This is a genomic window from Actinoplanes sandaracinus, from assembly GCF_030009775.1.
Taxonomy (GTDB): Bacteria; Actinomycetota; Actinomycetes; order Mycobacteriales; family Micromonosporaceae; genus Actinoplanes; species Actinoplanes sandaracinus.
In genome coordinates, this window is record NZ_JASCTH010000011.1 from 114,800 (window position 1) to 230,142 (window position 115,343).

103 protein-coding genes, 1 pseudogene and 1 riboswitch (2 of these 105 running past the window's edge) are annotated in these 115,343 nt (G+C 70.2%); of the genes and pseudogenes, 37 read left to right on the top strand and 67 right to left on the bottom strand.

Features of this window, described 5'->3' with window-relative positions; genetic code table 11:
• On the top strand, positions 1-961 hold the 3' portion of the coding sequence (locus tag QLQ12_RS18330) for a metallophosphoesterase (RefSeq protein WP_282761402.1). 749 nt of this gene lie to the left of the window's left edge; only the last 961 of its 1,710 coding nucleotides appear in the window; its start codon lies beyond the left edge, outside the window; its stop codon occupies positions 959-961.
• A gap of 114 nt (positions 962-1,075) precedes the next feature.
• Here QLQ12_RS18330 and QLQ12_RS18335 read toward each other — a convergent pair whose 3' ends face one another.
• On the bottom strand, positions 1,076-1,930 hold the full coding sequence (locus tag QLQ12_RS18335) for a PSP1 domain-containing protein (RefSeq protein ID WP_282761403.1): 855 nt from the start codon (positions 1,928-1,930) through the stop codon (positions 1,076-1,078).
• Between the two features lie 147 nt (positions 1,931-2,077).
• Here QLQ12_RS18335 and QLQ12_RS18340 point away from each other — a divergent pair, with 147 nt between their 5' ends.
• On the top strand, positions 2,078-4,315 hold the full coding sequence (locus tag QLQ12_RS18340; RefSeq protein ID WP_282761404.1) for a hypothetical protein: 2,238 nt from the start codon (positions 2,078-2,080) through the stop codon (positions 4,313-4,315).
• A 355-nt stretch (positions 4,316-4,670) separates the two neighbouring features.
• On the opposite strand, the gene QLQ12_RS18345 is transcribed toward QLQ12_RS18340, so the two are convergent.
• From QLQ12_RS18345 to QLQ12_RS18355, 3 genes are all read right to left on the bottom strand, one after another.
• Positions 4,671-5,276, bottom strand: coding sequence for a hypothetical protein (locus tag QLQ12_RS18345; RefSeq protein ID WP_282761405.1), 606 nt, complete (start codon positions 5,274-5,276; stop codon positions 4,671-4,673).
• A gap of 280 nt (positions 5,277-5,556) precedes the next feature.
• Positions 5,557-5,853 carry a hypothetical protein gene (locus QLQ12_RS18350; RefSeq protein ID WP_282761406.1) on the bottom strand — a complete coding sequence of 99 codons (297 nt, stop codon included), beginning with the start codon at positions 5,851-5,853 and terminating at the stop codon, positions 5,557-5,559.
• Between the two features lies 1 nt (position 5,854).
• Positions 5,855-6,181 (bottom strand): YbaB/EbfC family DNA-binding protein, encoded by a 327-nt coding sequence (locus QLQ12_RS18355; protein WP_282761407.1) that lies wholly within the window; start codon positions 6,179-6,181, stop codon positions 5,855-5,857.
• 210 nt (positions 6,182-6,391) lie between these two features.
• Here QLQ12_RS18355 and QLQ12_RS18360 point away from each other — a divergent pair, with 210 nt between their 5' ends.
• Complete coding sequence (locus QLQ12_RS18360; protein ID WP_282761408.1) at positions 6,392-7,588, top strand: DNA polymerase III subunit delta'; 1,197 nt, start codon at positions 6,392-6,394, stop codon at positions 7,586-7,588.
• Positions 7,589-7,838: 250 nt separating this feature from the next.
• Here the strand turns inward: QLQ12_RS18360 and QLQ12_RS18365 are convergent, their stop codons facing one another.
• The gene (locus QLQ12_RS18365) at positions 7,839-8,900 is read right to left on the bottom strand and encodes an endo-1,4-beta-xylanase (protein ID WP_282761409.1); all 1,062 of its coding nucleotides are present in this window, start codon (positions 8,898-8,900) and stop codon (positions 7,839-7,841) included.
• Positions 8,901-9,072: 172 nt separating this feature from the next.
• Between QLQ12_RS18365 and QLQ12_RS18370 the strand changes: the two genes are divergently transcribed.
• Positions 9,073-10,344, top strand: a complete 1,272-nt coding sequence (locus QLQ12_RS18370; RefSeq protein WP_282761410.1) for an SGNH/GDSL hydrolase family protein — start codon at positions 9,073-9,075, stop codon at positions 10,342-10,344.
• Here QLQ12_RS18370 and tmk read toward each other — a convergent pair.
• Positions 10,322-12,394, bottom strand: a complete 2,073-nt coding sequence (gene tmk / locus QLQ12_RS18375; protein ID WP_282761411.1) for a dTMP kinase — start codon at positions 12,392-12,394, stop codon at positions 10,322-10,324. The genes QLQ12_RS18370 and tmk overlap by 23 nt on opposite strands.
• A 141-nt stretch (positions 12,395-12,535) precedes the next feature.
• Between tmk and QLQ12_RS18380 the strand changes: the two genes are divergently transcribed.
• Positions 12,536-13,741: an amino acid deaminase/aldolase gene (locus tag QLQ12_RS18380; protein ID WP_282761412.1), complete on the top strand. Its 1,206-nt coding sequence runs from the start codon at positions 12,536-12,538 to the stop codon at positions 13,739-13,741.
• A 7-nt stretch (positions 13,742-13,748) separates the two neighbouring features.
• Here the strand turns inward: QLQ12_RS18380 and QLQ12_RS18385 are convergent, their stop codons facing one another.
• Positions 13,749-14,378 (bottom strand): TetR family transcriptional regulator, encoded by a 630-nt coding sequence (locus QLQ12_RS18385; RefSeq protein WP_282761413.1) that lies wholly within the window; start codon positions 14,376-14,378, stop codon positions 13,749-13,751.
• Between the two features lie 175 nt (positions 14,379-14,553).
• Here QLQ12_RS18385 and QLQ12_RS18390 point away from each other — a divergent pair, with 175 nt between their 5' ends.
• A complete protein-coding gene (locus QLQ12_RS18390; RefSeq protein WP_282761414.1) occupies positions 14,554-15,852 on the top strand; it encodes a D-arabinono-1,4-lactone oxidase in 1,299 nt (432 codons plus the stop codon).
• A gap of 55 nt (positions 15,853-15,907) precedes the next feature.
• On the opposite strand, the gene topA is transcribed toward QLQ12_RS18390, so the two are convergent.
• From topA to QLQ12_RS18420, 6 genes are all read right to left on the bottom strand, one after another.
• Positions 15,908-18,733 (bottom strand): type I DNA topoisomerase, encoded by a 2,826-nt coding sequence (topA, locus tag QLQ12_RS18395; protein WP_282761415.1) that lies wholly within the window; start codon positions 18,731-18,733, stop codon positions 15,908-15,910.
• A 197-nt stretch (positions 18,734-18,930) separates the two neighbouring features.
• Positions 18,931-19,758, bottom strand: coding sequence for a hypothetical protein (locus QLQ12_RS18400; RefSeq protein WP_407651497.1), 828 nt, complete (start codon positions 19,756-19,758; stop codon positions 18,931-18,933).
• A gap of 19 nt (positions 19,759-19,777) precedes the next feature.
• The gene (locus QLQ12_RS18405) at positions 19,778-20,308 is read right to left on the bottom strand and encodes a hypothetical protein (RefSeq protein ID WP_282761416.1); all 531 of its coding nucleotides are present in this window, start codon (positions 20,306-20,308) and stop codon (positions 19,778-19,780) included.
• 160 nt (positions 20,309-20,468) lie between these two features.
• A complete protein-coding gene (locus QLQ12_RS18410; protein ID WP_282761417.1) occupies positions 20,469-22,880 on the bottom strand; it encodes a sodium-translocating pyrophosphatase in 2,412 nt (803 codons plus the stop codon).
• Between the two features lie 383 nt (positions 22,881-23,263).
• Positions 23,264-23,704, bottom strand: coding sequence for an ATP-binding protein (locus tag QLQ12_RS18415; RefSeq protein WP_282761418.1), 441 nt, complete (start codon positions 23,702-23,704; stop codon positions 23,264-23,266).
• Positions 23,701-24,057, bottom strand: coding sequence for an STAS domain-containing protein (locus QLQ12_RS18420; protein ID WP_282761419.1), 357 nt, complete (start codon positions 24,055-24,057; stop codon positions 23,701-23,703). The genes QLQ12_RS18415 and QLQ12_RS18420 overlap by 4 nt, the downstream gene beginning before the upstream one ends.
• Positions 24,058-24,170: 113 nt before the next feature.
• Here QLQ12_RS18420 and QLQ12_RS18425 point away from each other — a divergent pair, with 113 nt between their 5' ends.
• Complete coding sequence (locus tag QLQ12_RS18425) at positions 24,171-26,492, top strand: DEAD/DEAH box helicase (RefSeq protein ID WP_282761420.1); 2,322 nt, start codon at positions 24,171-24,173, stop codon at positions 26,490-26,492.
• A gap of 43 nt (positions 26,493-26,535) precedes the next feature.
• Positions 26,536-27,561, top strand: a pseudogene (locus QLQ12_RS18430) (acyltransferase family protein); the annotation flags it as partial.
• A 169-nt stretch (positions 27,562-27,730) separates the two neighbouring features.
• Here the strand turns inward: QLQ12_RS18430 and QLQ12_RS18435 are convergent.
• The 8 genes from QLQ12_RS18435 to ssd all read right to left on the bottom strand — a co-directional run bounded on the left by QLQ12_RS18435 (position 27,731) and on the right by ssd (position 32,558).
• A complete protein-coding gene (locus QLQ12_RS18435) occupies positions 27,731-28,123 on the bottom strand; it encodes an Rv3654c family TadE-like protein (protein ID WP_407651498.1) in 393 nt (130 codons plus the stop codon).
• A complete protein-coding gene (locus tag QLQ12_RS18440; protein ID WP_282761422.1) occupies positions 28,120-28,485 on the bottom strand; it encodes a TadE family type IV pilus minor pilin in 366 nt (121 codons plus the stop codon). The genes QLQ12_RS18435 and QLQ12_RS18440 overlap by 4 nt, the downstream gene beginning before the upstream one ends.
• The gene (locus tag QLQ12_RS18445) at positions 28,482-28,610 is read right to left on the bottom strand and encodes a DUF4244 domain-containing protein (RefSeq protein ID WP_282761540.1); all 129 of its coding nucleotides are present in this window, start codon (positions 28,608-28,610) and stop codon (positions 28,482-28,484) included. The genes QLQ12_RS18440 and QLQ12_RS18445 overlap by 4 nt, the downstream gene beginning before the upstream one ends.
• A 109-nt stretch (positions 28,611-28,719) precedes the next feature.
• Positions 28,720-29,355: a type II secretion system F family protein gene (locus QLQ12_RS18450; protein WP_407651507.1), complete on the bottom strand. Its 636-nt coding sequence runs from the start codon at positions 29,353-29,355 to the stop codon at positions 28,720-28,722.
• 47 nt (positions 29,356-29,402) lie between these two features.
• Positions 29,403-29,591: a hypothetical protein gene (locus QLQ12_RS18455; protein ID WP_282761423.1), complete on the bottom strand. Its 189-nt coding sequence runs from the start codon at positions 29,589-29,591 to the stop codon at positions 29,403-29,405.
• The gene (locus QLQ12_RS18460; RefSeq protein ID WP_282761424.1) at positions 29,588-30,328 is read right to left on the bottom strand and encodes a type II secretion system F family protein; all 741 of its coding nucleotides are present in this window, start codon (positions 30,326-30,328) and stop codon (positions 29,588-29,590) included. The genes QLQ12_RS18455 and QLQ12_RS18460 overlap by 4 nt, the downstream gene beginning before the upstream one ends.
• Entirely contained in the window at positions 30,325-31,506 is a 1,182-nt protein-coding gene (locus tag QLQ12_RS18465) for a TadA family conjugal transfer-associated ATPase (RefSeq protein ID WP_282761425.1), read from the bottom strand. Before QLQ12_RS18465 ends, QLQ12_RS18460 begins: the two co-directional genes overlap by 4 nt.
• Positions 31,503-32,558 (bottom strand): septum site-determining protein Ssd, encoded by a 1,056-nt coding sequence (gene ssd / locus QLQ12_RS18470; RefSeq protein ID WP_282761542.1) that lies wholly within the window; start codon positions 32,556-32,558, stop codon positions 31,503-31,505. The genes QLQ12_RS18465 and ssd overlap by 4 nt, the downstream gene beginning before the upstream one ends.
• Before the next feature lie 209 nt (positions 32,559-32,767).
• On the opposite strand from ssd, the gene QLQ12_RS18475 reads away from it, so the two are divergent.
• Together QLQ12_RS18475 and QLQ12_RS18480 are read left to right on the top strand one after the other, a co-directional pair.
• On the top strand, positions 32,768-33,136 hold the full coding sequence (locus QLQ12_RS18475) for an STAS domain-containing protein (protein WP_282761426.1): 369 nt from the start codon (positions 32,768-32,770) through the stop codon (positions 33,134-33,136).
• Between the two features lie 337 nt (positions 33,137-33,473).
• The gene (locus QLQ12_RS18480; RefSeq protein ID WP_282761427.1) at positions 33,474-34,274 is read left to right on the top strand and encodes an HAD family hydrolase; all 801 of its coding nucleotides are present in this window, start codon (positions 33,474-33,476) and stop codon (positions 34,272-34,274) included.
• A gap of 407 nt (positions 34,275-34,681) precedes the next feature.
• On the opposite strand, the gene QLQ12_RS18485 is transcribed toward QLQ12_RS18480, so the two are convergent.
• Positions 34,682-35,158: a PH domain-containing protein gene (locus QLQ12_RS18485; RefSeq protein ID WP_282761428.1), complete on the bottom strand. Its 477-nt coding sequence runs from the start codon at positions 35,156-35,158 to the stop codon at positions 34,682-34,684.
• A gap of 20 nt (positions 35,159-35,178) precedes the next feature.
• Positions 35,179-35,910, bottom strand: coding sequence for a Fic family protein (locus QLQ12_RS18490; protein ID WP_282761429.1), 732 nt, complete (start codon positions 35,908-35,910; stop codon positions 35,179-35,181).
• Positions 35,911-36,133: 223 nt separating this feature from the next.
• Here QLQ12_RS18490 and acs point away from each other — a divergent pair, with 223 nt between their 5' ends.
• From acs to QLQ12_RS18515, 5 genes are all read left to right on the top strand, one after another.
• Positions 36,134-38,122, top strand: coding sequence for an acetate--CoA ligase (gene acs, locus QLQ12_RS18495; RefSeq protein WP_282761430.1), 1,989 nt, complete (start codon positions 36,134-36,136; stop codon positions 38,120-38,122).
• A gap of 198 nt (positions 38,123-38,320) precedes the next feature.
• Complete coding sequence (locus QLQ12_RS18500; RefSeq protein ID WP_407651499.1) at positions 38,321-40,768, top strand: immune inhibitor A domain-containing protein; 2,448 nt, start codon at positions 38,321-38,323, stop codon at positions 40,766-40,768.
• A gap of 126 nt (positions 40,769-40,894) precedes the next feature.
• Positions 40,895-41,386 (top strand): hypothetical protein, encoded by a 492-nt coding sequence (locus tag QLQ12_RS18505; RefSeq protein WP_282761431.1) that lies wholly within the window; start codon positions 40,895-40,897, stop codon positions 41,384-41,386.
• 66 nt (positions 41,387-41,452) lie between these two features.
• The gene (locus tag QLQ12_RS18510; RefSeq protein ID WP_282761432.1) at positions 41,453-42,379 is read left to right on the top strand and encodes an alpha/beta fold hydrolase; all 927 of its coding nucleotides are present in this window, start codon (positions 41,453-41,455) and stop codon (positions 42,377-42,379) included.
• 168 nt (positions 42,380-42,547) lie between these two features.
• Positions 42,548-44,863 (top strand): rhamnogalacturonan lyase family protein, encoded by a 2,316-nt coding sequence (locus QLQ12_RS18515; protein ID WP_282761433.1) that lies wholly within the window; start codon positions 42,548-42,550, stop codon positions 44,861-44,863.
• Positions 44,864-45,191: 328 nt separating this feature from the next.
• Here the strand turns inward: QLQ12_RS18515 and QLQ12_RS18520 are convergent, their stop codons facing one another.
• The 4 genes from QLQ12_RS18520 to QLQ12_RS18535 form a co-directional block, all read right to left on the bottom strand.
• Positions 45,192-45,557, bottom strand: coding sequence for a hypothetical protein (locus tag QLQ12_RS18520; RefSeq protein ID WP_282761434.1), 366 nt, complete (start codon positions 45,555-45,557; stop codon positions 45,192-45,194).
• A complete protein-coding gene (locus tag QLQ12_RS18525) occupies positions 45,554-48,568 on the bottom strand; it encodes an SseB family protein (RefSeq protein ID WP_407651500.1) in 3,015 nt (1,004 codons plus the stop codon). Before QLQ12_RS18525 ends, QLQ12_RS18520 begins: the two co-directional genes overlap by 4 nt.
• Positions 48,569-48,875: 307 nt before the next feature.
• On the bottom strand, positions 48,876-49,169 hold the full coding sequence (locus QLQ12_RS18530) for a WXG100 family type VII secretion target (RefSeq protein ID WP_282761435.1): 294 nt from the start codon (positions 49,167-49,169) through the stop codon (positions 48,876-48,878).
• Between the two features lie 16 nt (positions 49,170-49,185).
• Positions 49,186-49,503, bottom strand: coding sequence for a WXG100 family type VII secretion target (locus QLQ12_RS18535; RefSeq protein WP_282761436.1), 318 nt, complete (start codon positions 49,501-49,503; stop codon positions 49,186-49,188).
• Between the two features lie 265 nt (positions 49,504-49,768).
• On the opposite strand from QLQ12_RS18535, the gene QLQ12_RS18540 reads away from it, so the two are divergent.
• The 3 genes from QLQ12_RS18540 (at position 49,769) to rarD (ending at position 53,017) form a co-directional block, all read left to right on the top strand.
• Positions 49,769-51,553: a type VII secretion protein EccE gene (locus QLQ12_RS18540; protein WP_282761437.1), complete on the top strand. Its 1,785-nt coding sequence runs from the start codon at positions 49,769-49,771 to the stop codon at positions 51,551-51,553.
• 63 nt (positions 51,554-51,616) lie between these two features.
• On the top strand, positions 51,617-51,991 hold the full coding sequence (locus QLQ12_RS18545; RefSeq protein WP_282761438.1) for a phage holin family protein: 375 nt from the start codon (positions 51,617-51,619) through the stop codon (positions 51,989-51,991).
• A 96-nt stretch (positions 51,992-52,087) separates the two neighbouring features.
• Positions 52,088-53,017, top strand: coding sequence for an EamA family transporter RarD (gene rarD / locus QLQ12_RS18550; RefSeq protein ID WP_282761439.1), 930 nt, complete (start codon positions 52,088-52,090; stop codon positions 53,015-53,017).
• Here rarD and QLQ12_RS18555 read toward each other — a convergent pair.
• On the bottom strand, positions 52,999-53,697 hold the full coding sequence (locus tag QLQ12_RS18555) for an anti-sigma factor (RefSeq protein WP_282761440.1): 699 nt from the start codon (positions 53,695-53,697) through the stop codon (positions 52,999-53,001). The genes rarD and QLQ12_RS18555 overlap by 19 nt on opposite strands.
• A gap of 127 nt (positions 53,698-53,824) precedes the next feature.
• Complete coding sequence (locus QLQ12_RS18560) at positions 53,825-54,619, bottom strand: IclR family transcriptional regulator (protein ID WP_043522768.1); 795 nt, start codon at positions 54,617-54,619, stop codon at positions 53,825-53,827.
• Positions 54,620-54,772: 153 nt separating this feature from the next.
• Between QLQ12_RS18560 and QLQ12_RS18565 the strand changes: the two genes are divergently transcribed.
• Positions 54,773-55,957, top strand: coding sequence for an MFS transporter (locus tag QLQ12_RS18565; RefSeq protein WP_282761441.1), 1,185 nt, complete (start codon positions 54,773-54,775; stop codon positions 55,955-55,957).
• On the opposite strand, the gene QLQ12_RS18570 is transcribed toward QLQ12_RS18565, so the two are convergent.
• From QLQ12_RS18570 to QLQ12_RS18665, 20 genes are all read right to left on the bottom strand, one after another.
• On the bottom strand, positions 55,935-56,894 hold the full coding sequence (locus QLQ12_RS18570; protein ID WP_282761544.1) for a polyprenyl synthetase family protein: 960 nt from the start codon (positions 56,892-56,894) through the stop codon (positions 55,935-55,937). The genes QLQ12_RS18565 and QLQ12_RS18570 overlap by 23 nt on opposite strands.
• A gap of 458 nt (positions 56,895-57,352) precedes the next feature.
• A complete protein-coding gene (nuoN, locus tag QLQ12_RS18575) occupies positions 57,353-58,885 on the bottom strand; it encodes an NADH-quinone oxidoreductase subunit NuoN (RefSeq protein ID WP_282761442.1) in 1,533 nt (510 codons plus the stop codon).
• A gap of 2 nt (positions 58,886-58,887) precedes the next feature.
• A complete protein-coding gene (locus QLQ12_RS18580; RefSeq protein WP_282761443.1) occupies positions 58,888-60,429 on the bottom strand; it encodes an NADH-quinone oxidoreductase subunit M in 1,542 nt (513 codons plus the stop codon).
• A gap of 63 nt (positions 60,430-60,492) precedes the next feature.
• Positions 60,493-62,430, bottom strand: coding sequence for an NADH-quinone oxidoreductase subunit L (gene nuoL / locus QLQ12_RS18585; RefSeq protein WP_282761444.1), 1,938 nt, complete (start codon positions 62,428-62,430; stop codon positions 60,493-60,495).
• A gap of 11 nt (positions 62,431-62,441) precedes the next feature.
• Positions 62,442-62,741: an NADH-quinone oxidoreductase subunit NuoK gene (gene nuoK, locus QLQ12_RS18590; protein ID WP_282761445.1), complete on the bottom strand. Its 300-nt coding sequence runs from the start codon at positions 62,739-62,741 to the stop codon at positions 62,442-62,444.
• On the bottom strand, positions 62,738-63,481 hold the full coding sequence (locus QLQ12_RS18595) for an NADH-quinone oxidoreductase subunit J (RefSeq protein ID WP_282761446.1): 744 nt from the start codon (positions 63,479-63,481) through the stop codon (positions 62,738-62,740). The genes nuoK and QLQ12_RS18595 overlap by 4 nt, the downstream gene beginning before the upstream one ends.
• Entirely contained in the window at positions 63,481-64,050 is a 570-nt protein-coding gene (gene nuoI, locus QLQ12_RS18600; RefSeq protein ID WP_328518289.1) for an NADH-quinone oxidoreductase subunit NuoI, read from the bottom strand. The genes QLQ12_RS18595 and nuoI overlap by 1 nt, the downstream gene beginning before the upstream one ends.
• A 1-nt stretch (position 64,051) precedes the next feature.
• Positions 64,052-65,407, bottom strand: a complete 1,356-nt coding sequence (gene nuoH, locus QLQ12_RS18605) for an NADH-quinone oxidoreductase subunit NuoH (protein ID WP_282761545.1) — start codon at positions 65,405-65,407, stop codon at positions 64,052-64,054.
• A gap of 11 nt (positions 65,408-65,418) precedes the next feature.
• Entirely contained in the window at positions 65,419-67,923 is a 2,505-nt protein-coding gene (locus tag QLQ12_RS18610; RefSeq protein ID WP_282761447.1) for an NADH-quinone oxidoreductase subunit G, read from the bottom strand.
• Positions 67,923-69,239, bottom strand: a complete 1,317-nt coding sequence (gene nuoF, locus QLQ12_RS18615) for an NADH-quinone oxidoreductase subunit NuoF (protein WP_282761448.1) — start codon at positions 69,237-69,239, stop codon at positions 67,923-67,925. Before nuoF ends, QLQ12_RS18610 begins: the two co-directional genes overlap by 1 nt.
• The gene (gene nuoE / locus QLQ12_RS18620; RefSeq protein ID WP_282761449.1) at positions 69,236-70,411 is read right to left on the bottom strand and encodes an NADH-quinone oxidoreductase subunit NuoE; all 1,176 of its coding nucleotides are present in this window, start codon (positions 70,409-70,411) and stop codon (positions 69,236-69,238) included. Before nuoE ends, nuoF begins: the two co-directional genes overlap by 4 nt.
• A complete protein-coding gene (locus QLQ12_RS18625; RefSeq protein WP_282761450.1) occupies positions 70,408-71,733 on the bottom strand; it encodes an NADH-quinone oxidoreductase subunit D in 1,326 nt (441 codons plus the stop codon). The genes nuoE and QLQ12_RS18625 overlap by 4 nt, the downstream gene beginning before the upstream one ends.
• Entirely contained in the window at positions 71,730-72,437 is a 708-nt protein-coding gene (locus QLQ12_RS18630; RefSeq protein WP_282761451.1) for an NADH-quinone oxidoreductase subunit C, read from the bottom strand. The genes QLQ12_RS18625 and QLQ12_RS18630 overlap by 4 nt, the downstream gene beginning before the upstream one ends.
• Positions 72,434-73,105 (bottom strand): NuoB/complex I 20 kDa subunit family protein, encoded by a 672-nt coding sequence (locus tag QLQ12_RS18635; protein ID WP_282761452.1) that lies wholly within the window; start codon positions 73,103-73,105, stop codon positions 72,434-72,436. Before QLQ12_RS18635 ends, QLQ12_RS18630 begins: the two co-directional genes overlap by 4 nt.
• Positions 73,106-73,148: 43 nt before the next feature.
• Entirely contained in the window at positions 73,149-73,514 is a 366-nt protein-coding gene (locus tag QLQ12_RS18640) for an NADH-quinone oxidoreductase subunit A (protein WP_456049084.1), read from the bottom strand.
• A gap of 106 nt (positions 73,515-73,620) precedes the next feature.
• Positions 73,621-74,916 carry a geranylgeranyl reductase family protein gene (locus QLQ12_RS18645; RefSeq protein ID WP_282761453.1) on the bottom strand — a complete coding sequence of 432 codons (1,296 nt, stop codon included), beginning with the start codon at positions 74,914-74,916 and terminating at the stop codon, positions 73,621-73,623.
• A gap of 119 nt (positions 74,917-75,035) precedes the next feature.
• Complete coding sequence (locus QLQ12_RS18650) at positions 75,036-75,296, bottom strand: hypothetical protein (protein WP_282761454.1); 261 nt, start codon at positions 75,294-75,296, stop codon at positions 75,036-75,038.
• A 49-nt stretch (positions 75,297-75,345) separates the two neighbouring features.
• Entirely contained in the window at positions 75,346-76,041 is a 696-nt protein-coding gene (locus QLQ12_RS18655) for a demethylmenaquinone methyltransferase (protein ID WP_282761455.1), read from the bottom strand.
• Positions 76,042-76,401: 360 nt separating this feature from the next.
• Positions 76,402-77,640, bottom strand: coding sequence for a cyclic dehypoxanthinyl futalosine synthase (mqnC, locus tag QLQ12_RS18660; protein ID WP_282761456.1), 1,239 nt, complete (start codon positions 77,638-77,640; stop codon positions 76,402-76,404).
• Positions 77,641-77,686: 46 nt separating this feature from the next.
• Positions 77,687-78,466, bottom strand: coding sequence for a TetR/AcrR family transcriptional regulator (locus QLQ12_RS18665; RefSeq protein ID WP_282761457.1), 780 nt, complete (start codon positions 78,464-78,466; stop codon positions 77,687-77,689).
• 86 nt (positions 78,467-78,552) lie between these two features.
• Between QLQ12_RS18665 and QLQ12_RS18670 the strand changes: the two genes are divergently transcribed.
• From QLQ12_RS18670 to QLQ12_RS18685, 4 genes are all read left to right on the top strand, one after another.
• Positions 78,553-78,942, top strand: coding sequence for a VOC family protein (locus QLQ12_RS18670; protein WP_282761458.1), 390 nt, complete (start codon positions 78,553-78,555; stop codon positions 78,940-78,942).
• A gap of 180 nt (positions 78,943-79,122) precedes the next feature.
• Positions 79,123-82,131 (top strand): DEAD/DEAH box helicase, encoded by a 3,009-nt coding sequence (locus QLQ12_RS18675; protein WP_282761547.1) that lies wholly within the window; start codon positions 79,123-79,125, stop codon positions 82,129-82,131.
• Between the two features lies 1 nt (position 82,132).
• Positions 82,133-82,969 (top strand): SWIM zinc finger family protein, encoded by an 837-nt coding sequence (locus tag QLQ12_RS18680; RefSeq protein ID WP_282761459.1) that lies wholly within the window; start codon positions 82,133-82,135, stop codon positions 82,967-82,969.
• A 110-nt stretch (positions 82,970-83,079) separates the two neighbouring features.
• Complete coding sequence (locus tag QLQ12_RS18685) at positions 83,080-84,036, top strand: aldo/keto reductase (protein ID WP_282761460.1); 957 nt, start codon at positions 83,080-83,082, stop codon at positions 84,034-84,036.
• Between the two features lie 96 nt (positions 84,037-84,132).
• On the opposite strand, the gene QLQ12_RS18690 is transcribed toward QLQ12_RS18685, so the two are convergent.
• On the bottom strand, positions 84,133-85,719 hold the full coding sequence (locus QLQ12_RS18690; protein ID WP_282761461.1) for a COG1361 family protein: 1,587 nt from the start codon (positions 85,717-85,719) through the stop codon (positions 84,133-84,135).
• A gap of 151 nt (positions 85,720-85,870) precedes the next feature.
• Positions 85,871-86,722, bottom strand: a complete 852-nt coding sequence (locus QLQ12_RS18695; RefSeq protein WP_282761462.1) for a menaquinone biosynthetic enzyme MqnA/MqnD family protein — start codon at positions 86,720-86,722, stop codon at positions 85,871-85,873.
• Positions 86,723-86,838: 116 nt separating this feature from the next.
• Between QLQ12_RS18695 and QLQ12_RS18700 the strand changes: the two genes are divergently transcribed.
• The 3 genes from QLQ12_RS18700 (at position 86,839) to QLQ12_RS18710 (ending at position 91,703) form a co-directional block, all read left to right on the top strand.
• Positions 86,839-88,557 (top strand): ATP-binding protein, encoded by a 1,719-nt coding sequence (locus QLQ12_RS18700; RefSeq protein WP_282761463.1) that lies wholly within the window; start codon positions 86,839-86,841, stop codon positions 88,555-88,557.
• A 225-nt stretch (positions 88,558-88,782) separates the two neighbouring features.
• Positions 88,783-90,837 carry a HelD family protein gene (locus QLQ12_RS18705; protein ID WP_282761548.1) on the top strand — a complete coding sequence of 685 codons (2,055 nt, stop codon included), beginning with the start codon at positions 88,783-88,785 and terminating at the stop codon, positions 90,835-90,837.
• Complete coding sequence (locus tag QLQ12_RS18710) at positions 90,837-91,703, top strand: LLM class flavin-dependent oxidoreductase (RefSeq protein WP_282761464.1); 867 nt, start codon at positions 90,837-90,839, stop codon at positions 91,701-91,703. The genes QLQ12_RS18705 and QLQ12_RS18710 overlap by 1 nt, the downstream gene beginning before the upstream one ends.
• A 269-nt stretch (positions 91,704-91,972) precedes the next feature.
• Here QLQ12_RS18710 and QLQ12_RS18715 read toward each other — a convergent pair whose 3' ends face one another.
• Complete coding sequence (locus tag QLQ12_RS18715; protein ID WP_282761465.1) at positions 91,973-92,401, bottom strand: GNAT family N-acetyltransferase; 429 nt, start codon at positions 92,399-92,401, stop codon at positions 91,973-91,975.
• A 72-nt stretch (positions 92,402-92,473) separates the two neighbouring features.
• Between QLQ12_RS18715 and QLQ12_RS18720 the strand changes: the two genes are divergently transcribed.
• The 6 genes from QLQ12_RS18720 (at position 92,474) to QLQ12_RS18745 (ending at position 97,171) form a co-directional block, all read left to right on the top strand.
• Entirely contained in the window at positions 92,474-93,106 is a 633-nt protein-coding gene (locus tag QLQ12_RS18720; RefSeq protein WP_282761466.1) for a transporter, read from the top strand.
• A complete protein-coding gene (locus tag QLQ12_RS18725; protein ID WP_282761467.1) occupies positions 93,103-93,426 on the top strand; it encodes a transcriptional regulator in 324 nt (107 codons plus the stop codon). Before QLQ12_RS18720 ends, QLQ12_RS18725 begins: the two co-directional genes overlap by 4 nt.
• Positions 93,423-94,307 (top strand): ABC transporter ATP-binding protein, encoded by an 885-nt coding sequence (locus tag QLQ12_RS18730; protein ID WP_282761468.1) that lies wholly within the window; start codon positions 93,423-93,425, stop codon positions 94,305-94,307. The genes QLQ12_RS18725 and QLQ12_RS18730 overlap by 4 nt, the downstream gene beginning before the upstream one ends.
• On the top strand, positions 94,304-95,044 hold the full coding sequence (locus QLQ12_RS18735) for an ABC transporter permease (protein ID WP_282761469.1): 741 nt from the start codon (positions 94,304-94,306) through the stop codon (positions 95,042-95,044). Before QLQ12_RS18730 ends, QLQ12_RS18735 begins: the two co-directional genes overlap by 4 nt.
• Before the next feature lie 81 nt (positions 95,045-95,125).
• On the top strand, positions 95,126-95,887 hold the full coding sequence (locus tag QLQ12_RS18740; RefSeq protein WP_282761470.1) for a VOC family protein: 762 nt from the start codon (positions 95,126-95,128) through the stop codon (positions 95,885-95,887).
• Positions 95,888-95,992: 105 nt separating this feature from the next.
• Positions 95,993-97,171, top strand: a complete 1,179-nt coding sequence (locus tag QLQ12_RS18745) for a S8 family peptidase (protein ID WP_282761471.1) — start codon at positions 95,993-95,995, stop codon at positions 97,169-97,171.
• A gap of 53 nt (positions 97,172-97,224) precedes the next feature.
• Here QLQ12_RS18745 and fliQ read toward each other — a convergent pair whose 3' ends face one another.
• The 9 genes from fliQ to mqnE form a co-directional block, all read right to left on the bottom strand.
• Positions 97,225-97,494, bottom strand: a complete 270-nt coding sequence (gene fliQ, locus QLQ12_RS18750) for a flagellar biosynthesis protein FliQ (RefSeq protein WP_282761472.1) — start codon at positions 97,492-97,494, stop codon at positions 97,225-97,227.
• Positions 97,495-97,574: 80 nt separating this feature from the next.
• On the bottom strand, positions 97,575-98,345 hold the full coding sequence (locus QLQ12_RS18755) for an ABC transporter ATP-binding protein (RefSeq protein ID WP_282761473.1): 771 nt from the start codon (positions 98,343-98,345) through the stop codon (positions 97,575-97,577).
• Positions 98,342-99,397 (bottom strand): FecCD family ABC transporter permease, encoded by a 1,056-nt coding sequence (locus QLQ12_RS18760; protein ID WP_282761474.1) that lies wholly within the window; start codon positions 99,395-99,397, stop codon positions 98,342-98,344. The genes QLQ12_RS18755 and QLQ12_RS18760 overlap by 4 nt, the downstream gene beginning before the upstream one ends.
• Positions 99,397-100,317, bottom strand: coding sequence for an ABC transporter substrate-binding protein (locus tag QLQ12_RS18765; protein ID WP_282761475.1), 921 nt, complete (start codon positions 100,315-100,317; stop codon positions 99,397-99,399). Before QLQ12_RS18765 ends, QLQ12_RS18760 begins: the two co-directional genes overlap by 1 nt.
• Positions 100,318-100,428: 111 nt before the next feature.
• Positions 100,429-100,488: riboswitch (cobalamin riboswitch) on the bottom strand.
• A gap of 75 nt (positions 100,489-100,563) precedes the next feature.
• A complete protein-coding gene (gene lepB / locus QLQ12_RS18770; protein WP_282761476.1) occupies positions 100,564-101,199 on the bottom strand; it encodes a signal peptidase I in 636 nt (211 codons plus the stop codon).
• Positions 101,196-101,522 (bottom strand): PadR family transcriptional regulator, encoded by a 327-nt coding sequence (locus QLQ12_RS18775; RefSeq protein ID WP_282761477.1) that lies wholly within the window; start codon positions 101,520-101,522, stop codon positions 101,196-101,198. Before QLQ12_RS18775 ends, lepB begins: the two co-directional genes overlap by 4 nt.
• A 64-nt stretch (positions 101,523-101,586) precedes the next feature.
• Positions 101,587-101,901, bottom strand: coding sequence for a DUF4229 domain-containing protein (locus QLQ12_RS18780; RefSeq protein WP_282761478.1), 315 nt, complete (start codon positions 101,899-101,901; stop codon positions 101,587-101,589).
• 55 nt (positions 101,902-101,956) lie between these two features.
• A complete protein-coding gene (locus QLQ12_RS18785) occupies positions 101,957-102,367 on the bottom strand; it encodes a hypothetical protein (protein WP_282761479.1) in 411 nt (136 codons plus the stop codon).
• 18 nt (positions 102,368-102,385) lie between these two features.
• Positions 102,386-103,555: an aminofutalosine synthase MqnE gene (gene mqnE, locus QLQ12_RS18790; protein ID WP_282761480.1), complete on the bottom strand. Its 1,170-nt coding sequence runs from the start codon at positions 103,553-103,555 to the stop codon at positions 102,386-102,388.
• 267 nt (positions 103,556-103,822) lie between these two features.
• On the opposite strand from mqnE, the gene QLQ12_RS18795 reads away from it, so the two are divergent.
• Positions 103,823-105,493 (top strand): C40 family peptidase, encoded by a 1,671-nt coding sequence (locus QLQ12_RS18795; protein ID WP_282761481.1) that lies wholly within the window; start codon positions 103,823-103,825, stop codon positions 105,491-105,493.
• A 100-nt stretch (positions 105,494-105,593) separates the two neighbouring features.
• On the opposite strand, the gene QLQ12_RS18800 is transcribed toward QLQ12_RS18795, so the two are convergent.
• Positions 105,594-106,706, bottom strand: a complete 1,113-nt coding sequence (locus QLQ12_RS18800; RefSeq protein ID WP_282761482.1) for a hypothetical protein — start codon at positions 106,704-106,706, stop codon at positions 105,594-105,596.
• Between the two features lie 652 nt (positions 106,707-107,358).
• On the opposite strand from QLQ12_RS18800, the gene QLQ12_RS18805 reads away from it, so the two are divergent.
• From QLQ12_RS18805 to QLQ12_RS18815, 3 genes are all read left to right on the top strand, one after another.
• Positions 107,359-107,853, top strand: coding sequence for a hypothetical protein (locus QLQ12_RS18805; protein WP_282761483.1), 495 nt, complete (start codon positions 107,359-107,361; stop codon positions 107,851-107,853).
• Positions 107,854-108,336: 483 nt separating this feature from the next.
• Entirely contained in the window at positions 108,337-110,178 is a 1,842-nt protein-coding gene (locus QLQ12_RS18810) for a DEAD/DEAH box helicase (protein WP_456049085.1), read from the top strand.
• Positions 110,179-110,429: 251 nt separating this feature from the next.
• Positions 110,430-111,059 carry a putative glycolipid-binding domain-containing protein gene (locus tag QLQ12_RS18815; RefSeq protein ID WP_282761485.1) on the top strand — a complete coding sequence of 210 codons (630 nt, stop codon included), beginning with the start codon at positions 110,430-110,432 and terminating at the stop codon, positions 111,057-111,059.
• On the opposite strand, the gene QLQ12_RS18820 is transcribed toward QLQ12_RS18815, so the two are convergent.
• Genes QLQ12_RS18820 through QLQ12_RS18830 form a run of 3 tightly spaced genes read right to left on the bottom strand, consistent with a single transcriptional unit; the run spans position 111,043 to position 113,958 of the window.
• Entirely contained in the window at positions 111,043-112,356 is a 1,314-nt protein-coding gene (locus QLQ12_RS18820; RefSeq protein ID WP_282761486.1) for a gluzincin family metallopeptidase, read from the bottom strand. The two genes, QLQ12_RS18815 and QLQ12_RS18820, sit on opposite strands and share 17 nt — an antisense overlap.
• Before the next feature lie 34 nt (positions 112,357-112,390).
• Positions 112,391-113,491 (bottom strand): L-cysteine desulfhydrase Cds1, encoded by a 1,101-nt coding sequence (cds1, locus tag QLQ12_RS18825; RefSeq protein WP_282761487.1) that lies wholly within the window; start codon positions 113,489-113,491, stop codon positions 112,391-112,393.
• Complete coding sequence (locus QLQ12_RS18830) at positions 113,491-113,958, bottom strand: Lrp/AsnC family transcriptional regulator (RefSeq protein WP_282761488.1); 468 nt, start codon at positions 113,956-113,958, stop codon at positions 113,491-113,493. Before QLQ12_RS18830 ends, cds1 begins: the two co-directional genes overlap by 1 nt.
• Before the next feature lie 212 nt (positions 113,959-114,170).
• Here QLQ12_RS18830 and QLQ12_RS18835 point away from each other — a divergent pair, with 212 nt between their 5' ends.
• Positions 114,171-114,446, top strand: a complete 276-nt coding sequence (locus QLQ12_RS18835) for a BldC family transcriptional regulator (protein WP_282761489.1) — start codon at positions 114,171-114,173, stop codon at positions 114,444-114,446.
• Here QLQ12_RS18835 and QLQ12_RS18840 read toward each other — a convergent pair.
• Together QLQ12_RS18840 and QLQ12_RS18845 are read right to left on the bottom strand one after the other, a co-directional pair.
• On the bottom strand, positions 114,443-115,066 hold the full coding sequence (locus tag QLQ12_RS18840; RefSeq protein WP_282761490.1) for a UbiX family flavin prenyltransferase: 624 nt from the start codon (positions 115,064-115,066) through the stop codon (positions 114,443-114,445). The genes QLQ12_RS18835 and QLQ12_RS18840 overlap by 4 nt on opposite strands.
• A gap of 12 nt (positions 115,067-115,078) precedes the next feature.
• Positions 115,079-115,343, bottom strand: partial view of a hypothetical protein gene (locus tag QLQ12_RS18845; RefSeq protein WP_282761491.1) — the end only. Its footprint extends 782 nt past the window's final position; the window shows 265 of its 1,047 coding nt (coding positions 783-1,047); its start codon lies off the right edge, out of view; it ends in the stop codon at positions 115,079-115,081.

Sequence of the window (115,343 nt, forward strand, 5' to 3'; positions counted from 1 at the left end):
GACGCCGTCGCCGACCTGGGTGAAGGCCCGGGAGAACCCGGACGCGTACGACGCGATCGACTACTTCATCCGCACCATCCTGGCACCGACCCAGGCGCACGTACGGGTGCTGGTCTCCGGGGACCTGCACCACTACGCGCGGTACTCCGGCGAGGACCGGGAACTGATCACCTGCGGTGGCGGTGGGGCGTACACGCTCGGCACGCAGAACCTGCCGGATCACCTCATGGTGCCGCCGAAGGAGTCGTTGAGCCGCAGCAGCAGCCGCAGCCGGCGCTACGAGCGCAAGGCCGCCTTCCCGGATCGGGCGATGTCGAAGCGGATGGGCTGGAGCGTCTTCCATCGGGTGCCTCGGCACAACGCCGGGTTCGCCACGATGCTCGGCATCACTCAGACGCTGACCATGCTCGCGATGGCGGGCGCGGCCAGCCAGGGCGGCAACATCCAGCGACTGTTCAGCATCCCGCTGGTCCTGATGCTGGTGCTGATCATGTTGGGTACGGTGCTGTTCGCGAAGCCGGTCGGGCGTGCCCGGCACCTGGTCTTCGGGGCGGCGCACGGGCTGAGCCAGATCGGGCTGGCGGTCGGCGGCACGTGGGTGTGGCTGCAGTTCCCGTTCCGGGACTGGCGGTGGCCGGGGCCGCTGGCGGTGGCCGCGCTGGCGTACGGCCCTCTGATCGCGATCGCCTCGACCCAGCTTCTCGCGCTGTACCTGCTGGTCGCCGCCCGGTTCGACGTGAATCTGAACGAGCTCTACGCCGGCCAGGGCATCGAGCACGCCAAGAGCTTCCTCCGAATGCACATCGATGCCGACGGCACGCTGACCATCCACCCCATCGGTGTCGACCGGATCTGCAAGGACTGGGAGGCCGACCCCGACGGCGACGCGCACGCGTCGTGGCTGCGGCCGCTGACACCGCTGACGGCCCGGCGCATCGAGCCGCCGATCACGGTGACCTGAGCGTCACCGATCGGCGCTCCTTCCCCGTGAGTGGAACAGCAGCGGCGCCAGGGAAGTGTCCACGTCGGAGGCGATCCATCCGGCTGTCGCCTTGGCCGGACAGGTCGTCAATCACTACGTGGGCGTTCCGCCTTCGTCGTAGCGCTCCTCGTGTGCCTGCCTCGGCCCACAGACCGAAGCCCGCGAGCAGGAACACCGGGAACCGTCGGCATCCAGACGCACCACGACCGAATCCTTCGGAACGCTGTGCGCCACCACTCGCCCGGGGCCATCGTCGGTCGTCACCCGGCTCCCGATCGACGGGGCGGAGGAGTGGTACGAGACGTACAGCGGGTGTTCGTACTTGAGGCAACACATCAGGCGGCCGCACGCGCCGGAGATGCGCAGCGGGTTGAGCGGCAGATCCTGCTCCTTCGCCATCCGGATGGTGACCGGCTCGAAGTCGGTCAGGAAGGTGGCACAGCAGAGATCACGGCCGCAGGAGCCGATGCCGCCCTGCACCCGGGCGGAGTCACGGGCGGAGAGCTGGCGCAGCTCGACCCGGCAGTGCAGGGTGGCGCCCAGGTCGCGGACCAGGGAGCGGAAGTCGACCCGGTGCGGGGCGGTGAAGTAGATCGTCGTGCGCGCGCCACCGTTGCCCGGCTGGTCCAGCACATGGTCGACGGCGACGACCTTCATCGGCAGCTCGTGCGCCTTGATCAGTTTCTTGGCGGCCACCTTGGCCTCGGCTTTACGTTTCCGCAGCATCTCGTCGCGGCGCAGGTCGTCGTCGTCCGCCAGGCCGGCGACCTTCGGAAAACCGGAGGTGTCCTCGTCGACCCATTGTGCCGCCCAGACGCACTCCGCCACCTCGGGGCCGTCGTCGGTCGGCACCAGCACGCGGTCGCCGACGGACGGGGTGAAACCGGCCGGATCGAGGTAGTAGAGGCGGCCGTACCGGTTGAAACTGACCGCGCACAACATGCCCATGCGATCAACACTACGACGGCAGGCAAGCCGTACCAAATGCCGGATTTGAACTACCCGCGAGGGTTGTCGCATAGATGCTGCGCAACCGGCCCAATCGACCCTCGTTGGCCAGTCCCGTAGAAGCCGCACGCCTCGAAAGGACTCCCCATGATCCCCGCCAGGTCGGTGGCCGCCAGTGTCGTCGCGCTCGGATTCGCGGGCACCATGACCGCACCGCTGCCGGCCTTCGCGGTGCCGGCCACGTGCGATCAGCCCGGGCACTATGCCGCCCAGTCGGGGGCCGAACTGCTCCGCATCGATCGGCTCGAACTCGGCCCGAAGGCCGGTGTCACCAACCGGAAAGGGGCCGCGGGCGAGGCCGCCTCAACCGACGCCACTTCAGCCGACGCCGCTCCCGGCGCCCCGGGCAAGCCCGGCGCTCCTCGCAAAAACCGCCCATCTGGTACGGCCGGAGCCCGCCCCGATTCGGGTGAGGTGATCAGCGGCTCCGCCTCGGACAAGGCGGCCGATGGCACCGACTCGGGAAGCGCCGGCGGCGGCTCCGCTTCGGGCACAGCCGATGATGAGGGCCGTGAGGGCGGTGGCACGGGCGGCCCTGACGGCACGGGCGGCACGGGCGGCTCCGGCGGCGAGGTGCCGGACCTTGACCAGGAGTACCGGGCGACCACGCTGCCCGTATGGGAGGACTCGACCGGCAGGCTGGGCGGCCCCTCCATCGATCAGAGCGACCCCGCCGACAGGAGAAGGGAAACCGTCCGCCACAGCGCCGCTGTCAACCACACCAACAGCGACGGCCACATCAACGGCATCGGCGAGCAGGGCCGCACGGCCGCTGGACGCGGCAAAGCTGTCGGCGCGGAGGGTCGCACGCTCGCTGAGCACGGCGAAACTGTCGGCGAGCAGGCTCGCACGGCCGGGGAACGAGACCAGGCCGCCCCCGCACGCGGTCGCATGCTCGCTGGGCACGGCGCGGCTGTCGGCGCGCAAGGGCGCACGGCCGCTGGGCGCGGCGAAGCCGTCAGCAAGCAGGGTGGCGGCGCCGGGGACGCGGCGATCGAGGGCGTCGGTCTCGGGGACGCGCGTAGCGTGCTGATCGCCGATGGCCCGATCAACTCGGCCGGCGCCGCCCGGATCTTGAACGGTCAGGTCGCCGGGTCCGCCGAGCGCAACGACCTGGTGGTCCAGCAAGCGCCGCCGGTCAACCCCAAGGCCGACGAGCGGCGCACCGGATCCAAGCGGTTCGGCCCGGTGAAGGTCGGCGACGGCAGCCTCAGTGCCCGCGCGATCTGGGCACACGGCACGGCCTGCGGATCAGCCGGCGGCGACACGTCCACGGCGACGGCCGAGATCAGCCGGCTCACGATCACCGGGGGTGGAAGCGGATCGCTGGTACGCGTACCGGAAAAGATCTCGAGCCGCAGCGGCACCGCCCTGCGTCTCCGCGGCGGAACATCGCAGTCGGTCGCCTCCGCGACGATCACGGCCGGACGGATCAGTCTGGTCGACAACGAGGTGCGCATCCGGGTGCTGCGGGCCCCGGAACTGCGGGCCACCATGACCGCCGACGGGCAGGGCCGGGTCGATTACCAGCCCGCCGTGGTCGAAGTCTCCGGCAAGAACGGCAAGCGGGCCCGCCTCGCTACACCAGGTGACCACATCGACATCACGCTGAGTGAGGGGATGCGTCCGCTGGAGTCGCTTCCGGCGAGCCTTGAGCCGATCAGTGAATTGCCGCTGCCGAACGTTCCGGGCCTTCCCTTCATCGGCGAACCGGAAACGACGCCCGCCTCTCCGCCCGCTCCCTCCGGCCGGCTTTCGCCCGCACGCCCGACAGCGCCCTCCCACGAACCTTCACCGTTGCATCCGGCAGCGCCCTCCCACGAATCCTCACCCGCACCTACGGCAGGGCCTTCCTCCGCATCCCCGCCTGCGCCCTCCCGCGGATCTTCGCCGGCGTCCTCACACGAGTACGCGCCCGGCTCGACTTTGCGGATCGCACTCGGTGACGCCCGGCAGGCGACCTCGGGGAAGGCCATCGCCGCCCGGGCCACCGCGATCCGCGTGACCGTGGTGCGCAATGCCGACAAAGGACAGACGCGCGTCGCCGACGGACCGTCCGGCCTGGTCGCTGACCTGGGCATCGGCATGCTGGCGGCCGCCGCAGTAGCCCCGTCCGGCGCCGACTCCGCCCACGGCGCCTCCCCTGCGGCCGCAGCCGGGGCAGGTGCAGGAACGGGAGAAGGGGTAACAGCGGGCAGTGCCAGCTTGCCGATCACCGGCCCGCGGGTGGTCTCCCTGTTCGCCACCGGCGCCAGCCTCGTGATCGGCGGCATCTGCGCGGTGGTCCTGGCCTCCCGCCGACGCCGCACGACCCGTGAGCCGTGAACCTTAGCCCAGACAGGTAACCCGACCCGCATTCCGCACCTCAACTACGGCCGGCCCACCGAGCGAGGTAACCGAGCGAGGCCCACTCCCTGATCTTGTTCGCGAGAACGGCACTCACGAACAAGCCAACACCCTCCGAGCCGTAGCCCAGGTAGGTCTTCCGACACCGATTCCACGCCTGAACCACGGCTGGGTCGTCAAGAGAGCAGCGGAAGCCTTCGAGCCGTAGCTCCGGTGGGCGATTCTGCGGGCGTATCACGTCTCAGCTACGGCTGGCTGTCGCGCAACCGGCGACAGCGGTCAGCTATCGCGACAACCGGATTTTGGCGACCTGCCCTCGTTGCGGAGGGCGCGGTCAGACGGGGAGCGGGTTCTGCAGGCCGGCGGAGTCGGCGAGGAGATCCTCGGCCTCGTCGTAGCTGCCGGCGATGGTGTGCAGCAGACGGGCACCGATCGCGGCGGCCGCGGCGGCACTGTCGGCAGGTGGATGGTCGCCGCCGAGGAGGGTGATCGCCTCGGCGGAGAGCATCACTTCGGCCAGGGTGCTCGTCAGTTCGCCACGGGCCCGGAGCATCCAGCCGGCCAGGGCGTCCGCTAGGTCGGCTGTCGCCTCCATCCGGCGGCCCAGGCTGTCGGGACCGCCGTTGAGGCGCTCGGCGGTGCTGCGGCGGGCCGTCTCATAAGCATCGGCGGCTTCTCCCGACCAATCGCCGGCCAGTGGGAGTGCGTCGGCGAGGTCGGCGTAGGCGCGGGCGTCGGCACGCAGTTCGGGACCGGCCTCCAGAATGGCCGTCGGGCGCAAGGCGGCTACCGCGCGGGCCGCATCGCCGGGAAGCAGGCGAATCCGGCGCAGTTCGCGCCAGACGTCATGGCCGCCAGGGGCGCCGATCGTGGAGAGCACCTCGTCGACGCGGCTCAACAGCGGGGTCCCGGCGGTGAGCAACTCGTCCAGGCGATCCATCAGAGGCCTCGCTCAATCCCGCAATGAACCGGGACATCACGACCACTGTTGGATCGGACGCGGCCGCCAGCACGAGAGTAGGCGCCAAAACGCGGGCAGACGCCGACACACGATCGGGCGCCCAGGCTCGGGCGCGGGCCGGAACGAGCGCGCACGCTCGGGAGCGAGCCGGAACCGACACCAAGTCTCGGAAGCGAACCGGAACCAGCACTCAGGCTCGGACGCGGGCCGGGACGGGCGCTCGGGCTCGGGTGGGGGCCGGGACGGGTGGGGTGGGGCATCAGAGGCCCCGCTGGAATCGGCGCCGGACCGTGTCGTCGGTGTCGGCGTAGTCGCGGGCACCAGCACGGACAGAACTGGCCATTTCGGTCAGCTTGGTGGAGGCGTCGGCGGCTTCGCGGGCGCGGGCGGCGAGCACCGCCGTCCAGCCGGCGTAGAGGGCGCGGCCGATCCGGCCGGGGCGGCCGGTGTCGTCGGCGCCGAAGTCGGAGGCGGCCGGCGACAGCTCTGGCAGTCGGCGGTCCATGATGGCCAGAGCCGTGGCGGCATGGTCGATCTGGTCAGCGAGACGATCCATGTCAGTGCCCCTCCAGCTTGCGGAACGATCCGAACACCTCACCGTGCAGTTTGTCGCGGGCCCAGCGGGCGGCCTCGGCGGCGCTGGTCACGACGGCGCGCATCTCCTGGGCGAACTCGGCCGGCTGCCGGTGGCGCAGGCCGCCGTGCAGTCGAACGTCCACAATGTCGCCCGCGGCGGTCACCACGACCTCGATCGACTGGTCCGGCGAGTGCACCGACACGGTGTGGGCTGCCACCGCCTTGTCGAAGTCGGCACGCAACGTCTCGATGTGCCGATATCGGTCGATCGCCTCGTCGATCCACGCCTCGTCGATCTCGCGGGCCATCCATGGCTCCTCACCGCGCGTCATCTCGCCGTCGCGTTCCGGATTGAGACCGTACCCGCTCAAACCACCGTCCCGCTACGGCGACACGTCCCCTGTGGATAACTCGGGAGGGCGCCACGGAGCGTCACATGCGGACCCGGAAGGGTTACCTTGAGTGATCAAGTCGCACCGGTGACGCCTTCTGTCGGTGGTCCGCAATACCATCGTCGGGTGAGTCCGCATGATGTCTTCTCGGAGCTGGTGGGCCAGGACAAGCCGGTCGAGACCCTGCGCCGGGCCGCCGCGGCGGCCGCCCGGATCATGGCCGGCGAGCCGGACCCTGGCGGGATGACCCATGCCTGGATCTTCACCGGCCCGCCCGGGTCGCGGCGCACGGTCGCGGCGCGGGCCTTCGCGGCCGCGTTGCAGTGTGAGCGCGGCGGGCGGGGCTGCGGCGAGTGCCACGGCTGCCACACCGCGCTCGTCGGCACTCACGCCGATGTGCACGTCGTGACGACCGAGGGTCTCAGCATCGGCGTCAAGGAGACCCGCATGCTGGTGCTGCGGGCGGCCAGTGCCCCGTCCGGCAGCCGGTGGCAGGTGGTGATCGTCGAGGACGCCGACCGTCTCGGCGAGCGGGCGAGCAACGCGCTGCTCAAGGCGATCGAGGAGCCTTCACCGCGGACGGTCTTCCTGCTCTGCACGCCGTCGGTCCATCCTGACGACATCATGGTGACGATCCGTTCGCGGTGTCGCGTGGTGTCGCTGGTCCAGCCTCCGGCGAGTGCCCTAGCCGAGATTCTCGTGCGGCGGCACGGCCTCGCGCCGGAGCAGGCCGACTGGGCGGCGGCAGCCGCGCAGGGCGACGTGGACCGGGCCCGGCAGCTCGCCGCGGATCCGGAGGCCCGCGATCGCCGTGACGAGGTGCTGTCCGTTCCGCGGCGGTTGACGAGCATCGGGGCGTGCTTCGACGCCGCGACGAAACTGGAGACGGCCTCGAAACAGGAGGCCGCGAACGCGGTGGCCGACCTCGATCTGGCCGAGCGGACGGCGCTGGAGCAGGCGCTCGGCGCGGGCGGCACGGGCAAGGGCTCGACCACGGCGATGCGCGGGGCGGCCGGGCAGTTGAAGGAGCTGGAGAAGAACCAGCGGATGCGGGCCACCCGCGCCCAGCGGGACGCGATCGACCGGGCACTCCAGGATCTGGTCGGCTTCTACCGGGACGTGCTGGTCACCTCGCTGGGCGCACCCGTCGCGATGGTGCACGGGGATCTCGCCGCGGTCTCGTCGGCGGCGGCCGGGAAATGGTCACCCGAGAGCACTCTGCGGCGGCTGGAAGCCGTTCTGGCATGTCGCGACGCGATCGACCGCAACGTGAAACCACAGGTTGCCCTGGAGGCGATGATGGTCACGCTCTGGCGTGGCTGACGACGGCACCGCCCAAGAGCAGCGTCACCCAACGACGGCGTCGCCCGACTGCGGCATCACCCGAGAGCGGCGCCGCCCGACGGCCGCACCGCCGGGCGACGCCGCTGGGAGCGGCGGGGGGGGGGGGGGGGGGGGGGGGGGGGGGGGGGCGGCCGGGCGCGGGGGAGGCGGGCGCCCCGCGGGGCGCCGCCGCTGGGAGCGGCGCCGCGATCGTGCCGGGGGGACGGTGCCGGCACGATCGCGGCGATTCTCAGCGCCGGCCGAGCAGGAACGTGTTCCGCAGGGCCTGGTACGCCGGCTTCGGCCGAAGCTCTTCATCGAACGGCGTGGCCGATCCCTCGCCGTCGAACCAGCCCGGCACCCATGAGTACCGGTCGGTGAAACCCCACAGGGTGTAGGACACGCAGTGCCGGGCCAGGAGACAGGCCTGGAGCAGGCTGGAGAAGCCCTGTGCCTGCGCCTGCACCTTGACCGGGTCGGCCGGCAGGATCATGCGTACGTCCACCTCGGTGAACGCGGTCTGCACGCCGAGCACGTCGAACCGCCGCACGTTCTCGGCGACGGTGTCCGGGAAGCCGTACTGCACGGCGAGGTGGCCCTGCATGCCGTAGCCGTGCACCGGAACACCTTCCGCCCGGAGACGCTTGACCAGCGCGTAGTAGGCGTCGCTCTTGGCGTTGACGCCTTCGTTGTTGTAGTCGTTGAGGTACAGCTTCGCCTTGGGGTCGGCCTCGTGCGCCCAGCGGAAGGCGTCGGCGATGTAGCCGGGGCCGAGCGCGCGCAGCCAGATGCTGTCGCGGAGGGTCCCGTCCTCATTGATCGCCTCGTTCACCACGTCCCAGTGCCAGATCCGGCCTTTGAAGTGCCGCACCTCGGTGTGAATGTGGTCGCGGAGGATCCGCCGCAGTTCGGCGGGGGTGAAGGCGTCCTCGGTGAGCCAGGACGGGTTCTGGTTGTGCCAGACCAGGGTGTGCCCGCGAACCGCTTGGCCGTTGGCGCGGGCGAAGTCGACCAGCCGGTCGGCGGCGGCCCAGTCGTACCGGCCCCGTTCCGGCTCGACGACCTGCCACTTCATCTCGTTCTCGGCGGTCACGGTGTCGAACTCGCGGGCCACGGCCGCCCGGTACGGCGCGTCGTCCGCGAGCGTCGACATGTCGACCGCGGTGCCGATCCGGACCCCGCTGCCGCGGGCCGCCGCCCGCAACGATGAGGTGTCGCCCTGTCCGGTGGCGGCCACGGCCGGCGCGGCGCCGCTCACGGCGGTGGCCAGAACCAGTGTCAGGACTGCCAGAACGCTGCGTCGCTCTCCCATGAGCCCTCCCGAAAGTTGCGATTTCAGGCGGGAACGCTAGGCGCACGAAACGATCGCCGTCAACCTGTCGTCATTGATGTCCATCATGGTGAATCAATGCTTGACGGCGGCATGTAGCCGTTCTACGTTACGGGAACTCGATCGTCCGATTTCCGAAACTTTCGGAGAGCCTATGTCGACTCGCCGTGAGATCCTGGCCCTGGCATCCGGCGCCGCGCTCACCGCCGCCGTCCACCCGGAGCCGGTCTTCGCCGACGGCCGCGACGACGGCTGGGTCGGCACGTGGGCGGCGGCGCCGACGACTGTTCCGCCCGGCACGCCGCTGGTGCTGGCCGACCAGACGGTGCGGCAGGTGGCGCACATCAGCGTGGGCGGTGATCAGGTGCGCCTCCGGCTCACGAACGAGTTCGGCGACACCCCGCTGCGGATCGGTGCGGTGCGCGTCGCGATCCGGGCCGGTGCCGGCGCGAGCACCGACGCCCGCCCCGGCACCGATCGCCGGGTCACCTTCGGTGGCCGCGCAGCGGTGACGGTGCCGGCGGGGGCGCCGCTGGTCAGCGATCCGGTCAGCCTTCCCGTGCCGGCCGGCGGTGATCTGCTGATCAGCATTCATCTGCCGGAGCGCACCCCGGTCACCACGCTGGCCGCCTTCGCGTTCCAGGAGAACGCCGTCGCGGCCGGCGACGTCACCGGAGACCGGCGGATCCGCCCCACCGCCACGGTCACGCAGTACCTCTTCCTGTCGGGGGTGAGCGTGCGCGGCGGCGGTGGAACGGTGGTCACTCTCGGGGACTCGATCACCAACGGAGCGAACACCAGGACGAACGCCAACCACCGGTGGCCGGATCATCTGGCGGCCCGGTTCCGGGAGGCACGCATCCCCCTCGGCGTGGCGAACGTGGGCGTCTCCGGCAACCGGCTGCTGCACGACCCGAATCCGCCGGCCGGCAGCCCGGCCGAGGCGTTCGCGGCGTACTTCGCGCAGAGCGCGCTGCGCCGCTTCGACCGGGACGTGACGGCTCAGCCGGGCGCCACCCACCTGGTGGTGTTGCTCGGGGTGAACGATCTCGGTCACCCGGGAACGGTCGCCCCGCTCGACGAGACGGTCGGGGCGGACGACCTGATCTGGGGGCACCGGCAGTTGATCGCCCGGGCCCGGCAGGCGGGCCTGCGGGCGTACGGCGCGACGGTCCTGCCGTTCAAGGGCGACACGCTCGGCTTCTACAGCCCGGAGAACGAGCGTAAGCGGTCCGCGCTGAACCAGTGGATCCGGAGTTCCGGCGAGTACGACGGGGTGATCGACTTCGACGCCGCGGTCCGGGACGCCTCCGATCCGCAACGGCTGGCCGCCGCGTACGACAGTGGCGACCACCTGCACCCGAACGACGCCGGGATGGCCGCGATGGCCGCCGCCGTACCGCTCAGGCTGTTTCGGAGGCCTTAGCGTCGGCGGTGAGCAGGCCCGCCAGCCGGGCGGTGACCGCCTCGGCGATCTCGTCGACGGGACGGGCGGCGTCCAGCACCAGGTAACGCTTGGGGTCTGAGGCCGCCAGGTCGAGGAAGGCGTACCGGACCCGTTCGTGGAACGCCCGGGACTCGCTCTCCAGCCGGTCGGTGCCCTCGCCGCGGTCGTCCACCCGGGTCAGGCCCACTCCGGGGTCGACGTCGAGCAGGACCACCAGGTCGGGCTTGAGGCCGCCGGTGGCCCACGCGGACAGCCAGGAGATCTCCTGGACCGGCAGGGTACGGCCGGCGCCCTGGTAGGCCAGCGACGAGTCGACATAGCGGTCGCTGATGACGACCGCTCCCCGGGACAGGGCGGGCCGGACCACCGTGGCGACGTGGTGTGCCCGGTCGGCGGCGTAGAGCAGCGCCTCGGCCCGCGCCGACGGCGCCTCGGTCTTGTCCAGGACCAGTGCGCGGATCCGGGCGCCGATGTCGGTGGCGCCGGGTTCGCGGGTGACCACCACGTCCCGGCCCTCGGTCTTGAGCGTGTCGGCGAGGCGGGTGACCTGGGTCGACTTGCCGGCGCCCTCGCCGCCTTCGAAGACCACGAAGACGCCGGAGCGGGTGAACGACTCGGGCGGGGAGAGCGGGCGGCCGCGCAGCGAGCCGATCAGGTCGGGCAGAACCGGCACGCCCGGCTTGTCGTCCATCTGGCGGAAGGAGCCGATGCCGACCCAGATGCCGATGGCGCCGGCCACCAGCAGCAGGATCCTGGTGGACGAGACGTCGAAGCCGACCGGCCCGAACTCGACCCGGCGGGAGCTGCCGAGACCGACCAGGATGCCGGCGCCGGCGATCGCCAGGAGCAGCACGGTCCGGACACCGATCTGCACGACGGCGAAGACCCGGCCCCGCAGCGCGTCCTCGATCTCGCCGTAGAGCAGCGTGGTGCCGGCCAGGAACGCCATGCCGGCGCCGGCGCCGACCAGCAGCGCCCCGACCAGGGCGATGGAGAGGTGGAAGGCCAGGCCGAGGAACATCACCGCGCCGCTGGCGAGCACGATGCTCATGCCGAACCAGCGGCGCCGGGACAGGTCCTTCACGATCATCGGGCCGAGCCCGATGCCGAGGGCGAGGCCCATGAAGATGACGCCGAACAGCAGGGAGAAGGCGGCTTCACCGGCCCCCAGCGATTTGGCGTAGGTCGGTGCCGCGCCGATCACGACGCCCCCGGCCGCGAAGGCGCCGAAGATGCCGAGCACCAGGCCCCGGACCATCGGGGTCTGGCCGATGAACTTCCACCCGTCGAGGAACTGGCGGCCCATGCTCTGTTCGGCGGCGACTTTCTTGCGTTCCTCGCTCTTGCCGCCGATCTCGCGGATGCCGAAGAACACGACGATCGCGGTGGCCAGCCGGGAGAGCGCGTTGATGTAGAGGGCGATCTGCACGGGTTGCGCCCAGGCCGGCAGCGACGCCCCCGACTGCTCCAGGCCGGCGGTGAGCGCGGCGAGCATCAGCGCGGCCAGGATCGGCGTGATCCCGTAGGTGGTGACCAGGGTGAGCTGGTTCGAGACCTCGATCTGCGATTTCGGGATCAGGTTCGGGACCGCGGCTTCCTTGGCCGGGATCCAGATCAGCGTGATCGACTCACCGATGACAGTGGCGACGAGGGCCCAGGTGACGGTCAGGGTCGGGGAGCCGCCGAGCAGCGGAACCAGCGGGATCGAGCCGTAGATGACGAACCGCAGCAGGTCGACGATGACCATCGTGTAGCGGCGGTCGAACCGGTCGGCGACGACGCCCGCGATCGGGCCGAGGATCAGGGCGGGCAGCAGGCGTACGGCGATGGTGCTGCCGAACGCCGCACCCTTGGCCGCTGTGTTCTCGAACTGAGCCTGGGCGAAGAGCGCGGTGGCCAGAAGGCCGATCCAGTCGCCGAAGGAGGCGCCCGCCAGCACCAGCCAGAGCCGGCGGAAGCCGCGGCGACGCAGGACGGAGCGAAGCGCCGCTATCCCGGAGAGGTCGACGGGCCCCGGGTCCTGGTGCATATCCGTGCTGATGGCCCTACCTCCCGTGGTCAGTGCTCGGAGCACTGTAACCGCTCGGTTCACCGACGTGGGGCAACCACGATCGGGTGGAGCAGAGATGAATGTCTTTCGTGTTAATCGAGTAAGGGATAACGTGCTCGCGTGCTCACTGACCGCATCGCCCTGCGCCGGCGGCTCGACCGGATCACCGGCCATCTCGAGACCCCGGTCGCGGTGATCGACCTGGCGGCCTTCGACGACAATGCGGACCGGCTGACCGCGCGGGCGGGCGGCAAGCCGATCCGGGTGGCGAGCAAGTCGGTGCGCTGCCGCGCCCTCCTGGAGCGGGTGCTCGCCCGGCCCGGCTGGCGCGGAGTGATGGCCTACACACTGCCCGAGGCGGTCTGGCTGGTGCGCTCCGGCGTGACCGATGACGTGCTGGTGGCCTACCCCACCACGGATCGGGCCGCGCTGCGAGAGGTCCTCTCGGACCCGGTTCTGACCGCGGCGATCACCATCATGGTGGACCATCCGTCCCAGCTCGACCTGGTCGATCAGGTCGTGCCCGGGGACGGGCGCCCGGCCGTACGCGTATGTATTGATCTTGATGCTTCCTGGCGGCCCGCCGGATCGCTGCACATCGGCGTGCGCCGGTCCCCCGTGCACTCGGCCGCGCAGGCCGGCGCTCTCGCCCGGGCCATCACCGCGAGAAGCGGATTCAAGCTCGTCGGGGTGATGTGTTATGAGGCACACATCGCCGGGCTCGGCGACGACCCGCCCGGCCGGGCACTGCGGGCCCGGGCCATCCGGATGATGCAGAGCCGCGCCTTCCCCGAACTGCGCGCGCGCCGGGCGGCCGCGGTCCGGGCGGTGAGCGCGCACGCCGAGCTGGAGTTCGTCAACGGCGGCGGGACCGGCAGCGTGGCCGCGACCAGCGCCGATCCGGCGGTCACCGAGGTCACCGCGGGCTCCGGTCTGTACGGCCCCATGCTCTTCGACTCCTACCGCAGCTGGCGTCCCACCCCGGCGGCGTTCTTCGCCCTCTCCGTGGTGCGCCGCCCGGCTCCCCGGATCGCCACCGTGCTGGGTGGCGGCTGGATCGCCTCCGGCACCGCGGAGACGTCCCGCCTGCCCGTCCCGTGGCTGCCCGAGGGCCTGCGGTTGAAGGCCGACGAGGGCGCGGGCGAGGTGCAGACCCCGCTACTGGGCACGGCCGCCGAGAAGTTGCGGCCGGGTGACCGGGTGTGGTTCCGGCACGCCAAGGCCGGCGAGCTGTGCGAGCACGTCAACGAGCTTCAACTGGTCGACGGCGAGTCAGCCGCGCCGGCCCTCACGTACCGCGGAGAAGGCCGTGCGTTCCTGGGGTAGACGAACCTCAGGCGGAGACGTGGCGGTGCAGATATTCCCTTATGAGCGCCTTGGCCTCGGTCAGGACGGCCTCGTCACCGGTAGTCTCCCGGCGGAACGCGAGCTTGATCAGCGCGTCCGCCGCCTCGACCGAGATCTGCAGCGCGAACCGCAGCCGGCCCCGGTCGGCGAGCTTGAACTGGTCGATCAGCAGCTCGGCCAGGCGCTCGGCGATGACGGCGTTGTTGTCGCGGTCGGAGTCCAGCAGATGCAGGTCGACCACGTCACCGAAGTGCAGCGTCCGGAAACCCGGCACGCTGCGGTGCATGTGGATGTACGCGTCGATCGCCGCATCGACCGCGTCCCACCAATGGGCGAAGGTCTCGCTGGCGAAACGGTCGGACAGACTGTGCAGATAGGCGTCCATGTTGCGCAGCGCGAGCGCCTGGACGATGGCCCGCTTGTCCGGGAAGAACTGATAGACCGAGCCGATGGCGACTTCGGCGCGCTCGGCGAGCAGCGTCGTGGTCAAACCCTCATAACCGACCTCGTCCACCAGCTCAGCACAGGCGTCGAGCATGCGCTGCACCCGGGCAACGCTTCTGCCCTGCACCGGAACTCGCCTCAGCGGTCCGGTGCTGACGGTTGGTGTCGACACGCGTCGCCACTCCCTCTCAGCAGTGAGATCGTCTCGCGGCGGGGGATTTCATCGAAATCGTCACCGTCGCGAATAGATCTCATCATTAAAAAGAACGTTACTCGGATCAACGAGCGAGGCGCATCGACGGGACGCCGGGTGCCGGTGTCCGCTCGGACGGAGGACAAAGGCCGGAATGACTACACCCGTTAACGCCCGCCGCTGGACCAACTGGGGCCGCAATCAGGAGTCCATCGCCGACGTGCTGACACCCGGCAGCGTCGATGAGGTCGTCGCCCATGTGAAACAGGCCGGGGAGAGCGGCCGCCGGATCAAAGTGGTCGGCAGCGGGCATTCGTTCACCCCCATCGCGGTCGCCGACGACCAGCGGATGTTCGTACACCGACTCAACCGGCTCGTCGCCGTCGACGGCCACCTGGTCACCGTCCAGGCGGGGATGCCGCTGTCCGTTCTCAACGCCCTGCTGACCGAGCACGGGCTGGCCCTGCCCAACCTCGGCGACATCGACGCGCAGACCGTCGCCGGGGCGATCTCCACCGGCACGCACGGCACCGGCATGGCACACTCCACACTGGCCTCGTGCGTCGAGGCGGTGACGATGGTGACCGCGGCCGGCGAGGTCGAGCGCTTCACCTCCGGCGCGCCGGAGTTCCCGGCGGTCCGGCTCGGCCTGGGCGCGCTCGGGATCATCGTCGACGTGACGTTGCGGTGCGTGCCCGCGTTCACGCTGCTCGCCGACGAACGGCCGATGCCGTTGACGGACGTGCTGGCCGGTATCGACGAGTGGATGCCGGAGTTCGACCACGTCGAGTTCTTCTGGTACCCGTACACCGACCGGGCCCAGCTCAAGCGCAACAAGCGGGTCTCCGAGAACGACCGGCCCCTGTCGGGGTTCCGTGCCTGGCTCGACGACGACTTCCTCTCCAACACCGTCTGGCAGGGCGTCTGCGCGCTCGGCCGGCGCTTCCCGGGGACGGTTCCGGCGCTCAGCGCCGTCTCCGCCCGCGCGCTGAGCGCGCGCTCCTACACCGGCCGGTCCGACCAAGTCTTCTGCTCACTCCGCAAGGTCAAATTCACCGAGATGGAGTACGAGGTACCGCGCGCCGCCCTGCCCGAGGCACTCGACGCCATCCGGAGGATCCTCGACCGGCTCCCGTTCAAGGTCCAGTTCCCGGTGGAGGTGCGGTTCACCGGGCCGGACGACGTGTGGCTGTCGCACGGGTACGGCCGGGAGTCCGCCTACATCGCCGTGCACCAGTACATCGGCAGCCCGTACGAGCCGTACTTCCGGGCCGTTGAGGAGGTCTGCGCGGCGCTGGGCGGGCGGCCGCACTGGGGGAAGCTGCACTACCGGGACGCGGCTTCACTGCGTGCCGCGTACCCCCGCTTCGACGACTTCCTGGCCGTGCGGGACCGCCTCGACCCGAAGCGGGTCTTCGCCAACGACTACCTGAAGCGCGTCCTGGGCGGTTGAGTCCAGGCGGTCGAGTCTCGGGAGCCGAGCCTGGCCCGGCTCCCGAGGACCGCCCTCACTCCGCCGCGGTGGCCGCCTTGCGCGGAGCGGCCTTCTTGGCCGGAGCCCGCTTCGCGGCGGTCGTCTTCTTCGCGGCCGTGGTCTTCTTCGCGGCGGTGGCCCGCTTGGCCGGAGCCTTCTTGGCCGGCGTCGCGCCCTCCGCCCCGTCGGCGGCGGCCTTGGCCGGAGCCTTCTTCGCGGCGGCCCGCTTCTTCGGCGGGACCGGCCCCTTGGCCCGCTTCTCGGCGAGCATCTCGGATGCTTCCTGGAGAGTGAGCTCCTCGGGCGTCTGGTCGCGGCGCAGTGACGCGTTGTACTCACCGTCGGTCACGTAGGGCCCGAACCGGCCGTCCTTGATCACCAGCGGCTTCTCGGTGGCCGGGTCGTTGCCCATCTCGCGCAGCGGCGGTTTCGCGGCCCGGGCCTGGCGGGTCTTCGGCGTCGCCAGCAGGGCGAGCGCGTCCTCCAGGCTGATCGTGAGCAACTGCTCCTCACTGCCCAGCGACCGCGAGTCGGTGCCGCGGGAGATGTACGGCCCGAACTTGCCGTTACGCGCCACGATCTCGTTGCCGTCGGCGTCCTTGCCGACCACCCGGGGCAGCTGGAGCAGCTGAAGCGCCTGCTCCAGGGTGAGCGTCTGCGGCGTCTGCGTCTTGAACAGCGACGACTTGCGCTCACCGGCCGACACGTAGGGGCCGAACCGGCCGGACTTGACCAGGACCTCCTCGTTGGTGACCGGGTCGTTGCCGAGGGTCCGGTCGCCGTTGCCGGCCAGGAAGAGCTCCTCGACCTTCTCCCGGGTCAGCTCGTCGGGCGCGATGCCCTCGGGGACCGACGCGCGGTCCTCCGCCGACTCCTCGGTCGAGTCCGGCGCCTGACGCTGCAGGTAGGGACCGAACCGGCCGACACGCACCACCACCGTACGGCCGTCGTCCTCGGTGAAGAGCGGGATCGAGTTGACCGTCCGCGCGTCGATCGCGCTGAGGTTCTCGGTCACCATCTTCTTCAGGCCGCCGGCCTTGGCGATCTCGTCGTCCGCCCCGCCGGTCTGGCTGCCGAAGTAGAAGGAGGTGAGGAAGTCGAGCTGGGTGTGGTCGCCGGACGCGATGTCGTCGAGCTGGCCCTCCATCGCGGCGGTGAAGTTGTAGTCCACCAGCCGCGGATAGTGGTTCTCCAGCAGGCCGATCACGGCGAACGCCAGGAACGACGGGACCATCGCCTGGCCACGCTTCTCCACGTAACCGCGGTCCTGGATGGTCCGCATGATCGACTCGTACGTCGACGGGCGGCCGATGCCGAGTTCCTCCAGGGCCTTGACCAGCGACGCCTCGGTGTACCGGGCGGGCGGCGAGGTGTGGTGGCCGGCGGCCTTCAGCTCGTCTCCGGTCAGCGGCTGGTCCTTGGCCAGGTTGGGCAGGCGGCGCTCGGCGTCCTCGGCCTCGGCGTTCTCGTCGTCGGACGACTCGACGTAGGCGCGCAGGAAGCCGGGGTCGGTGATGGTCTTGCCGGAGGCGCCGAAGTCGGCCTCCTCCTGCGCGGTGGAGATCGCCCGGATCCGCACGCTGATCGAGTTACCGACCGCGTCGGTCATCTGCGACGCGATGGTCCGGCGCCAGATCAGCTCGTAGAGCTTGAACTCGTCGGTGTTCAGCTCCTTGGCGACCTCGCCCGGGGTGCGGAAGTTGTCACCGGCGGGACGGATCGCCTCGTGCGCCTCCTGCGCGTTCTTCGCCTTGGTGGTGTAGCGGCGCGGCTGCGGCGGCACGTTGGCGGGGCCGTACAGGTCGGCGATCTGCCGGCGGGCGGCGGCGACGGCCGTCTCGGACAGGTTCACCGAGTCGGTACGCATGTAGGTGATGTAGCCGTTCTCGTACAGCTTCTGCGCGGTGCGCATCGTCTGCGAGGACGAGAAGCGCAGCTTGCGGGCCGCCTCCTGCTGGAGCGTCGAGGTGATGAACGGCGCGTACGGCCGGCGCCGGTACGGCTTCTCCTCGACCCGGGTGACGGTGAACGGCCGGCCCTCCAGCCGGGCGGCCAGGCCCCGGGCGCCGCCCTCGTCGAGGTGCACCACGGTCGAGCCCGGCTTCACCTTGCCGGTGGTGGGCTCGAAGTCCTTGCCGGTGGCGACCCGGTCGCCACCGAGGGCGACCAGCGTCGCGTTGAACGAACGCGGGCCGTCGACCTGCCCCTGCACCGAGAGGGTGGCGAGGATGTCCCAGTACTCAGCGGTCCGGAACGCCATCCGCTGGCGCTCACGCTCGACCACGATGCGGGTGGCGACGGACTGCACCCGGCCGGCCGACAGCTTCGGCCGCACCTTCTTCCACAGGACCGGGCTGACCTCGTAGCCGTAGAGCCGGTCGAGGATGCGGCGGGCCTCCTGCGCGTCGACCAGGTCGCGGTCGATCTCGCGGGGGTTGGAGACGGCGGCCTGGATGGCCGGCTTGGTGATCTCGTGGAAGACCATCCGCTTGACCGGCACCCGGGGCTTGATCGTCTCGACCAGGTGCCAGGCGATCGCCTCGCCCTCGCGGTCCTCATCGGTGGCGAGGAAGATCTCGTCCACCTCGCGGGCGAGTTTGCGCAGCTTGGCGATCTGTTGCTTGCGGTCGGCGGAGATCACGTAGAGGGGCTTGAAACCGTTGTCGACGTTCACGCCGAGCTTGGCCCAGGCCTCGCCCTCGTACTCCGCGGGGATGTCGGCGGCGTTACGTGGCAGGTCACGGACATGGCCGATTGAGGCCTCGACCAGATAGTCGGGGCCCAGATAACCGGCGATCGTCTTGGCCTTCGACGGGGACTCGACGATGACCAGACGGATCGTCCTGGCGTCACTCGGCACGGCACTCCTCGATATTGAGACCCTCGGCGCTCCTCGCTCCGCTCGGCGGAGCACAGACGTTCAACGTAACGCGCCGGACCAGCAACCATTCCCGGGGAACCCCGCAGTCGGATGGTAACGGTCCGGCCACCGCGTGCATCCGACCGCGACACCGTACACCGGGAAGTGACTGTAATGTCGGACACAATCAGTGAAGATCACGCGAGTGCACCGCCGGGCCAGAATTCCTCCGGGGCTGCTGAGGGACGCTCTCCGACCAGCTCGGCGAGCCGCCGCAGACGCCGGGCCCCGGTGATGAGGTACCGCCGTCCGTCATCCGACACGCGGCCCGCCAGACCGGCCCGGACCAGCGCGGCTTCCACCACGTGGCGGTCCTTTCCGGGGTCCAGGCCGAGCGCGTAGCCACCCGGCCGCGGGCCGCCCGCGGCGGCCACCCAGAGCCGCATCCGCGGCCCGGAGAGGAAGAGCTGCGCGGATGCCTCCGGCCAGGCGCGGGCAAGACCGTTCAACCTTCGGGAGTACGCCGTGCGCACGTCGAACAGCGGTGCGGGCGGCCCGGCCGGAGGGTCGTCGCCGGAGGGCGTTTCCGCCGCTCCGGGGCTGTCGGCCGGCTCCGTGGGGCCCGGTTCGTCAGCCGTCGTCGGGTGTTCCGGCGTGACGATCGCCTCTTTTCTGGCGGAGAGCTCGATCGCGCGTACCCCATCGGGATCTTGATCTTCTGGAACCGGGGCCCAGGTGGCCGTGAGGCCGCGGGCGCCCATCTCGGTGACCAGCACATGGACGCGCCAGGCGGCATCCACCCGGACCGAGACGCGGGCCGTGCCGCCCATCCGGTCGAGCCGGCCGGGACCGGCCAGCAGGCCGGCGAGATCGGCGGGCGACGGCTCGATGGTCTCGGCGCCGAACATCGACAGCTGACGGCCGGCCCGCGGGCCGGCCGTGCCTCGCGGGACGATCCTCTTCGCCACCGGAACCGGCGGGGGGAGCACCTCCCGCGGGATCAGCGGCCAGCCGGAATCGCTCATCGGATCGCCGGCACCGTGCTCATTGACACTCTGGCAGGGAGTCGAAGGCCTGTCTCAGCTCGACCGACTCGAGCGTGGCGGTGTCGAGGTTGCTGCGCTCGTAGCTGGTGGTGAGCTGCCCGACGACCTTGCCGACCTCGTCGTAGAAGGCCTTGGACGGGCTGGTGGCGAGGGCCTGGATGCCGGTGCGCGCCTGGCCGTAGGCATCGCGGATCCCGGCGAGCGAGTGCTGGAAACCGTCGGCGATGGCCTCGCCGTTCGTCACGTCGGGAACGCCCGCCTTCTCCACGCCGGCCCGCGCCTGTTCGCTCGCTGAGGCGGCGCCGTCGAAGAGGCGGGCCAGGTTCTCTTTCGCCTGGCCCGGCGTGGTCTCGGCGGTCATCTGCTGCTGGGTGCGGCTGGTCAGCGAGTCGAGCTCGCTGCGCCAGGGGGTCAGCGTGTTGCAGACCAGCGCTGCCCAGGCGTGCGCGCCGGGCCGGCTGGAACACGCGGCCAGCGGGGCGGCGAACACGAGGACGAGAGCCAGGGAGATCGGTCGGACCGCGCGCATGGAAGCAGGGTACGGCTACGGTCGGACACTCCACACGCCTCGATCGAGTCAATGAACTTTTTTCAATGTGGCGGGACTCGGACCGCCCGGCCGCGGGCCGGCGAGATCAGCCGAAAGGCACCCGGTCTCCCGGGTGCCTTTCGTCCTGCTGCGAGATTTGTCAGGCGTTGTCCTTGATCCGGGACGCCTCGGTGGTGCGAGTGTCCTGGACCGCCCGCGCGGTGTCGGCGGCGCCCACGGCCGCGGCCGTCGAGCTGTCGTCACCCATCGAGATCGGCTTGCGCTTGCTCCAGACCACGGCGGCCGTCACGATCGCGACCGCGAGGACCGCGACACCGATCCGCAGGCCGGGGTTGGCCTCGGATCCGTAACTCCAGGTCACCACGGCCGGGGCGATCAGCAGCGAGACCAGGTTCATCACCTTGAGCAGCGGGTTGATGGCCGGGCCGGCGGTGTCCTTGAACGGGTCGCCGACGGTGTCGCCGATGACCGTGGCGGCGTGCGCCTCGGAACCCTTGCCGCCGTGCGCACCGTCCTCTACCAGCTTCTTCGCGTTGTCCCACGCGCCGCCGGAGTTGGACAGGAAGACCGCCATCAGCGTGCCGGTCCCGATCGCGCCGGCGAGGTACGCCGCCAGCGCGCCCGGGCCCAGCCCGAAGCCCACCGCGATCGGCGCCATGATCGCCAGCAGACCGGGCGTGAGCAGCTCCCGCTGCGCGTCCCGGGTGCAGATGTCGACCACTCGGCCGTACTCCGGACGCTGGGTGCCGTCCATGATCCCCGGGAACTCGCGGAACTGCCGGCGGACCTCCATCACGACCGCGCCGGCCGAGCGGGACACCGCGTTGATCGCGAGGCCGGAGAAGAGGAACACCACCGCCGCGCCGATCAGCAGACCGACCAGGCTGCGCGGGTTGGAGATGTTGAGCTGACTCATGATCTCAGCGCCGACGTCCGTCACCCCGGCGATCGTCATCGAGCTGGCCAGGCTGTTGGTGTACGACCCGAACAGCGCCGTGGCCGCGAGAACCGCCGTCGCGATCGCGATGCCCTTGGTGATCGCCTTCGTGGTGTTGCCGACCGCGTCCAGTTCGGTGAGGATCTGCGCGCCCCGCTCGTCGACGTCGCCGGACATCTCGGCGATGCCCTGCGCGTTGTCCGAGATCGGGCCGAACGTGTCCATCGCGACGATGACACCGACCGTGGTGAGCAGGCCGGTGCCGGCCAGCGCGACCGCGAACAGCGACAGCGTCAGCGACGAGCCACCCAGCAGGAAGGCGCCGAAGACGCCCGCGCCGAGCAGCAGCGCCGAGTAGACCGCCGACTCCAGGCCGACGCTGATCCCGGCCAGGATGACGGTGGCCGCGCCGGTCTGCGACGACTTGCCGATGTCCTGCACCGGACGCCGGTTGGTCTCGGTGAAGTAGCCGGTCAGCGCCTGGATGGCGGCGGCCAGCACGATGCCGATCACGACCGCGCCGACCGCGACCCACTGCGGGTTCTGGCCGCTGTTGCGGATGTCCTCGGCGATGCCGGTGTCGTTGAACCCGGCGAAGCTGTTCGGCAGGTAGACGAAGCTGACCACGGCCACCGCGATCGCGGAGATCGCGGCCGAGATGTAGAAAGCCCGGTTGATCGCGGTGAGGCCGTTGCGGTCACTCGGCCGCAGCCGGGTGATGAAGACACCGACGATCGCGATCAGCACACCGATCGTGGAGACGATCAGCGGGAAGATCAGGCCGTCCTGGCCGAACGCCGCCTGGCCCAGGATCAGAGCCGCGACCAGGGTCACGGCGTAGGACTCGAAGAGGTCGGCGGCCATGCCGGCACAGTCGCCGACGTTGTCGCCCACGTTGTCGGCGATCGTCGCCGCGTTGCGCGGGTCGTCCTCCGGGATGCCCTGCTCGACCTTGCCGACCAGGTCCGCGCCGACGTCCGCGGCCTTGGTGAAGATGCCGCCGCCGACCCGCATGAACATGGCCAGCAGCGCGGCGCCGAAACCGAAGCCCTCCAGCACGGTGGGCGCGTCGCCGCCGAAGATCAGCACGACCAGCGCGCCACCGAAGAGGCCGAGGCCGACGGTGAGGAAGCCGACCACACCACCGGTCTTGAAGGCGATGCCCATCGCCTTCTCCCGGCCGCCCTGCTCACCGGCCGCCGCGGCGACCCGCAGGTTCGCCCGGGTGGCCAGCGCCATGCCGGCGCCACCGATGAACGAGCTGAAGACCGCGCCGACGATGAAGAACAGCGACCGGCCGATCTTGACCCACATCTCGTTGTCGGTCGCGTGCACCGGCAGGAGGAACAACAAGACGACCGCGATGACGACGAAGATGCCGAGTGTCTTGAACTGCCGGAACAGGTACGCCGAGGCGCCCTCCTGCACGGCGCCCGCGATCTCCTGCATCTTCGGGGTGCCACGCGCGTTACGCAGCACCGATTGCACGAACGCGGCGGCGAAACCGAGCGCCACGAGGGCGAACACCAACGCGACGATGATGAATGTGATGTTTGACCCGGTCAGGGCCTCTGCACCGCCCTCGGCGGCGAGGTCTATCGAGGTCGTGGACATCCATGTCCTCCTGTGCACCGATGGCGCCCGGACGGTGGACGTGACCTTCCGGGCGCATTCCCCGTGGGAGCGGGGAACGACCGATCAGACCCGCGGACGCGGGCCAGCAGTAGCTGATAACTCGCGTACTGTATAGGGCTTACGTGTCGGTCGTCACATGTAGCACCAGCCGTGTCGCGATGATGATCACCGTTGTGTTAGGCCGGAATTGATCTCGACGGCCCAGGGACAGGATTCAGCCTGACGGCTTTTGTCCGTTTTGGATAGGAATCTAGGAAAAGATCCCTCGAAATGGGGGCGCGTTGGCGCACCCCTCGATGACGGTGATCCTCGCGGGCCTCAGGTCGCCGCGGAAACGCGGCGGCCAGGCCGGCGGCGGCCGGTCAGCGGCGGGCGACCGGCCAGACCATGCGGACCTCGGTGCCCGAACCGTCCTCGACGGGACGCACCTGGAGGTCGTCGACGAAACCGGCGAGCAGCGCGAAGCCGACGCCCGTGGTGAGCGCGTCGTCGGTCAGCGACTCGTCGGCCAGCTCATCCGGCGGCAGCTTCGTCAGACCCACGCTCGCCTCGATCGGGCCGTGGTCGATGACGCGGACGGTGTACGAGTCCGAGTCGGACATCTCCACGGTGACGAGGTCGGTGAGGCCGTACTGGCGGTGCAGGGCGACCGCACGGGTGCAGGCCTCGCCGATGGCGAGACGCACCTCGTCGAGCAACTCCTCCGCGACCCCGGCGCGCCGTGCCACGGCGACGCCGACGAGCCGGGCGGTGCGCACGTGCACCGGGGCCGGTGAGAAGGAGAGCCGAACGGTAGCCATCACGAAGCTGGACCGCTGCCGTCGCGCTCGGTGGCCGCTCCGACCGTCGGGAAGATCGGGAAGACCTGGTCCAGGGCGGTGATCCGGAAGATCTTGAGAAGTGGCTCCTTGGCGCAGACCAGGCCGAAGGTGCCGTGCGCGGTCCGCAGCCGTTTCAAGGCGCCGACCAGCACACCGAGCCCCGTGGAGTCGAGGAAGTCGACCCGCTCCAGATCGACCACCACATCGCGTGCACCCGCGTCCACCAGCTCGATGAGACGCTCACGCAGCCGGGGGGCGGTGTAAACGTCCACCTCGCCGCCGACCTCGAGCACGGTGTACTCGGCGACGGTTCGGGTCGTGAGTGACAGCTCCATCGGTCCTCCTCCCTGATCTCTCCCCCCGCGAAATCTAACCACCGACGGGAAGAGGGCGACGCGTGGCACCCACCGTCCTACCCGTTTGAGGTTCGGGCCATACCGGTGTCACAGTGCAATGCGTGACCTCCATCGCCTTCGGGCCCGCCGAGCTGCTGCACCGGCTCCGGGCCCGCGAGCGCGGCACGGCCGTGTCTCCGGTCACACATGTCGAGCGGGTGCCCGCCCAACGAGGCCGCGCGGCGCCGTGGCCCGCGTGGACCGACCCCGCCGTGCGAGACGCCTTCGCCGCACAAGGGATCGCCGCCCCGTGGGAACACCAGGCGGCCGCGGCCACCCTCGCCCGGGAGGGCACCCACGTCGTGCTGGCCACCGGCACCGCGTCGGGCAAGTCCCTCGCCTACCAGCTGCCGGCGCTCAGCACGCTCGCCGAGGACGCCCGGGCGACCGTGCTGTACCTGTCACCCACCAAGGCGCTCGCGGCCGATCAGATGCGGTCCCTCACCCGGCTCGGGCTGGACGGGGTGCGGCCGGCCACGTACGACGGTGACACCCCGCGCGAGGAGCGCGAGTGGATCCGGCAGCACTCGCGGTTCGTGCTCACCAACCCCGACATGCTGCACCACAGCCTGCTGCCCGGCCACGGCCGCTGGGGGGTCTTCCTCCGCCGCCTGCGCTATGTCGTGGTCGACGAGTGCCACACCTACCGCGGCGTCTTCGGCTCGCACGTGGCACACGTGCTGCGGCGCCTGCGGCGGGCCACCGCCCGGTACGGCGCCTCCCCCACCTTCGTCCTGGCGTCGGCGACCTCGGGCGATCCGGCCGGATCCGCCTCCCGCCTGACCGGTCTCCCGGTGACAGCCGTCACCGAGGACGCCTCACCGCGCGGAGCGGTCACCTTCGCCCTCTGGGAACCACCCCTGCTCGAAAGCTTCGCCGACGACGCCGCCCCGATCCGGCGCTCGGCCCTGCGCGAGACCGCCGACCTGCTCACCGACGCGGTGGTGGCCGGTACCCGGACGCTCGCCTTCGTCCGGTCCCGGCGCGGCGCCGAGGTGGTCGCCGCACTGGCCCGGCAGTCACTGAACGAGGTGGCGCCCGGCCTCGGCGAGCGGGTCGCCGCCTACCGTGGCGGCTATCTGCGGGAGGACCGGCGGGCCATCGAACGGGCGCTGCTCGACGGTTCACTGCTCGGACTGGCCTCCACGAACGCCCTCGAACTGGGCGTCGACGTGGCCGGCCTGGACGCGGTCGTGATCTGCGGCTATCCCGGAACCCGGGCGTCGCTCTGGCAGCAGGCCGGACGCGCCGGGCGGGCCGGCGGCGAAGCGCTCGCCGTGCTGGTCGCCCGGGACGACCCGCTCGACACCTATCTCGTGCACCATCCGGAGGCGGTGTTCGGGCGACCGGTCGAGGCGACGGTGCTCGACCCCGCGAACCCGTACGTGCTCGGCCCGCAACTGTGCTGCGCCGCCTCCGAGGCGCCGCTCACCGACGCAGACCTCGAACTGTTCGGCCCGGCCGCGGCGGAGATCGTCGGCCGGCTGGTCGCCGAGGGCGCGCTGCGGCGGCGGCCGTCCGGCTGGTACTGGACCCACCGGGGACGCCCCGAGGTGGACCTGCGCGGCACCGGTGGCGCCCCCGTGGCGGTGGTCGAGGCGGCCACCGGGCGGCTGCTCGGCACCGTCGACCACGGCTCGTCGCACGCCATGCTGCATCCCGGGGCGGTCCACCTGCATCAGGGCGTCTCCTACGTGGTGGACGACCTCGACCTGGAGGACGCGATCGCCCTCGTCCACCAGGAGGAACCGGACTGGACCACGCACGCCCGGGACGTCACGAACCTGTCGGTGGTGAACGTCCGGTCGTACGTGGACGCCGGCCCGGTCGGGCTGTTCCTCGGCGAGGTCGACGTGACCAACCAGGTCGTGTCGTACCAGCGTCGCCGGCTCCGCACCGGCGAGATCATCGACACCCGGCCGCTCGACCTTCCGGTGCGCGAGCTGCGTACGGTCGCGGTCTGGTTCACCGTGTCACCGCGGGCGCTGACCGCGGCCGGGGTGGAGCCGGGCGAGTTCCCGGGCGCCCTGCACGCCGCCGAGCACGCCGGAATCGGGCTGCTGCCGCTGATCGCCACCTGCGACCGGTGGGACATCGGCGGGCTGTCCACCGCGAACCACGCCGACACCGAGGCGCCGACCGTCTTCGTCTACGACGGGCATCCGGGCGGGGCCGGCTTCGCGGAGCGGGCGTACGGCACCGCCACCGCGTGGCTGCGCGCCACCCGGGAGGCGATCGCCTCGTGCGTGTGCGAGGCCGGCTGCCCGTCGTGCGTGCAGTCACCCAAATGTGGGAACGGCAACAACCCCTTGAACAAGGAGGACGCGGTGAAGGTGCTGGACATCGTGCTGGCGGCGCTTCCCGACGCCGATTGACCCACCGCTCACCTCGGCCAGGAAGTTGTAGCCTGCCTCCCCGATGAGTCGCGATGAAGCAACCACCGAGACCAGCGACCGGCAGAAGGGCGCGGCGCCCCGCCTCGCGGCCTTGGACGGTCTGCGCCTGATCGCCGCTCTGGCGGTCGCGGTGTTCCACCTCAGCGTGTCGTGGCGCATCGACGGGTCGAGCCCGCCGTCTCAGTCCCTGCCGTACCTCTCCCACGCCGCCGTCTACGGCTTCCTCGGCGTCGAGCTGTTCTTCCTGATCAGCGGTTTCGTGATCTGCATGAGCAGTTGGCGGCGCAGTCTCGGCGACTTCTTCGTGTCCCGGGTGAGCCGGCTCTACCCGGCGTACTGGGTCTGCATCCTGGTCACGGCCGTGATCGTCACGATCGCGCCGGTGACCGATGGTGTCCCGGTGAGCGGATCCCCGGATCTGCGCGAGATCGCGGTCAACATGACCATGCTGCAGGAGCCCCTGGGCATCCCGGCGGTCGACACCGTCTACTGGACGCTCTTCGTCGAACTGCGGTTCTACCTGCTGTTCGCGGTGCTCGTGGCGTTCGGGCTGACGTACCGCCGCACGGTGATCTTCTGTGCCGCCTGGATGGCCGTCGCCGTGATCGGCCCGATGCTGGACAGCCGGATCGTCAACATCCTCGCCGTCCCGGAGTACGCGCCCTACTTCATCGCCGGGATCGCGATGTTCCTGATCCACAAGTTCGGCCGGTCACCACTGCTGCTGGCGATCGTCGCGTTCTCCTGGCTGATCAGCGTCGAACGGGTCGAGGACCGGGTGGCCGGCGTCGAGCCCGGTTTCGACGTGCCGACCTGGCCGGGCATCGTGATCGTCACCCTGTCGTACCTCCTCGTCCTGGTGATCGCCTTCGGCTGGACCGACCGGATCCGGTGGACCTGGCTCACCACCGCCGGCGCCCTGACCTACCCGTTCTACCTGCTCCACCAGCGCGTCGGGTACAGCCTGATCCGGCACACCCAGGAGCGCACCGCCCTGCCGGCGTGGGTGCTGGTCCTGGGCGCGATCACGGTCGTGCTCGGGCTGGCGTGGCTGGTGCACCGGCTGGCGGAGCGCCCGCTGACCCGGTGGCTGCGCACCGTTCTGCGCCGGTCGGTCGCCGACGTCCGCCAGATCTCCGCAGCGGAAGCCGCGTCCTTCTCCGGCCACGGTGAGATCCGGGAGCAGCGGCGGGCCGGGGCTGAGCCGGCCGTCGGCGTCATCGGCGTCGCCCTCGGGGCAGAGCCTGTTCCAGCAGGTCTCCCGCTGAGGCGGACACCGGACCGGCCCGGGACGCCGCCTCCGCGCTCGCCGGGAAGACCACCAGCGCAACCTCGGTCCGGACCACGATCTCCAGGCCGGTGACGGCACACCCGGTCATCCGGGCGCTGTTCGCCTCGACGTAGTGCCGTGCCACGGCACAGGCGGTCGCCTCGCCCTCGACGGCGTGCCGGCCGCCGGCCAGGGCGCCGAAGTCGGCGGCCGCCCCGGCCTGGTGCCGGGCCACCCGCGCCGCCCCGACGGTCGCCCCGGCCAGCCCCAGCGAGACCAGCACCAGCCCCACGCCGAGCACGAAGATCGACGCCGCGCCGCGGTCGTCCCACCGTCTCACGGCAGGCCCACCTCCTCGGGCTCGCGGGCCGCCACGGCGGTGGCCCGCACCTCGACGCCGGGCAGGTCGGCGCCGAACATCCGGACCGGCGCGGACACCTCGGCCGTGACGCTCTCCGCGGTCCCGCCCATCCGGACGGCCGCGCCCTCGGGAGCGATTCGAGACGCCACCGCGGTCGCCGCCGCACCGCGCGCTCCGGCCAGGGCCGCCTCGCGGGCCGCGTCCAGGCACTGCATCTTCGCGGTCACCGCGGTCACCGCCGTGAGGCCGAAGCCGAGCAGCAGCATGAGCGCCGGCAACCCGGCCGCGAGTTCGGCGGTGAACGAACCCCGGTCGCGGCCGGGCCGCCGGCGCCGTCTCACTTCAGCGCCCGGCCGATGACCGCGCTGAGTGCCGACTGCACGGACGCGCTCGTCATGACCTTGAGCAGGACACCGGCGAAGGCGACCGCGGCGAGCGTGCCGACGGCGTACTCGGCGGTGCTCATTCCGGCGTCCGCGGCATCCGCCTGGAGCCGCCGGTAATGGGCGATGAGTTGGGACAACAGGACCTCCTCCGGTTGTGATGCGGCGTCCGACACGCCGCATCGGGGGGTTTCAGAGCACGTCGGCGAGGATGGCGACCACGGTCGGCATCAGCCCGGCGAGCAGGAAGGCCGGCAGGAAGCACAGGCCGAGAGGCAGCACGATCAGCACACCGGCCCGCTGGGCGGCCGCCTCGGTCGCCACCGCCCGGTCGGCGCGCAGGTCGCCGGCGAGGCGTTCCAGCGCCCCGGACAGCGCGCCACCGCTGGCGCTGGACCGGACGGCCGCCGCGACCAGCCGCTCCGCATGGGTGACTCCGGTCAGGTGCGCCCACGCCTCGGCCGGCGCCGCGCCGAGCCGCAACGACCGGGCGGTGCGCTCCAGCCGGGCCCCGAGCGGTCCACCCAGCGCCTCGGCCACGGCGGCGACCGACCTGTCCACCGAGGTTCCGCCCTTGAGCGCGGCGGCCAGCAGATCAGCGCCGAGCGGCAGGTCGGCGAGCGCCTCCCGGCGCTCCCGGCGAACCTCGGCGGGTTCCCGGCCGCGCAGGAAGCGGTCCGCTCCGATCCCGGCCGCCAGCCCGGCAGGGACACCCCACGCGGTGCCGATGAAGCCGGCCACGGCCAGCCCGGCGAGCACCGGCAGCAGCAGCCGGGTCTGCCGGGCCTTCCTCGGTCGTGGGAGCCGGGGAGCGCTCGCGGGCGCCATCAGGGCCACCGCGGCCGCCACCGCGCACACCGCCACGACGGGCCCGCTCACCATGACGCCTCGGTCGCGACCGGCACGCTCCCCAGGACCGGTTCCGGCAGCAGCGCTTCGCAAGCCTTGACGGCCCCGTCAACGCCGACCAGAGCGGCCACACAGCACTCACGCAGCGGCACCCGGACCGGCCCACCCGCCCGCAGCAGCGCCGCCACCCCGCACACCGGGGTCACGGGGGTCACCGGCCCACCCCCTCGGTGAGCCGCTGCGCCCATTTCAGCCCGGCGCACTGCAGGAGGAGCGCGGCGACCACACACGCCGCGCCCCACGGCGTGTGCAGCAGCATCGCCAGCGGATCGGCGCCGATCAGGTAGCCCAGCGCGATCCCGCCCAACGGCAGGCCGGCCAGCAGGATCGCCGTGGTCTGCGCCCCGGCCGCCTGGGCGACGGCCGTCCGGGCCGAGCGGTCGGCCGCACGCGCGTCCGATTCGATCCGGTCGAGGAGGTCGGCCGCCGGCGCACCGGTGCGCTCGGCGAGACCCCACACCGCCCCCGTCAGCCGCCCGAGCCGCCCGGACCCGGTGCTCTCGGCGCGGCCGGCGGCGACCGCTGCCGGGATCCCCGCCCGCAGCTCCGCGACCAGCGATGCCAACTCGTCCAGGTACGCGGCCCGCCGCGCCTCGACCCGCTTGCGCCCGGCCCGCCGCCGCCACTCGTGGACGCCCAGGCCCGCGTAGACCGCGGCGACGGTTCCCGCGACCGGCCCGCCGGACAGCCCCGCCACCACGGCCGCCAGCCCGGAGACGGCCGGAACCAGCCGCCACCGCGGCTCGTCCAGGAACGCCCGGATCACCGGCCGCACCGCCGGCAGGAGGGCAGTCCTCGGCCGCCGCCGGAAGAGCCGCTCCCGGGCCGCGTCCCCCGGTCTGACGGCCAGCACCGCACCGGCGATCAGGAGTGTCACCAGCACCCAGCTCACGTGGGGCCTCCCTCGGACACCGGCGGGCACAGGACGGCGGGCACCGCCACCCCACGCTCCGTGAGCAGGCGGGCCAGCACGGCGGCGCCCGGGCCGAGGCCCCGATCGCGCCGCCACGCCGGGACGACCGTCGCCAGCCGCTGTTCCCCGGACGGGAGCAGGACGCTGACCGATTCCAGGAGGCGGCCCTCGGTCGTACGCCTGACCTGGAGAACCACCTGCAACGCCGCGACCGCCTGTGCGTGCAGCGCGGCCCGCGGCAGCCCGCCCAGCAGCCCGAGCGCCTCCAGCCGGGCCGGTACGTCGGCGGGCGCGTTGGCGTGCAGCGTCCCCGCGCCGCCCTCGTGCCCGGTGTTGAGCGCACCCAACAGGTCGACGATCTCCGCCCCTCGGCACTCCCCGACCACCAGCCGGTCGGGCCGCATCCGCAGCGCCTGCCGGACCAGGTCGCTGAGCCCGACCGCGCCCGCTCCCTCCACGTTGGAGGTGCGCGCCTGGAGCCCCACCACGTGCGGGTGCACCGGCCGCAGTTCCGCGGCGTCCTCCACCAGCACGATCCGCTCGGTCGGCGGCACCAGCCCGAGCAGGGTCGCGAGCAGCGTGGTCTTCCCGCTGCCGGTGCCACCGGTCACCAGGTAGGCGAGCCGTGCCGCCACCACCGCGGCCAGCACCGGCGCGGCCGCCGGGGCGACCGTCCCGTGTGCGACCAGGTCAGCGAGGGTGAACGGCCGCTGCCGGAAGGTACGCAGCGACAGATAGGGCCCGTCCGTCGCGACCGGCGGCAGCACCGCGTGCAGCCGGGTCCCGTCGGGGAGCCGCGCGTCGGCGTAGGGCTGACCGTCGTCGAGCCGCCGCCCGCAGGCCGCGACCAGCCGCTGAGCGAGCCGGCGTACCTCGCCGGCGTCCGAGAACCGGACCGCGGCACGTTCCAGCCCCGCTCCGCGGTCCACCCAGACCTGCAGATTGTTGACGAGCACGTCGGTGACGGACTGGTCGGCGAGCAGCGGGGCGAGCGGGCCCGCGCCGATCAGTTCGTCGCGCACCTGACCGGCGAGCCGCAGCACGGCCGTGTCCCCGAGGACCGCGTTGTCCTGCCGGACGGCGCTCACCACCGCGGCCGGCGTCGCTTCCATTCCGTCGTGGGCGAACCGTTTCCGCACCCGGTCGGCGACGGTCATGCCACGGCCGCCTTGGTGCCCGCGCCCATCAGTTCGTCGACCAGCCGCCGGCAGAGGACCGCGAGCGCGCCCTTGCCGTCGGCGGTGGGCGCCGTCCCCCGCTCGATCGCCTGGCAGACCGCCGGCTCCGGACGCAGGGTCCCGGCCAGCGGCAGTCCCAGCGCCCGCGCGACCTCCCGCGCCTTGAGCCGGCCCGGCGCCGGGCCCCGCACCACCACCGCCACGTCGTCGCAGTGTGCGGCGACGGTCGCCGCCGTGCGGGCCGCCGAGGCGGTGGCCCGCAGTTCGGCCGGCACCACGAGCAGAGTCCGGTCGGCCGCCTGAAGGGCCAGCACGGCGGCGTCGTCGAGTTGCCGCGGCAGGTCGGCGACGATCACGTCCCGTCCGCGGCGGGCCGCGTCCAAAGTGGCCGCCATCGCCTCGATCGGCACGCCCGGCAACTCGTCCCGATCGAAGGAGAGCAGCACCAGGTCACCGCGGTGCGGGAGGGCGCCCAGCAGGGCCGGCGGGTCCACCCGGCCGTCCGCCCCGGCGAGAGCCGGCCAGCGCAGCCCGCCGACCTGCTCCCAGCCGAGCACCAGATCGAGCCCACCGCCCAGCGGGTCGGCGTCGATCAGCAGGGTCCGGTACCCGGCGCGCACCGCGGTCGTGGCCAGCCCGGCGGCGAGGATGCTCGCTCCGGCGCCGCCGCGCCCGCCGATCACCGCGAGGGTCCGGCAGGCGGCCGGCGGGCCGGCCTGTTCCCCGGTGACGAACTGGTCGATCACCCATGGTTCGGCCTCGGGCAGGACGGCCACGTTGCCGGCGCCGAGCAGTTCGGCGACGTTGAAGGCCGCATCGACGGCGCCGGCGTGCCCGACCAGGACCAGCCGGTCCCGCCGGGGCAGCCGGGCCCGCAGGCAGGCTGTGGCCTGGTCGGCGCCGACCAGCACGAGTGGGGCGCCGGACCAGCGGGCCCGGGCTCCGGCCGGGTCGGGTGACACGTCGGCCTCGGCTCCGCCCGCCGCGGCGAGGCGCAGCAGGTCGTCGAGCAGGCCGGGGTCGGCGGTCACGATCAGGGGGCGGCGCGGGGCGGGCATCGCTGGCCTCCAGCGGGGACGGCGGGTTGGGGCGCTCACCGTCGCCGGGCCGGGCCGGGCACGACAACCGCCGATACCGCCGGGCTGTGGACAACCAGGAATGGTGGACGGCCCCCGCCCGGGGAGGTGATCTGCTAAGCCAGGAGGTGCGCCGGGCGCCGGGTTGGGTATCTTTGGTCGCTATGGAGAGCTCGATCCGCACGGCGCTCGCCGACGACGGCACCGTCACCGTCACCGTGGTGGGTGAGATCGACTACTCGAACTCCAGCGAGGTGGCGCGCGGTATGGACGACGCCGTCACCGCCTGGTCGCCGCCGGCCGTCGCGGTCGACCTGCGCGATGCCACCTTCATCGACTCCACCGGCCTCGGCGCGCTGATCGAGGGTTACCGGGCCGCCACCGCGCGGGGCATCGACTTCCGGGTGGTCAATCCGAGCGACACGTTCCGCCGGGTGCTGACCGTGACCGGTCTCTGCGGCCTCTTCGGCCTGATCGAGCCGGCCGGTCCCGCCCTGTTCGAGGGGGAGCCCAGCCAGGCCACCGGCGCCTGAAAAGGGAACGACCCCCGTCGGGGGAGACGGGGGCCGTCCTGGGATTCGGCTCCGGGGGGGTCGAGCCGAATCGCTCGGCAATCGCGGGGGGCGCGATCACCGAGGGCTTTTAGCTGAACCGATTTTCCGGTCTCAGATGTCACCAAGTGGAGCGGTGACAACACAGACCTCGTAGCAAACACAAGTTTGCCTCAGGATCAGGCCTCCCGTCGAGTACCGAATGTCGCATGCTCGTCACACTCCTGCCCGTCTGACCGGTTTCACCCTGCGTCACCATCGGGCACATCAGGTGAGCGGGACAACCGTGGCGTGCCGGGTGCGGCTACACTTTCGGCCCGTGGGCCTGAGCGCCGCGTTTTTCGACCTCGACAAGACCGTCATCGCCAAGTCCAGTGCGCTGGCCTTCGGACGGCCGTTCTACCGGGATGGCCTGATCAGCCGGCGCGATGTGGTCAAGACCGCCTATGCCCAGATGATGTTCCGGCTCGGCGGCGGCACCGACGAGCAATCGATGGCCCGCACCCGCGACTACATGGCCGCCCTCTGTAAGGGCTGGCGAGTGGAGCAGGTGCAGCAGATCGTGGCCGAGACCCTCAACGATCTCATCAACCCCTATGTCTACGCGGAGGCCGCGGCGCTGATCGCCGAGCACCAGGCGGCCGGCCGCGACGTGGTACTGGTCTCCGCCTCCGGCGACGAGATGGTCCGCCCGATCGGCGCGCTGCTCGGCATCACCGACATCATCGCCACCCGCATGGCGATCGTCGACGGCCGTTACAGCGGGGCGGTGGAGTTCTACTCCGCGGGCCCGGCCAAGGTCGTCGGGGTCCGCAAGCTGGCCGAGGAGCGCGGTTACGACCTCGCCGAGTGCTACGCCTACTCCGATTCCAGCAGTGACCTTCCGCTGCTCGAGTCGGTCGGTCACCCCAGCGTCGTCAACCCCGACCGGGCGTTGCGCCGGGTGGCGTTGCTCCGCTCCTGGCCGGTCCTCGAGTTCCGCCATCCCGTGCCTCTCGGCAGGCGCCTCCGCGACCGCCCGGCGGTGCCGGTCGCCGCGGCCCTCAGCGTCGGCGTGGGCGTCGCCATCGGCGTCGCCCTCTACGGACGTCACCGCCGCACCCGCGCCGCGGCCGCTTGAGACCTTTTCTTTCGTACGGCCGGCAAGAGCACCGTGAGCCACCACGCGGCGTGGGCGCCGCTCACGGCCGCTGAGCGCCTTTCGGGCGAGTCCGCTGGTCACCGGCATCGGTCTGAGTATTCCGCGTTCGGTCGCCATTTCCGGGGAAATCTGGCGATCATGCGCGGAGCGGCGTAGAAATGACTCGCGGGCCCGGAAATCTCGGGCACCGTGCACGGCCACCGGGAACCCACGCGCGATCAGCCACGGCAGGCACGTTGCGACGGGACCTCCGCCTCGCCGAGCTAGTCTCCCCGAGGCCCTGGACCGTCGACAACGACTCAGGTGCACGCTTGTTAACCCGGTCCGGACGCGCAAAGCCGGCGCCCCCGCGAGGGACGCCGGCTCTTCAATGTCCACCGGCCGTCCTACGTCTCGGCCGCGGCCCGGTGACGGTTGCGGATTTCGTGGTAGACGGCCCGGAACGCCTTCGGCCGTGCATGGAAGTCGACTCCCTGGGCCCACAGTTCGGTGTTCACCGTCGCGCCGTCGTGCCGCTCGATGAGCACGGTCATGTCGCGCTGCAGTTCCCATCGACCGAGCCGATGCGTGGCCTGGTGCAGGCGCACTCCGGCGATGTCGCGCCATCGCATGCGGCGTGACCGCAGCAAACCCCGGATCAGCACGCCGTCGCTGCTGACGTAGACCCCGTGCTCGAGTATTCGCCACGCGCCGATCACCCAGACCGCGGCGAGCACGCCGGCCACGGTCCGGACGCCGTGCCCGATGAGGTCGAACTGACGGATCGTCGCCCAGGTGAGCAGCGCCAGTGCGGCCGCTTCCCAGGCGATCACGATCCAGCGGCCGGTGCCCGGGGAGTATGGACGGACCCAGTGCGAACCCACGCGATGAAGTATGCCGCCGGTCAGGCCTCGGCGAGGACCCCATCACCGATGACGGTGATTTCCTCGGCGCCGGCGGTGATCGCCGCCGCGTAGTGCCGCAGCCACGATCGCACTCCGTCCTGGGTGCCGGTGGCGTAGGCGCCGGCTGATCCGACGTACTCCGGCTCCCGGGTGAGGTGGCCCCGTTCGACGGCGACCAGCCCGCGGGGGTCGAAGCCGCGCCCGATCAGGGTGAGGCGCGCGGCGGCGCGGGCGACGACGCCGGCCGGCCCGGCGAAGGGCCGCAGGGTGAGGAGTTCGGCGTGGACGATGGCGGCGAGCAGCATCGGCGGGGTGGTCTCGTTCCCGGCGACCAGTCCGGCGAGGGCGTCGATCCGTTCCGCGCCGCTGGCGAGCCGGCCGAGGTCGTGGTCGTGGACGACGCCGCGGGCCGCGAGCACGTGCAGTTTCGCGAGGACCTGGCGGGGCGCGCGGGGCCAGAGGTCGACCAGGCCGCCGAGTGACTCGGCGACCCGGAGGGCGCCCTGGACGACCGGATCGGTGACCGTGCCGCCGCGTACCTCCTCGAGGTCATAGGCGCTGCCTTCGAGGGCGGCGCTGGCGACGGCGGCGCGCAGGCTCGCTTCGGCGGCGACCTGGCCGCCGTGCCGGCGCAGGGCTCGGTGGCGGTGGGCGGCGTCGACGGACTCTCGGGCGCTCGCGAAGGCAGGTGCGACGTCGGCGAGGTCGAGCAACGGGGCTAGTGGATCCACGTGAACACGGTAGTGAACGCGGTGGCCGGCAAAACACGGGAAACACGGGGTGCACAAATGAGCGTGGAACTGGCAAGATTCGCGCAGTAGTGAGCACCAAATCGCCGGTCGGCGCGCGCACGGCACCATCGGGCGCGGGCTGCCTGGCAAACCTTCGCCGGAACCGCCGGCGCAACTAATGTGCAGACGAAGAGACCCCGGTCACGGCAGAGGAGCCGCCCTCATGAGCGAGACGTTGGAGAACCTGTCCTCGGAGACGCGGCAGTTCCCGCCGCCCGCCGACCTCGCGGCCAACGCGAACGTCAAGGCCGACGCCTACGAGGAGGCGGCGGGTGACCGGCTCGCCTTCTGGGCGAAGCAGGCCGAGCGGCTGGCCTGGACCAAGCCGTGGGACCAGGTGCTGGACTGGTCGAACCCGCCGTTCGCGAAATGGTTCGTCGGCGGCGAGCTGAACATCGCGTACAACTGCGTGGACCGGCACGTCGAGGCAGGACTCGGCGACAAGGTGGCGATCCACTGGGAGGGCGAGCCCGGTGACACCCGCACCGTCACCTACTCCGAGCTCCTGAAGCTGGTCAGCCAGGCGGCCAACACGCTCACCGAGCTCGGTGTGACCGCGGGCGACCGCGTGATGATCTACCTGCCGATGATCCCGGAAGCCGCGGTGGCGATGCTCGCCTGCGCCCGGATCGGGGCGACGCACAGCGTTGTGTTCGGCGGATTCTCGGTGGAGGCGCTGGCCACCCGGATCGAGGACGCCGCCGCCAAGGTGGTGATCACCGCGGACGGTGGGTACCGGCGGGGTAAGCCGTCGGCGCTCAAGCCGACCGTGGACGAGGCGGTGTCCCGGACCGATCGCATCGAGCACGTGCTGGTGGTCCGCCGGACCGGCCAGGACGTCGCCTGGACGGACAAGGACAAGTGGTGGCACGAGACGGTCGAGCAGGCCAGCCCGGAGCACAAGGCGCAGCCGTTCGACTCCGAGCACCCGCTCTTCATCCTCTACACCTCGGGCACCACCGGTAAGCCGAAGGGCATCCTGCACACCACCGGCGGTTACCTGACCCAGACGTCGTACACCCATCACGCGGTCTTCGACCTGAAGCCGGAGTCGGACGTCTACTGGTGCACCGCCGACATCGGCTGGGTGACCGGGCACTCCTACATCGTCTACGGCCCGCTCTCCAACGGCGCGACCCAGGTGATGTACGAGGGCACCCCGGACACCCCGGACCGCGGCCGGTTCTGGCAGATCGTCGACAAGTACAAGGTGTCGATCCTCTACACCGCGCCGACGCTGATCCGCACCATGATGAAGTGGGGCGACGACATCCCCGCCAAGTACGACCTGTCGTCGCTGCGCGTTCTCGGCAGCGTCGGTGAGCCGATCAACCCCGAGGCCTGGATCTGGTACCGGAAGAACGTCGGCCACGAGCGCACCCCGGTCGTGGACACCTGGTGGCAGACCGAGACCGGCGCGATCATGATCTCCCCGCTGCCCGGTGTGACCGCGGCGAAGCCGGGCTCGGCGATGACGGCGCTGCCGGGCATCAGCGCCGACGTGGTCGACGACCAGGCGCAGTCGGTGCCGAACGGAGGCGGCGGCTTCCTCGTGCTGCGGGAGCCGTGGCCGTCGATGCTGCGCACCATCTGGGGTGACGACCAGCGGTTCCTGGAGACGTACTGGTCGCGTTTCGGGGCCGGCTCGTCCGCCGGAGGCGACGAGTGGATCTACTTCGCCGGCGACGGCGCGAAGAAGGACTCCGACGGCGCCCTCTGGCTGCTCGGCCGGGTCGACGACGTCATGCTGGTCTCCGGGCACAACATCTCGACGACCGAGGTGGAGTCGGCCCTGGTGTCGCACCCGTCGGTGGCGGAGGCCGCGGTGGTCGGCGCGACCGACCCGACGACCGGGCAGGCGATCGTCGCGTTCACCATCCCGCGCGGCAATGTGGACACCGCCGGCGACGCGGGCGAGGCGCTGATCAAGGAGCTGCGCAACCACGTGGCCAAGACGCTCGGCCCGATCGCCAAGCCACGTCAGATCATGCTCGTCGCCGAGCTGCCGAAGACCCGTTCCGGAAAGATCATGCGGCGGCTGCTGCGTGACGTGGCGGAGAACCGGTCACTCGGTGACGTCACGACCCTTCAAGACTCCACTGTCATGGATCTCATCTCCTCGGGCCTGAAGACGGCCAAGCCAGAGGACTGACGACAATTAATAAAGGCTGGTGACACAGTTGTGTCATCAGCCTTTTGTCGTATTTGCCGGTCCCCATGTTATGACCGGGCCATATCGAATAACCGTTGGTCATCAATATGCTTCCCGCACCCCACGCATCGTTTGTTTTGCATACGTTCACCTGAGTCCCGGACACGGGACCGTTTCACGCCGGACGCCCGTACCCCCATGATCCGGCTGGCGAAAGCGGAGGTAAACGTAGTGCGCAAGGTGGTCGCAGGACTGCTCGGCGCCGCGGTCGTGACCAGCGTCGGCGCGTTGATGCCGACGATGGCCATGGCGGCGCCACCCTCGGACTCTGCCCCGGCCGCACCGGCCAGCGAGGCCGCTCATGTCGACGACCATGACATGCCGAACCCGCTCGAGGAGAAGCGTCGCGCGCTGCGCGAGGCTGCTGTCTCCGATGTGGTCAGCGGCAAGGCCACGGTCGAGACCAAGAATGGCAGCAAGGTCGTCAACCTGGGCAAGACCTACGGCAACGGAGGTTTCGGCCACCCGGGTAAGAACCAGTACGTCGAGCTCGCTCGGGAGAAGACCGACAAGATCTTCGTCATCCTGACCGAGTTCGGCAACGAGCGGCACCCGGACTTCCCGGACAAGGACACCACGGACGCGTTCGCCGGCCCCTCGACCTTCGAGGGCCCGCTGCACAACGCCATCCCGGCCCCGGACCGCAAGGTGGACAACTCCACCATCTGGCAGGCGGACTACTCGCCCGAGTACTACCGGAACCTGTACTTCGGCACTGGTAAGAACGTCGAGTCGGTCAAGACCTACTTCGAAGAGCAGTCGTCCGGCCGCTACAGCGTCGACGGCGCCGTCTCCGACTGGGTCAAGGTCAAGTACAACGAGGCGCGGTACGGGCGGTCGCACGACAACCCGACCGACGCCAACGGCGACGACCCGGCGGTCTGCGCCAGCAGCAACTGCAACAACGTCTGGGCCCTGGTCCAGGACGGCGTGAACCAGTGGTACGCGGACCAGAAGGCGGCCGGCAAGACCGAGGCCCAGATCAACGCCGCGCTCAAGGAGTACGACGTCTACGACCGTTACGACTTCGACGGTGACGGCGACTTCAACGAGTCCGACGGCTACCTGGACCACTTCCAGATCGTCCACTCCGGCGGCGACCAGGCCGACGGTGACCCGTACCAGGGCGAGGACGCCGTCTGGAGCCACCGCTGGTACGCATTCGCCACCAGCGCCGGCGCCACCGGCCCCGCCAACAACAAGCTCGGCGGCGCCCAGGTCGGCACCAGCGGCCTGTGGGTCGGCGACTACACGGTCCAGCCGGAGAACGGCGGTCTGAGCGTCTTCGTGCACGAGTACGCCCACGACCTCGGCCTCCCGGACGACTACGACACCAGTGGTCTCGGCGACAACAACACCGAGTACTGGTCGCTGATGGCGCAGAGCCGGCTCAGCGCGAAGAAGGACCAGGGCATCGGCACACGCCCCGGTGACCTGGGCGCGTGGAACAAGCTCCAGCTCGGCTGGCTGAACTACGAGTCGGTCAAGGCGGGCGCCAAGAAGGTCGTCAACCTCGGGCCCGAGGAGTACAACACCAAGAAGAAGCAGGCTGTGGTGGTGAACCTGCCGGACAAGGCGGTCACCACGGAGCTCGGCGCTCCGTTCGCGGGCACCAAGCAGTTCTTCTCGGGTAACGCCGACAACCTGAACAACGCCCTGACCAAGGCGATCGACCTGACCGGCAAGACCACCGCGGGTGTCTCGCTCAAGGGCCGGTACGCGATCGAGGCGGACTACGACTACCTCTACGCCGAGGCCTCCACCAACGGTGGCACGAGCTGGACGAAGCTCGACGGCACGGCCGCCGGCGCACCGTTCATCAAGGACGGCGCGGGCAACCCGGCGATCAGCGGCACGACCGGCGGCGCCTGGGTCGACATCAACGTCCCGCTGAACGCCTACGCGGGCCAGAAGGTCGACTTCCGCCTGCGCTACGTGACCGACGGCGGCGTCTCCGAGGGCGGCTTCTTCGGTGACGAGCTGACCGTGACCGCCGACGGCGCTGTCGTCAGCACCGAGGGCGCCGAGGGCACCTCGACGTGGACCCTGGGCGGATTCACGGTCGTGGGCGCCACCGTCACCCAGAACTACCCGCACTACTACATCGCGGGCCACCGCAGCTACACCTCGTACGACAAGTACCTGGAGACCGGCCCGTACAACTTCGGCTTCATGAACACCAAGCCGGACTGGGTGGAGCACTACAACTACCAGACCGGTCTGCTGGTCTCCTACTGGGACACCTCGCAGATCGACAACAACACCAACGTGCACCCGGGTGAGGGCCTCAACCTCTACGTCGACGCCCACCCGAAGCCGTTCCTGAACCCGGACGGTGTTCCGTGGCGCTCGCGGGTCCAGGTGTACGACGCGCCGTTCGGCCTCTACCCGACCGACGGCATGACGCTGCACCTCAACGGCGTGAAGTCGGTCATCAAGCCGCAGTGGGGCAAGCCGGTCTTCAACGACAAGGACAAGTACTTCTACGAGGAGCTGCCGAACCACGGCGTCAAGCTCCCCGCGGTCGGCGTCAAGATCGGCGTGCTGAGCCAGCTCGGCACCTCGATGACGGTGGCGGTCTACTGATCCACTGATCCACGCGGTTTCTCGACGGCGTCCGGGGTTCCTCCCGGGCGCCGTCTCCAGTTCGGGAACCGTTCGGCCCCGCGATTCGTCCCATCTCCGACGCCCTACGCGGGAAGGATGTGCTTCATGCGCATGCACCACACATTCCGGATCGGCCTGGCCATGGCGGCCGGAGCGGTCATCGCCGGTTGCGCGAACGGAGTGGAGTCACCCGCCGCGTCGTCCAGCGCCGCCCCCTCCGCTTCGGTCGCGCCCTCCCCGGCGCCGTCTCCCACCGGCGCCACCACAGCGCCGGCGGCCACGCCGTCGTCCAGCCCGGCGGATCCCGGCGGCGAGAAACCGCTGCCGACCATCACGCTGACCGAGAAGCCGCCCAAGGAGCCGACCGACCAGAAGCCGAACACCGGCTGGGTCGCCGGCATGGTCACTCGTGGAGGCAAGGGCCCGTGTTACGGCCTCGTCGCCGACGACGGCCAGAAGTACGCCCTCTACTCCACCACCGGTGTCGAACTCGCCCAGGGCGCCCGGGTGAAGGTGAAGCTGGAGACCACGATGCTGCGGATCTACTGCGGTCCCGGCGCCCTGATGGCGATGACCGAGGCGGAACTCATCAAATGATCACGGTGCGGCCCCATTTCGCCACTGCCCGGCGTCATGTGTGACACCGCCGCCTAGGCTGACGGCATGGCTGGAGAGGTGGACGAGTCGTGTGTGCTGACGGAAGGCCCGTGGCAGCACCGGTTCGTCGGCGCCAACGGCAGCCGCTTCCACGTCGCTGAGGTCGGCACCGGGCCACTCGTCCTGTTCCTGCACGGGTTCCCCGAGTTCTGGTGGGCCTGGCACGACATCATGACCCGTGTCGCGGACGCCGGCTTCCGCGCCGCCGCCATCGACCTGCGCGGTTACGGCGCGAGTGACAAACCTCCCCGGGGGTACGACGGCTACACGATGGCCGCCGACGTGACCGGTCTGATCCGCGCCCTCGGTGAGCGTTCGGCCACCGTGGTCGGTGCCGGAGCCGGTGGCATGGTCGGCTGGGCGGCGGCGTCGTTCCACCCGAAACTGGTCAACCGCCTGGTCGTGCTCGGCGCCGCGCATCCGCTGCGGCTGCGGGCGGCTCTCTTCGCCGACCCGCGCGGCCAGCTCACCGCCTCCCGGACGGTCGTGCGTTTCCAGGTTCCCCGTTTCGAGCACGTGCTGACCCGCGACGACGCCGCGCTGGTCGGTGAGCTGATGGCCCGGTGGAGCAGCCCACAGTGGGCGGCCACCGGAGAGTTCGCGGACTACTCGGCCCGCTGCCGCGAGGCGATGCGGATCCCGCAGGCGGCGTTCTGCGCGCTGGAGGCATACCGCTGGGTGGCTCGCAGCGCGCTGCGCCTGCAGGGTTACCGGTTCGTCAAGCTGATGCAGCGCCCGTCGAGCGTGCCGACGCTCCAGTTGCACGGTGCGCTGGACACCGCGGTTCTCCCGCGGACCGCGCAGGGTTCGGGACGCTATGTGACCGCGCCGTACGAGTGGCGCCTTCTTCCGGACGTCGGCCACTTCCTGCACCAGGAGGCCCCGGACGTGGTCACCGGTGAGATCCTGCGCTGGCTGAAGACCCCCTCCTGAGGTCGCTCTTACGGTCGCCTTAAGTGATCTTTAAAAGATCAATCAGGCCTCGGATCTGCCCTAATCTCACGGTCGGTTGCGGTGGAACCGCTCCCAGTTGTTACTGACCGTAGCCGACTGCGCCCGACTGGCGGCGGGCGCAGCATGGCTTGAGATCGGAAAGGTCCCATGCCTCAGAGACACACCCGGGAACTGGCCGTCCTCGGCGCCGCCGGCGTGCTCGCGGCCGCCACCGTTGCCTGGTTCGTCCTCCCCTCGAACGCCGCCACCAGTGCCACACCGATCGCCGGAGGCACCTACAGCCTCAGTGTCGCGAAGAGCGGCATGTGCCTCGACGTGACGGCCGGCAGTGCCGACAACAACGCCCTGCTCCAGCAGTGGGGCTGCACGGCCGGGACCGCCTGGCAGCAGTTCAAGCTCGTCGCGGCCGGATCGGCCGGGCAGTTCAACCTGGTCAACGCCAAGAGCGGCAAGTGCGTCGACGTGCCGGCCAAGAGCACCGCCGGCGGCGTCCAGCTGATCCAGTACACCTGCGGCAGCGCGGCCACGAACCAGCTCTTCACCTTCGTGGCCAGCGGCCCGGGGTATCAGATCAAGAACGTCAACTCGGGTCTCTGCCTCAGCGACAAGGACGCCGCAACGGCGGCCGGTGGCGCGATCATCCAGGAGACCTGCACCGCCAACACGAACAAGCAGTGGGTACTGGCCGCGACGAACCCGGGAACGACCACCGGGACCGGGCGGCAGATGGAAGACCTGGACCGGGGCGTGATCAGCGTCCGGACCGGCACCGGCAACCTGGTCAGCTGGCGGATGCTCGGCACCGACCCCACATCGGTGGCGTTCAACGTGTACCGCGGGTCGGCGAAGGTCAACTCCGCGCCGATCACCGGTTCCACGAACCACCTCGACACCGGGGCGGCGGCGTCCGCGTCGTACACCGTGAAAGCCGTCGTCAACGGCGTCGAGCAGACCGCCTCGCCGGCATCGCTGGCCCTCGCCAACGGCTACCTCGACGTGCCGCTGTCGGTGCCGGCCGGTGGCACCACTCCGGACGGTGTCGCCTACACCTACTCGGCGAACGACTCGTCGGTCGGTGACGTGGACGCCGACGGCGACTACGAGGTCATCGTCAAGTGGGACCCGTCCAACTCCAAGGACAACTCGCAGTCCGGATACACCGGCAACGTGTTCGTCGACGCGTACACCCTGCAGGGCGCCCGCCTGTGGCGCATCGATCTCGGCCGGAACATCCGGGCGGGCGCTCATTACACCCAATTCCAGGTGTACGACTACGACGGTGACGGCAAGGCCGAGATCGCGATGAAGACCGCGGACGGCACCGTCGACGGCACCGGCAAGGTCATCGGTTCCCCGACCGCCGACCACCGCAACGCGTCGGGCTACATCCTGTCCGGGCCCGAGCGCCTGACCATGTTCAGCGGCCAGACCGGCGCCGCGCTCTCCACCGTGGACTTCACCCCGGCACGGGGAGCGGTCAGCGGCTGGGGCGACAGCTACGGCAACCGCGTCGACCGATTCCTCGCCGGCACGGCGTACCTGGACGGCTCGCGCCCGTCGCTGATCGAGGCGCGCGGCTACTACACCCGATCGGTGATCACCGCCTGGGACTTCCGCGACGGCGCTCTCACCAAGCGCTGGACGTTCGACACCAGCACGTCCGGCAACAGCGCCTACGCCGGTCAGGGCAACCATCAGCTCTCCGTCGCCGACGTCGACTCGGACGGCAAGGACGAGATCGTCTACGGCTCGATGGCCCTGAACGACGACGGCACCAAGCTGTGGAACACCGGCAACGGCCACGGCGACGCCCTGCACGTCGGCGACTTCGACCGGAACAACACCGGCCTCGAGGTCTTCAAGGTCGACGAGGACTCCTCGAAGCCCAGTTCCTGGATGGCCGACGCGGCGACCGGCAAGATCCTATGGAAGACCGCCGCGAACGGCGACAACGGCCGCGGCGTGGCCGGCGACGTCTACGCCGGCAGCGGGGGCGCCGAGTCGTGGTCCGCCACCGAGACCGGCCTGTTCAACTCAGCCGGCACGGTCGTCGGCCGCGAGCCCACCGGCATCAACTTCCTCGTCTGGTGGGACGGCGACCCGGTCCGCGAACTTCTCGACGGCAACAAGATCAGCAAGTACGGCACCGGTTCCGACACACGCCTGCTGACCGCCGCCGAGGTGACTGCCAACAACACCACCAAGGCCAACCCGGCCCTCTCCGGCGACATCCTGGGTGACTGGCGTGAAGAGGTGATCTGGCGCAAAAGCGACAGTTCGGCCCTTCGCATCTACAGCTCGCCGATCCCGACCAGCACCCGCCTGACCACGCTGATGCACGACTCCCAGTACCGCGTGGCCGTCGCCTGGCAGAACACCGCGTACAACCAGCCGCCGCACCCGAGTTTCTTCCTCGGCGACGGCATGACCACCCCGGCCCAGCCCGCCATCCACGTCCGCTGACCCCGTCCCCGTCACACCCGTCCCCACCCTGATCGGCCGGCTCATCCCCGAACCACCCGCCGGCTCAGATCGCCGAGAGCCGGGGCCGGCCCCCACACCGGCCCCGGCACGGCGGGCCAGCTCATCGTCACGGCGTGACTGCCCCACAGCCGCCGCGAGCGATGACCGGTCCCCCGCGTCCGGACCGCACCCGGCGACCGTTCCCCCTTTCCTCCTCCTCGGTCGCCGGGCCCCGGAACGGACGAAAGGGCTCCCCGCTCATCAGCGGGGAGCCCTTTCGTGCGCTGTGGTGGCCGTCCGATCCTCGCGACGAGGTCAGCGGCCCGCGTCAGATGCGGTGTTCGTAGCGGTCGTGAACCTCGTGAGCCGGCGCCCAGCCCTGATAGACGCCGTAGTCGAATTCCTCCAGGCCGAGCTGGCGGGCGACCGGCGCACGACCACCCGTGTACTCCAGGCGCAGCCACGAGTCGGCCTCGGCGAGAACCGCGAAAGGCTCGCCGCGCCAGGTGCAGAGGGTGCGGACGTAGACCATGTCCTCGAACTCGTCGGGTTCGAGGACCCGGACATAGCGACCGGGCCTGATCTCCTGGAATCCTTCAGCGGGGCTGGTGGTGTAGATGCGGACCCGGTCGCCGTCGGGGGCGGCGTCGTACTCCCGGCCCTGCCAGGTGACCACGTATCCGTCGCGTATCACTGCTCCCCCACCCGGCGCCACTGCGGGCCGTCCGCGTCGAAGATCGCCATCATCCGCTCGTTGCCGTCCGCGTCGATGCTCCAGAGCTGCGCGCCGTGCGGCAGCCGGACGCTGTCCACCTTGAACTCCGCGATCACGTCGCGGCCCTCGCCGGGCGCGAAACCGTTGCCCCGGAACGGCGGGCGCTCGATCACCCAGCCGTCCATCGCACGGAGAGCCTGTTCGTTCTGCCCGCCGTAGGGGATCCGGTAGAGGCTGGGCCGGTATGCCGGCCAGCGCAGCACGAACGCCTCCTTGGCGTCCGGCTGGAACTCCGACGAGTCGTAGTAGAGCCCCAGGGCGCCGAAGAGGTCGCTGGGGGTGCGCAGGTGCTCGACCTCGGAGGCCCGGTGCACGAACCCGGCGATCCGGTCGTAACCGCGGTCGAGGTAGTAGTCGACCTGCTCCGCGGAGACCGTCTTCTGCATGACGGTGGCCTGCTGAGCCTCGTCGCTGGCGGGCTGCGGAGCGGGCACCGGGACGGTCTGCGGCTCGGCCGCGGGACTCTCGACGGGCTCAGCGCCCAGACCGGCCTCGGTGGCCCAGCTCGCCAGCGCGATGATCTGGGACCCCGGATATTTCGCGCCGACCGGCGTCCCCGGGTTCACCGCGAACGACCAGGTCGGGTCGGGCCAGTTGCGGATCAGGTCGTAGAACCGTGCCTGGACCGTCCGGGTCGGCTCGCCGAAGTGCTCGGTGAGCCGGTCCTTGCTGGTGAAGACGATCAGGAAGCGTTCGCCGTCCACCTCTTCGGGCAGGAAGGCGAAGCCGGACTCGCCGGGCGCGCTGCCCGGCCGGGAGTGGCTGGCGACCGGCACGAGAACTTTCGCCAGCAGCAGCGTGGACAGGAAGACGTCGTTGTTACCCGCGTCCGCGGCGTCCTGAAGATCCCGTTCAACATCGTTGGCGGCGACGAATTCCTCCGCGGCCGGGCCGCGAGACCCGGTGGCGGACCCGGAGACGCCGAGGTTGGACGCTCCAGCCGGGGTGTAGCCACCGCTCGCGACGGGCAATACCTGCGTCGCGAAGGCCGGACCGGAGAGGGACTGCGTGGCGTAGGCGGACGCCGGGCTGCCCTGCGGCGGAAGGCCGTAGGACGGCCCCGGAACGGGCGGCATGGGAGCGGCGGGCGGCATCGGAGCGGCGTAGGCCTCCGGCACGGCCGGAACCGCCGAGCCGGTGCCCGGCCCGGACGGATAGGGGGACGCCCCGGAACCCGGCCCGCCGACGCTGGGCGCACCCGGAATCACCGGTGGGAGCAGGTTGGTCCGCGTGGTCGCGGCCGGGGACTCGGTGGTCTCGGGCCGCGGGGCGATCGACGGCGCGGGCCCCGACGGACCGAACCGGTCGGAGGCCGGCGGCGGGGCCGGGCGGTCCCACGCGGGCGCGGTCTGCTCGGTGCCCGGGGCACGGCCCGCGCCGATCGCCTGGGCAGCGGCGGCCATCGAGGCCGGGCGCTCGGAGGGTGGGGTCACCTGGCGGCGCGGCAGGCCACCACCGGGCCCACCGAATGCGCCCTCGGCGGCGGGCGGCGCGGCCGGGTTGACCGGCTGCTGGACGGCGGGCGCCGGTGCGCCGAACCCCGGAGCGGACGCGGCGGACCCCGGAGGCGGGGTGGAAGGCCCGAATCCCGGAGTCGGCGTGGGCGACCCGAACTCGGGACCGGACGCGGGCGAGGCCGGGCGGATCGTGGGCGAAGCCGGCGGCGCGGAGGCGCTGCTCACGGCGCCGGCGTTGGCCGCGTTGGAGGCGCCCGGGACGAATCCGGACATGCTCGTCATCGGGCCGCCACCGGTCGACTGGCCCGGCTGCCGCCGGGGCAGCGCCCCGCTGGCGGGCGGCCCGGCGGGCGGCGCACTCGCCGGCGCCGGGCTCTGCTTCCCGGCCCAGTTCGGATCGACCTGGGCTTCCGCCGGGTCGTACGGCGCGACGTGCTCGGGCACCGGCGGCGTGTTCGCCATCGGGGTCCGCACGGGCAGCGGCGCCCGCAGGTCCTGGAGGGGGCCGCGGGGGTCCTCCTCCGGACGGAACGGCATGCCCGGTTTGTCCCAGCCGGGAGTGGCCATGCCGGAACCGGCTCCGGGACGTCCCGGAGCAGCGGAGGCGGGCACAGCGGACGCCGGCGCGAGCCCCGGAGGAACGGCGCCCGGAGCGGCGAAGCTCTGAGCCGGACCGGCGGGCGGAGCCGACGGAGACTGATAGGCGGCGGGCGCCGCCGGGGAGGCGGAGACGGGGGTCCGCACCGGCAGGCCGCTCGCGGAGGTTCCGCTCGGCGTCCGGATCGGCAGCCCACCCGGCCCGACCGGCGGCGTGGCGCCGACCGGCGGGATCGGGGCGACGGCCGGAGCCACCGGTGCCGGCATCGGCATCGGCGGAGCCGTGGGCGCCGGTGGTGGAGGCGGCACGGGAGCCGGTGAGGCGACCGGCATCGCCGGGGGCGCCGCTCCCGCCGGAACCGCGGGGGCCTGGTCGTAGGTCGGGCCACCCGCCGCCGTCCCGTCACCGGACCGGCTAGCCGCCAGCGCGGCCGCGCCCAGCTCCTGGATGCGCGAGCTGTGAGCGTCGCGGCCGGGGCCACGGGTGGGCAGCCGCAGATCGCCACGGGCGAGCTGGGCCACGAACCAGGCCGGCAGGTATCCCTCGATCGGCAGGCCGGGGTTCACGGCCAGCCACCACTCGAGGTTGGGCCAGGTGTTGGCGAGTTCCGAGTACGGCACCCGGCGCGCCGAGCCCGTGTAGTCGGCCAGGCAGGACTGCAGCGCCGCGTTCGAGGTGAACGCCAGCACGTGGGTGCGACCGCCGGTGCTCCACGTGCCCCAGCCCATCGGCGCGAGGCCGGCCAGCACGTCGGCGGAGACCGGCAACAGAAGGTCGACACCGGCGAGAATGCGGAAGTAGGACTCCTGGTCGTCGGTGCGCAACGCATCGCGCATCGCAGCCTCGGCGTCCGTAGCCGGTTCCCACTCGGACACGTCCACCTCTCCCCACGCGTGTCAACGAGCCAACTCAACGCGTATAACCTACAAGGTCAGGCCACAATCACAATGGGCGGCGGCATGCTGACTGTCGGGTGGCGCTGAACACGCGCCCGGGAGAGGTCCGCCGAGGCCCCGCGGGCATGCGCCAATCTCTCAGCGCACCCATTCAATCACTTATGGTAACCGCGGGAGTCGGCGTGGGCATTACGCGAACGGGCGACCCGATGAGCCTTTCGGCCCGGCGACGTGGGGTGGATGGCCGGCGACATGTTGCGCCGGCCTCACCACGTGCGGAGAAGTGTCACTGGAACCGGTTGGTCGCGGCACGCTCGGTGTCGTGGTAATCGGTCCGGGACTTGTCGAGCGCGCTCCTGATCTCCTGCAGGATGCTCTGCAGGTCGCGGGAGGCCGACTGCCAGCGCTGTTGGCGCTCGTCATAGGCCTCCTTGGCCGCGCCGGACCAGGTCTCCTTCAGCTCGTTGCCCTTGCGCTCGAGATCGGCAAGGTCGTTGGTGAGGCTGGCCAGCGCCCGGCCGATGTTGGCGCTGGCGTTCTCGAGCTCGCCGAAGTTGACGAGAAGCAGGCCGTCGTTCATGGGTTCCTCCGGTAGGTCAGAGCGGCAGGGTGAACTGGCCGCCGGTCTGGCGGACGTAGGACGCAGCCGCGCTGTCGGTCGACTCGTAGCTGGCGCCGGAGGTACGAATCGCCTCGGCGGTCTCCGCGAGCGCGTCGTTGAGCCGCTTGAGGTCGTTCGCGTACTCGTTCTTGACGTGCTCGAACGCCAGCGCGCCCTGGCCTTTCCAAGCCCCGCTCAGCACGGACAGCTGGCCCATCAGCCGGGTCAGCATGTCCTGGAGCGAGCTGTTCACCTCGTCGAAGTCCTTGGCCGTCTGTGCCATCTTGTTTGACTCGCTCTGAGTCAGCGCCATATGGACGTCACCCCTCTCGCAATTCGATCCGATGTGGACCGCAGGTCGCATCGACGTGGGCCACTAGGCTAGCCGCTTGCGATCAGGCTTGCCGCCCGCCGCGAAACAACATCGACGACGTTAGCCGCCCACCGCGAGGCGCGTCTGCCCCGGTCCGCCAACCTGTGGATAACCGCCCGGTGGGGCGATCGATCTGTGGATAACTGTCCTACGATGAGCCGCGCATGACCGTGAATGGATACCGGACGACGGAGAGGGGCGGTTCGTGAGCACCGAGGTCGCGGTCCCCATGACCGAGTCCCTGATCCGCCGGCGCCGCGGTGGCCGGCTGCTCGGAGCCCAGCCCGAGCAGATCGTCGCCACCCAGGTCGCGGCGGCGCTGGTGATGGCCGGCCTCGCGCTAGGCGGGGTGGCGATGGTGCCGGCCGTGGCCGCCGCCGCCGGTCTGCTGGCGCTGACCTGGCTGCGCCTGCGCGGCCGCTGGGCGTTCCAGTGGCTCGGTGTCCTGTTCCGCTATGCCGGCCGGCGACGGGCGGCACGGATCGACAGCACGACCGCTCTGCTGTCCTTCGCCGCCCCACGGGTCCGCCTGACGACGCTGGACCTTCCCGGCGGTCCGGCGGCCGCCCTCGCCGACGACTCCGGGCTCACCGTCCTGGTGGAGCTGGGAGACCCGGCCGACGAGACCTCCCGGGTCCCGTCGTTCGCGACCCTCCTGCACGCCACCGGCCGCGACCAGGCCGTCGGCGACCAGCCTCAGGTCCGCGCCCAGCTGGTGCTGAGCGCCGTCTCCGCCCCGACCACCCGGCCCGGAACGGACCGGGCCCAGAGCTCGTACCGCACCCTCGCCGAGGGCAGCTCCCTCGGGCACCTGCGCGCGGTCCTGGCGCTGCGGGTCTCACGCACCGGCGGCTGGTCCGACGACGAGCTGCGCCGCAGCCTCGCCGGCCTGACCCGGCGGCTGACCCGCCGCCTCGGCCCGGCACAGGCCCGCCCGCTGGGCGAGGTCGCCGCGCTCCGCGCGATCACCGACCTGGCCGGCGCCGAGTCGGCCGGCGGCGGCGACAACGCCCAGGAAACGTGGTCCGGGCTGCGGCTGGGCGGCCTGGTCCAGGCGACGTTCCGGTGCCTGCCCAGCTCGGGCACCGATCTCTCGGGCAACCTGGTGACCCGCATCCTGCATCTGCCCGCGGCCTCCACCACGGTGGCGCTGACGGCGACCGGTCTCTTCGTCCGCCTCGCCGCCCCCGACGCCACCGCCCTGGAGACCGCGCTCCGGGCTCTGCGCGCCCTGCTGGCGGCCGACCGGGTCCGGCTCCGCCGGTGGGACGGCGCGCACCTGCCGGGGCTCGCGGCGACGCTGCCGCTCGGCGGCCAGCCTGTGGACGGGCGGCCCATCGGCGCCCCGGAACTGGCGATCAGCCCGGCCGGCCTGATGGTCGGCCGCAACCAGAGCGGTGGGCCGGTCCTGCTCCGCCTGTTCCGGCCGGAGCCGACCCGCGCGCTGCTCGTGGGTGGGCTGCCGGGCGCCCAGTTGCTGGCGTTCCGGGCGATGGCCGTCGGAGCCCGGGTCCTGGTTCGCACCACCCGGCCGCACGCGTGGGAGCCGTTCGTGCGGGGCGCGGCCGTCCCCGGCGACTCGATCACGATCCTGCCTCCCGGGCGCCCGTTCGACGCTCCGGCCGGGTCGGTGCGGCATCCGACCCTGACCGTCCTCGACACCGGCTCGGCCCCGGCCGGTCCCGAGCCGGCCCGGGACGCGGGCTGGCAGACCACTCTCGTGGTGCGTGACGAGTTCGGCGCCTCCGACGTGCCGCACGCCACCGAGGCCGACGTGGTGGTGCTGCAACGGCTGACGCCGGCCGAGGCCACCCTGCTCGGCGGCACGCTGGGCCTGGGCGACACCGCGCCGTACTTCCCGCGGATGCGTACCGACATGGTCGCGGTGATCAACCGGCGGGCGGTCCGGTGGGCGGCGCTCTCCCAGACCCCGATCGAGCAGAGCCTGATCGGCGAGCCGGTGCGGGGACGTTCCTTAACTCCGGCATAGATCTCACAAAGATCGCGGGGTGTCGTTTCCACTGGTGGACAGGCCGTGGCACGATCCCGTGCCATGGGCATCCTCATCCGGCTGGTGATCACCGCCGTTTCGCTGTGGATCGCGACGCTGGTGATCGACGGCATCGAACTGACCGCCGACTCCACCACGACCAAGGCGGGCACGCTGCTCGGCGTCGCGGTGATCTTCGGCCTGGTCAACGCGGTCCTGCGGCCGATCATCAAGACCATCGGCTGCGGGCTGTACGTCTTCACGCTCGGCCTGGTCGCCATTCTGGTCAACGGACTGCTCCTGCTGCTGACCAGCTGGATCGCCGACCAGTTCGACCTGGCCTTCCACGTGGACGGGGTGCTGCCGGCCGTGCTCGGCGCGCTGCTCGTCGGTGTCGTGAGCTGGGTGCTCAACATGCTGGTGCCGGACAACGACTGACCGGCTGAGAAAAAGCAGGCCAGCGGGGCTCGATTGGCCTCGTGACCTGGAACATACGCAAGGACCGCCCCGTCCCCCCGACCTTACGGTGGGGGGATGAGCGATGAGCGGCGTGGATATCTGTACGGCCTCACCGCGTACGTCATGTGGGGCTTCTTTCCCATCTATTTCAAGCTGCTGCGCCCGTCCCCGCCGCTGGAGATCCTGGCGCACCGGGTCGTCTGGTCGGTCGTCTTCGTCGCGCTGCTGCTCACCGGCATGCGCAACTGGCGTTTCCTGGCCCGCATCCTGCACACGCCCCGGCTGCTCGGCGGGGTCTCGCTGGCGGCCCTGCTGATCGCGGTCAACTGGGCCACCTACATCTACGGGGTCAACTCGTCCCGGGTGGTGGAGACGGCGCTCGGCTACTTCATCACGCCGCTGCTCGTGGTGCTGCTCGGTGTCACCGTGATGCGCGAACGGCTCCGGCCGCTGCAGGGGGTGGCCGTCGGGATCGGCGTGCTGGCGGTGGTGATCCTGACCGTCGACTACGGCCGGCTGCCGTACATCGCTCTCACTCTGGCCGCCTCGTTCGGCTGCTACGGCCTGATCAAGAAGCGGATGTCGCTGCCGCCCGCGGAGGGCCTGTTCGTCGAGTCCGCCGTGCTGCTCCTGCCCGCGCTGGCGTTCCTGACCTGGCTCAACCTGTCCGGCGGCGCGGAGTTCGGCCACGTCTCGGGCCTGCACACGGTGCTGATGCTGGTCGCCGGTGTGCTCACGGCGATTCCGCTGCTGCTGTTCGCCGGTGCGGCGAACCGGGTGCCGATGGTCGGCCTCGGCATCCTGCAGTACGTCGCACCGATTCTTCAGCTCGGCGTCGGGGTGCTGATCTACCACGAGCCGATGCCGCCGGCCCGGCTCGCCGGGTTCGGTCTGGTCTGGCTGGCGCTGCTCGTCTTCACCGTGGACGGTCTGCGCAGCGCTCGTGCCGCGGCACGGGACCGCGCGGCGGTGGTGGAGCCGGTCCTTCAGGCGGGCGGTTCGTAGACGAGCATCACCCGGTCGTCCGAGCGCACCAGTTCCAGGCGGGAGAGGCTGCCCTGGGTGAAGTGGGTGGCGGCCGGCAGCAGGAACTCCGCGCCGGGCTGGGCCAGCCAGGATCCGAGCTGTTCGGTCTGCTCGTCAGGCCCGTAGGCGACGAGCCGGAACGTGTACGGCCGGGCCGACTTGCTGTACGAGCACTGCATCTCCACCCGGCTCCCGGCGCCGGTGCTGGTGATCCGGATGGTGGCCGCGATGGGTGACGTGCTGTCGACCGGGGTCATCGCGATCGCGGGCCCGGGCGGTGGCGTCGGCTGTCCCGGCGAGCCGCGCAGCCCCCAGAACGCCAGTCCGCCACCGATCATCAGCACCAGGACGACCGCTGTCACCGTGCTGAACACACGGATCGGGAAGGCTCGTACCCGCTTCGCGGGGGGACGGCGGGCGGGATCGGGGAAACGCTGGACAGGGCCGGGCCGGGACGACGAGAACAGGGTCGGGTCCAGCAGACGCTCGAAGTCGTCCGCGTCCAGACGGTCCAGCATGTCCGGCACCTTGGCCAGATCGGCCACCGCCTCCCGGCAGAACGAGCAGGACGCCAGGTGGCTCTCGTACGCGGCACGTTCGATCGGCGACAGCGCGCCGAGGACATAGGCGGCGTCATCGTGCCCGTCCTCACACCGCATCCGAACCGCCTCCAGCCGGGTTTGTGGTCCCGGTTGGTGGTACGCGGTATCGGTCGCGAAGGTTCAACGAACCCTTAAAGCCCCACCTCAAGCCGTGGCGGCTCAAATTCGGAGAGCGACCACCCGTTCAGGCGGTTGCGGACTCCCCTCCGGACAGCGCCTCCGCCACGTTGCGCGCGGCGGCGGTGAGTTTCGCCCGGACCACCCGTGCCGAGGTGAGCATCTCGGCGGCCGGCATCGAGCAGGCCAGGACGAGCCGCCGCTCCATGTCGCGGTCGGCGACCACCACCACGGCGGCGGACGCCAGGCCCTGCCGGAACTGGCCCATCTCGATCTGCATGCCGCGCCGCTCGCCGGCGGCCAGGTCGGCTTCGAGAGCCTCGGGCGTGGTGAGGGTGGCCGGGGTGAATGCCCGCATCCCGTAGTCACGCAGATAGCGCGACCGCTGGTCGGGGGTGAGCGTCGCGAGCAACGCCTTGCCCAGTGCGGTGGCGTGTCCGCCCTCGTCGAAACCGGGCGCCACGTCGTCCATGAACGGGGACCGGGCGCCTTCGGCCGAGGCGGTGACGGCTATCCGTCCGCCGACGAACCTGCCGAGGTAGTGGCTGTATCCACTGTCGACAGCCGCCCGGCGCAGCGCCTCGCCGACCGCGGGCGGGCCGCGGAAGGCGGAGACCAGCTCACGGTACCGATCGGCGATCTCCAGGCCGACGATGTATGTGCCGTCTTCACGACGGATCACGTAGCCCTCGTAGGCGAGGGTCCGCACGAGGTGGTACGTCGTCGCGACGGTCAGTTCGCATCGTCGTGCGATCTGCTTCACGGTGAGTCCACGCGGTGCCCGACCCACCGATTCCAGCACGCGCAGGGCACGCGACACGCTCCGGATGAGATCTGACGGCTCCGCTAGGGGGTCACGCACAGCTACCTCCGTGGCCAGGGACTTACACCATATGAACAATCAGCTCCCGGGGGAATGCCAAACAGAAGTGGATCACGGTCGATTTACACAGCGCGTGTGATCGATGGAACTGTCCGCATCGAGAGGTCGCCGGAACGGCCTACTCTGCGTCCGATGCGCGACCCCGGCACAGAACCCGACACCACCGGCTCCACCAGCACAAACGCGGTCCGGGCAACGGGTGGCGCCCTTACCACGACGATCTCTGTTTCGATACCCGTCTTCCTGGTCGGCGGTCTCGCCGTTCAGGTCGGCGACGAACTCGGCTTCTCGCCGGCCGGGCTCGGACTGGTGGTCTCCACCTACTTCGGAGTGAGCGCGCTCGCCTCCATCCCGGCCGGGACGCTCGTCGAGCGCCACGGCGCCACCCGGACCGCCCGGATCGCCCTCGGGCTCGCCGCCACGGTCCTGATCGGCATCGCGGTCGGGGCACGGTCGCTGTGGACGCTGACGGCGATCCTGGCGCTCGGCGCCGCCGCCAACGCCATGGGGCAACTGGCGAGCAACACCAGCCTGTCCCGGCACGTTCCGGTGCACCGGCAAGGCCTCACCTTCGGCATCAAACAGGCCGCCATCCCGGTCGCCACGGTCCTCGCCGGCGCGGCCGTACCCGCACTGGCCCTCACCCTGGGATGGCGCTGGGCCTTCGTCCTGGCCGGGCTGCTGGCCGCCGCCACCATTCCGCTCGTGCCACGCGAGATCGCACACCGGCGTCACCGCCCGGAACCCGGCCGGGCCACCGGCCCTCTGATGGTCCTCGGCATCGCCAGCACCCTGGCGGCGGGGTCGGCCAACGCGCTCAGCACCTTCGTCGTCTCGTCCGCCGTCGAGCGCGGCATCATGCCCGGCCCGGCCGGTCTCGTGCTCACCCTCGGCGGCGCGATCTGCGGTCTGGCCCGGATATACGGTGGCTGGCAGGCCGACCTCCGCCCGGAACGGCAGGTCAGCGTGATCGCCGCGCTGCTCGTCACCGGCGCCGCCGGACTCGCCCTGTTGGCCGTGCCGGGCACTCCGGCCCTCGTGGCCGGGGTCGTTCTCGGCTTCGGATTCGGCTGGGCCTGGCCCGGCCTGATGAATTTCGCCGTGGTCCGGCTGCACCCGCAGGCGCCGGCCGCGGCCACCTCGATCACGCAGACCGGCGTTTACGCGGGCGGCTGCATCGGGCCGATCGGGCTCGGCGCGATCGCCCACACCGCCGGTTACCCCGCGATGTGGGTGACGGCGGCGGTCGCCATGCTCGGCGCCGCCACCCTGATGCTGGCCGGCAGCCGGATCCTCAGCCGGTCCGGTCGGCGATGAAGTCGCAGAGCGCCTCCATCGTGCGCCTCGCCTCGCCCTCGGGAAGCGGCGCCAGACGGGCCCGGGCCTCCTCGGCATAGCTACGGACGGTCTCTCGCGCCCGCTTCATCGCCGCCGACTCACGCAGCAGCGTGAGCGCCTCGGCGTGCAGCGCGTCGTCGGTGATCGGGCCGGCCGACAGCAGCTCCCGCAGGCGGGCCGCGGAGGCGTCGATGTCGTCACCGGCCAGCGCGTAGAGCACCGGCAGCGTCGCAACGCCCTCACGCAGATCGGTGCCGGGCGTCTTGCCTGACTGCACCGACTCGCTGGCGATGTCGAGCAGGTCGTCGGAGAGCTGGAAGGCGATGCCGATGGTCTCGCCGTAGCCCGCCAGCGCTTCCACGAACTCCGGGCGCGCCCCGGAGAAGAGGCCGCCGAAGCGGGCCGCGGTGGCGATCAGGGAAGCCGTCTTCTCGGTGATGACGTGCAGGTAGTGCTCGATCGGGTCGGTGCCACGCGGGCCCACCGTCTCAGCGATCTGCCCGTGCACCAGGCGTGCGAACGTCTGCGCCTGCAGGCGGACCGCCTCGGTGCCGAGAGTCGCCGCAAGGTCGGCGGCCTGGGCGAAGAGATAGTCACCGACCAGGATCGCCACCGAGTTGCCCCAGCGCGCGTTCGCGCTCGGCGCCCCACGCCGGACGAGAGCCTCATCCATCACATCGTCGTGGTAGAGCGTCGCCAGGTGGGTCAACTCCACCACGTTGGCCGCAGCGACGATCTTGGGCGACGATGGATCACCGAACTGCGACCCCAACGCGACGAGCAGCGGCCGGAACCGCTTGCCCCCGGCGTCGGCCAGATGCCGCGCGGCCTCGGCCACCAGGGGATCGGCGCTGGCCACACAGTCTCGCAGCGCGACCTCTACAGCGGCCAGCGTCGCCGACACCGACTCGTCCATCGCGGGATCGACGTCGAGGCCCAGCGATGACAGCGCCAGATCGCGCAGCGCGGACTCACTCAGCGTCGACTCACTCAGCGTCGAATCGCGCAGCGCCGACTCGCTCGAATCACCGGTGCTCACCACGCTTTCACGATGCCATACCGGTCTGACGCTTTCAGTCCCAGGGTGGCACGCGACAAGATCAAAAATCCGACACCTGGGGTACGGCCCACGAAGGCGCCCGTGCCTCCCGGTCCGGGCGGCCGCCACACCGGCACGCCCCATCGCCGCCGGCTCATGCGATGGCGGCCGCAGGTTCGCCCCGAGCCACCGTGACCGGCAGGAGCAGGCGGCAGAAATCGGTCATCCGACTCGCGGATAGTCCAGGTAGGACCCCGGCCGCCGACCGTCCTCGACGCCAGGAGCCCCGGCCGTGGCCGGGGCTCCTGGACTGATCAGTTTCGAACTGGACACGGTCAGCGGACGAACTGTGCCGCCTCGCGCGTCAGCTCGATCAGCGGCGCCGGGGCCACGCCCAGTCCCACCGTCACGAGCAGGCCCAGCGCCAGCACCGCCGAGGTCAGGAAACCGGGGATGGAGACCGCGGGCGTCGACTCCCCCGGCTCTGACAGCCACATCAGCACGACGACCCGCAGGTACGGGAACGCCAGCAGCATGCTGGTCACCACACCGAAGATCACGAGCCAGGTCTGCCCGCCTTCGAAAGCCGCGCCGAAGACCGCGAACTTACTGGTGAAGCCGCTGGTCAGCGGGATACCCGCGAAGGCGAGCAGGATGAGGGTGAAGACGCCGGCGAGCAGTGGGCTCTTCCGGCCGATCCCGGCCCAGCGCGACAGGTGGGTCGCCTCGCCGTCCGAGTCACGCACCAGGCTGATGATCGCGAACGCGGCGAGCACCGAGAACCCGTACGCCACCAGGTAGAACATCGTGCTGCTCAGGCCCTCGTCGTTGAGCGCGAGGACACCGACCATCAGATAACCCGCGTTGGCGATCGACGAGTAGGCCAGCAGGCGCTTCAGATCGGTCTGGGTGACCGCCAGGATCGCGCCGGTGAACATGGTGAGCACCGCGATCGACCCGAGGACCGGCTGGAAGTCCCAGCGCACCCCCTCGAACGCCACGTAGAGCACCCGCAGCAGGGCCCCGAACGCGGCGACCTTGGTGCAGGCCGCCATGAACGCGGTGACCGGTGTCGGCGCGCCCTGATAGACGTCCGGCGTCCAGACGTGGAACGGCGCCAGCGCGGCCTTGAAGAGCAGACCGATCGCGACCATGCCCAGCCCCACGTAGAGCAGCACCTGGCTGCGCTGCGGGTTGGCGACCGCGTCGTGCACCACGCTGAGCTGGATCCCGCCGGCGAACCCGTAGATGAAGGCGACACCGAACAGGAAGAACGCCGAGGCGTACGAGCCGAGCAGGAAGTACTTGAGCGCGGCCTCCTGGCTGAGCAGGCGCCGGCGACGGGCCAGCGCGCACAGCAGGTAGAGCGGCAGCGAGAAGACCTCCAGCGCCACGAACATGGTGAGCAGGTCGTTCGCGGCGACGAACAGGAGCATCCCGCCGAGCGCGAAGGTGGCCAGCGGGTAGACCTCGGTGGCGCCGGGCTGGCCGCCGGCCTGCTTCATGTCCTTCTGCGAGCCGACGGTGACCGCGGCCTGCGAGACGAACACGCCGCCCCGCTCGATCGAGCGCTCGCCGATCAGCAGCATGGACACCCCGCCGAGCACCAGGATCGAGCCCTGCAGGAAGAGCGTCGGCCCGTCGACGGCGACCGCGCCACCGATGGTGATCGTGCGGGTGCCACGCTCCATGATCACCGCGACCAGCGCCGCCACGATGGCGAGCAGCGACAGTGAGAGCTGGGCGATGTTCCGGGCCCGGCGCGGGACCAGCACCTCGAGCAGAACCCCGGCGCAAGCCGCGCCGAACAGGATCAACATCGGCAGCAGGGCCGCGTAGTCGATCGGGGGCAGTTTCAACGGTTCCATGGTCAGCCGCCCACCTTTCCGCCGGCCTCCACCGTGGGGACCGGGTCCTTCGCGCCGACGTCCTGCATCGTCGCCTGCACCGCGGGGTTGATCACGTCGATGACCGGCTTCGGGTAGAAGCCGAGTACCAGCAGGAGCACGATCAGCGGGGCGACGACCGCCTTCTCCCGCAGGGTGATGTCCTTCGACATGGCGGGCAGTTCGGCGAGAGCCGGGTTGAGCGTGCCCTGGGTGGTCCGCTGGATCATCCACAGCACGTACGCGGCGGCCAGCACGATGCCGATGGTCGCCACCACGGCGTAGCCCTTGTTCGTGCTGAACGTGCCGATCAGGACGAGGAACTCGCTGACGAACGGTGCGGTGCCGGGCAGCGCCAGCGAGGCGAGACCGGCGAAGAACAGCACCCCGGCCAGCACCGGAACCAGCTTCCCGGCCCCACCGAAGTCACTGACCAGTGAGGATCCGCGCCGGGCCACGAACATGCCGACCACGATGAACAGCAGGCCGGTGGCCAGCCCGTGGTTGACCATGTAGAGCACCGCGCCGGTGCCCGCCTGCGTGGTGAAGGCGAAGATGCCGATGCCGATGAAGCCGAAGTGCGCGATCGACGTGTACGACACCAGCCGCTTCAGGTCGTTCTGGCCCACCGCGAGCAGTGCCGCGTAGATGATGCCGATCACGGCCAGGATCATGGCCGTCGGCGCGAACCAGCGCGACGCCTCGGGGAAGAGCGAGAGGCAGTAACGCAGGATGCCGAACGTGCCGACCTTGTCCATCACACCGACGAGCAGCGCGGCGGCGCCCGCCGGAGCGGCGCCACCGGAGTCCGGCAGCCAGGTGTGGAACGGGAAGAACGGCGCCTTGATCGCGAACGCCACGAAGAAGCCGAGGAACAGCCATCGGGCGGTGTTCTGGTCGATCGCCGCGGTCGACTTCGCGAGTTCGGTGAAGTCGAAGGTGTGCCCGCCGAGCACCCACAGCCCGATCACGGAGGCCAGCATGAAGAGGCCGCCGACCAGGCTGTAGAGGAAAAACTTGACGGCCGCGTACTGCTTCTGGCCGCTGCCGAACGACCCGATGATGAAGTACATCGGAATCAGCATGATCTCGAAGAACACGTAGAACAGGAAGACGTCCGCCGCGGCGAAGACCCCGATCATCGTGAACTCGAAGGACAGCAGCAGCGCGAAGTAGGCCGGCGCCGAGCGGGTGCTCTGGTCGACGTCGTTCCAGGACGCCAGGATGACGACCGGGAACAGGATCGCGATCAGCATCAGCATGACGAGCGCGATGCCGTCGGCGGCGAAGGTGAAGTTCGCCCCCCACGCCGGGATCCAGGTGTAGGACTCGCGGAACTGGAACCGGTCGCCGTCGATGGTGAAGGCGGCCCACATGAAGACGCTGAGCACCAGTACGACCAGCGACCAGCCCAGTGCGACCAGCTTGGCCAACTGCGCCTTGCTGCGCGGGATGAAGGCCACCACCGCCGCTCCCACCAACGGCAGGAGCGTCAGGATGGACAGGAACGGGAAGTCAGCGAACATTATTCGGCCTCCGAACGTCCGCAAGTCGCCGGCCGCCGTGGCGACCGGACCGAATGATGTTCGTCACGCCAACCACCCCAGCTGGATCGCGAGGAAGGCGCCGACCACGAGCATGGCGCCGGTGAGCATCGACAGGGCGTACGATCGCACGAATCCGGTCTGAAGCCGCCGCAGCCTGCCGGACCCACCGCCCACCCCGGCCGCAAGGCCGTTGACCAGGCCGTCGATCCCCCGGTTGTCGAGGAAGACGAGCGCCCGGGTGAGGTAGATGCCGGGCCGTTCGAAGACGGCCTCGTTGAAGGCGTCGGTGTAGAGGTTGCGGCGTGCCGCGGTGACCAGCACACCGGCCGGCTGCGGCTCCGTCGCCGTTCCGTTCCGGAACAGCGCCCAGGCCAGGCCCGCCCCGAGGACCGTGACCAGCAGCGACAGAACGGTGACGATCGTGTGGCCGCTGTCGCCCAGCACGCCGTGCGGCGCGGCCTGTTGCTCGCCGAAGACGGGGGTCAGCCAGTTCGGCACGCTGGTGCTCATCAGGAAACCGGCGCCGACCGAGCCGGCCGCCAGCAGGATCAGCGGAATCGTCATGATCGCCGGTGACTCGTGCGGGTGCTGGTTGTCCTCGGTCCAGCGGGCCGGACCGTGGAAGGTCAGCACGAAGAGCCGGGTCATGTAGAACGCGGTCAGACCGGCGCCGAGCAGCGCCGCCGTCCCGAACACCCAGCCCTGCCAGGCCACCTCCCGCTCGAAGGCGGCCGCGATGATCGGCTCCTTGGAGAAGAAGCCGGACAGCGGCGGGATGCCGATGATCGCCAGCCAGCCGGTCGCGAAGGTGAAGTAGGTGATCTTCATGTGCTTGCGCAGACCACCGAACCTGCGGATGTCGACCTGGTCGTGCATGCCGTGCATGACCGAGCCGGCCCCGAGGAACATGTTGGCCTTGAAGAAGCCGTGCGCCAGCAGGTGGATGATGGCCAGGGCGTACGCCCCGCCGCCGAGCCCGACGCCGAGGAACATGTAACCGATCTGGCTGACGGTCGACCAGGCCAGGACACGCTTGATGTCGTCCTTGGCCGCGCCGATGAGGCAGCCCATCAGCAGGGTCAGCGCGCCGACGCTCACCACGATCAGCTGCAGCGTGGTGTTCGCCGAGAAGATCGGGTTGGACCGGGCGATCAGGTAGACGCCGGCGGTGACCATGGTCGCCGCGTGGATGAGCGCGGAGACCGGGGTCGGGCCCTCCATCGCGTCCGGGAGCCAGGCCTGCAACGGGAACTGGCCGGACTTGCCGCACGCGCCGAGCAGGAGCAGCACACCCATCACCAGGATCGTCCCGGCGGCGAGCGAGTCGACCCCGTTGAAGACCTCGTCGTACTGGGTGCTGCCGAGCTCGGTGAACATCAGGAAGATGCCGATGGCCAGGCCGGCGTCGCCGACCCGGTTCATCAGGAACGCCTTCTTGCCGGCGGTGGCCGCCGACGGTTTGGTGTACCAGAACGAGATCAGCAGGTAGGACGCCAGGCCGACGCCTTCCCAGCCGAAGTACAGCATCACGTAGTTGTTGCCCAGGACCAGCAGCAACATCGCCGAGACGAAGAGGTTGAAGTAGGCGAAGAACTTCCGCCGGCCTGGATCGTGCTCCATGTACCCGACCGCGTACAGGTGGATCAGCGATCCGACGCCGGTGATCAGCAGCACGAAGACGCCGGCCAGCGGGTCGAAGAGCAGGCCGAAGTCGACGTTGAGGCGGCCGACCACGATGAAGTCCCAGAGGCTCAACTCGGCCGAGCGGCGCTCGGGGTCGAGACCGGAGAGATTGAGGAAGAAGATCAGCCCGAGTACGAACGAGGCGGCGACCGAGGCGACACCGAGCCAGTGGCCCCATTTGTCGGCCCGTTTGCCCAGCAGCAGCAGGATCGCCGCGCTGGCCAGCGGGATGGCCACGAGCAACCAGATGTTGCTCAACACTCCCGTCGCGGGGGCGAACTCCACAGCAAGATCCACGTGAAGGCCCTTCAGTACTTGAGGAGGTTCGCGTCGTCAACGCTCGCCGAGCGCCGCGTACGGAAGATCGACATGATGATGGCGAGACCGACCACGACCTCGGCAGCCGCGACGACCATCACGAAGAACGAGATGATCTGGCCGTCCAGGCCGCCGTTGATCCGGCTGAAAGTGATCAGCGCCAGGTTCGCCGCGTTCAGCATCAGCTCGATGCACATGAACAGGACGATCGCGTTGCGGCGGACCAGCACCCCGGAGGCTCCGATGGTGAAGAGGATCGCCGCCAGCACCAGGTAGTAGTCAGGCGTCACTTCTCAGTCCCCTTCGGCGCGACCTCGGACGGGGTCAACTCGCGAACCGGAAGGATCGGCGAGATGCTCCGCTCGGCGCCGTTGCCGTCCGGCAGGCGGCCGGGCGCGGCCACCGACATGGTGTTCGCGTAGACGCCGGGACCGGCCTTCGCGCCGGGGTAGTTGCCCGGGCGGAAGCGTTCCTTCATCCGGGTCACCTGGTCACGCTTGTCCTCCTGCGCCTTCTCCACGTGGGCGAGGATCATGGCGCCGACCGCGGCCGTGATGAGCAGGGCCGAGGTCACCTCGAAGGCGAAGACGTACCGGGTGAACAGGAGCGCGGCCAGGCCCTCGACGTTGCCGTTCTGGTTTGCCGCGTCGAGGCCGATCACGGTGTTGTTGCCGAGGGAGCGTGCCAGGCCGGTGCCGATCAGGGCGGCGAAGCCGACGCCCAGCACGATCGCGGCGATCCGCTGGCCACGCAGGGTCTCGATCAGCGAGTCCGACGCGTCCCGGCCGACCAGCATCAGCACGAACAGGAACAGCATCATGATCGCGCCGGTGTAGACGATGATCTGGACGAAGCCCAGGAACGGCGCTGAGTTGATCACGTAGAAGAACCCGAGGTTCAGCATCGTGAGGACCAGCCAGAGCGCGGAGTGCACCGCGTTGCGGGCCAGCACCATGCCGAGCCCCCCGATCACCGCGAGCGGTCCGAGGATCCAGAAGGCGACCTGTTCGCCGGTGGAGACGGCCCCCATCACACGACCTCCTTCCCGGTGACCTCGTTCGACGGCGCCCGCTCGGCGCCGATCGACGTGCCCGGGTTGGTGAGCGCACCGATGTAGTAGTCCTTGTCGGTCTCACCCAGCCGCATCGGGTGCGGCGGCTGCTCCATGCCGGGCAGCAGCGGGCCCAGGAGCTCCTTCTTCGTGAAGATCAGATCCTGGCGGTTGTCGCGGGCCAGCTCGTACTCGTTGCTCATGGTCAGCGACCGAGTCGGGCAGGCCTCGATGCACAGCCCGCAGAAGATGCACCGGGCGTAGTTGATCTGGTAGATCTTCGCGTACCGCTCGCCGGGCGAGAACCGCTGCTCGTCGGTGTTGTCGCCACCCTCGACGTAGATCGCGTCGGCCGGGCAGGCCCACGCGCACAGCTCGCACCCGATGCACTTCTCCAAGCCGTCCGGGTGCCGGTTCAAGATGTGCCGCCCGTGGTAGCGCGGCGCCGGCTTCGGCGGGGAGAACGGGTAATCAGTGGTGATCACCTTGCGGAACATGTGCGCGAAGGTCACGCCGAAACCTTTGAAGGAGCCGGTCACCGTGCCCACGTCACACCTCCTTCGATTCGGGCTCGCCGCCGACGGTGGCCGGGGCACGTTCGGCCACGGCTCGGCGGGCGCGGGGGCTCGGCGGGACCTGGAGATCCATCGGCGGGACCGGGAAACTGCCCGGCGGCCGCTGATGCAGTTCTTCCTCGATGGAGAGCCGCCTCGGTTTCTTCTGTGACGGCCAACCCCAGGCGACGCCCAGGACCAGGACCGCGATGACGCCCGTGGAGATCCACCGGACCTCGTCGGAGAGCGCGCCGCTGCGAGCGACCTTGAAGTACGCCAGGAACAGGATCCAGACCAGGTTGACCGGGATCAGGACCTTCCAGCCGAAGCGCATGAACTGGTCGTAGCGCATCCGGGGGAGCGTGGCCCGCAGCCAGATGAAGCCGAAGAGCAGGATCAGCACCTTGCCGAAGAACCAGAGCAGCGGCCAGTAACCGGAGTTCGCGCCCTCCCAGAACGTGGTGATCGGGGCCGGGGCCCGCCAGCCGCCCAGGAAGAGCGTGGTCGCGAACGCCGAGACGGTGATCATGTTGATGTACTCGGCGAGGAAGAACAGCGCGAACTTGAACGACGAGTACTCCGTGTGGAAGCCACCGACCAGTTCGGACTCCGCCTCGGGCAGGTCGAACGGCGCCCGGTTCGTCTCACCGACCGCGGCGATCAGGTAGATGATGAAGCTCGGCAGCAGCTGGACCGCGTACCAGCCGGGGGCGGTCACCTCGAAACCGAAGAGCTCCACCGGGTTGCCGGAGGCCTGCGCCGCCACGATCTGCGAGGTGCTCATCGTGCCGGCGGTCATGAAGACCGCCACGATGGACAGGCCCATCGCGACCTCGTAGGAGATCATCTGCGCGCTCGACCGCAGACCGCCGAGCAGCGGATAGGTCGAGCCGGAGGCCCAGCCGGCCAGCACCACGCCGTACACCGCCATCGACGAGCAGGCGAGCAGCACCAGCACCGAGACCGGCACGTCGGTGAGCTGCAGCGCGGTCTGCTGGCCGAACATGTTGACCACGCCGCCGAACGGGATCACCGAGAACGCGGTGAACGCCACCGTCGCCGAGATCACCGGGGCGATGAAGTAGACCACCTTGTCGGCGGTCTTCGGGATGATCTCCTCCTTGAACGGCAGCTTCATGCCGTCGGAGAGGCTCTGCAACCAGCCCTTGGGGCCGACCTGGTTAGGGCCCGGCCGGACCGCCATCCGGGCCACGACCTTGCGCTCGTAGTTGATCGTGAACAGCGTCAGGAGCAGAAGCAGCACGAACAAGCCGAACAGCTTGATCAGCGAGATCCACCAGATGTCGTTCTCGAACGTCTCCAGCGTCGGGTCGACGGCGGTCGCCGCCAGCACGATCTGGTTCACAAGGCCCCCTCGGCGAGAATCGAGCCGGGGACGCCGGCCGTCAGCTTGACCACCGCGCCGGCGGTGACGCCGAGACTGCGCCGGACCGTCGAGCCCGGCGAGTTCGTCGGCAGCCACACCACCCGCGGCGGCAGGTCGGTGATCGCGGCCGGCAGCGTGACCGACCCCCGGACCGTGCTGACCGTGACCAGGTCACCGTCGGCGAGCCCGAGAGACTCGGCGAGATCCTTGCCGAGCCGGGCCACCGACGGGCGGGCCGTGCCCGCCAATACCTGGTCGCCGTCGAGCAGCGAGCCCAGGTCGATCAGGTGATGCCAGGTGGCGAGGACGGCCTCGTGCTCGCCCGGCTCGGCGGCGCGAGCCGCCGCGACGGACGGAACGGTGGACGCGGCCCGGTTCGGCGAGGCGTTGCCCGGCAGAGAACCCAGCTCGCGCCGGATCGCATGGACATCACCGGTGTTCAGGGTGACGTCGAGCAGGGCGGCGATCGCCTCCAGCACCCGGCCGTCGGTCATGGCGGTGCTCTTCAGCACCGCGTCGAACGACCGGAGCCGGCCCTCCCAGTCCATGTAGGTGCCGGCCTTCTCCACGGCGGGCGCGATCGGCAGCACCACGTCGGCCCGCCGGGTCACCGCGCTCTGCCGGATCTCCAGGCTGACCAGGAACGGCACCGCGTCGAGCGCCTCCTCGGCCAGTTTCGGGTCGGCCAGGTCGGCCGGGTCGACGCCGCCGACCAGCAGGGCGCCGAGTGTGCCGTCGGCGGCCCCCGCGATGATCCGGTCGGTGTCCCGTCCGGGCGTGCCGTGCAGCACGCCCGGTTCGGCCTTCCAGGCCAGCGACAGCGCGGCACGGGCCGCGGCGTCGGTGACCGGGCGGCCACCGGGCAGCAGGTTCGGCAGGCAGCCGGCGTCGACGGCGCCGCGGTCACCGGCCCGGCGGGGCACCCACGCGAGTTTCGCGCCGCTGCGGGCGGCCAGCGCGGCCGCCGCGCTGAGCCCGCCCGGTGCTTCTGCCAGCCGCTCGCCCACGATCAGCAGGGAGCCCGGTGCGCTGAGCGCCTCCGCCACCGCGGAGTCCGTGCTCAGGACATGAGCCTCATCCCCCGGGACGGCCGCGACGAGCGCGGCGCCCAGCTTCTCCAGACCCCGGGAGAGGTACGGCGAGACGGCCGTCACCTTGAGCTTCTTCTTGACGTGGCCCTTACGCAGGCGCAGGAAGAGGATCGGTGACTCCTCCTCCGGCTCCAGACCGGCGAGCACCACCGACGGCGCGTTCTCCACCTGCTCGTACGTCACCTCGGTGACCCCGGCGACGGCGGCGGCCAGGAAGTCCGCCTCCTCGGTGACCGACACCGGTGTGCCCGTCGCACGCAGCGGACGAGCCCGGAAGTCGATGTCGTTGGTGCCGAGGACGGTCCGGGCGAACTTGGCGTAGGCGTACGCGTCCTCGACCGTCAGCCTGCCGCCCGGAAGAACCCCGACGCCGCGCGAGATCGCCGCCTTGAGGCCTTCGGCCGCCGCGTACAGCGCCTCGCTCCAGGAGGCTTCGCGCAGCTCACCGGTCTTGGCGTCGCGAACCAGCGGGGTGGTGATGCGGTCGGTGGCCGTGGCGTAGCGGAAGCCCCAGCGGCCCTTGTCGCAGTTCCACTCCTCGTTCACCGCGGGGTCGTCGCCGGCCAGCCGCCGCAGCACCTTGCCGCGGCGGTGGTCGGTGCGCTGGGCGCATCCGGAGGCGCAGTGCTCGCAGGCACTCGGCGAGGAAACCAGGTCGAACGGCCGGGCCCGGAACCGGTACTGCTCGCCGGTCAGCGCTCCGACCGGGCAGATCTGGATGGTGTTGCCGGAGAAGTAGGAGTTGAACGGGACGTCGCCCTCGCCGTCTCCGACCTCACCGTCGCCGGTGCCGTCGCCGCCGAAGAAGTCGTCGCGGTAGACGTTGATCTGCTCGCCGGACGAGCGGTCCATCAGGTCGATGAACTTGTCACCGGCGATCTCCTCGGAGAACCGGGTGCAGCGCTGGCAGAGCACGCAGCGTTCCCGGTCCAGCAGCACCTGGCTGGAGATGTGGATCGGCTTCTGGTACTCCCGCTTCTCCTCCTTGAACCGGGACTCGGCACGGCCCGTGCTCATCGCCTGGTTCTGCAGCGGGCACTCACCGCCCTTGTCACAGGTCGGGCAGTCCAGCGGGTGGTTGATCAGCAGCATCTCCATGATGCCGGCCTGCGCCTTGGCGGCGACCGGCGAGCTGAGCTGGGTCTTGACGACCATGCCCTCGGCCACCGTCTGGGTGCACGAGGCGACCGGCTTGCGCTGCCCCTCCACCTCGACGAGGCACTGCCGGCAGGCGCCGGCCGGCGCGAGCAGCGGGTGGTCGCAGAACCGCGGAATGGCCACACCCATCCGCTCGGCGACCCGGATGACGAGCTCGCCCTTCTCGGCGGTCACCTCGATGCCGTCGACGGTGAGAGTGACCTGATCGGTCTTCTTGGCTACGTCCGTCATCAGTGCGCTCCTACAAGGGACTTCTCGGAGAGCCGCGGCGCGGTGCGGCCCTCGATATAGCCGAGGTAGTCGTCCCGGAACCACTTGAGCGTCGACACGACCGGCGTCGCCGCGCCGTCGCCGAGGCCGCAGAAGGACCGGCCGAAGATGTTGTCCGCCGTGTCCTGGAGGGTGTCCAGGTCGGCGACGGTGCCCTGACCGGCCAGAATGCGGCGGTAGGTGCGGACCATCCAGTAGTTGCCCTCCCGGCACGGGGTGCACTTGCCGCACGACTCGTGGTGGTAGAACTCCAGCCACCGCCACGTGTTGTAGACCGGGCAGTCCTGGTCCGAGAAGATCTGCATCGCCGTGGTGCCGAGGATCGACCCGGCCGCCGCGACCCCTTCGAAGTCCATCGGGGTGTCGATGTGCTCGGCGGTCAGGATCGGCGTCGACGAGCCGCCCGGCGTCCAGAACTTCAGCTCGTGGCCCGGCTGCATGCCCCCGGCCAGCTCGATCAGCTCGCGCAGGGTGATGCCGAGGCCGCACTCGTACTGGCCCGGGTTGACCACCCGGCCGGAGAGCGAATAGATCATCGGGCCGGCCGACTTCTCGGTGCCCATGCTCTTCCACCAGTCGGCGCCGCCCAGCACGATGTACGGCACGCTGGCGATGGTCCCGACGTTGTTGACCACGGTCGGGCTGGCGTAGAGGCCGGCGATGGCCGGGAACGGCGGACGCAGCCGGGGCTGGCCGCGGAACCCTTCCAGCGAGTCGAGAAGCGCGGTCTCCTCACCACAGATGTACGCGCCCGCGCCGCTGTGCACGACCAGGTCCAGGTCGAAGCCCGAGCCGAGGATGTTCTTGCCGAGGAACCCCTTGGCGTACGCCTCCTGGACCGCGTGGCGCAGCCGCCGTGCGGCGTGCACCGCCTCGCCGCGGATGTAGATGAACGCCCGGTTGGCCCGGATGGCGTAGGACGCGATGATCGCGCCCTCCACCAGCGAGTGCGGGTCGTACGTCATCAGCGGCAGGTCCTTGCAGGTGCCGGGCTCGCCCTCGTCCGCGTTGATCACGAGGTAGTGCGGCTTACCGTCGCCCTGCGGGATGAAGCCCCATTTCAGTCCGGTGGGGAAGCCGGCGCCACCACGGCCGCGCAGTCCGGAGTCCTTGATCAGCTGGATCAGGTCGTCCGGGTGCACGTCGAGTGCCTTGCGCAGTGCCAGGTAACCGTCGAGCCGCTCGTAGACCCCGATCTGCCAGGCGTCCGGCGAGAGCCAGCGCTTGGTCAGGACGGGGGTGAGCTTCTGAAGGACCTCCGGCCGGGGCTGGGTCACTTCTCCTCCTCGGTGGCGCGCGGAACGTTCTGCCACCCGGGGTTCGGGTCGACGTCGGCCGGTTTCTGCTCGGCGGTGCGCTCGGTGACGATCCGCTCGCCGCGGTTGGTGTCACCGGCGGGTTTGCCGTCGCCGGCCGGCTCGTTGCTCGCCGTTCCGGCTTCTTCGGCGGGGTTGCCGGGCGCCGGCGTGGTCGTCGGGGGATCACCCGGGGTGTCGGCGGTGGGATTGCGCGACTCCGCCGCGCGTACCTCCGGGTCCTTGACGTCGCCGGTGTCGGTGGTCTTGCCGGCGTGCCGGTGCTCCCCGACCTTCTCGGCGACCGCGCCGGCCGCGGTCCTGACCGCCGTCGCCGCCTTCTTGGCGACCGCCGCGATGCGGCCCTCGGCCGGCTTGTCCTCGACCGGCTTGTCCGCCGCGTCCGTCCGGGGCGGGAGCGCGCTCTCGTCGCGGGCCGGCTTGGTTTTGGTGATCGGGGTGTCGGTGTCGAACCCGGCGACCGCGACGCCGTGCTCCTGGGCCAGGCGCACGCCGCGCAGCGTCGGCGCGCCCGCCACGCCGTCGCCCACCGCGCCCTCGCGCGGGTCGGCGAACCCGGCGAGCTGGTACTGCATCTCCTTGAGCGAGCAGATCCGGGCGCCCCGGCTGGGCGTCGGCCGCTGGCCCTGGCGCAGGTGCTCCACCAGCTCGACCGCGCTCTGCGGGGTCGCCTGGTCGACGGTGAAGTCGTAGTTGACCGTCACCACCGGGGCGTAGTCGCAGGCCGCCAGGCACTCGGCGTGCTCCAAGGTGATCTTGCCGTCGGCCGTGGTCTCGTCGTGGCCGACACCGAGGTGTTCGACGAGTTCGTCGTAGATCTCCTGGCCGCCGAGCACGTTGCACAGGGTGTTGGTGCAGACGCTGACCAGGTACTCGCCGGTCGGACGCCGTTTGTACATGGTGTAGAAGGTCGCGACCGCACCGACCTGGGCCTTGTTGATGCCCAGCACGTCGGCGCAGAACGCCACCCCGCCCGGGCTGACGTAGCCCTCCTCGGTCTGCACCAGGTGCAGCAGCGGCAGCAGCGCGGAGCGCTCCCGTCCGGCCGGGTAGCGGGCGAGGATCTCGCGCGCGGGCTCGAGCAGCTTCGCCGCCAGCGGTTCGGCGGCCGGCGAGAATTCCACCGTTGTCATCGGTCACACCCACCCATCACGGGATCCAGCGAGGCGCCGCCGGCGATCACGTCGGCCAGCAGAGCGCCCTCGGCCATCGCGGGGATGGCCTGAAGGTTCACGAAGCTCGGTTCCCGGTAGTGCACCCGGTACGGATGGGTGCCCCCGTCGGAGACCGCGTGTACGCCGAGTTCGCCACGCGGATGCTCGATGGCGACATAGACTTGACCAGGCGGAACCCGGAAGCCCTCGGTCACGAGCTTGAAGTGGTGGATCAGCGACTCCATCGACTGGCCCATGATCTTCGCGACGTGTTCGAGGGAGTTGCCGAGACCGTCGAGGCCGAGCGCGAGCTGCGACGGCCATGCGATCTTCTTGTCCTCGATCCAGATCGGCCCGGGACGGAGGCGGTCCAGTGCCTGCTCGACGATCTTCAGCGACTCACGGATCTCCGCCATCCGGACCAGGTAACGGCCCCAGACGTCGGCGGTGGTCGCGGTGGGCACGTCGAACTCGTAGTTCTCGTAACCGCAGTACGGCATGGTCTTGCGCAGGTCCCACGGCAGGCCGGCGGAGCGGAGCACCGGGCCGGTGATACCGAGCGCGAGGCACCCGGTCACGTCCAGCACGGCGACGCCCTGCGTCCGCTGCTGCCAGATGATCTGGCCGGAGAGCATGGCCTCGTACTCTTTGAGCTTCTTCGGCAGGTACTTCAGGAAGTCGCGGATCTTGCGGACCGCAGAGTCCGGGATGTCCTGCGCGAGGCCGCCGGGGCGGATGTAGCCGTTGTTCATCCGCAGCCCGGAGGTCTCCTCGAAGATGTCGAGGATGTACTCCCGCTCGCGGAAGCCGTACAGCATCATCGAGATCGCGCCGAGCTCCATGCCCGTGGTGGCGAGCCAGACCAGGTGCGAGGCGATTCGCTGGAGCTCCATGAAGAGCACCCGGATCGTGGTGACCCGCTCGGTGATCTGGTCGGTGATGCCGAGCAGCTTCTCCACCGCGAGGCAGTAGGCCGTCTCGTTGGACATGTTGGCGAGGTAGTCCATGCGGGTGACGAAGGTGACGCCCTGGGTCCAGTTGCGGTACTCCAGGTTCTTCTCGATCCCGGTGTGCAGGTAGCCGATGACCGGGCGTACGTCGGTCACCGTCTCGCCCTCGAGTTCGAGCACCAGCCGGAGCACGCCGTGCGTGGACGGGTGCTGCGGCCCCATGTTGACGACGATCTTCTCGTTGCTGAGCGGGTCGACGCTGGCGGTGAGGGAGTCCCAGTCCCCGCCGGTGACCGTGAAGACGCGACCTTCGGTGGTCTCGCGTGCGCTCGCGTATTCGGACGTGGTCACTGGTAGACCCTCCGCTGGTCGGGGGGCGGAATCTCGGCGCCCTTGTACTCGACGGGCACGCCGCCGAGGGGGTAGTCCTTGCGCTGGGGGTGGCCCTCCCAGTCGTCCGGCATCAGGATCCGGGTGAGGTTCGGATGGCCGGTGAAGACGACGCCGAACATGTCGTAGATTTCCCGCTCCTGCCAGTCGGCGGTCGGGTAGACCTGGGTGACGCTCGGGACCGTGACTCCGTCGGCCACCGCGACCTCCAGCCGCACACGGCGCCGATAGGTCATCGAAGTCAATTGATAAGCGACGTGGAAACGGCGCTCGTCGGATCCGAGATAGTCCACCGCGTCGACCGAGGAACAGAGTTCGAACCGCAGGGAGGCGTCGTCACGCATTACCTGACACACCTCGGCGATGTGTTCGGCGCGTACGTGAAGTGTGAGCTCCGCCCTATCCACGACCACCTTCTCGATTGCTTCCGAGAGGGCCGGATAAGCTTCCTCCAACGCGTCATAGACGTCGTCGAAATATTCGCCGTATGGCCGTGGGCTGTCAAAAACAGCAGGTCTAGGGCGGGCTAGGCGACCGAAGCCGGAGACGTCTCCGGTCCCCTTGACTCCGAACATGCCCTTATCCGGGCTAGGCGGCGTCTGTGCCGGAGCACCCAATTCGGCGCCCACCGGGACGCTACTGTCGGTTCCGGGTTGAATACTCATTTGTGAACCTCCCGCAAATGCGGCTGGAGTTTCATCCAGTTCTCGATCCGCAATTGCTCCTCGCGTCCCTCTTTCACTGCCTGAGTCCATTCCGCGCGGCGGACCTTGTCCACGCGGTATGACGACGGCATGGCGCCGGGCGCGACGATCGGAACTCGGCCCTCGGCCTGCCGAGCTTCGAGCATCTTGCGTCCGTTCGGCCCGAGTGGCTGCGCCATGACCTTCTCGCGCATCTTGAGGATCGCGTCGATCAGCATCTCCGGCCTCGGCGGGCACCCGGGTAGGTAGATGTCGACCGGAACGATGTGGTCGACGCCCTGCACGATCGCGTAGTTGTTGAACATCCCGCCGGACGAGGCGCAGACCCCCATCGAGATCACCGAGCGCGGCTCAGGCATCTGGTCGTAGATCTGCCGGACCACCGGGGCCATCTTCTGGCTGACCCGGCCGGCCACGATCATCAGGTCGGCCTGCCGAGGCGAGGCCCGGAACACCTCCATCCCCCAGCGACCCAGGTCGTAGTGGGGACCGCCGGCGGCCATCATCTCGATGGCACAGCAGGCGAGGCCGAAGGTGGCTCCCCAGAACGACGACTTACGGGCCCAGTTGGACACCTTCTCCACGCTCGTCAGCAGGATGCCTGACGGGAGTTTCTCTTCGATACCCATAGCGCAGTGCCTTCCAGTGAGAAGACCTAAAAAAATCGTGGGGTTAGTCCCAGTTCAGGCCGCCACGCCGCCACACGTACGCGTAGGCGATGAAGACGGTGAGGATGAACAAGACCATCTCCACGAACCCGAACAGACCGAGCGCGTCGAACGACACGGCCCACGGGTACAGGAAGATGGTCTCGATGTCGAAGATGATGAAGAGCATCGCGGTCAGGTAGAACTTCACCGGGAACCGCCCGCCACCGATCGGTTGTGGCGCCGGCTCGATCCCGCACTCGTAAGCGTCGAGTTTGGCCCTGTTGTAGCGCTTCGGCCCGACGATGGGTGCGATGGACACCGAGAACAACGCGAAAAGGGCGCCGAGGATCAGCAACCCGACGATCGGGACGTAAGGGTTGATCGTCATGTCTACTCCCGTACGACTGTCAGCCGCTTTACACTAGTTACTGTGGTTCTGTAGTCCTTTGGTCGGGGTACCCGCTGTGTCCGATTCGACCCTGGAGCCGCGCCGGTCAGACAGAGGGCGCCACCTTGGTCAGGCCGTTGATGATGCGATCCATGGCGTCGCCACCCCGGGGGTCGGTGAGGTTGGCCAGGAGCTTGAGGACGAACTTCATGAGCAGCGGCTGCGGCATGCCGTACTTCGTGGCGAGCCGCATGATCTGCGGATTGCCGATCAGCTTCACGAAGATCCCACCGATCCGGTAGTAACCACCGAACCGGAGACTCAACTCGGCGGGGTACGCCCGCAGGGCCCGCTCGCGCTCGGGGCCGAACGGGCGGGCCAGAGCCTGCACCGCCACCTCGGCCGCCATCTCGCCGGACTCCATCGCGTACGCGATGCCCTCGCCGTTCATCGGGTTGACCATGCCCCCGGAGTCGCCGACCAGCATCACCCCACGGGTGTAGTGCGGCACGCGGTTGAAGCCCATCGGGAGCGCCGCCCCCAGCGTCGGGCCGTCCGCATTGGCCTCGTCACGCAAACCCCAGTCCTCCGGGGTGCTGCCGAGCCAGTCGGTGAGCAGGTTGCGGTAGTTCGTCTTGCCGAACGCGTCGGACGAGTTGAGGATGCCGAGGCCCACGTTCACCCGGCCGTCACCCAGGCCGAAGATCCAGCCGTACCCGGGGAGGAGCCGGCCCGGATCCTGCGCGCTGCGCAGCTCCAGCCAGGACTCCAGGTAGTCGTCATCGGCTTTCACCGCCGAGTGGTAGTAACGCCGGACCGCCACGCCGAGCGGCCGGTCGTCACGTTTCGCCAGGCCAAGGGCGAGCGGGAACTTGCCGGAGACGCCGTCCGCCGTGATCACCAGAGGCGCACGGAACTGCACCGATTCCTTCCCCGGGCCGACCTTGGCCTCGACGCCGATCACGTAGCCGTCGTCGTTCATCACCGGGCCGGTGACGTTCACCCCGGTCCGCAGCAGGGCGCCGGCCTCGGCGGCCTGCCGGGCCAGCATGTCGTCGAAGTCCATCCTGGTCCGGACCAGGCCGTAGCTGGGGAAGCTGGCGAGGTCGGGCCAGTCCAGCTCGAGCCGGACGCCGCCGCCGATCACCCGCAGGCCCCGGTTCTGCAGCCAGCCGGCCTTCTCGGAGGTGTCGATGCCCATCCGGATCAACTGGCGCACCGCGCGGGGCGTGAGGCCGTCGCCGCACACCTTCTCGCGGGGGAACTCGGTCTTCTCCAGGAGCAGCACGCGCATGCCGTGCCGGGCCAGGTGGTAGGCCGCCGCCGAACCGCCGGGACCGGCTCCGACCACGATGACGTCCGCCTCGTCGCTGACGGGTCCACTCGCTACGTGGTCGTTCACGGTCCAACCTCCGTCTCGCCGGGGCGCTCGTGAATTAGTTCACAAGCATGCCTCGATCGGAGTGTAGGCCGACAATCGAAGATCTTTGCGCTTAGGTTCGCCTAATTGTTTGGACTGAACTAACGCCCCTGCTCAGGCGCCCGAAGGACCCGGTCCGCCACGCCGAGCGCCGGACCGTCAAGGTGTTTGCGGATGGTTCCGCCCATCGCCTGATCGAGCGCCACGATCAGGTCTTCGACGAGATCCTGGGCAAGATCGGGATCCTGCGCCGCGACCATCCGGAGCCGGGTGGCCAACTCGGTGGCGCGGCGCTCGCCCGCCTCGCCGTCGTCGATGGCGAGGTCGATGTCGGTGTCGTCCAGATGTCCGATATCAGTCATGAATCGAGCTAAACAGCGCATTTCGCGCTTTGTTTGGAGAATGCGCTATTTACACCCGGGTGGCGCGATGCAGAGCCACGATGCCGCCACTCAGGTTGCGCCAGCCCACCCGGTCCCACGGCCCGGACTCGGCGATCCGTGCCGCCAGCCCCTGCTGGTCCGGCCAGGCCCGGATCGATTCGGCGAGATAGACGTACGCGTCCGGATTGCTGGCCACGCCCCGGGCGACCGCCGGCAGCGACCGCATCAGGTACTGCATGTAGACGGTCCGGAACGCCACGTTGGTCGGATGGCTGAACTCGCAGACCACCAGGCGCCCGCCCGGCCGGGTCACCCGGGCGAACTCACGCAGCGCGGCAGCCGTGTCCACGACGTTACGCAGGGCGAAGGAGATCGTCACCGCGTCGAAGACCCCGTCCGCGAACGGCAGCCTCAACGCGTCACCGGCGAGCAGCGGCACCTCGGCCCGGACCCGCCGGCCGGCCCGCAGCATCCCCACCGAGAGATCCGCGCCGACCGCGTACGCGCCGGAACGGCTCAACTCCTCCGTGGAGACACCGGTGCCGGCGCCGACGTCGAGCACCCGCTCACCGGGGCGCAGCCCCAGAGCGGTCCGGGTGGCCCGGCGCCAGCCCCGGTCCTGGCCGAGAGAGATGACGGTGTTGGTGAGGTCGTACCGGTGGGCCACGCCGTCGAACATCTCGGCGACCTCATGCGGCTGCTTGTCCAGATCTGCGCGCGTCACGCCTCAACTGTGCCACCCGGGAAAACAGCACGGGCGGGATGGTCTCCCATCCCGCCCGTGCCTTGTGCGTTATATATACGACCGCGTCGGTCGGGTCCGAATGCTCGTCACCGACGCTGACCGCGGCAGGCGACGTATCTGAGTTACCGGTGCCTTACACAGGCAACGTAACCAGCCGGAACGACCCGGTACAGCCAACCGGCGGGCTCGTTACGAAGGAGCAACCCAGCCTCACCGGTCCGACGATCCGAACCTGGCCGAACGGTTGACTGCCACCCCCCGAAGGGACCGCTTCACTCAGAAGACGTCGACTTCTTCACTCAGGAGACGTCGACTTCGCTCAGGAGACGTCGACTTCGCTCAGGAGACGTCGACCAGCGGAAGCTGCTTGCCCGCCCCGCCACCCGGCAGGGCGATCGAGGAGAAGTGCGAGACCACCCGGTCGTCGGTCGGGTCGTCGGCGGGCGTGTAGTGCACGGCCAGACGCTTGTACCAGGTGTCGCGCCACGCCGGGATGCGGTCCGCGGTGCGGATCATCGAGATCAGCTCCTGGAGGTTCGACCGGTGCCGGGCGCCGGCCGAGGAGATCACGTTCTCCTCCAGCATGATCGAGCCCAGGTCGTCGACACCCATGTGCAACGAGAGCTGGCCGACGTCCTTGCCCGTGGTGAGCCAGGACGCCTGCAGGTGGGCGATGTTGTCGAAGAACAGCCGGGAGACCGCGATGAACCGCAGGTACTCCATCGTGGTGGCCTGGGTGCGGCCCTTGAGATGGTTGTTCTCCGGCTGGTAGGTCCACGGGATGAAGGCCCGGAAACCGCCGACCTCGTGCGACTCCTCCACACCGATGTCGCGGTAACCGTTGGCCACGGCGAGGTCCTGCACGTCACGGATCATCCGGATGTGCTCGATGCGCTCGGCGTTCGTCTCACCCGTCCCCATCATCATGGTGGCGGTGGAGGAAAGGCCGTGCCGGTGCGCGACCGCCATCACCTCGAGCCAGCGGGCGCCGCTCTCCTTGAGCGGGGCGATCGCCTTGCGGGGGCGATCGGGCAGCATCTCGGCGCCGGCGCCGGCGATCGAGTCGAGCCCGGCGGCCTTGATCCGGATCACCGCGTCCTCGATGGAGACGCCGGAGACCTTGGCCATGTGCAGGATCTCGCTCGGGCCGATCGAGTGGATGGCGAGTTGCGGGTACGCCTGCTTGACGGCGGAGAACAGGCCCTCGTAGTACTCCACCCCGAAGTCGGGATGGTGACCGCCCTGAAGCATCACCTGCGTGGCGCCGAGATCGACCGCCTCACCGGCCCGGTGCAGGATCTCCTCGATCGGGTGGGCCCACCCCTCCTGATGCTTGGGAGCCCGGAAGAACGCGCAGAACTTGCACGCCGTGACGCACACGTTCGTGTAGTTGATGTTCCGGTCGATCAGGTAGGTGACGATCCCGTCGGGGAAGCGCCGGCGCCGGACCGCGTCGGCCGCCTCGCCCAGCGCGTGGAACGGGGCCTGCGTGTAGAGCAGCAGGGCCTCCTCGGGCGTGATGCGCCCGCCGTCGGCTCCGCGCTGCAGGATGCTGTCGATCTCCGGATTCGCGGTCACGATCCGAAGCGTACGTCCACCGGCCGTCAACCGTCAGCGGCGAGGGTCACCGGGAGTCCCCCGGAGCGCCCCGGCCCTCGATCAGGACCGCCAGCCCGTCGAGCACCCGTTGCAGCCCGAACACATACGCGTGCCCTGGGTCGTAGGCCGCGCCCAGCGCCTCGCCCGCCGCGGCGCCGACCCGGGTCGCGGTCGGGTAGCGGTGTGTGTCGAAGACCATCTCGAAGATCGGCCCCCGCTCGGACCACCACTCGTAGTCGGTGGCCCCGGAACGGGTCGCCGCGCTTCGCACGTCCGCCTCGGTCCGCGCCGCGGACTGCACGAACCCGATCAGGAAGGTGAGCGCCGAGTCGCGCTCGACGTCGTCCAGCCCGCAGCCGTCGAAGGCGCGCAGCTCGTGCTCGTATTTCGCCATCAGGCCCGGCCCCAGAGGCGGGCGGCTGGCGGGCAGACTCGCCGCCCACGGGTGGTCGGCGTAGAGCCGGCGGTTCTCCTCGGCGACCGCGGTCAGGCGCTCCCGCCACGGCCGGTCCGGCCGCCCGGCCCGCGGCATCGCCAGGTAGAGCCGGTCCAGCATCAGATCGAGCAGGGCGTTCTTGTCCGGGACGTAGGTGTAGAGGGTCATCGGCACGACACCCAGCTCTTGGGCCACCCGCCGCATCGAGACCGCGTCCAGCCCCTCGGCGTCGGCCATCGCGATCCCGGCCTCGACCACCCGCGTGACGGTCAGGCCTGGTCGGCGGCCACGTTTGCGGCCCCCGGCCTCGGCCGTCTCGTCCGGCTCGGGCAACCACAGCAGCTCGATGGTCCGGCGCACTTCGCCCACGGGTGGCGCTCCTTTCTTGTACGGTGTATTGTATACGGCGTACAGATGAAGCCGCTCGTTATCGAGAAACCGCCTTGGAGGCCATCGTGCAGATCACCTCAACCGCAGTCTCACTCACCGTCGACGACGTCGCCGCTTCGAGCAAGTTTCTCGTGGACCACTTCGGTTATGCCGAACGGATGTCGGCGGACGGCTTCGCCTCGCTCGGCCGGGAGGACGGCGGCGTCGACCTGATCTTCCTTCAGCGCGGTCTCGAGGTGCTGCCGCCCCATCTGCGCGAGGTGCGGGCGGCCGGCACGATCGTGGCCTTCGTCGTCAGCGACCTCGACGGCGAGCAGGCCCGGCTGCGGGCCGAGGGCGTCGAGCTGACTCTCCCCATCCGGGAGGAGCCGTGGGGCGAGCGGCTGCTGCTCGTGACCGACCCCAACGGTGTCGTTTATGAGCTGGTCGAGTGGGCCACACCCGCGGGTTCGTGAGGCTCCGCCCATGGGCCGCTAGCGTCTGTTCCGGGAGGGGAGCAGGTGCCGCAGCCCGGCCATCCCTGGTGAAACATGCCTTAGGTTCTCTCGCGGGTCACGTCGAAGCCGGGCGTGACCCGCGCGAGGCGTAATCCGCGAGACAGCACCTGATCTCGACGAATCGTTCTGGGGGTGGAAGTGCTCGTCGTGCACGGCGGCTGGGTGCCGGGGGCAGGGAGTCCGGGCCGGCTCATCATCTGGGCCGAGGATCCCGGCGTGCCGTTGACCTCGACCTCCCGCGCCAGATCCCGCCCGCATCCGTTCGCCACCGCGGCCGCGCAGATCGCCGACGCCCTCGGGGAGGCGGTCGCCGCCGCCACCACCGAGTCGGTCACGATCTCCCTGCCCAGCACCGGCCGCGGTCCCCTGCCGTCGCCGGAGACCGGCGTCGAGGCCGAGTCGGCGACCCGCGGCGTCAAACTCGGCGCCTGGACGGTTCCGGCGCTGTCGGTGCCCGGCGACTCGGCCATGACGGCCCTGGGGCTGCTCGCCGACCCCGACCCCGACGGCCCGTGGCTGGCCGGAGCCTCGCTGCGCTACCTGAGCCTGCTCGCCGGTTACGCGTGTGACCTGGCCCGGCGCGGGCGCATGCTGCCGCAGTTGGTCATCGAGGCGGGCGTGCCCGCGGCCCGCTGGCGCCCGGTGCTCACCGGGGCCGACACCGTCACCTTCCGCGACTTCGCCGCCGGCATGCCGCCGGTGGTGCGGGCCGCCACCGGCGGGCATCCCATCGGGCGCACGGTCCGGGACGCTCTGGACTCGCTGCTCGACGGGGCGGCCCGCGACGCCCTGCCGGACCGGATCATGGTGGGCCAGCGGCCGGGGCCCAAGGCCGCCCTGCCGGACAGGTGGCTCGCCGCCCTGACCGCCGGCCCGGCCCTGCCCGGCGCCGCCGAGAGCGAGGTCCGTGACCTGCGCCGGGCTCTCGACGACTGGATGCGCGCGGCGAACGAGGCGAACGGGCCGGTCCGCGTCAGTTTTCGGCTGATCGAGCCGGCGCCGGAAACCGACGAGTGGGCGCTGGAGTTCGCACTCCAGTCGGCCGAGGACCCGAGCCTCTACCTGCCGGCGGAAGCCCTCTGGGACGGTGAGGGCTTTCCGGGCCTGCCCAAGCGGCCCGACGAGACGCTCCTCGCCGGGCTGGGCCGGGCGGTCCGGCTCTTCCCGCTGCTGCACGTGGCTCTGCTCGAGCAGCGGCCGGCCGCCATGCCGCTGAGCACCGCCGAGGCCCATGACTTCCTGGTTCAGGCGGCACCGCTGTTGCAGGCCGCCGGGTTCGGCGTGCAGTTGCCCTCGTGGGCCGGCCGTAAGGCGGTGGGCCTGAAACTGACCACCCGCACGAAATCGAAGACGAGCACGTCCCGGGCGGTGGCCGACTCCGGGTTCGGCCTCTCCGAGCTCGTCGACTTCCGCATCGATCTGGTGATCGGCGACGGCGCGGTGAGCGCGGACGAGTTGGCCGAGCTGGCCCGCGCCAAGATTCCGCTGGTCCGGGTGCGCGGCCAGTGGGTGGAACTCGACGACCGGCAGCTCAAGGCCGCGCTCAAGGCCGTCAACCGGCGCCGCGAGGGCGAGATGACGGCGGGCGACCTGCTGCAACAGGTGGTCGAGGGCGGCGAGGAGGATCTTCCGCTGGTCGAGGTCGACGCCGACGGTGACCTCGGTGACCTGCTCTCGGGACAGGCGGCCGAGCGGCTCACCCCGATGCCGACCCCGGCCGGGTTCCAGGGGACGCTCCGGCCATATCAGGAGAGGGGCTTGTCCTGGCTGAACTTCCTCGGCCGTCTGGGGCTCGGCGGGATCCTCGCCGACGACATGGGCCTGGGCAAAACCGCTCAGACGCTGTCCCTGCTGCTCACCGAGCAGGGTGACGGGAAAACGCTGCTCGTCTGCCCGATGTCGCTGGTCAGCAACTGGCACAAGGAGGCCGGCCGGTTCGTGCCGGGCCTGCGGGTCTACGTGCACCACGGCAGCACCCGGCTGCGCGGGCCGGAGTTCGACGACGCGGTGGCCGGCGCCGATCTGGTGATCACCACCTACGGCACGGCGCTGCGCGACCTGGAAACGCTGCGCGGGGTCCGGTGGAGCCGGGTGGTCTGCGACGAGGCCCAGGCGATCAAGAACAGTGGCACCCGGCAGTCCCAGGCGGTTCGCGCCATCCCGGCCCGGACGAGGCTGGCGCTGACCGGCACACCCGTCGAGAACCACCTGGCCGAGTTGTGGTCGATCATGGACTTCTGCAATCCCGGGCTGCTCGGGCCGGCCAAACGGTTCCGCCGCCGGTTCCAGGAGCCGATCGAGACCCGGCAGGACGAGGACGCGACCGCCGCGCTGAAACGGGCTACCGGGCCGTTCGTGCTGCGCCGGCTCAAAACCGATAAGAACATCATCTCGGACCTGCCGGAGAAGAACGAGATGAAAGTGTGGTGCTCGCTCACCCCCGAGCAGGCCACCCTCTACCAGGCGGTCGTCGAGGACATGATGGCCGAGATCGAGAGCACCGAGGGCATTCAGCGCCGCGGCAACGTGCTGGCCGCGATGATGAAACTCAAACAGGTCTGCAACCACCCGGCGCATCTGCTCAAGGACGGTTCCCGGCTGCCCGGGCGGTCCGGCAAGCTGGCCCGGCTGGAGGAACTGGCCGATGAGATCGTCTCCGACGGCGACAAAGCGCTGGTCTTCACTCAGTACGCCGAGTGGGGATCACTCCTGCAGCCCTACCTGGCGGCGCACACCGACCGCCCGGTGCTGTGGCTGCACGGCGGGTTGAGCAAGGCCCGCCGGGACGATCTGGTCGAGCGGTTCCAGACCGCCGGAGAGCCGATGCTGTTCCTGCTCTCGCTCAAGGCTGCCGGCACCGGTCTCAACCTGACGGCGGCCAACCATGTCATCCATTTCGACCGGTGGTGGAACCCGGCGGTCGAGGACCAGGCCACCGACCGGGCGTTCCGGATCGGGCAGTCCCGTGACGTGCAGGTCCGGAAATTCATCTGCACCGGCACGCTGGAGGAGAAGATCGACGCGATGATCGAGCGGAAGAAGGCACTGGCCTCCTCGGTGGTCGGCACCGGCGAGGAGTGGATCACCGATTTGAGCACCGACCAACTCCGGGAACTGTTCTCGCTCGACCCCGCGGCGGTGCGCTGACATGCCGGTCGACAACTCCGGCCGCTTCTACGAGGCGGGGCGCCCGATCGAGGTGGACGGCGGCCTCGCGGTCCGATCGAAACGGGGCAAGATCGGCGAGCAGTGGTGGTCACGGAAATTCGTCGACGTGCTGGAGGGCGTCTGCGATTCCGGGCGGCTGGCGCGCGGGCGGGCCTACGCCCGCAAGGGCCAGGTGATCGACTTCGCGCTCGAGCCGGGGCGCGTGCTGGCCCGGGTGCAGGGTTCGCGGCCGAAACCGTACGAGGTGACGATCCGTGTCCCCGCCTACGACGACGCACAGTGGGCCGACGCGATCGACGCCCTGGCCGGCCGGGCGCTGTACCGTGCGGCACTGCTCGCCGGCGAGATGCCGCACGAGATCGTGGACCTCTTCACCGAGTTGGGCCTGCCACTCTTCCCGGACCGGCTGGACATCGACTGCTCCTGCCCCGACTGGGGAATCCCGTGCAAGCACGGGTCGGCGGTGCTCTACGTGATGGCCGAGGCGTTCGACGACGATCCGTTCCTGGTGCTGGCGTGGCGAGGGCGCGGCCGGGAAGAACTGCTCGACGCGTTGCGCGGCACACCCGAGCCCTCCGAGACCGTGGACCCGCTGGCGGTCGATGAGGAACCGCTGGATGCCCGGCTCGCCGATTTCTGGTCGCCGGCGATCAGCCTGGGACGGTTGAGGGAGCGGCCACCTCGCGGGGGCACTCCGCCGGAACTGCTGCTGCGGGCTCTCGACGCGCCGCCGGTCAAGGTCCGGCACGTGCCGCTGGTCGACGTGCTCCGGCCGCATTACCGCGACCTGAGGAGATCGGAGACGGCGGAGGAGTGATCGGGGCCGCGCCCATCGCGAACCGATCGTGGGCGAGTCCATGATGGACGCGACGTTACGTCACGCTACCAGGCGTAATTATCGACAACTAGCAATCTCGGAGCTATCGCATGAGTGAGATGACCTACCGACGCCTCGGTGACTCGGGACTAGCCGTGTCCGTGGTCGGGATCGGCTGCAACAACTTCGGCCGCAAGATCGACGCCGACGGTGTCCGTGAGGTCGTCGGCGCCGCCCTCGACGCCGGGATCACACTTTTCGACACCGCTGACATCTACGGCACGCCGCACGGATCCTCCGAGCAGCTTCTCGGCGCCGCTCTCAAGGGCCGCCGCGACGAGGTGGTGCTGGCCAGCAAGTTCGGTATGGACATGGAAGGCGTCAACGGGCGCGACTTCGAGGCGCGCGGGTCCCGGCGTTACATCGTCCGGGCGGTCGAGGCGTCACTGCGCCGGCTGGAAACCGATTACATCGACCTCTACCAGATGCACCAGCCCGACCCGGCGACGCCGATCGAGGAGACCCTCGCGGCCCTCGACGACCTGGTCCGCTCCGGGAAGGTCCGCTACCTGGGCAACTCGAACTTCTCCGGCTGGCAGATCGCCGACGCCGACTGGGTCGCCCGCAGCGGCAACCTGACCCGTTTCATCAGTGCGCAAAACCAGTACAGCCTGCTCAGCCGGGCGGCCGAGGCCGAGGTGATCCCTGCCTGCGAGCGGTTCGGGCTCGGGCTGCTGCCGTTCTTCCCGCTCGAGTCGGGCCTGCTCACCGGCAAGTACCGGCGTGGTGAGCAGCCGCCCGCCGGCACCCGGATGGCGCAGGAGCGGTATGCGTCGTGGCTCGCCCGCGCCGACTGGGACATGATCGAGGCTTTGACCGCCTTCGGGGCGGAGCGCGGGCGCAGCCTGCTGGAGGTGGGGATCGCCGGCCTCGCCGCACGGCCCGGGGTGGCCAGTGTGATCGCCGGCGCCGTCAGCGCCGAGCAGGTCCAGGCGAACGCCGCCGCGTCCGCCTGGGAGCTCACCGTCGCGGATATGGCAGCGCTGGACGCCCTGCTCAGCGACTGATCACCACAAGCTCGGTCACCTCGCGAAGGAGCCGAGCATGCACCCGGCTCCTTCGCGAGGGCGGCGGAAGATCCGCATGGTCCGCAGCCGGAACGGCTACTCGACGACGGTGACGATCCGGCGGCGACGCGCCGACCGGTATGCGATCACGCCCATCACCAGCAGCACCGCGCCACCGGCTCCGACCAGACCGGCCGGGGCGCCGGTGATCGGCAGGCCGCCACCACCGCCACCGGCGGTCAGCTCAACCGTGAGGGCGGCCCTGTCGTTGCCGCTCTTCGAGTCCTGCACACCACCGTCGACCTTGACGAATCCCGCCTTGTACTCGGCGGCGTCCACGATTTCGGCGGAGAGACTGAAGAGGTGACGGCCGTTGCCCGGCACGCTCTCCACGACCAGGCACACGAGGTTGGTGATCCCGGAGAGGTCGACGCCCTCGGACGGGCCGGCGCCCTCGGGCAGGCCGGCACCGTCCACCAGGCCGACATCGTCAGGCAGGTTGGCGAAATCCTCGTCGATGTCGGTGGGCGACGTGCCCGGCAGGCAACGCTCGTCGAGCCTGGTCAGCCGGACCCCGGCCGGGAGCTTGACATGCGCGTACTGGATCCAGCCCACGCTCGCCGGGATGGTCGCGGACGGCCCGAGGTTTCGCACGCCCACCTTGACCGTGCTGCTGTCGCCGACCGCCCCCGAGAAGACGCCCCCGACAGCCGCGCTGTCCGCGTTCGTCTTCGGCACGGTCACCGAGAAGAGGGCCGCGTTGTCGTCCTTGTTGAGGTCGTCGGCGACTTCCGGCTCGGCGGCGGAGACCGAGGCGACGGTCTCCAACTCCAACTCCCGGCCGGCCGCGCCGGCGGTTCGCTTCGCGAAGTCGAACACGTATCTGTCTGCGAGGCCGATCGCCGCGACGTAGACCGGGTAGTCGTACGGCCCGGCAGTGCCCATGGGCACCGTGACCCGCAGCGGCGTGGCTTCGGGCAGGGCGAAGGAACCGCCGGCCGCCAGCGTCTCGTTGAAGACGCAGACGAAGCCGCCGAGCTCCCGGTCGGGCTCGCAGTTGCTGTAATTCAGCACCGGCGTCACCCCGAGCGGTGCCATGACCAGCAGGCCCAGCGCTTTGACGTCTTTGCTACCGCTGTTGTGGATCGCCACCGGCACGTCCGCCGACTCGCCGGGACCGAGCTTCAGGTCGGCGAGATCGGCGACCTCGAGGTCGGCGCCGCCCTTGTCGGTGCGTACCACGGTGATCGACGTCTCGTCGCTGGCCCGCCCGCCGACCGAGGTGGAGAGCGCGAGGTTCCCCGCCGGGTCCGCGGCACCGGCGGCGGCCGGTTTCAGCGTGAACTTGACGCTGCGCCGCTCGCCCGCCTTGAGATCGCCGATGGCGCAGGTGTTCTGCTCGCACCCGGCGGGCGCGGTGAACCCGAGGTCCGCGCTGATCGGCCTGGCGGCGCTGCCGAACGTCAGAACGACGTCCTCCGCCGCGGCGCCCAGGTTGTAGAGGTCGAATCTGACCGTCTTCGACTGACCGTTGACGACGGTCACCGTCTCCGGGCCGAGAATGCCGACGTAGGCCAGTTCCAGGTCGTCAGCGGCCCGAGCGGGCAGGGCCAGACCGGTCAGGGTCAACCCGGCCGCCACGGTGGTCAGGGCGAGACGACGGAACACGGCGTGCGGACGCATGGTCACCCGTTTCGAGCTGGGTCGGTCCAGCCGGGTTCCGTACCGCGGCTCGCAGGGAAGCGAGGCGAGACGGAACCTGAGTCACCGGCCGGAGGAGCCCGCGGATCCTAAGGCCTCTGACCAGGGAAGATCAAACATCGGGTGGGTGAGATCAGAGATCGGCGAAGGCGGGACCGCCGGCGGGCAGCGGCGGCACCTCGCCGCGCTTCGCCGCACGCCGGGCGAATTCCTGGACTCCGGCGATCTGCCGCTCGCCGAGCGAGAAGTCGAGGGCACGGAAGTAGTTGGCGAGGGTGGCCGCGTCGAACGGCTCCCAGCGGGCCGCTGACTCGGCGACCTCGTCGAGTTCGCCGAGGCATAGGTCACGCGACCGCTGGAACGCCTCGTGCACGTCCTTGACCAGGCCGGGGTGTGCGGCCGCGAAGTCTTTCCGGACCGCCCAGACGGCGAAGACCATGGGCAGGCCGGTCCACTCCTTCCACTCCTCGGCCAGGTCGATCACCTGCAGGCCGTGGCGGGGGGCCTCATACATCGCGCGCAGCGCCGGATCGCCGATCAGCACACCGGCGTCGGCCTCCATGAGCATCTGGGACAGGTCTGGTGGGCAGCGGAAATACTCGGGCTCGGCGCCGTACCTCTCGGAGAGAAGCATCTGGGCCAGCAGCACGCCGGTCCGCGAGGTGGAGCCGAGCGCGACCGGCCGCCCGTCCAGTTCGGCCGGAGGCCGGGTGGAGACGAGGTTGACCGAGAGGACCGGCCCGTCGCTGCCGACCGCGAGGTCGGGCAGCAGCAGCAGTTCGTCGGTGTGCCGCAGGAACTCGACCAGCGTGATCGGCCCGATGTCCAGGTCGCCGGCGACGAGAGCCGCGCTGAGCCGCTCCGGGGTGTCCTTGTGCAGATCGACGTCGAGCAGGGCGCCCGAGCGCATCAGCCCCCAGTAGATGGGCAGGCAGTTCAGGAACTGGATGTGCCCGACCCGGGGCCGACTCACGCTGTCGCTCATGCTGCGACGTTATCCCCGATCTCGTCCCGCATGCTGGTCGGCGGAGTGCAGGGTGGCTCACGTCGCAGGCGATGAGTTGCTAAAGTCTTTCGCAAAAGTCTTTAGCAAGGATGCTTATGACTCCCGAAGAACTGGCTCGCCTGATAGCACTCCTGCGCCGCAGTGGCACTGATCTCCACGACGTGGAGGTCAAGGCTGCGGGCGGCGGTCTACCAAAGTCGGTTCGGGACACATTGAGCGCTCTCAGCAATGATCGAGGCGGGACTGTGATCCTCGGGTTGGACGAGGCGTCGGGCTTCCGTCCCGCTGCAGGTTTCGATGCCGCCCGAATCCGCGACGCACTGGCTTCGGCATGCAACGACGATCTGCATCCGCCGGTACGCAGCGAGATCGAGATCGTGCCGTTCGAGGATGCCTTGGTGGTCATCGCTGAGGTAGGGGAACTCGACCCCCGTTTCAAACCCTGCTACGTGGCCGCGCGCGGTGAGTACAACGGTTCATTCACCCGTGGCGGCGACGGAGACCGTCGTCTGACCGACTTCGAGATCCATCTGCTGCACACGAACCGGGGACAGCCCGACGACGATAGACAACCCGTGCCCGGCGCAACCCCAGCTGATCTCGACGAAACGGAGGTACAGCTTCTTCTAGCGCGCGTCCGCCAGAGGCAGCCACGAGCCTTCGCAGATCTGGGAAGCCAGCAGGCGCTCCGCCGACTCAACGTCCTAGCCGAAGATTCATCCAACATCCTTCGGCCGACGCTGGGCGCCCTCCTCACCTTGGGCGTCTACCCTCAGCAATTCTTTCCTCAACTGAACGCCACCCTGGTCGTGTACCCCGGCACATCCAACCAGGATGTCCCGGCCAACGGCCCGCGATTCTTGGAGAACCGATCATTCGACGGTCCAGTCCCCATCATCGTGGACGAGGCGGTCAGCGCTGTCCTCCGGAACACCTCGGTCCGTTCGTTCATTGACGGCAGCGGCCGGATTGACCGATACGACTACCCGGCAGAAGTGATCCGTGAGGCGATCGCCAATGCACTTCTGCACCGTGACTACTCGTCCTACTCCCGCAGCACCCCGGTGCAGATCACGTTGTACTCGGACCGTCTAGTCATCGCCAATCCCGGTGGACTGTTTGGCGCCGTCACCGAGGACGATCTGGGTGGTGAAGGGGTCACCTCTACTCGTAACCCGGTCCTCGCCCGCTTATTACAGGACGTGCGCCTCCCTGAAACTGGACGCATGGTCTGCGAGAACCGCGCAAGCGGAATTCCCACCATGCTCCGGGAGCTCCGGAGAGCCGGTTCGCCTCTTCCCGAGTTCCACAACCGCATCACCCGATTCAAGCTCCTTCTCCCCCGGCACACTTTGCTGGACGACGAGACAACAGCCTGGATCGCTGAACTGGGGCAGCAGAATCTGACCGCCACACAACAACTAGCGCTCGCGGAGATGCGCTCAGGCCGGGCGGTCACCAATTCCTCTATGCGAAACCTCGGCTTGGAAGCTCACCGGGCAACCGCCGAACTCGCGGATCTTGTTCATCGTGGAATCGTGGTTCGCGTCGGAGAGCGTCGTCATTCGCGCTACCTTCTCGCTCCGCGCGAGGAGCAGCTGGCGTTGGACCTCAACTCAGGCGTAAGTGACGTGGAAATCGTTCTACGGGCCTTAACCGGCGGCTCCGAGCTGAGCCGCCGCGACATCGAGGAGCGCACTGGCCTGAGCTACATGAAGGTGCTGCGCGCTTTGCACAAGCTGGAGGCCGCCGGCCAGGTGCATCCCACAGCGCCGCCGCGCTCGCCACTACGCCGATACAGATCGGCTCACTGAACAACGGCGCAGTCGCCCAGCTCACACCCAGCGGCATGCGGGCACCGTTATTCGGTAGACAAGGAGCTGGAATCGCGTAGCGTGGAGGGCCGCTTGACGGCCGTGGTGAGCATGCACCGCAGCGGGCGTCCCCGCGCCGGAGAACGGCCTACCCGCCCTCCGGATACGCGAGCAAGCCCTGATCAGCCCTTCCGAGGACGACCTGTGCCTGCCCCTGAGCTAGACATGGAACTCGCCGCCGAACGTACCCATCTGACCGCGTCACGGGCCGCGCTGCGCCGGATGCGCGACCGCGCCCAGGCGCTGTTCTCCACCGGTGACCGGGTCGCCGGGGACTCCTACACCGCCGAACAGCTCGGCCGGCACATGGCCCGCCGGGTCAAGGAGCTGGCCGACGACCCGGACACCCCACTGTTCTTCGGCCGCCTCGACATCGAAAGCCGCCCCGACGCCGAAAACCGCCTCGACACCGGAAGCCGCCTCGGCATCGAAAACCGCCCCGACATCGGGAAGGAGACCTTCCACATCGGGCGGCGGCACGTCACCGACGACGCCGGTGAACCGATGGTGCTGGACTGGCGGGCGCCGCTCTCCCGGTCCTTCTACCGGGCCAGCGTGCGAGATCCGCAGGGCATCGCCACCCGCCGCCGGTTCGGGTTCGTCAAGGGGGAACTGACCAGCTTCGAGGACGAGCATCTGGACCGCGGCGAGGAGCTCGGCACCAGCAGCCGCATCCTGACCGCCGAGATCGAGCGGCCCCGCGTCGGCCCGATGCGTGACATCGTCGCGACCATCCAGCCGGAGCAGGACGAGCTGGTCCGGGCCGATCTCGCCGACTCGATCTGCGTGCAGGGCGCGCCCGGCACCGGCAAGACAGCGGTCGGTCTGCACCGTGCCGCCTACCTGCTCTATCTGCACCGGGAGCGGCTGCGCAAGTCGAAGGTGCTGATCGTCGGGCCGAACACGGCGTTCCTCTCCTACATCTCCGCGGTGCTGCCGACTCTCGGCGAGGTCGAGGTGCAGCAGTCCACGCTGGACGACCTCGTCACACGGGCGCCGGTCAAGGCGGTCGACACACCCACGGCCACGGCGATCAAACATGACGTACGGATAGCCGAGGCCCTCCGCCGCACACTGTGGAACCGGATCACCCGGCCGACCGAGCCGATCATGGTGTCGGACGGTTCCTACCGGTGGCGGATCGACATCGAGCCGCTGCGCCGGATCATCGACGAGGCCCGCCGCGAGGAACTGCCGTATTCGGTCGGGCGCGAACGGGTCCGGGCCCGCGTCGTCGGCCTGCTGCAGCTCCAGTCGGAGTACCGGACCGGCAACTCGCCGGGCGACTCATGGCTTCGGAAGATGAGCAAGATCGGCCCGGTCACCGGCTTCCTGGAGGCGACCTGGCCGGCCGTCACCGCGGAATCGCTGGTCGCGGCTCTGCTGACCGATCCGTCTGCGGCCGGTGACCTGTTCACCGAGCAGGAGCAGGAAGCGATCCGCTGGGTCAAGCCGCCGAAGACCGCGAAGTCGGCCAAGTTCAGCGCGGCCGATCTGGTGCTGCTCGACGAGGCCGCGGGGCTCCTGGAGCGGGAGACCAGTTTCGGTCACGTCGTCATCGACGAGGCTCAGGACCTCTCCCCCATGCAGGCTCGTGCGATCGCCCGGCGCAGCGAGCACGGCTCGATCACGCTGCTCGGTGACCTGGCGCAGGGCACCGACCCGTGGGCGGCGAACGACTGGCGTGACATCCTGCGGCACCTCGGCAAACCGGACGCGGCCGTGGTGCCGTTGACCGTCGGTTTCCGCGTACCGGAAGCTGTCGTGGCCCTGGCCAACCGCCTCCTGCCGGCGCTCGGGGTGAATGTGCCGGAAGCGGTGTCGCTGCGCCGCGACGGTGATCTCGCCGTCCGGGCGGTGAGCGAGGCCGACCTGGACGGCGCCGTCATGGCCGAGGTGACCGCGGCCCTGGCGCACGAGGGTTCGGTCGCGGTGATCGCGGCCGACACCGCGGTGGAGCGGCTCCGCGCGCACCTGGACGCCGCCGGGATCGGGCACGCGACGCCCGACGACGTCGACTCCGAGGCGCGCGTCATGGTGGTCCCTGCGATGATCGTCAAGGGCCTCGAGTACGACCACGTCATCGTGCACGAGCCGGCCGACATCGTGGCCGCCGAGCCGAAGGGCCTGAACCGCCTCTACGTGGTGCTCACCCGGGCGGTGAGCCGGCTTTCCGTGCTGCACGCGAAGCCGTTGCCGGAAGCGCTTACGCTCTCGTGATGCCCCGTATCGGAGTGATGTTCGACTGCAACCGCGCCCCCGAGGAGCTTCCGGAGTTCGCCGCGGCCGTGGACGCGGCCGGCGCCGACGACCTGTGGGTGGTGGAGGATCTCGGCTGGAACGGTGGCGTCAGCGCCGCCGCCCTGGCCCTGGCCGCCACCACCCGGCTGCGCGTCGGCATCGGCATCGCGCCCGCGCCGTTCCGCAATCCCGCGCTCTTCGCCATGGAGATCGCCACGCTGGCCCGGGTCCACCCCGGTCGCCTCGTGTGCGGAATCGGTCACGGCGTCGGTGACTGGGTGCGCCAAGCCGGAGCGGCGGTGAAGTCTCCGCTGGCCCTGCTGGAGGAGACCGTCGTGGCGGTCCGCGGCCTGCTCAAAGGTGAGACGGTCACCATCGACGGCCGTGAGGTGCACCTCGACGGGGTGCGCCTGGTCCACCCGCCGGCGGTGGTCCCGCCGATCGTCACCGGCGTGGTCCGGCCGCGCTCGCTGGAGCTGTCCGGCCGGGTCGCGGACGGCACCATCCTGGTCGAGGGCCTGCACCCGCCGCAGTTGGCCGAGGCCATCGCCCACCTGCGCCGGGGCGGCGCGACCGAGGACCACGAAGTCATCAACTTCGCGTTCCTGCACGTCGAGGACGACCCGGCGGCCGCCGCGCGAACCCGGGCGACGGCGCTGGCCGGTCAGGCCGGTTTCCTCGGCGTAACCCCTGACGAGGTGTTCGCCCTCGTCGGCCCGGCCGCCGACATCCCGGGGAAAGTTCGGATCCTGACCGACGCGGGCGCCGGGACGGTCGTGCTGCGGCCGTTCGGCGAGGATCACCTCGGCGAGGTGCTGGCCGCCCTCAAGGCGCTGGGCCGGTAGAGCACAGAGCCGATCCATTTCGGACGCCGGCAGGACCGGGTTGGCGGCGGCCGTCGTCGCCACCCGGATCTGGGGGCCAGCGCCGAGCGGTGGACCCGGTCGGCCCACAGATTCGAGCCGACGAGATCAGAGCGGGCGGCGCACGATCGGCGACGGACGGCCGGTCGGCTACGCCGCCGCCGGTGTCGTCGGGTTATCCACAGCCCTGCACACCAAGCTGTGGATAACTGACGCGCGAGTCGTGACAGGCCCGCTTTCCGGCAACCGGCCTACCGGGTGAGGGGCTTCACCCAGCGGGACCACTCGCCCTGCCTGCGGTAGCCGTGCCGGGCCCAGATCCCGTGTGCGGCCACGTTCTCGTCGAGGACCATGGCGTCGGCTCGCGTACCGCCGAAGGACCGGAACCGCTCCTCCGCGGCGGCGATCAGGCGGCCGCCGAGGCCTTCGCGGCGACGGTGCGGGGCGACCGCGAGCCGGTAGAGGTGACACCGCCAGCCGTCCCATCCGGCGATGACCGTGCCGATGATGTCGTCGCCGTCGACGGCCAGGATCAGTGCGTCCGGGTCGCGGCTATGCAGCGCCTCGATGGCGGCGCCGGTGTCCGCGGGACGACTGTCGTTCTCCGCCGCCACCTGCCAGAACTCCAGAATCGCCGGGAGTTCCGCGGGCACGGCCGCTCGCAAGATCACGTTACCCACGAGGCCACCTTAGAGTCACCCCATCAACTTTATGACACAAAGTTCTTTGACTTTGCGTTGTAAAGTCGGCGCATGGCATCGATGGATGACGAATCGACCTTGGATGATCCGGGCGAGGCGCTGCGGCTGATCGAGCACGAGCAGGTCAACGTGATCCGGCACGTCACCCCGGACCCCCGGCTCATGTACTGGCCGTGGGGCCTCACCTGGCTGATCAGTTTCGGCCTGTCATTCCTGCGCTACGGGCCTGACGGGCGGGCTCTGGTCGCCCTCCCCGAGTGGGTCCCGCTGACGTCCCTGACCGCCCTGATGATCGCTGCGGGCATCTTCACCGGGGTGGCGGGCGCGCGCTCGGGGCGGCACATCTCCGGTCCGTCGAGCCGCCAGGGGGTCATGTACGGCATCTCCTGGTCCGCGGGATTCAGCGGCCTCGCGATCCTCTTCGGACGCGTCAGCGACTCGATTCCCGACTCGCTGCAGGCCCTGCTCTGGGGTGGCGGCATGGTCACCCTGGTCGGCGCCCTTTACATGGCCGGCGGCGCGATCTGGAGCGCGTGGGACATGTTCGTCCTGGGCGCCTGGATCAGCGTCGTCAACGCCGCCGGTGTCCTGTGGGGACCGGGCTGGCACGCCCTGGTGGTGTCGGTCGCGGGTGGCGGCGGCCTGCTTGCCGCCGGCCTCATCGGCTGGATGCGGCGCCGATGACCTCGGTGAACAACGAGCTGCCGGAACTGGACCCGGTCATCCACGCCCAGGCGCGGCTGCGGGTGGTGGCGGCCCTGTCTCAGCTCAGCCGGGGCGACCGGATCGCTTTCCCGAGGTTGCAGGAGATCCTGCGGATGACCGCCGGCAACCTGTCGGTGCACCTGCGCAAACTCGAGGACGCCGGATATGTCGAGGTCACCAAGACCCACCGCGGCCGCACACCGGCGACCCTCGTGCATCTCACCGCACGCGGCCGGCTGGCCTTCGACGACTACGTCAGCACCCTGCGCACCTTGATCGATCCGGGAGAGGGGACATGATGATCCACGCCCGCGCACAGGGCGTCACCAAACACTTCGGCGGCACCGTCGCGCTGCACGGAGTCGATCTCGAGGTCCGGGCCGGTGAGCTGGTCGGGCTGCTCGGCCCGAACGGGGCCGGCAAAAGCACCCTGGTCGGCCTGCTCACCGGCAGCCGCCGGCCCAGCGGTGGGCGGGTCGAGCTGTGCGGCGGCGACCCGCGCGATCCGCGCAACCGGCGCACGCTGGGCGTCACACCGCAGGAGACGGGTCTGCCCGCCTCGCTTCGCGTCGGCGAGGTCGTCGATTTCGTACGGGCACACTTCCCGAACCCCATTGCCAAGGCTGAACTGCTGGACCGTTTCGGGCTCGGTGACCTGGCGAGGCGGCAGACCGGTGGCCTCTCCGGCGGGCAGAAGCGCCGCCTCGCGGTGGCGCTGGCCTTCGCCGGCCGCCCCGAGATCGTCTTCCTGGACGAGCCGACGACCGGCCTCGACGTGGGCGCCCGCCGCGATCTGTGGGAGGCGATCCGCACGTTCCACGCCGACGGCGGCACCGTGGTCCTGACCAGCCACTACCTCGAGGAGATCGAGGCGCTGGCGCGGCGCGTGGTGGTGCTGGCAAACGGGCGTGTGCTGGCCGACGACAGCGTGGAGTCGGTGCGCGGGCTGGTGGGACTGCGCCGGATCAGCCTGACCTCACCCGTACCGCTGACCGATCTTGATCTTGATGGTCTGGTGTCGGTGGAGCGCGCGGGTGACCGCCTGCATCTGCTGACGCCCGACGCGGATCGCATGGTCCGCGCCCTTGTCGAGAGGAACGTGCCGTTCCGCGACCTGGAGGTGCGGCCGACCTCGCTGGAAGAGGCGTTCCTGACGTTGACCGGAAAGGAACAGCGATGACGAGCCTCGCCCTGACCCACGGAAGATTCCAGATCCTGGAGGTCTTCCGGATCCCGATCGCGGTGGTCGGCAGTGCGTTCTGGCCGGCCGCGTCGATGCTGGCGTTCGTGGTGCCGTTCGTCGGTGACGATCCGGTGTACGCGACCTACGCCACCGTCTCGATGATCACGTTCGCGGTGATGAACACCAACCTCTTCCAGTACGGGGTCGGCGTCTCCGAGGACCGCGCGCAACCGTGGGATCCGTACGTGCGCACCCTGCCGGCCGGTGCGGCGCCCCGTTTCCTCGGCCGGATCCTGGCGGGCCTTCTCATGATGGTGGTCTCGCTGGTCCCGGTGGTCGTGATCGCCGCGCTGTTCACCGAGGCCACGATGAGCACAGCCGCCTTCCTGACCGCCGTCGTGGTGTGCGCCGCGATCTCGGTGCCGTTCATCCTGATGGGGCTGGCCATCGGTTACGCGCTGCCACAGAAGGCCGCGCTGGTGGTGGCTCAGGTGCTGTTCCTGCCGCTGGCCTTCGGTGGCGGGCTGCTGACGCCGCCGGGTGGCGCGCCGGGTTTCATCGCGTGGCTGTCGCCCTATCTGCCGACCGGGGGCGCGGCCCGGCTCATGTGGGCGACCGTGGGCGACTTCCCGTTCGACCTCGGCGCGACTGTGGCGCTGGTGGGGTGGACCGTGGCGCTCGCCGGTCTCGCGGTGCTGGCCTACCGGCGGGACGAGGGCCGCAGGTTCGGCTAGAGCCGCTGCTTCGGCCAGAGCTGTTTCGGAAGGCCGACAGTTTCATCCGGCCGGAGGCATGGAAATGCGACCATTCGCGGCATGACCGTTCCGTTACCGGGAGTGCCCACCTGGGTGGATCTGGCCACCTCCGACCTCGAGAGCGCGATTCGTTTCTACACCGCGCTGTTCGGCTGGACCGCCGACGTCTCCGGGGACGACTTCGGGGGCTACACGACGTTCCTGCTCAACGGCCTGCCGGTGGCCGGGGCCGGCCCGCTCCTCGGGGCGGGCCAGCCGACGGCCTGGAGCACCTATGTCGCCACCGCCGACGCCGACGCGGTCGCCGCCCGGGTCGAAGCCGCGCAGGGCAAGGTGCTGGTGCCGCCGTTCGACGTGGTGGACCAGGGCCGGATGGCGGCGTTCCTCGACCCGGCCGGGGCGCCGTTCAGCGTCTGGGAGGCGGGGGCGATGCGGGGCGCCGAGGTGTTCGACCTTCCCGGTGCCCTGACCTGGAGCGAGCTGAACACCCGCGACGTGGAGGGCGCGGTGGCGTTCTACGGAGCGGTGTTCGGCTGGACCTTCCGGGACAGCCAGGTCGGCGGCCTGCCCTACGTCGTCTGCGAGCGCGACCGCCTGCCGGTCGCCGGCATCCAGCTGATGGTCGGCAGCGGCTGGCCGGACGATCAGCTCCCGCACTGGCAGGTCTATTTCGCGGCCGGGGACTGTGACGTGGCGGCCGAGCACGCGTCACGGCTGGGCGGCCGGATCATCCATCCGCCGACGACGATTCCCGGCGCCCGGTACGCGGTTCTCGCCGATCCGCAGGGTGGCCAGTTCGCCATCCTCAACAAATATCGATAGAACTCGTTGTCGACACCGTGAAGAATCGTTGATCGTCAATCAAACATTCCTTCCTAACGTTCTCGGCACACGTCCAAACCGGACGTCGAGAACCCGGAGGAACCCATGCGAGCCGTCACCCGAGGTGCCGCGATCCTCGTCGGCACCGCCGTCGGCCTGTCCCTGACCACCCCCGCGTTCGCCGCCCCGGCGACCGGCGAGATCCTCTACGCGGACAGCGCCACCGCGATCGGCGGCTCCTACGTCGTCGTCCTCAAGAACGGCCAGGCCGACCAGGCCCGCGCCGACAGCCTCACCAAGCGGTACGGCGGCACCGTGTCCCGCGTCTTCGGCCACGCCGTCGAAGGCTGGACCGCCAAGCTGAGCGCGCGACAGGCGGCCCGGCTCGCGGCCGACCCGGCGGTCGCGGCCGTCGAGGCCGACCAGACCATCCGGATCGCCGCCACCCAGACCTCCGCGCCGTGGGGGCTGGACCGGATCGACCAGCGGGCGCTGCCGTTGAGCACCACCTACACGTACGGGCCGAGCAACGGCGTCACCGTCTACGTGGTGGACACCGGCATAACCGTCACCCACCAGGACTTCGGGGGCCGGGCGTCGTACGGCTACGACGCCGTCGACGGTGACAACATCGCGCAGGACGGCAACGGGCACGGCACCTTCGTGGCGGGCGTGGCGGTCGGCAGCACCTACGGCGTGGCCAAGAGCGCGAACGTCGTCGGTGTCCGGGTTCTCGACGACAACGGGTCCGGCACCACCGCCGGGGTCATCGCCGGCATCGACTGGGTGACCGCCAACGCGGCGCCCGGCCGCTCGGTGGCGAACCTCAGCCTCGGCGGCGGGGCCAGCAGCACCCTGGACGCGGCGGTCCGGCGGTCGATCACGGCGGGGATCCCGTACACGATCGCGGCCGGAAACTCCGGTGTGAACGCCGGCAGCACCTCACCGGCCCGGGTCACCGAGGCCCTGACCGTCGGCGCCACCAGCAGCACGGACGCCAAGGCCTCGTGGTCGAACTACGGATCCGTGCTGGACCTGTTCGCACCCGGGGTCTCGATCACCTCGGCCTGGCGGACCGGCAACACCGCGACCTACACCGGCAGCGGCACGTCGTTCGCGGCGCCGCACGTGGCGGGGGCGGCGGCGCTCTACCTGGCCACGCACCCGGGGGCCTCGGTGAGCGCGGTCAACGCGGCGATCGTCAACGCGGCCACCACCGGAGTGGTCACCAGCCGGGGCAGCGGCTCGCCCAACCGTCTGCTCCACACGGCCACACTCGGCTGACACCGCTTCTCGAAAGGCCGCCTTCTCCTTGAGGGCGGCCTTTCCGCCGGCACTCAGGACAGCAGGGTAGGGATCTTCTCGAACATCTGAACCGTGAAGGTCATCATCTCGCGGAGCATCCAGTTGCCGGTGAGCAGCAGGGCCGCACCGATCGCGATCGCCTTCGGGACGAAGGAGAGCGTCGCCTCCTGGATCTGGGTGACCGACTGGAACAGCGAAATGGCGAAACCGACCCCGAGGGCGGTAAGCAGCACCGGAGCCGACATCTTGGCCGCGACGATCATCGACTGCATCGCGATCTCAATAACCAGCGTGTCCGTCATACCTTTCCGTTCGGACGTCTCGGGTCCCGTCGGAGTGCAGCACGGTTGCCATTTGGTTCTCGCCGCCGAATTTCCTCAGGTCAGCCGCGCACCGGCACCACCAGCGGGCCCCGGTCACCGTCGATGATCCGCACCTTCACCCGGTAGTGCTCGGCGAGATTCCCCTCGGTCAGCACCTCGGCGGGAGTTCCGGCGGCGACCACCCGGCCTCCGGCCAGCAACACGATCCGGTCGGCGTACTCACCCGCCGTCGAGAGATCGTGCATGGTGGCCAGGACGGTCAGGCCCCGCTCGGCGCGCAGCCGGTCGACCAACTCCAGCACCTCCTGCTGGTGGCCGATGTCGAGGGCACTGGTCGGCTCGTCGAGCAGCAGGATCCCGGCGCCCTGGGCGAGCGCGCGAGCCAGGAAGACCCGCTGCCGCTCCCCTCCGGAGAGCGTGTCCAGGCGGCGCCCGGCGAACGGCGCCAGGTCCAGCGCGGCCAGAACGTCGTCGGCGACGGCCAGGTCCGCCGCCGACTCACGGCCCAGAGGCGGCACATAGGGGGTACGCCCCAGCAGCACATAGTCGAAGACCCGCATGCCCGGCGGCACCACCGGCGACTGCAGCACCGTGGCCACGGCCTTGGCCCGTTCCCGCCGGTGCAGCTTGTCCACTGCCCGGCCGTGCCACCGGATCGTCCCGCCGAACGGGAGCAGCCCGCCGATCGCCCGCAGCGCGGTGGACTTGCCGGCCCCGTTCGGACCGATCACGGTCACCCACTCGCCCTCGGCCACCGCCAGGTCGACACCGTCGACGATCAGCGTCCCGTCCAGCCGGACCGTCAGCCCCGCCACCTCGATCGCGCTCATACCGCCACCGACCGGCTCGTCCGCAGCACGAGAATGAAGAACGGCGCGCCGAGGAACGCGGTGACCACCCCGATCGGGATCTCCGCGTCCCCGCCCGCGGTCCGGGCCAGCAGGTCGGTCAGAACCAGGAACGCCGCACCGAACAGCACCGACAGCGGCAGCAGCGCCCGGTTGCCCGGCCCGGCCAGCAGCCGCAGCGTGTGCGGCACGATGATCCCGACGAAACCGATCAGCCCCGAGACGCTGACCGCGGCGGCCGTGCCCAGCGACGCCGCGATGATCAGCAGGTAGCGGCTGCGCTGCGGGTGCAGGCCCAGGCTGGTCGCCTCGGCGTCACCGACCGTCAGGACGTCCAGCTCACGCCGCAGCGCCAGGACGATCGCACTGGTGATCACCGTGTAGGGCAGCACCACCAGCACGTCGTGCCAGCCGGCCGTGGAGAGCCGGCCGAGCATCCACGAATAGACGTCGCGCACCGACTCCATGTGCCTCTGCAACAGGTAGGTCTGCGCCGCGGAGAGGAAGGCCGACACCGCCACCCCGGCCAGGATCAGTGTGGCCGGTGAGCGGTCCCGGCCACCGGCGGCGCCGAGCAGCCAGGTCAGGGCCACCGCGCCGAGCGCGCCGGCGAACGCGGCCATCGGCACCCCGATCGGCAGGCCGGTGATGCCGTCCGCCGACGTCGCACCGAGCACGATCACCGCCGTCACCCCGAGGCCGGCTCCGGCGGCCACGCCCAGCAGGTGCGGATCAGCCAGCGGGTTGCGGAACGCGCCCTGATAGGCGGCGCCGGCGAGGGCCAGCATCGCGCCGACCAGCAGACCGAGCACCACGCGGGGCAGCCGGAGCTGGGTCAGGATCGCCACCTCACGCTCGGTGAGGCCGCTGTCCAGCCGTACCCCCGGAATGAGGTTGAGCATCTCCACCGCGACGCCGCCGGGCGGCAGGGAGACCGAGCCGAAGGCGAGGCCCAGAATCGTCGCGAACAGCACCGTGAGCACGCCTGCGACCAGCCACGCCGGCCTCAGGCCGGCGGGCCGGCCGGCGCCCATCAGGCGGGGACCTTGCTCACCGCGTCCGCGACGGCCTTGACGAGATCGACGGTACGGGGACCCCAGCGCGACGCGATGTCGTCGTCGAGAGCGTAGATCTGGCCCTTCGCGACCGCGGTGACCGAGGCCCAGCCGGGCCGCGCCTTCACCGTCTCCACGGACTGCTGGCAGCACTTGGTGTCGGCCAGGAAGATGGTGTCCGGATTCGCCGCGACCAGGGCCTCCTGGGAGAGCTTCGGGTAACCGCCGGACGTGCCGGCCGGGTCGGCGGCGTCGGCCACGTTGGTCATGCCGAAGAGGTTGAACACCGAGCCGATGAACGTCGTCGAGGTCGCCGAGTACAGGTCCGGGCCGAGTTCGTAGTAGTAGCTCAGCGGCTTGCCGCGGGCCGGCACCGACTTCACGATCTTGTCGATGTCCGCGATCATCCGCTCGTTCAGCGCCTTGGCCTCGGACTGGCGGCCGGTCAGCGCGCCGAGGTCGGTGATCTCGTCGTAGGTCTCGGCGATGGTGCCGGCGGCGGGCGACACGAAGACCGGGATCGCCAGCTTGCCGAGTTGGGCGACGATGCCGTCGGCGTCATTGGAGAGCACCACCAGGTCGGGGTTCTTGGCAGCGATCGCCTCGGCGTTGGGCTTGAAGCCGGACAGGTCGGTCCTCGGCGCGCCGGCCGGGAAGGTCGACTGGTCGTCGACCGCGGTGACCTGCGGGCCGGCGCCGATGGCGAAGAGCATCTCGGTGGCGGTCGGGCTCAGCGAGACGATCTTCTCCGGCCGGGCGTCGAGCGTCACACCGTCAACCGTGACGGGGTACGCCGCGGCGGCGCTGGCCGCGGTGGGCGCCGGTTTCGGGTCGTCACCGGCACATCCGGCGAGGAACAGGGCACTGGCCGCTATCGCGGCGGTGAGCAGGCGTTTCATGAGGTCCTCCTGTCGGCCGGGCTGGTGCTTCGCCGACAGGGGCCGCCGTGGGCCGCCGCCCGCGAGGCGCCCCTCCCCGAGAGCGCTGGATCGCGACCGGCACCCAGGCGACCTGGCTAGACCTCGTCAAGAGGCATCACAGTTGCGGGACAGCGCCGGTTTCCCACCGGCTTCGCTGCGGTGCGGTCCCTGAAACGCTAACCCACGACACTTCAGGAGCCCACACCGCCACAGATCGTGTCGATCTCAGCCGAAAAGGACGACTCGACCGATGACTGAATCCTCCGGTACGAACCCCGAGAAGCGCGAATCATTGGCTACGTCCCGATTGTCACCGAGCGTGTAGAGCGCCCCGTGCGGAACCGTGACCGACAGGCACTCGGTGGCCATACCGGACGGCAGGTAGGGCTCCTCGACGGCCGCGCCGTTGCGGAACACCCGGCCGTCCCGGCAGTCGACCCGGTCGCCGGCGACAGCCATGACCCGGCGCTCGGTCTCCTGCTCCGGGTGGTCCGGCAGCGGATGGATGACGATGTCCCCGTAATCGAGGCCGGTGAGGTGGAAGCTGACCTTGTCGACCAGGTGGCGGCTCGCGACGGTCAGCGTCGGCTCCATGCTGGAACTCGGGACATAGTTGACCGTGACGCCCGACAGGGCCGCCACCAGGAGTGCCACCGCGGCCAACGCCAGGCGGTACGCGGTGGGACGGCGCGTGTATCTCTCCCGCGTCGCCACCCGCAGGCCGCCGGCCGCCCAGCGCAGCGCCGCCGCCGTGCCGGTCGTCTGGTCGAACTCGGCCAGCACCGCCTCGCCCCAGGGACCGCCCTGCTCCCGGCGGCCGCGCACGGCGAACCGCAGCACCCGGTAGGCCACCGCCCTCATGCCGGCCTCACGATCGCCGCGGCCGTGCCGCGCCGTGGCGCCTTCTCAACCACCGCGCCGGCCAGGCGGACCTTGGCCAGGGCGACGCCGTCGCCGGTCAGCCGGTAGGTGTGCCGCGGCGGGCGGCCCGGCTGGTCGGAGGGCTCCCAGCCGGCCTCGAGCAGCGTCTGCTCGGTGAGGCGCATCAGGATCGGATAGAGCGTGCCGGACGCCAGACCGGTCTCCCGGCTCAGGTCGTAGCCGTAACGCCAGGTGGTGGGCTCCTTCATCAGGGCCTCGAAGAGCCGCAGAGTCTGCGGCGAAGTATGCGGTGTCCTGGGCATTGCGAAACTCTACATAACTAGAGTTACGCGGTGTCAAGACTCCGGCACCTGTCGATGCCGGAGATCAGGCGCCGGTTCGCTTCGGGTGTTCCACGATGTCGGCGGCGGTGACCCGGTCACCCTCGGCGGCCGCGTCCTCGTCACCGGCGAGCGCCGAGCGCAGCCGGTCCTTCTCCGCCGACCGGCGGGCGGCCATCTCGCCGAGCTGCTCCGCCATCTCGTCCCGCCAGCGGCGCAGCACGATGAAGGACAAGCCGGCCGAGGCCACGAACGCGACCATCGCCTTGACCAGGATGTTCAGTGGAGTCGGGAACAACGCGGCGAACACGGCCAGAAACAGGCCGAGGCGGCCGAGCGTGTACTTGACGGCGGGTTTCATGCGTTATCTCCCTCAGCCGGGCCGGTGACTCAGCACCGCCAGGCCGTTGTCTTCCTCAATCGGACCGGTGATTCAGCGACCGGAGACCGTAGAACCAGAGCAGGCAGTACACGACCGTACCGGTGACCGCGCCGGTCCCGCCGCTGACCAAGGGTGGAGCGACCTCGGCCACCCCACCGGCGATCGTCATGCCGACGGCGACGCCGAAGCCGGCGGCCAGAGCGCCGACCACGATGCGGTGCCCACCGAAGCCCTCGGCCCGGAACTCCTCGATGAAGAGCCAGACCGGCAGGATCAGCACCAGCCAGCCGTTCGACTCGCCGAACTCACCGAGCCCCGTCAGCGCCATCACCGCCTCGAAGACCAGCAGCACCGCGGTGCCGACCGCCAGTCCGGCGAAAGCGGAACCCAGCAGATCACCGATCGTCGCCAGACGGCCGGTCGCGTCCTTCTTCAACTGGGTCATCGACTCCCCGTCCCCGGATCAGGCCCAGATCTTCTGGGGCTCGCTGCGGCGCTCGGCCAGTGTGGGCGCCTTCTCGTACTCCCGCACCACCTGATAACGAGTGTCCCGCTCGACCGGCTGGAAACCGGCGTCCCAGATCAGGTGAAGAAGGTCGTCGCGGTGCATCGTGTGCGGCGTGCCGTACGAGTCGGCGTCGTGGGTGATCTTGTATTCGACCACCGAGCCGTCCAGGTCGTCGGCCCCGAAGTTCAGCGAGAGCTGAGCCACCGACAGGCCGTGCATGACCCAGAAGTTCTTCAGATGGGGCACGTTGTCGAACAGCAGCCGGGAGACCGCGAACGTCTTCAGCGACTCGGCCGGCGCGGCCATCGTGGTCCGCGCCTGGATCCGGTTGCGCACGATGCCGTCGGCCGAGTCGTGGAAGTCGTGCTGGTATCGCAGCGGGATGAAGACCGCGAAACCACCGGTCTCGTCCTGCAGCTCGCGCAGCCGCAGCACGTGGTCGACCCGATGCCGAGGCTCCTCGATGTGGCCGTACAGCATGGTCGCCGGGGTTTTCATGCCTCTCTCATGGGCCAGCCGGTGGATCCGCGACCAGTCCTCCCAGTGGCAGTTGTGGTCGACGATGTGCTGCCGGACCTCCCAGTCGAAGATCTCGGCGCCACCGCCGGTCAGCGACTCCAGCCCGGCGTCCATCAGCTCGTCCAGGATCTCGCCGGCCGACAGCCCGCTGATCTTCTCGAACCACTGCACCTCGGTCGCGGTGAAGCACTTGAGCTTCACGTTCGGCAGCGCGGCCTTCAGCTCGCGCAGTACCTTCGGGTAGTACCGCCAGGGCAGGGTGGGGTGCAGGCCGTTGACGATGTGCAGCTCGGTGAGCTGCTCGTCCTCCATCTCCTTCGCCTTACGGACCGCTTCGTCGATCCGCATGGTGTAAGCGTCTTTCTCGCCCGGCTTGCGTTGGAACGAGCAGTACGCGCAACTGGCGGCACAGACATTGGTGAGGTTCAGGTGCCGGTTGACGTTGAACATCACCCGGTCGCCGTTCATGACGGTGCGCTTGTGATGTGCCAACCTGCCGAGCCAGGTCAGGTCATCACACGCGTAGAGCGCCACACCGTCCTCTCGGGACAGCCGCTCACCCGCGTAGACCTTCGCCTCCAGCTCACGCTTCAGCCCGGCATCCATCTGCGCCCCCTGTCGTCACCTCGTGGTCGAGAGTACGTCCCGCCCCTGACGGGACCTGCGGCACCGGTAAGCCGAATAATTCTCAGCGTGCTTTCACCTTCATTCGATCGACACCGGTACGGCGCTTGCGGTATGAACCTTTAGGGACGACAAGCGACGGTCGGGACCATCGCGGACGGGGAGCTCATGGGTAAGGCACAACGGCACGGGACGCATCGCAGGCGCTTCGTGCGCCCGCGCCTACGGCCGTTCGTCTGCTCGGCAGCCGTGGCGGCCGCGATCGCTGCGCTGTTCCAGCCGATCCCGGCGATGGCCGACCCGATCAACGTGACCGGCATCACCGCAATTCCCGACTCCGGCTCGCGGCCCACCCAGACCGGCGCCCTGGTGCTCCCCGGCGCGCCCACCCCCAGCCCCACCACCCCGACCACCCCGTCACCGACCACCATCGGCGCCGTCACCAGCCCGATCCTCCAGAAAGTGGAGAAGGGCCGCGCCGAGATCGCCACGATCGGCGACCAGTTGATCCGGCTGGGCCAGGACCGCGACCTCGCCCAGACTCAGCTCACCGCCGCGTCGCAGCGGGTCAGCGGCACCCAGCAGGCGCTCACCCAGGCCCGCGCCGACGCCGCGGCCGCCGCGTCGGCCACCATCGAACAGGCCGCCGCACTGCCGCCCGGCACTCTCGACACCGGCCTCGCCGACCTCGACGCGCTGGCGCGCATCCAGCGCGGCGACGCCACCTCCTACGAGTCTGCCGCTCGTCACCTGCTCGCCGCCGAGGACGCCGCGAAGATCGCGGCCGCGGAGCACCTCGCCGCCGACAGCCGGTACTCCACCCTCGCCGCCCAGTGGACCGCGCTCAGCGCCGACCTCACCAAGAAGCAGGCGGCCCAGGCGAAATTCGAGGCGGACAACCGCAAGGAGATCAGCGCCGCCGAGAGCACCGCGACCGCGGCCGACCAGCAGCTCGGCAAGGAATACCTCGCGGGCGCCGACGCCGGGCGCGGCGCCGACCCGAAAGCGGTCCAGGCGCTGCAGTTCGCGCTGGCCCAGCGTGGCGACCCCTATGTGTGGTCCGAGGAGGGCCCGGACCAGTACGACTGCTCCGGCCTGATGTACGCGGCGTACCGCTCGGTGGGCTTCAACCTCACCCGGGTGTCGCGCGACCAGTACTACCAGACCCGCGACCGGGCCGTCTCTCGCTACTCGCTACTCCCCGGCGACCTGCTCTTCTTCAGCTCCTCCAGCAGCTGGACGGGCATCCACCACGTCGCGATGTACGCCGGCGAGGGCATGATGGTCGAGGCCCCGCGCAGCGGCCTCAACGTCCGCCTCTCGCCCGTCCGGTGGACCCGCCTCTTCGCCGCGACCCGGGTGTTCGGCTCCATCGAGGGCGAGACCGAGGTCCCCGACATCGGGGCGCCCGATCCCGACGAGCCGGTCCGCACCCAGTCGCCGACCCCGGGCGCCACGACGACCAAGCCTGGGAACAGCCCGTCTCCGAGCCAGTCGACGACGAAACCAGGCTCCTCCAACCCCGCCCCCGGCACCTCGTCGCCGTCGAGCAACCCGCCGTCGAGCAACCCGCCGTCGAGCAACCCGCCGTCGAGCAACCCGCCGTCGAGCAACCCGCCGTCGAGCAACCCGCCGTCGAGCAACCCGCCGTCGAGTGGCACGCCGTCCTCGGATACTCCCGCGCCCACGCCGACCCCGAGCGCGAGCACGTCGACCTCACCGGCCGCCTCCGCGTCGGCCGCGGACACATCGTCGAAGGCTGACACGTCCTCGTCCACGACGAAGTCCGCGTCGTCGTCCAAGTCCGCGTCGTCGTCCAAGTCCGCGTCGTCGTCCAAGTCCGCGTCGTCAACCGGATCCGCATCATCGGAAACGGCCTCGAAGTCCGCTTCCTCGTCGGCGAGTTCAGACGACGACTAGTCCGGTAAGCAGATGAAGGACACCGGGCGAAGGGGCGCCGAACGGCTGGTCGGCCATCGGACGGCAGGAGCCGGGCGAGTGACGCCGATGCCGGGTTTGTTCACACCGGCTGATGTGGCACGGTTAAGGTCAGCGCCCGGCGTCCGAACCGTCGTCGGCAGCGGTGGTCGGGAGGACTCATGGACGAGCAGCAGGCGACCAGGGACGGCGACATCGAGACGCCGTCCGCTGCGCGGCCGCCCGCGAACGACGCCGAGGGGTTCGCTCCTCCGCCGCCGCCCGCCCCGGGCGCGTTGTGGGCCGCCCCTGACGGGGTCTCCGCGTCGGCGTCTTCTTCGTCACCCGGTTCTTCCCCGGCGCCCGGCGCGTCTCCCGTGTCTGGCGCTTCTCCCGCCGCCGGTGAGGCCGGCACGTCTTCTGACGCGCCCAGCACCGATCCCACGTCGGGCGCGCCCCACACTTCTGCCACGTCGGACGCAGCCAGCACTCCGCCCACGTCAGGAGCGCCCGGTACCTCTGCCACGTCCGGCGCACCCAACACTTCTGCCCCGTCGTCTGACGCAGTCGGCACTCCGCCCACGTCAAGCGCGCCCACCACTTCTGCAACGTCTGACGCAATCGGCACTCCTTCCACGTCGGGCGCGTCCAGCGTCTCTACGGCCTCTGACGCGCCCAGCACGCCGTCGGCGCCTGCCGCACCAGCCCCTTCTTCCTCGTCGGGTGCGCTCGATCCCTCCGCCGCTCCGGCTTCTTCTCCCGCGTCTGAAGCGGTCAGCAGTTCGTCCGGCACGGACGCGCCCCATTCCCCTCCGGCATCCACCCCATCGACGGTGAAGGCGTCCGCGTCGGTGCCGGTGTCCACGCCTCCGGCCACCCGGATCAGCGCCTCCGCGCCGGTCTCGGCCGCTCCCGTCGTGTCCGCTTCCGCAGCGCCCGCACCCGGTTCCGCCACGCCGTCCGCCGTTCCGGTCTCCGGCCCGCACGGTTCTGCCGTGCCGGTCTCTGCCGCGCCGGTCTCCGCCGCACCCGTTTCTGCCGCGCCCATCGCCCGGGCTTCCGCGTCGGTGGCTCCGGTCTCGGTCGCGCCGGTCTCCGCCGCTCCGGCGCCCCGAAGCCCCGCATCGTCCTCAGCACCGGCCGCCGGTTCCTCGGCACGGCCGATCTCCGCGGTGCCGAGTTCCGGCGCCGCACGGGCCGCCGTGCCCGGCGTCATCCGCCCCGGGGCAGCCGAGGTGCCCACCTCGGCCCGCGCGGCGGCGCAGCCGACGGTCTACGGCTCCACACCACGCCTCGACGGCGCCGCCGGAGTAGCCGAGCCCGAGAAGCCGGCCGACCCGGAGAAGCCAGCCGACCCGGAGAAGCCAGCCGACCCGGAGAAGCCAGCCGACCCGGAGAAGCCAGCCGACCCGGAGAAGCCAGCCGACCCCGCCCCGGACGAGCCGAAGCCCCAGAAGCCCGAGCCGGACGACCCGAAGACTCCCGAGCCGGAGAAGCCGCAGCCGGTGCCCGCACGCCCGGTCCCGCCGAAACCCGCGGACCCCGACCCCGACCCCGCCCGGCCTGAGCCGATCCAGCCGTCGCCGGCGCCGTTCCCCGCACCGCCGACCCCGTTCCCGGCGCCCACCCCGGAGCCGTCACCCCGGCCGGGTCCTGTCCCGCCGACTCCCGTGCCTCCGGTCCCGAGCCCGGTGCCGCCAGGCCCAGGCCCCAGCCCGGTCCCACCGGGTCCCGGCCCCAGCCCGGTTCCGCCAGGCCCAGGACCGAACCCGGTCCCACCGGGCCCGGGTCCCAGCCCGGTTCCGCCAGGCCCAGGCCCCAGCCCGGTCCCGCCGGGCCCCAGCCCGGTCCCGGGTCCGATTCCGCCGTTGGTCCCGCCGCCCCCGATGATCGGAAACGGGCTGCCCAGCTACACCCTTCCGCCCAGCGCCGCGTCGGCGGGACTGCCGCCGGCCCCGCAGAGCGCGCCGCGCGGAACGCCGTACCGGGGTTACCCGTCGTCACCGGAGAACATCGAGATGACCCAGCCGGTCTCCACCGGGACCTCGCAGACCACGCCGATCAGCCCGGTCTCCGGTGGGGTTCCGCAGCAGCGCGGCCAGGGCACGGTCTACGGCACCGGCGGCTATCCGGCGATCGACATGACGATGCCGGTCTCCGACCCGGCCGAGAACTCCGGCTCGCTGACCGGCCACATCCTGGCCCAGGGGTGGTACGACGCCCCTGTAGACCAGCGCCGCAGCAACGTCAAGGTGGTCATCGCCATGCTCGCGGTGCTCGGCCTGCTGGTGACGGTCAGCCTGGTGTTCGTGTTCACAGCGGGTGACGCGTTCACCGATTTCGTCGGCAATCTGGCGAACTGACGCGAGTCCGACACGCACAGATGCCCTGGTGTTTTGCCGCCCAGGCCCTCGACCATCTAGACTGGCGAGGTTGCTCTCTGGGGTGAGCAGGCCCACTACCCGCCTGGAATGCGGTCGGCGGTTCCGACGTTCACCCGTACACTGATGGTAGTTATTGACGCGGCGTGCCCACCCGGTGCACGCCACGGGCGTTCTTGCGGGCATTTCAGCGAGCGGTCATCAAAGACCGCGGCGGGCCATTTCGCGAGCATGCGCCCCCGTAGAGAGGTTCTCTTGACCACTTTCGCTGACGCCAGCACGTTCCCGTCCGTCTTCAACAACAGCACTGAGAACGAATCCCCCGAAACGCCCGTCGTCGAGGCCCCGGCTGCCGACATCGCCGGCACTGAGACGCCCGTCACCGAGATCACCGTCACCGAGCCGGCCGCCGCCGCTGAGGTCGCCGAGGTCGCCGTGACCGAGACGGTCGTCGCCGAGGTCGCCGTGACCGAGGTCGCCGCGGAGGCTTCCGAGCCCGCCGCCCCCACGCTCGGCTTCGCCGACCTGGGCCTGCCGGCTGAGATCGTCCGGGTCCTCACCCGCGAGGGCATCACCACGCCGTTCGAGATCCAGGCCGCGACCGTGCCCGACGCGCTTGCCGGCCGGGATGTTCTCGGCCGCGGCCAGACCGGCTCCGGCAAGACGCTCGCCTTCGGCCTGCCGGTCCTGACCCGCGTGTCCCAGGGTGGCCGGGCTCGCCCGCACCACCCCAAGGCCCTGATCCTGGTCCCGACGCGCGAGCTGGCGATGCAGGTCGCCGACTCGCTGATGCCGGTCGGCCGCTCGGTCGGTGTCTTCCTGAAGACCGCCGTCGGCGGCGTTCCGTACGACCGTCAGATGGACGCGCTGCGTCGCGGCGTCGAGGTGATCGTCGCCACGCCGGGCCGGCTCGCCGACCTGATCGAGCGTGGCGCCTGCAAGCTCGACGACGTCGAGGTCACCGTTCTGGACGAGGCCGACCAGATGGCTGACATGGGCTTCCTGCCCGAGGTCACCGATCTGCTGGCCAAGACGCCGGAGAACGCCCAGCGGCTGCTGTTCTCGGCCACTCTGGATGGCGACGTCGACACCCTGGTCCGGCGCTTCATGCACGACCCGGTGACGCACTCCACCGCTCCGGCGGAGGCCAGTGTGTCCACGATGGATCACCACCTGCTGCTGATCCCGCCGGCGGACAAGTTCCCGATCACCTCGTGGATCGCCAACCGGACCGGCAAGACCATCGTCTTCGCCCGCACCCAGATGGGCGTGGACCGGCTGGTCGAGCAGCTCGCTGCGGTCGGTGTCCGGGCCGGCGCCCTGCACGGTGGCAAGACCCAGCGGGTGCGTACCCGTACGCTCGCCGAGTTCAAGGAAGGCCGGACGAACGTCCTGGTCGCGACGGACGTGGCGGCCCGCGGCATCCACGTCGACGGCATCTCGCTGGTCGTGCACGTCGACCCGCCGAAGGACCCGAAGGACTACCTGCACCGGGCCGGCCGCACCGCACGGGCCGGCGAGTCCGGCGCGGTGGTCACGCTGGTTCTGCCGAAGCAGCGCCGCACCACCCAGGCGATGATGTCGAAGGCCGGTGTCACCCCCGGTGAGTACCGCGTCCGCGTGGGCGACGAGAAGCTGGCTGAGATCACCGGCGCCCGCGAGCCCAGTGGCATCCCGGTCATCGAGGAGCCGGAGCCCCGTCGCGAGCGTTCCGGCGGTGCCCGCCGGTTCGGCGACCGCCCGCAGCGTTCCTTCGGCGACCGGCCGCAGCGCTCTTACGGCGACCGCCCGCAGCGCAGCTTCGGTGACCGCAACGAGCGCACCTTCGGTGACCGCCCGCAGCGTTCCTACGGTGACCGGCCCGCCGGCGACCGCCCCACCGGCGACCGCTCGTTCGGTGACCGGCCGCAGCGTTCCTTCGGGGACCGCCCGACCGGCGACCGTTCCTTCGGTGACCGGCCGCAGCGTTCCTACGGTGACCGGCCCGCCGGTGGCGACCGCAGCTTCAGCGACCGCCCGTCGGGCGACCGCGGTTTCGGCGGCCAGCGGAGCGAGCGCCCCTCCGGCGACCGTTCCGTCGGGGACCGCCCGGCCGGCGACCGCTCCTTCGGTGACCGGCCCGCCGGTGACCGCCCGCAGCGTTCCTTCGGCGACCGCCCGCAGCGTTCGTTCGGTGACCGGCCCGCCGGTGGCGACCGCTTCGGCGACCGCCCGGCCGGCCAGCGCCGCGACAGCGGGAACCGCACCGATCGCCGCGAGGGCCCGGGTGGCCGTTTCGGCACCTCCCGCCCGGCCCGCAGTTACTGATCCACACCTGCTTCACCCGAAGCCCCGGTCGCGCTCCGCGATCGGGGCTTCGGCCTTTCCCGCCCGCGCCAGCCGCCGCCCCGCAAAGGGGAAGGGGTACGGCCGCCTCCTTCAAGAGGAAGCGCCCTTGGAGATGAAAAGGGATGCCGCGCTCTTGAAAGGGTGAAAGGGATGCGCCCGGCGCCCACCCAGCGGGGTTGATCTTTATAGGAGGAACGGTGGACCGCGGCGGAAACGGGTAGGTTACCGGCATGCCGCTGCCTTCCGTGCTGTTCTGGGAGCGTAAGGACGTTCCCGGTGCCGAACATGCCCTGCTGGACGCGCGCGACGGCCTGTATGCGCACGGAACCGTCCTGGCCGCCGCCCCCGTGCCGTTCACCTGTCGCTATGAGGCGCGGACCGGGCCGGACGGGGCGACCGTGAGGGTCGATGTTCGCGCCGAGGGAGCGGGCTGGGCTCGTGGGGTGCGGCTGGAGCTGGCCTCCGGGCGCTGGCGGGTGACCGCCTCCGAGCAAGGTGATCTGGATGCGGCGCTGGTCGCGACGGGGCATGCGAGCGCGGGCCTACCCGGCTGCGCCGACCCGGATCTGTTGTTCGGCGCGTTCGACGTGGACCTGGGCGGATCACCGCTGTTCAACTCCCTGCCGATCCGCCGCCTCGGCTTGGAGAGCGCGACGGACGGCGTCTCGCACCGGCTCAGCGTCGCGTTCGTGCTGGTGCCGAGCCTGGAGGTGGTGCAGGCGGACCAGATCTACACGCCGTTGGGCGACAACCGGGTCCGGTTCGCGAGCGAGACCTTCAGCGCCGACCTGACCTGCGACGGCGATGGTTTCGTGGTCGACTATCCGGGTCTGGCCCGGCGGGTCACAGCTGCTTCCTGATCCAGTTCACGCAGGTCTTGTCGACGGTCTTGAACGGTTTGCCGAAGGCCACCTGGGAGGCCGGGTCGAGGTCCATGCCCTCGTACACCACCATCTGGACGAAGGTGATCATCTTGGGTTCGCCGAACTGGTCGGCCATGCAGCCCGCCGCGAAATGGCCGGTGGCGTACAGCCTGGTGACGGTGAGGTCGTCGGCCTTCTCGGCGAGCTGCGGCACAGCCATCGTCTTGACGGCGCCGCGGCGGGACTGGACGTAGCGGAGCGCATCCCGGCTGTCGGTGTTCTGCGGCTTCCGGGGCTGGTAGCCGATGTATTCGGCGATCCCCTCGACCAGCCACTGGTCCTGGCCCTCGTCCCGGTTGCGGTTGCCGTTCAGGGTGACGGCGTGGGCCATCTCGTGCTGGATGAGCTCGGTGATCTCGCGGTCGGTGCCGGACATCACCTTGCCCGCCCTCATGACGATGTCGCTGCCGACGCCGTTGAACTGCCGGTGGTAGGCGGCGGACCACTTCGGCGCCGCGTCGTCGTACCAGGTCTTCCATGACTTGTCGTCGGCCATGTAGATCCGGTACTTCTTCTGCGGGTTGTTGAACTGCCCGGCGTAGCGGTCGGCGACCGTGGCCGCCTTCTCGGCGAGCGGCAGGGCGCGTTTGATGTTCTTCGCCTGTGACTTCGGTCCCGCGACGATCACCCGTGCCCCGTGGGCGAAGGTCAGCGCGGCGTTCTCCCACGGTGCCGGCTGCATGTGATTGGGGACGCCGGAGTCGGCCATGCCCGTGATCACGTACGAATCAGCGCGGGGTGTCCAGGTGAGCATGTAGATCATCTTCGGTGCCCCGAAGTTGGCGTCGGCCCGGAAGGCGGGGCAGTCGACGCCGCTGAAGCAGTAGTTGAGCCAGACCCGGGCCTTGATCGCGGCGCCGTCCATCTTCGGCTGCTCGTCGATCGCCAGGTCGGCGGAGGTCACCTCGAGCGCCCGCAGGTTCTGGAAGATCGTCCGGTAGCGCGGGTGCAGTTTCTGGTCGACGGGAGCGAGCCAGCCCGCCTCGTCGCCCTTGACCAGCGCCTGCGCCTGGGCGTCCAGCAGCGCATCCACCTGGTTGACCGGAGTCGCCTTCTCCAGCGGGGGAGACACCGGCAGCGAGGGAGAAGCCGAGGCCGACGGAGCCGGGGTCGCCGTGGCGGCCTGCTCGCGGTCCGGCCAGAACACCACCGCGCCGGCGCCGACGGCCAGCACCAGGACCGCGAGGCACGCGGCCAGCACCGGTCTCTTCGACGGCGTGGGTTGATCATCCATGATCGGGGATCTAACCATGCCGTTCGACAGGCTTCTATCCCGGCCAGTCACCGCCGTCGAGGAATTCCCGGATCACTTCGGCGTGCGGCGCGAGATCGAGTTCCTGCGCGGCCACCCACTCGTCGGAGTAGTAGGTGTCGGCATACCGTTCGCCGCCGTCGCAGATGAGTGTGACGACGGAGCCGGTCCGCCCGGCCGCGCGCATCTCGGCGATGAGCCGGAACGCGCCCCACAGGTTGGTGCCGGTGGATCCGCCGAGCCGCCTGCCCAGGACTTCCGAGCCGGCCCGCATGGCGGCGAGCGACGCCGCGTCCGGCACGTGGATCATCCGGTCCACGACCGAGGGCAGGAAGGACTGCTCGACCCGGGGCCGTCCGATCCCTTCGATGCGTGAGCCCCGGCCGGTGGCGACGGTCCAGTCGCCGGCGAGGTAAGCCTGCCAGAACGCGGACCCTTCGGGGTCGACAACGCAGACCCTGGTCTCCAGCCGGCGGTAACGGGCGTAGCGGCCGATGGTCGCGCTGGTGCCGCCGGTGCCCGCGCCGACGACGACCCACGCCGGCACCGGGTGCCGTTCCAGTGACAACTGGCTGTGGATCGACTCGGCGATGTTGTTGTTGCCGCGCCAGTCGGTGGCTCGCTCGGCGTACGTGAACTGGTCCATGAAGTGCCCGCCGAGGTCGGCCGCGAGTCGCCGGGCCTCGGCGACCACCTGGTTCGGATCGGCGACCAGGTGGCAGCGGCCGCCCTGGAACTCGATGAGCGAGATCTTCTCCGGCGAGGTGGCCGCCGGCATGACGGCGATGAACGGCAGGCCGAGCATGCGCGCGAAGTAGGCCTCGCTGACCGCGGTGGATCCGGAGGACGCTTCCACGACGGTGGTGGCCGGGCCGATCCAGCCGTTGCAGAGCGCGTACAGGAACAGCGACCGTGCCAGGCGATGCTTGAGTGAGCCGGTGGGGTGCGACGACTCGTCCTTGAGGTAGAGGTCGATCCCCCAGGAGGCGGGCAGCGGAAACGGCAGCAGGTGGGTGTCGGCGGACCGGTTCGCGTCCGCTTCGACGAGGGCGATCGCGTCGCGGGCCCAGTCTCGGGCGACGCAGTCGGAGCGGTCGAGCTTCGTGATGTCCATCATCAGCCGCCGTTGTGCCCGTCGGCCCAGCCGGGCTGCGGGCGGTTCTCCCACTTGGTGGAGAGGGCGATCCCTGTCCGGGTCGTGGCGACGCCAGGGGTCCGGTTGATCCGCACGATCAGCTGCTCCAGTTCCGCGATCGTGCCGACCCGCACGATGAGTTGGTACGACTCGACGCCCGCCATGAAGTAGCAGCTCTCCACCTCGGGCATGGCCCGCACCGCGGCGAGCACGTCGTCGGTGTCGGCGCCCGAGTCCTCGATGATGCCGATCAGCGCGGTGACGCCCAGCCCGATCGCCTCGTGGTCGATGTCGGCCCGGTAGCCGCGGATGGTCCCCGCGGTCTCGAGCTTACCGACTCGCTCGTGCACGGCGGGGGCGGAGAGCCCGACCTTGCGGGCGAGTTCGGCGTACGACGAGCGCGCGTTCTCTCGTAGCAGGTCGATCAGCCGGAGGTCGATGGAGTCCATGCATGAAACCCTAATCGGGTGGCGCTCCGACCTTCACGCCCGGTAGCGGCGAATGGGGGGCAGGATAATGACCACTGTCGCAATCGGGGCTTTTTCCGCATTTCACGGACTTGGTTCAGGGGCGGTGCTCTAATGGCTTTACGTCCAGATCGAGCATGCCGACACTCACCGTGACCACCGGCCGCTCCAGATACCGAACCGAGGAGGGGGTTGTGGACACTGGAGATCGTCTGCTGACACCGGGCGAGGTGGCCGCGTTGTTCCGCGTCGACCCCAAAACGGTCACGCGCTGGGCCGCCGCCGGCCGTATCGGCAGCATCCGTACTCCGGGTGGACACCGCCGATTCCGTGAATCCGAAGTTCGCGCACTGCTTGAGGGCGATGGCGTGATCGAGGAAATGCGCGAGGACGACGCCGCCAACAAACCGCGAAACAACGGTCCCAGCAATCCGGGACCGGGCTACGGCCCGCCCAACGGCCTGCGCTAAGCCCGCCCCTCACCCAATTCGCCGGTCCATCTGCGAAACAGCGTGTGGGGTACGCCCAACGCGTCCAGCACCTTTCCCGCTACGAAGTCGATCAGTTGTTGTGCCGTCGCGCCGGCCCCGGAGCCGTAAAATCCGGGGCTGGCCGGCAGCACGACGGCCCCGGCGTCGTGCAGGGCGATCAGGTGCTGCAAGTGACTGCGGGTGACCGGGGTCTCCCGGGGGACGACCACCGTGCGTCGTCGCTCCTTGAGGTTCACCTCGGCCGACCTCTGCAACAGGTCCTTCGACAATCCGATGGCGATCCCGGCGCATGCCGCGGTGCTGGCCGGCACGATCGCCATCCCGCGCGCCGGATAGGAACCACTGCTCGGCCCGGCGGCCAGGTCCCCGGCCGGCCAGTAGGCCAGATCACCGAGGTCCCGGCCGAGCCAGGCCGCCACGTCGTCCTTCCAGTGCGCGTCCCGGATCGTCGCGCCGGTCTCGTCCAGCAGGGTGAGCCGGGCCGCCCGGGAGACCACCAGGTCGACGGACTCACCGGCATCCAGCAGTGCGGTGAGCACCGCCTTGGCATACGGGGTGCCGGACGCTCCGGAGACGCCGACGATCCATGGTTCGCGCATGTGACCAGTGTGCTACTCGGCCCGGAGCCGGTATGCCTCCGGGACCGCTTCCGGGACCGGAGCCCACGTCGACGGGTCGCCGGGGGTGTATACGGTCACCGAGTCGAGCACCTTCTGCGCCTCGGCCTTCGAGATGCTGCCACCGACCTCGAACTGATAGCGGCCGCCGGGCAGCACTCGCCGGGCAAGGCACGCATCGTGGGCGCAGTCAGGAATGTCTCCCGGCACCGGCACCTGACTCATGATCAGCTGGATGTTGCCCTTGGTCAGGTCACCG

Coding starts and splice junctions, on each gene's coding strand:
- QLQ12_RS18680 (WP_282761459.1), top strand. CDS start 82,133: ATGCCGGTCGACAACTCCGGCCGCTTCTACGAGGCGGGGCGCCCGATC.
- QLQ12_RS18340 (WP_282761404.1), top strand. CDS start 2,078: ATGATCCCCGCCAGGTCGGTGGCCGCCAGTGTCGTCGCGCTCGGATTC.
- QLQ12_RS18535 (WP_282761436.1), bottom strand. CDS start 49,503: ATGGCGCTGACTCAGAGCGAGTCAAACAAGATGGCACAGACGGCCAAG.
- QLQ12_RS18335 (WP_282761403.1), bottom strand. CDS start 1,930: ATGGGCATGTTGTGCGCGGTCAGTTTCAACCGGTACGGCCGCCTCTAC.
- QLQ12_RS18765 (WP_282761475.1), bottom strand. CDS start 100,317: ATGAAACGCCTGCTCACCGCCGCGATAGCGGCCAGTGCCCTGTTCCTC.
- QLQ12_RS18505 (WP_282761431.1), top strand. CDS start 40,895: ATGCGCATGCACCACACATTCCGGATCGGCCTGGCCATGGCGGCCGGA.
- QLQ12_RS18830 (WP_282761488.1), bottom strand. CDS start 113,958: ATGGACTCCATCGACCTCCGGCTGATCGACCTGCTACGAGAGAACGCG.
- QLQ12_RS18545 (WP_282761438.1), top strand. CDS start 51,617: ATGGGCATCCTCATCCGGCTGGTGATCACCGCCGTTTCGCTGTGGATC.
- QLQ12_RS18780 (WP_282761478.1), bottom strand. CDS start 101,901: ATGAAACCCGCCGTCAAGTACACGCTCGGCCGCCTCGGCCTGTTTCTG.
- QLQ12_RS18595 (WP_282761446.1), bottom strand. CDS start 63,481: ATGGGGGCCGTCTCCACCGGCGAACAGGTCGCCTTCTGGATCCTCGGA.
- QLQ12_RS18510 (WP_282761432.1), top strand. CDS start 41,453: ATGGCTGGAGAGGTGGACGAGTCGTGTGTGCTGACGGAAGGCCCGTGG.
- fliQ (WP_282761472.1), bottom strand. CDS start 97,494: ATGACGGACACGCTGGTTATTGAGATCGCGATGCAGTCGATGATCGTC.
- QLQ12_RS18815 (WP_282761485.1), top strand. CDS start 110,430: ATGCCGCTGCCTTCCGTGCTGTTCTGGGAGCGTAAGGACGTTCCCGGT.
- QLQ12_RS18350 (WP_282761406.1), bottom strand. CDS start 5,853: ATGGATCGTCTCGCTGACCAGATCGACCATGCCGCCACGGCTCTGGCC.
- QLQ12_RS18400 (WP_407651497.1), bottom strand. CDS start 19,758: ATGAGCGATTCCGGCTGGCCGCTGATCCCGCGGGAGGTGCTCCCCCCG.
- acs (WP_282761430.1), top strand. CDS start 36,134: ATGAGCGAGACGTTGGAGAACCTGTCCTCGGAGACGCGGCAGTTCCCG.
- mqnE (WP_282761480.1), bottom strand. CDS start 103,555: ATGGATGCCGGGCTGAAGCGTGAGCTGGAGGCGAAGGTCTACGCGGGT.
- QLQ12_RS18515 (WP_282761433.1), top strand. CDS start 42,548: ATGCCTCAGAGACACACCCGGGAACTGGCCGTCCTCGGCGCCGCCGGC.
- rarD (WP_282761439.1), top strand. CDS start 52,088: ATGAGCGATGAGCGGCGTGGATATCTGTACGGCCTCACCGCGTACGTC.
- QLQ12_RS18800 (WP_282761482.1), bottom strand. CDS start 106,706: ATGACGCCGGGCACGGCGGCCCGTGCGGCGCCGGAACTCGGCACCGCG.
- QLQ12_RS18740 (WP_282761470.1), top strand. CDS start 95,126: ATGACCGTTCCGTTACCGGGAGTGCCCACCTGGGTGGATCTGGCCACC.
- QLQ12_RS18355 (WP_282761407.1), bottom strand. CDS start 6,181: ATGGCCCGCGAGATCGACGAGGCGTGGATCGACGAGGCGATCGACCGA.
- QLQ12_RS18640 (WP_456049084.1), bottom strand. CDS start 73,514: ATGACGATCAACCCTTACGTCCCGATCGTCGGGTTGCTGATCCTCGGC.
- QLQ12_RS18720 (WP_282761466.1), top strand. CDS start 92,474: ATGGCATCGATGGATGACGAATCGACCTTGGATGATCCGGGCGAGGCG.
- QLQ12_RS18730 (WP_282761468.1), top strand. CDS start 93,423: ATGATGATCCACGCCCGCGCACAGGGCGTCACCAAACACTTCGGCGGC.
- QLQ12_RS18565 (WP_282761441.1), top strand. CDS start 54,773: ATGCGCGACCCCGGCACAGAACCCGACACCACCGGCTCCACCAGCACA.
- QLQ12_RS18530 (WP_282761435.1), bottom strand. CDS start 49,169: ATGAACGACGGCCTGCTTCTCGTCAACTTCGGCGAGCTCGAGAACGCC.
- QLQ12_RS18745 (WP_282761471.1), top strand. CDS start 95,993: ATGCGAGCCGTCACCCGAGGTGCCGCGATCCTCGTCGGCACCGCCGTC.
- QLQ12_RS18685 (WP_282761460.1), top strand. CDS start 83,080: ATGAGTGAGATGACCTACCGACGCCTCGGTGACTCGGGACTAGCCGTG.
- QLQ12_RS18630 (WP_282761451.1), bottom strand. CDS start 72,437: ATGAGTATTCAACCCGGAACCGACAGTAGCGTCCCGGTGGGCGCCGAA.
- QLQ12_RS18635 (WP_282761452.1), bottom strand. CDS start 73,105: ATGGGTATCGAAGAGAAACTCCCGTCAGGCATCCTGCTGACGAGCGTG.
- QLQ12_RS18555 (WP_282761440.1), bottom strand. CDS start 53,697: ATGCGGTGTGAGGACGGGCACGATGACGCCGCCTATGTCCTCGGCGCG.
- QLQ12_RS18725 (WP_282761467.1), top strand. CDS start 93,103: ATGACCTCGGTGAACAACGAGCTGCCGGAACTGGACCCGGTCATCCAC.
- QLQ12_RS18785 (WP_282761479.1), bottom strand. CDS start 102,367: ATGACCCAGTTGAAGAAGGACGCGACCGGCCGTCTGGCGACGATCGGT.
- QLQ12_RS18445 (WP_282761540.1), bottom strand. CDS start 28,610: ATGAGCACCGCCGAGTACGCCGTCGGCACGCTCGCCGCGGTCGCCTTC.
- QLQ12_RS18405 (WP_282761416.1), bottom strand. CDS start 20,308: ATGCGCGCGGTCCGACCGATCTCCCTGGCTCTCGTCCTCGTGTTCGCC.
- QLQ12_RS18840 (WP_282761490.1), bottom strand. CDS start 115,066: ATGCGCGAACCATGGATCGTCGGCGTCTCCGGAGCGTCCGGCACCCCG.
- QLQ12_RS18580 (WP_282761443.1), bottom strand. CDS start 60,429: ATGTTCGCTGACTTCCCGTTCCTGTCCATCCTGACGCTCCTGCCGTTG.
- QLQ12_RS18500 (WP_407651499.1), top strand. CDS start 38,321: ATGATCCGGCTGGCGAAAGCGGAGGTAAACGTAGTGCGCAAGGTGGTC.
- QLQ12_RS18695 (WP_282761462.1), bottom strand. CDS start 86,722: ATGAGCGACAGCGTGAGTCGGCCCCGGGTCGGGCACATCCAGTTCCTG.
- QLQ12_RS18700 (WP_282761463.1), top strand. CDS start 86,839: ATGACTCCCGAAGAACTGGCTCGCCTGATAGCACTCCTGCGCCGCAGT.
- QLQ12_RS18775 (WP_282761477.1), bottom strand. CDS start 101,522: ATGCCCAGGACACCGCATACTTCGCCGCAGACTCTGCGGCTCTTCGAG.
- cds1 (WP_282761487.1), bottom strand. CDS start 113,491: ATGATGGACATCACGAAGCTCGACCGCTCCGACTGCGTCGCCCGAGAC.
- nuoN (WP_282761442.1), bottom strand. CDS start 58,885: ATGGAACCGTTGAAACTGCCCCCGATCGACTACGCGGCCCTGCTGCCG.
- QLQ12_RS18710 (WP_282761464.1), top strand. CDS start 90,837: ATGCCCCGTATCGGAGTGATGTTCGACTGCAACCGCGCCCCCGAGGAG.
- QLQ12_RS18760 (WP_282761474.1), bottom strand. CDS start 99,397: ATGGGCGCCGGCCGGCCCGCCGGCCTGAGGCCGGCGTGGCTGGTCGCA.
- QLQ12_RS18610 (WP_282761447.1), bottom strand. CDS start 67,923: ATGACGGACGTAGCCAAGAAGACCGATCAGGTCACTCTCACCGTCGAC.
- QLQ12_RS18690 (WP_282761461.1), bottom strand. CDS start 85,719: ATGCGTCCGCACGCCGTGTTCCGTCGTCTCGCCCTGACCACCGTGGCG.
- QLQ12_RS18570 (WP_282761544.1), bottom strand. CDS start 56,894: ATGGACGAGTCGGTGTCGGCGACGCTGGCCGCTGTAGAGGTCGCGCTG.
- QLQ12_RS18365 (WP_282761409.1), bottom strand. CDS start 8,900: ATGGGAGAGCGACGCAGCGTTCTGGCAGTCCTGACACTGGTTCTGGCC.
- QLQ12_RS18420 (WP_282761419.1), bottom strand. CDS start 24,057: ATGGAGCTGTCACTCACGACCCGAACCGTCGCCGAGTACACCGTGCTC.
- nuoE (WP_282761449.1), bottom strand. CDS start 70,411: ATGACAACGGTGGAATTCTCGCCGGCCGCCGAACCGCTGGCGGCGAAG.
- QLQ12_RS18475 (WP_282761426.1), top strand. CDS start 32,768: ATGGAGAGCTCGATCCGCACGGCGCTCGCCGACGACGGCACCGTCACC.
- QLQ12_RS18465 (WP_282761425.1), bottom strand. CDS start 31,506: ATGACCGTCGCCGACCGGGTGCGGAAACGGTTCGCCCACGACGGAATG.
- QLQ12_RS18345 (WP_282761405.1), bottom strand. CDS start 5,276: ATGGATCGCCTGGACGAGTTGCTCACCGCCGGGACCCCGCTGTTGAGC.
- lepB (WP_282761476.1), bottom strand. CDS start 101,199: ATGAGGGCGGTGGCCTACCGGGTGCTGCGGTTCGCCGTGCGCGGCCGC.
- QLQ12_RS18370 (WP_282761410.1), top strand. CDS start 9,073: ATGTCGACTCGCCGTGAGATCCTGGCCCTGGCATCCGGCGCCGCGCTC.
- QLQ12_RS18650 (WP_282761454.1), bottom strand. CDS start 75,296: ATGACTGATATCGGACATCTGGACGACACCGACATCGACCTCGCCATC.
- QLQ12_RS18735 (WP_282761469.1), top strand. CDS start 94,304: ATGACGAGCCTCGCCCTGACCCACGGAAGATTCCAGATCCTGGAGGTC.
- QLQ12_RS18755 (WP_282761473.1), bottom strand. CDS start 98,345: ATGAGCGCGATCGAGGTGGCGGGGCTGACGGTCCGGCTGGACGGGACG.
- tmk (WP_282761411.1), bottom strand. CDS start 12,394: ATGCACCAGGACCCGGGGCCCGTCGACCTCTCCGGGATAGCGGCGCTT.
- QLQ12_RS18390 (WP_282761414.1), top strand. CDS start 14,554: ATGACTACACCCGTTAACGCCCGCCGCTGGACCAACTGGGGCCGCAAT.
- QLQ12_RS18820 (WP_282761486.1), bottom strand. CDS start 112,356: ATGGATGATCAACCCACGCCGTCGAAGAGACCGGTGCTGGCCGCGTGC.
- QLQ12_RS18410 (WP_282761417.1), bottom strand. CDS start 22,880: ATGTCCACGACCTCGATAGACCTCGCCGCCGAGGGCGGTGCAGAGGCC.
- QLQ12_RS18705 (WP_282761548.1), top strand. CDS start 88,783: ATGGAACTCGCCGCCGAACGTACCCATCTGACCGCGTCACGGGCCGCG.
- QLQ12_RS18450 (WP_407651507.1), bottom strand. CDS start 29,355: ATGGCGCCCGCGAGCGCTCCCCGGCTCCCACGACCGAGGAAGGCCCGG.